Source organism: Actinoplanes octamycinicus (assembly GCF_014205225.1).
GTDB lineage: Bacteria > Actinomycetota > Actinomycetes > Mycobacteriales > Micromonosporaceae > Actinoplanes > Actinoplanes octamycinicus.
The window spans coordinates 4,463,981-4,578,594 of sequence record NZ_JACHNB010000001.1; the positions used below are offsets into that span (position 1 = coordinate 4,463,981).

A 114,614-nucleotide genomic window follows, 5' to 3' on the forward strand; every position below is an offset into this window, starting at 1 on the left:
CCGGGCCCGGGCGTACGCCATGGCCTTCGACCGCACCGCAGTCTTCGACTCGCTCTTCCCACCCGCCTGACGCCCGCCGAGGGGCGGCCGCGCGGCCGCCCCTCGGATCTCCGGTCCCGAAGTCACCGCCGCACCCGATAACCCAGGTGCAGCACCCGGTCGCCCTGGATCACCACGTGCGGATCCTCCAGCAGGTGCTGCCCGTCGACCGCCCCGAAGAACCGCTTGCCGGACCCGAAGACCACCGGCACCACGTCGACCGCCACCTCGTCGACCAGCCCGGCCGACAGCACCTGGCCGCCCACGTCGCCCGCGTTCACCGCGACGACCCGCTCGCCGGCCAGCTCCCGCGCCGTGGCGATCGCCGACCGCACGTCACCGGCGAAGTGGTACGACGCCTCCGGATGCCAGCCCTCGGGCTTGGGCCGGTGCGACACCACGACCACGTGGTCGCCGGTGGGTGGCCTGCCCTCCCAGCCGTTCGTCAGGTCGAAGAGGTGCCGCCCGACGACGATCACACCGATCGACGCCCACATCGGCCGGACATAGGCCGCCGAGGCGCGGGAGACCCGGAAGCGGGCGCCCTCGACGATGGGGGTGTCCCCGTTGTAGTACCAGTCGTGCAGCGGGCCGACGTCGTCCTTCTCGTCGGCGATGAACCCGTCCACCGACATCACGCTGTGCATGATCACTGTGCCCACGGGTGCTCCTCCCCGACCGGGTCAGACCGCGCCCTTGGCGACCAGGGCGTCCAGCTTGGCGTAACCCTCGTTGACGCCGGTCTCCATGCCGCTCTTGAGCCAGGCGTCCCGGCCCTCGAAGCTGTCCACCAGCGACTGCGCGTGCAGCCTGGTCCGGCCGCCGCCCAGGTCCTCGAAGGTCAGCGTCTCCAGGGCGACGCCGTCCGGGGCGCCCTCGAAGGTGAAGGTCTGGACGATCCGGTCCGGGCCGACCTGGTGGAAACAGCCGCGGAAGCCGAACTCCTCCTCGCCGCGGACCGCCTTGTACCGCCACTCGCCGCCGGAGCGGGCGTCCCAGCGCTCGATCCGGGTGGTCGTCGAGTCCGGCCCGCACCACTGGGCGAACAGCTCCGGGTCGGTGTGCGCGCGGAGCAACTGCTCCGGCGTCGCGGTGAAGTCCCGGGTGATCCGGATGATCGGCAGGTCCTGGTCGGCTTCGATGCGTGCCTCGTTCACAATCCTCATCCCTCTCGCTCGTCGATGGTCCTCAACACCGCGTCCAGGCGCTGGTAGCGCGCCTCGGCGCGGCGCCGGTACTGCTCGATCCAGCCACCGATCTCGTCGAAGACGTCCCGCTCCAGCCGCACCGACCGGGGCTGCGGCCCGGCCGGGCGGCTGACCAGACCGGCCTCCTCCAGCACCTTGAGGTGCTTGTAGACCGCCTGCAGCGACATCCGGTAGGGCTCGGCGAGCTGGTTGACCGTCGCGTCGCCGGCCGCCAGCCGCGCCACCATGTCACGGCGCGTCGGGTCGGCCAGCGCGGCGAAGACCCGGGACAGCTCATCGGCCGGCATCTCGTCCTCGTTTCAACTAATCGGTTTAAACATAAGCTAGACCCGGTCCGGCAGACTGTCAACCAGAAAGTTGAAACCGCAGCTCATGAGGCATGGATACACCAACGACACCCGTCGCGACGGGGATGTGGTGATCAAACGGTTCCAGGGGCCGGACGCGGAGCTCCGCCGGGCCACCGAGAGCCGGGTGCTGACCCGGATGGCGGCCGCCGGTGTCCCGGTGCCGGACCTGATCGCCGAGCCGCCCGGCGAGCTGTGGACCCGGTACGTGCCCGGCGCCCACGGCCAGGACCTGATCGACGCCGGGCACGCCGCCGCGGTGCTCGACTCCTGCGGCCGCACCCTGACGCGGTTGCGGACCGTGCACGGCGACTACGGCCCGAACAACATGCTCTTCGACCCGGTCACCTTCGCCACCGTCGCGGTCCTCGACTGGGAGTGGGCCCACGACGGCGACCCGATCGAGGACCTGGCCTGGTGCGAGTGGATCGTCCGGATGCACCACCCGCACGCCGCCGCCGACCTGGACGCCCTCTTCACCGGCTACGGCCACCGTCCACCCTGGCCCGCCCGGCACGCCGCCATGCTGGCCAAGTGCCACGCGATGCGCACCGTGGCCGCCGCGACCGCCGGCCCCGACTCACCCGCCGCCCACACCTGGCGCCACCGGATCGACCTCACCGAGTCGTGGCGACCCGCTCGATGAGCTCCCGGTACCCGTCCTTCATCGGCAGTTCCCGCTCCACCCGGAGCCGCCGCCGCTCGGTGGTCACCGCCATGTCCCGGACCGGATCGTGGCCGGTGTGCGGCACCCGCTCCCACCACAACCCGACCCCGCGTCGCTGCCAGGCGGGCACCTCGTTGAAGTTGATCCCGTGCCGGAAGAGCAGCTCGTTCTTGTCCGCCGTGCTCGCCCCGTCGAGCTCCCGGGTCGCCTCCCGGCGGGACTTGCCGGCCTTGCGCAGCGTCCAGTAGCACCAGCCGTTCAGCGCGCACCGGGCCGCGTCCGCCTGCCGCCAGGAGAAGTAGTCGGCCACGTCGCCCACCCCGGTCCCCAGCCACACCCGCGAGTCGAAGTGCGCCGGCTTGCCGACCGCGAGGCTGAAGGCGGCGCTGGCCAGCCCGGCCGACACCGAGACGAGCTTCTCCACGCCGCGCCCGAACAGCCCGGACCCCGGGTCGAGGAGCACCGAGATCTCGTCGCTCTCGGTGTAGGCGTACCGCCCGCCCAGCTCACCCAGCAGGGTCTCCGCCGTGCTCACCATGTGCCCGGCGAACCGCTCGTCGAACGGCTTGCCGAAGTGCTCCTCGGTGAACCGGGAGAACCCCCGCCCGTCCAGCCGCAGCACCGTCCACGCGCCGGGCAGCACGGTCAGCCGGTGAAAGTACTCCCGGGCCCGCTGCCCGGCCTCGAACGTGTCGGCATCCATCCGCCCATGATCACAGCCGCGGGCCCGCTGGTCCGCCGGTTATTCTCGCTGCCGCGGCGTCGCCGGCACGTCGCGGATCTTTCTTCGGTACGACGGGGAGTCCCGTGCCGGCCGGCCGCTCCGCGGTCTGGGTGGCTCTGTGGGGCGGGAAAGGCGTCCGCTGTGGAGCGGAGTGGCTGTTAGGGTGACGGCCAGGTCATGAGTGCCAGCGTTGAGCCCCGGCTTGCTGGCCGGCAACCCTCCAACCGTGGGTGGGGTGCCCCGGGTGATGACCGGGTCCGGCGCGCGGTGTGCCGGGCAAGCCGCGAAGGGAGTCCTGCTGTGCTGCTCAAAAACCTCGACGCCCCGGTTCTGGACGGTCGCCTGGTCCGCCTCGAGCCGCTGTCCGGACGGCACGCCGCGGACCTGGCGGCCGCCGCCGAGGAGGACCGTTCGTCGTACCGGTACACCTGGGTGCCGACCGCGGCCGAGGTGGACGGGTACCTGGCGGCCCAGCTGGCGCGGGCCGAGGCGGGCGTGCTCAAGCCGTACGCGCAGGTCCTGAAATCGACGGGCCGTGCCGTCGGCGCGACCGGGCTGTGGGATCCGCGCCCCTGGCCGGACCGCGACGAGCTGTGCGCCGTGGAGATCGGCTTCACCTGGCTGGGCGCGTCGGCGCAGCGGTCCGGGATCAACACGGAGGCGAAGTTCCTGCTGCTCCGGCACGCTTTCGAGCGGTGGAACGCGGTGCGCGTGGACCTGAAGACGGATGCCCGCAACGCCCGCTCCCGGGCCGCCATCGAGCGGCTCGGCGCGACCTTCGAGGGTGTCCTCCGCTGCTGGTCGAAGTCCTGGGCGCCGGGGGAGGAGGGCCGGCTGCGCGACTCCGCGATGTACTCGATCATCGCCTCCGAGTGGCCGCACTGCCGGGCCCGGCTGGAGGCCCGGCTCGCCTGACATCTGTCACCGGCGATGCGTGATGTTCGACCGGGGTGACCGGGCGCCGGGAGCGGTGTAGTCGAGGTATGAGAAGCCGCATCGCTCCCACCGTCGGACTCTTCTTCCTGGCCCCGCTGGTCGCCGAGTTCCTGCTGGGCAATCTGCCGATCACCTTCCTGCCCGCGGTGCTGGCGCTGGCCCCGCTCTACGGCGGCGGCGCGCTGCTGATCCGGGAGGTGGTCCGCCGCCGCGGGCGGGGCTGGCCGAACATCCTGATCCTGGCGGTCGCCTACGGCGTGCTGGAGGAGGGGCTGACCACCCAGTCGCTGTTCAACCCCAACTACGCGGACCAGCACCTGCTGGTGGACGGGTTCCTCCCGGCGCTGGGCATCGCGGTGCCGTGGACCGTCTACGTGATCGGCATCCACGTCTTCTGGAGCGTCTGCGCGCCGATCATGATGATGGAGGTGATCTCCGGGGCGCGGCGGACCACGCCGTGGCTGGGGCGGGCCGGGCTGATCGTGACCGGGGTGCTCTTCCTGGCCGGTTGCGGGATCAGCGTGGTGATCACCATGTCGACGTGGCCGTACACCGCGACGCCCGGCCAGTTCCTGACCACCTCGATCGTCCTGGTCCTGCTGATCGCGGCCGGGCTGCTGGTCCGGATCGGCTTCCGGCCGCGGCCGGGTGTCGCGCCGAGCGCCCTGGTGGTGCTGATCGCCACGCTGGTCGCCGGCGCGGTCTTCCAGGGCCTCACCCTGGACGTGCTGCACGTGCCGGCCGCCCTGGCCGTGGCGGTCTGGGTGCTGGACGTGGCGGTCTACCTCACCCTGCTGGCCCACTGGTCGGCGCGCGCGGGCTGGACCGACCTGCACCGCCTGGCGATCGCGGCCGGCGCGCTGCTCACCTACGCCTGGCACTCGTTCGTCGAAACCCCGGTCGGCGCCGCCGCGGCCGCCGTCGACCTGATCGGCAACGCGATCTTCACGGCCGGCGCGGTGACCCTCATCTGGTACGCCTACCGCAAGGTGACCGCCCGTGCCGCGCCGGCCGGGATCTCGGGCGTGCACGACGATCGATCGGTGGGTTAGCGTCCCGTCGTGAACCAGGATCTCCCCGGGCCGCCGCAGCCGGCGCCCGGCCCGGCGCCCGTGCCGCCACCGCCCGACCCGCAGCCCCCGGCGCCGCCGGCCCCGGGCCTCTTCTACCCGCCGCCCGGCCCGCCCGCCTACCCGCTTCCGGGGCAGCCCGCGTACCCGCCGCCCTACGGCGCCTTCCCGCCCGCCGTCCACCCGGGCCAGCCCTATCCACCGCCGGGATATCCGCCGCCGGGCTACCCGGCGTACCCGATGTACGGCCCGGCACCCCGGCGCGAGTTCAACAACGCCGCCATCGCCGCCCTGATCTTCGCGGTCATCGGCGCCCTTCCGTTCGGCTTCGCCCTCGGCTTCGTCGCCCTGTCACAGATCGCGAAGCGCGGCGAGCGGGGGCGCGGGCTGGCCATCGCCGCGGTGACGGTCTCCTCGCTCTATACCCTGGTCTTCCTCGTCGGCGCCGTCGTCGACGACGGCGACGAACCCGAAGCGGGCGGCGCCCGGCCCGCCGCGACGACCGCCGCGCCCGCTCGGCCCGGGGCGACGAGCGCCGCGCCGTTCCGGACCGGCGCGACCTCCGGCCCCGGCCGCCGCGATGTCGAGGACCTCCAGCTGGGCGACTGCCTCAGCTATGTCGACCCGAACGGCAGCGCCGAGTCGTTCACCGTGGAGCTCTGCTCGCAGTCGCACGGCGGCGAGGTCTACGACCTCTGGACCTTCCCAGCCGGCGCCTACCCCGGCGACGCGGAGGCCGACACGACCGCCGGCGACCACTGCGACAAGGCGCTGGACAAGTACGCGACCGGGAAGTTCGCCAAGGCACGCATGCTCTACGTCTATCCGACCCGGGAGTCCTGGGCGTTCGACCGCGGGGTGGTCTGCATCGCCGTGCCGCCGTCGGGCGAGTGGACAGGCTCGATGGTCCACCCCTGAGTGGCCGGTGGGAGCCCGGTGCCGCCGGGCTCCCACCTGGGTCGATACCCAATCGGAACCGTCCCGCCCTCGGTAAAGATCGTTTTCTGGGTTAGCGTCCCGTCGTGAACGAGGACTTCCCCGGGCAGCCCGGTTACCCGCCGCCCGGTCCGCCGCCGCCCGACCCGCTGGCCGCGCCGCCGACCACCCCGATGTACGGCACCCCGCCGCCCAGCTACGCGGCCACGCCCCCGCCGCCCCCGCAGCCCTACGGCGCCTACCCGCCGGCCGCCTACCCAGGGCAGCAGCCTCCGGGTCAGCCTTTCCCGGGTCAGCCGGCTGCCGGCCAGCCTTTCCCGGGCCAGCCGGCTGCCGGCCAGCCTTTCCCGGGCCAACCGGTCCCCGGCCAGCCCTACCCGGGTCAGCCCTATCCGCCGGCCGGCTTCCCGCCGCCCGGGTTCCCGCCGCCGCCGGGCTACCCGGGCTACGGCCCGCAGAAGACCAACGGCGCCGCCATCGCCTCGCTGATCTTCGGCATCCTCGGTGGTGTCCTGATCAGCGTGATCTGCGGCTTCATCGCGCTGTCGCAGATCAAGAAGCGCGGCGACCGGGGCAAGGGCATGGCGGTGGCCGGGCTCAGCCTGTCCGCCTTCTGGGTCGTCGCCATCGCCGGGCTGATCGTGATCGGCTCCCTCGCCGACCCCGGGACGTCCGCCGACGCCGGCCCGACCGGGCTGGGCGCGCGGCCGACCGCCACCGCCACCACGGCCGGCGACCCGGACGACGTGCGGACCGACAAGCTCCGCCCGGGCGACTGCATCGCCACGATCACCGACGAGGACACCGTCTACGACATGCCGGTGATCTCCTGCGCTCAGCCGCACCAGGGCGAGGTCTACAGCGTCACCACCATGGCGGCCGGCACCTTCCCGGGCGACAAGGCGGTGGAGACCGAGGCGGAGAACCGCTGCGGTGACAAGCTCGACCCGTACGCGATCGGCAAGTTCAAGGACGCCGAGTTCTACTACATCTTCCCGTCCCGCCGGTCCTGGACCTCGGACCGCAGCATCACCTGCATCGCGGTCGCCCCGGACAACGGCACCTACACCGGTTCCATGGTCAAGTGACCGTGTGACCTGAGTCACCCCAGTTCACGCCCGGCCCGTCCTGCCCCGTCCCGCGGTAAACACCTAGAGACAGGGGCAGGACGATGTCCAGCAGGATCGTGGTTGTCGGCGCGGGATACACCGGCATGCTCACGGCGGTCAGCCTGGCCGGCCGCACCCGCCGCCGGCCCGGCGTCGAGATCACCGTCGTGAACGCCACCGGCCGCTTCACCGAGCGGCTCCGGCTGCACCAGACCGCCACCGGCCAGGACCTCGCGGAGCTGCGCATCCCGGACCTGCTGGCCGGCAGCAACGCCCGGCTGGAGATCGGCTGGGTGACCGGTGTCGACGCCGCGGCGCGGATCATCCGGATCGACGACGAGCGGGAGATCGGGTACGACACGCTGGTCTACGCGCTCGGCGGCGGGGCGGACACCTCGGCGGTGCCCGGCGCGGCCGACCACGCGTACACCTTGGACTCGGCGAGCGAAGCGAACCTGTTCGCGCGCCGCCTCGGTGAGCTGAACGGCCCCGGCGAGCCGGGTGGCCGAGGAGAGCCGAGCGATCGGCGTGCGGGTCGCGTCCTGGTCTGCGGCAGCGGCCTCACCGGCCTGGAGGCGGCCGCCGAGATCGCCGAACAGTATCCGCACCTCGCGGTCACGCTGCTGGGCCGCGCCGAGCCCGGCCAGAACCTCGGGCCGAAGGCCCGGCGCCACGTCCGGACCGCTCTGACCCGGCTGGGCGTCCAGGTCCGGACCGGCGAGATCATCAAGGTACGCCCGGACGGCGCCGACCTGGCGAGCGGCGAGACCGTGCCGGCCGACGCGATCCTCTGGACCAGCGGGGTCCGGGTCCCGCCCCTGGCGGCGGCCGCCGGGCTGACCGTCGACGACCGTGGCCGGATCGTCGTCGACGACGCGCTGCGCTCGGTCTCGCACCCGGAGGTGTGGGCGATCGGCGACGCCGCCGCGATCACCCAGCGGTACGGCGTCATGCACGGCACCTGCCAGGGCGGGATGCCGACCGCCGCGCACACCGCCGCGCAGATCGTCCGCGACCTGGACGGCAAGCCGGTCAGACCGTTCCGGTTCGGCTACTACCACGCCCCGATCAGCCTGGGCCGCCGGGACGCGGTCGTCCAGTTCACCCACGCCGACGACTCTCCGGCCCGGGCGGCGCTGACCGGCCGCGCCGCGGTCTGGTACAAGGAGACCGTGACAGCCTCGCCGTGGCCGACCTTCCGGCGCGCCCTGAAGCACCCGGCCTCGGTGATGGTGTGGCGCCGGTGACCGTCTTCGATCAGTATCGGAACCTGCTCTTCTCGGTCGCCTACCGGATCCTCGGCAGTGCCGCGGACGCCGAGGACGCGGTGCAGGACTCCTGGCTGAAGTGGTCGGCGGCGGACCGGTCCAAGGTCGCCGACCCGAAGGCCTACCTGGTCCGGATCGTGTCGAACACGGCGCTGGACCGGCTCCGGTCGGTCACCGCGCGGCGCGAGACCTACGTCGGCCCGTGGCTGCCCGAGCCGATCCTGACCAGCGGCGAGGCGCCCGACGTGGCGCCCGCCCTGCTGCTGGTCCTGGAGAACCTGACGCCGCTGGAGCGGGCCGTGTTCGTGCTGAAGGAGGCGTTCGCGTTCAGCTACGAGGAGATCGCCGAGGCGGTGGAGCGGACCCCGGAGACGGTGCGCCAGGCGGCGCACCGGGCGCGCGAGCACGTACGGTCGCACCGCCCCCGTTTCCCGGCGGACCGCGACCGGCAGCGGGCGGTGACCGAGCGCTTCTTCGCGGCCGCCTCCGGCGGTGACATCAATACGCTGATGGAGCTGCTCGCGCCGGACGTCACGCTGTGGACCGACGGCGGCGGCAAGGTGCGCCAGGCGATGCGCCCGGTGCACGGCGCCGAGCGGGTCGCGGCGTGGCTGGCCGGCGTGGGCAGCCGGCCCTACGAGGGGGTGCGGCCGGACCAGATGTCGGCCGCCCTGGCCGAGCTGAACGGCGGCGCCGGCGTGGTGATCACCGGGGCCGGGCGGGTGCTCGGCACGCTCACCCTGGACCTGGACGTGGACGGCCGGGTGGCGGCGATTCTGAACACCGCCAACCCGGACAAACTCGCCGCGATTCAGGGTGGTGTGGTCCACCCGCTGTGACCCGCCGGCCGGCCTCAGGCCCGCTGGCGGGCCTTGCGGCGCTCGCCGATCTCCCAGGCGATCACGTACTGCCGGATCATCTGGGCGAGCGGGTCGATCGTCTTGAAGATCAGCACCACGTGGAAGCCGGGCTCGTCGCCGGCCGGGCGGACCGCGTACACCTTGCCCTTGATCTCGGCCTCGCCGTTGCCGAGCCAGACCAGGGCGCGCATGTAGTCGCCCTCCTTGACCATCTTGGCGTCCGGCACCCAGAACCGCAGGCCGCCCTCGCTGATGTCGAGCATCTGGCCCTGCAGCCAGCTCGGGCCCCACTCGCCGAACAGGCGGATCGAGGCGCCGGCGCCGCCACGGGCGAACTCCCGCCGGTTGCTGATCTCCGGCTCCGCGGTCGGGAACAGCGTCCACCGGAACGGCGACGAGTCGGTGACCCCCTTGAGCAGGACCGGCATCTTGACCCGGGTGCGCGGCGGCACCCAGAACACCTCGAACTCGTAGCCGGGCAGGAAGCCGTCCGGTCCGCTGGTCTCCAGCGGAGCCGCCACGCTGAACGTGCCGTCGTCCACCGATTCGAGGCGGGAACGGATGTTCACACCGTCCCCGAGGGCCAGGAAAATCGGGGAGCCGATCTCAGGCAGGTCCATCAGAGCAGGCCTTTCGCGTCGCCGAGCCCGCACCTCGCGGGTCGCCCTTGCATGTCGGCGACGGGCTCGGCGACGTGAGGAGTCACCCCGGGATCAACCCCGTTGCAACCCGAGGACCGTGTCCATGGCCTTGAGCTTCTCGGCGCCGGAGCCGAGGAAGGCGTCCGGGACGATCAGCTCGTCCAGGCCGGCGGCGCGGTACTCGGCGATCGCGTCGGCCAGTTTCGCCGGGCTGCCGCCGATGGCCGGCATCGGGGCGCCCTCCGGCAGCGGGCCGTTCACCACGGTCAGCGCCTGCGCGGTGCGGGCGATCGACTTCGGGTCGCGGCCGCGCTCGGCGCAGAACCGGTCGAGGACCGCGGACTTGTGCGCGAACAGGTCGGGCAGGCCCCAGGTGTTCCACATGTCGGCGTACTCGGCGACCACGCCGAGCATCCGCTTCTCGCCCTTGGCGCCGATCATGATGGGCAGCGGGTCCTGCACCGGCTTGGGCTCGCAGACCGCGTCGGTGAGCTGGTAGTACTCACCGTCCAGGGTGGTCCGCGGCTGCCGCAGCAGGCCGTGCAGCACCTGCAGCGCCTCGACGAAGCGGTCCAGCAGCTGCCTGGTCGGGGGCAGCTCGATGCCGTACTGCTGGTGCTCGTTGACCTGCCAGCCGGCGCCGACGCCGAGGGTGAACCGGCCACCGGTGACGTGGTCGACGGTGGCCGCCATGTTGGCCACCACGGCCGGGTGCCGGTAGGTGTTGCCGTAGACCAGGGTGCCGATCCGGACCCGCGGGACGGCCGCGCCGAGGGCGGCGACCAGCGAGCCGGCCTCCAGGGTCGGGTGGTCGGGGTCGCGGCCGGTCCCGGCGTTCGGCATGAAGTGGTCGGCGATCCAGACGCCGTCCCAGCCGGTCTCTTCCGCGTGACGGGCGGTCTCCAGAATGTCGGACCAGGGCTGACCCGCACCCGGCCAGATCGAAATGCGCATACCGTGACCCTATCGGCATGATCGGTGTTGTCTCATTCCATCAACGGGTGTCTATTAGCCAGATGAGCGCAGTCAGCAGACGTGAGCTTCTCGCCGGGGTTGCCGGCGCCACCGTCCTCGGTCCGGCCGTCGCCGGGGCCGCCTCCGCCGCGACCCGCCGCGCCGGGCTGCGCCAGGGCACCGGCCTGGCGGTCCGCCAGTCGCCGGACGGCCGGCGGATCGCCATGGACCTGGCCGGCGTGCTGTGGGTGCTGCCCGCGCCGGGTGGGCCGGCCCGGCGGCTGACCGGGGACCTGTTCGACATCGCCCAGCCGGACTGGGCGCCGGACGGCCGGACCATCGCGGTCCAGTCGTACCGGGCCGGGTCGTTCGACCTGTGGCTGATCCGCCCGGACGGCTCCGGGCTGCGCCGGCTCACCAGCGGGCCGTTCGACCACCGGGAGCCGCGCTTCGCGCCGGACGGCCGCCGGCTGGCGTTCTCCAGCGACCGGGACGGCAGCTACGGCATCCACCTGCTCGACCTGGCGTCCGGCGCGATCACCGCGGTGCCCGGCGGGACCGCCGCCGAGGAGTACGAGCCGGCCTGGTCCCCGGACGGCGCCCGGATCGCCTTCGTGGTCGGCAACACCCGGATCGACGTGGTCGAGGTGGCCACCGGCGCCCGGACCACCCGGGTCACCGTCCCCGCCGGCCGGATCCTGCACTCCCCGGAGTGGACACCGGACGGCACCGGCGTCGTCCACCAGGTCACTCTGGACGGTCGCAGTGAGCTGTGGCGCGACGGCACCCCCGAGATCACCGGCGAGGAGGTCTTTCCGTTCCGGGTCAGCTTCGGTCCGGACGGCAGTTTCGTGTACGCGGCGGACGGCGCGATCCGGCGCCGCAAGCTCGGCTCGGCGTCCCGCTCGGAGATCGGTTTCGTCGCGCCGCTCACGCTGACCACCCCGGACTACCGCAAACGGTCCCGGGACTTCGAGTCGGTCCAGCCGCGGCCGGTGCTCGGCATCGGCAGCCCGGTGCTCTCCCCGGACGGCCGGTCGGTGGCGTTCCGCGCGCTCAACGACATCTGGACGATGCGGATCGGGCAGCCGCCCCGGCCGCTCACCCGGGACGCCTGGTGGAAGTCGGATCCGGCCTGGTCACCGGACGGCCGGTACCTGTCCTACTCCACCGACCGCTCCGGCAAGCTGGACATCTGGCTGCGCGACCTGGCCACCGGCGCGGACCGGCAGCTGACCGCGCTGCCGAACGCGGCGGCGGTCTCCGGCAGCTGGTCCGCGGACGGCTCGCAGCTGGCCTTCCTGGACCAGACCGGAGCGCTCTACACGGTGCGGGTCGCCACCGGCGAGGTGCGCAAGCTGTTCACCGCCACCTTCGAGCCGGGCCGGCCGAGCTGGTCGGCGGACGGCCGGACCATCGCGCTCGCGGCGATCGTGCCGTACTCGGCCCGGTTCCGGGAGGGGCTCAGCAAGATCCTGCTGGTCGACACCGCCACCGGGGCCGGCCGCTACCTCGACCCGCTGCCCCGGCGCTCGCTGCAGACCCGCGGCGACGACGGTCCGGTGTGGTCGCCGGACGGGACCCGGCTGGCGTTCGTGGTGGCCAGCGTGCTCTGGGTGGTCGACGTGCACCCGGACGGCAGCTACGCGGGGACGCCGCGGCAGCTCACCCACGAGGTCACCGACGCGCCGAGCTGGAGCGGTGACTCGACCCGGCTGCTCTACCTGAGCAACGGGCGGCTCCGGCTGATCGACGCGGACGGCGGCTCCCCGCGTACCGTAAATCTGCATTTGACCTGGGCGAACACCGCGCCTCGCGGGCGGACCGTGATCCGCGCGGGCCGGTTCTGGGACGGCGTCAGCCGGACCCTGCGCCGGGACGCCGACCTGGTGCTCGAGGGCCACCGGATCGTCGAGGTCGGACCGCACCGTGACGACCGGGACGGGCGGCTGATCGACGCGCGCGACGCGGTGGTCACGCCCGGGCTGATCGACATGCATCACCACCGCGAGATGCAGGGCTACGGGTACGGGGCGCGGCAGGGCCGGCTGTGGCTTTCCCTCGGGATCACCACCACCCGCTCGCCGGGCAGCCCGGCCTACCACATGGTCGAGGAGCGCGAGGCGGTCCAGTCCGGGGCGCGGATCGGGCCGCGCTACTTCGCCACCGGCGAGGCGGTCGACGGGTCGCGGATCTTCTACAACTTCATGCGGCCCACCTTCGACGCCGCCCAACTGGCCCTGGAGCTGGAACGGGCCGGCGCGCTCGGCTACGACCTGATGAAGTCCTACGTGCGGCTCGCCCCGGACCGGCAGCGGCAGGTGATCGCCTGGGCGCACCGGCACGGCGTCCACGCCACCTCGCACTACCACTACCCGGCGTTCGCCTTCGGCGGTGACGGGCAGGAGCACGTCGGCGCGACCAGCCGGTTCGGTTACTCGCGGACGGTCACCGCGCTCGGCTCGGCGTACTCGGACGTGGCGGAGATCTTCGTGCGGAGCGGGGCCACCCTGACCCCCACCCTGTTCGGCGCGGTCACCCTGCTCGGCGACGACGCCGGCCTGGTCGACGACGTCCGGGTCCGCACCCTCTACCCGAGCTGGGAGTACGCCACCCTGCGCGGCATCGCGGAGACCGCCCGGACCACCGACCAGACGGTGAACCGGCAGAACCTGGCCCGGCAGGTGGCGCACGTGGCGCGAGTGCTGCGCGGCGGCGGCCGGGTGATCACCGGCACCGACTCGCCGATCTCGCCGAACGCGGTCAGCACCCACCTCAACCTGCGCGCCATGGTCGCCTACGGGATGACGCCGTGGGAGGCGCTGAGCACCGCGACCCGGATCCCGGCCGACTTCCTCGAGGAGCCGCTGGGGCGGATCGCGCCCGGCCGCTACGCCGACCTGGTGATCCTGGGCGGCGACCCGCTGACCGACATCGATCAGGCGGCGAACGTCCGGCAGGTGATCGCGGCCGGCGTACCGCACACCGTCGACTCGTTGCTGGCGCCGTTCACCGCGGTGTCCCCTCTTCGGGAGAGCGCGGTGCGTCCGGTCGCCGAGCATCCGGACAACGCCGCGTTCTGGTGGCATGATCCCGAGTACGTCGAGCACAGCCGGCATGCATGTTGTTCGGAGGTTTTGTGACGGTCGGTGCCTTCTACCTCCCGGTGGGCGAGAACGAGTTCGAGTCCACCTCCGCGACGGCCAGCCCGTGGGACTTCTCGCTCCAGCACGGCGGCCCGCCGGCCGCCCTGCTGACCCGGGCCATGCAGCGCTGCGGTGCGGGCGGGGCCACCCCGCTCGCCCGGGTCACCGTCGACTTCCTCGGCGGCATCCCGCAGGGCCGGCTGCGCACCGAGGCCCGGGTGCTGCGGCCCGGCCGGCGCGTCGAGCTGCTCGAAGCCGAGCTGTGGGCGGACGGCAAGCTCGCCGTGCAGGCGAGTGCCTGGCGGATCCGGCAGCAGGACGGCGCGACCGCCGCGGTGGCCACCCCCGCCGTCCTCCCGCCGCCGCTGCCGGCGCCCGCGGCCGGCTGGCCGTTCGGCGGGATCAGCCGGGACTGGGGTTACGGCAACGCGATCGAGTGGCGGTTCGTCGCCGGCGGATTCGCCGACCCGGGACCGGCGTCGGTCTGGACCCGGGTCCGGATCCCGCTGGTCGACGGCGAGGAGAGCACCCCGGAGCAGCGCGCGATGATCGTCGCCGACTCGGCCAACGGGCTCTCCGGCGAGCTGCCGATGGCGGATTGGCTGTTCATCCCGCCGACGCTCAGCGTCACCTTCCAGCGCGCGCCCGAGTCGGCGTGGATGTTCCTGGACGCGGCCAGCAGCATCGGCCCGAACGGCACCGGCATCGCCCAGGGCACCATCACCGACGAGCGCGGCCTGGTCTGCCGGATCAGCCAGCCGCTGCTGGTCGCGCCCCGCTGAGGACGCGTCCGGCGGCGGCGCGGAGCCGGTCGGCCGTGCCGGCTCGCGGCTGACCCGGCGCGGCTGGGACGTCCGGCAACGGCCAGGCCGGGACCGGCCACCCCGGGGCTGTCCGGCCTCGCCCCGCGCGCGGATCTTCCTGGTGTCCCCGACCCTCGGAGGTTTCCATGACGTCGTCACAGCGCCCGCTGGTCGTCATCCTGGGCAACGAATACGACGCCGCCGATCACGCCATCCTGTTCCCCCGTGTCCGGCAGCTGGGCGTGGAGATCATCCGTATCCACCCGGATGATCTGGTGACCCGATTCGACCGCCGGAAGACCGGCTTCTGGCACCACGGCAGAGAGATCCACCCCCGGCTGGTGATCGGATGGGTGTACGAGGACATCCTGTACCGGGGGATGCAGCAACTGGAGGCCTTCGAACGGGCCGGGGTGCCGGTCCTCAACACCGCTCGGACCCTCTTCTGCGGACAGAACAAATACCTGAACACCGCGATGCTGCACGCCGCCGGTGTGCCACACCTGCCGGTCATCTCCGGCCGCGACGACGCGGGTCTGGAGCCCTGGCTCGAGCAGCACGGCTATCCGCTGGTCTGCAAGCCGATCGGCGGCTTCGGCGGCAACGGGCTCCGCAAGATCAGCACCCGGGCCGAGCTGGCGGCGGCCCTGGACGAGATCCGCGCCTCGGACGAGGACTACTACCTGCAGCCCTTCGTGGAGAACCCCGGTCGGGACATCCGGGTTCTCTGCGTCAACTACGAGCCCGTGGTCGCCCTCTACCGCTACGCCGCCACCGGCAACTGGATCACCAACACCATCGCCGGCGGAACCCCGCAGCCGATGGAGACGATGAGCGGGGACCTCCGCGACATCGCCCGCCGCGCGTCCATGGCGGTGAACGCGCGGATCTCCGGGGTGGACGTCACCGAGGACCTGCGGACCGGTTCGCTGCGGATCTTCGAGACCAACACCTGCCCGAGCAGCGAGCCGAACTTCACCCTGATGAACCGGCCGCCGGTGGCGCTGCATGCGCTGGCCGAGTACATCGCGGCCATCGCCCTGCACGGTCCCTCCCGGATCGACGCCTGGCGGCCGGAGCTCGCCGGTGTCTGATCGCCGGCGAGTTCAGCGGGCATCGGATCAGCCTCGCCGGGCGGCGCCATGCTGACGGTTCTGCGCGATCCCGGGTTCCTCCGGTTGTCGGCCAGCTACGCGGCCTCGGCGTCGGCCTCGGCGTTGTTGCCGACCGCCCTGACCCTCGCGGTCATCGACCAGCTCGGCGGGGTCCGGGCGCTCGGGCTGGTGCTGGGCGCCCGCACCCTGGGATTCATCGCCGGCGTGCTGCCGGCCGGGGTGATCGCGGACCGCCTGCCCCGGCACCGGGTGATGGCCTGGGCCAGTGGCATCCGGGCGGTGGCCACCGTGGTCACGCTCGCCTTCTTCCACCTGCCGGTGGCTTTCGTCTGCGCCAGCGTCTTCTTCGTGGGCGCCGGTGAAGGGGTCTTCCGGACGGCGTACCAGGCACTGGTCGGCGAGCGGGTCCCGGAGCCGGACCGCCCGGCGGCCAACGCCGTCACCACCGTGGTGATGCGGGTGACCCTGGTCGTCGGTCCCGGCCTGGCGACGCTGCTCTACACCCAGCTGTCGCTGGTCGTGTGCCTGCTCGCCGGCGCCGTCCTGTGGGCCGGGTCCGCGCTGCTCGCCGTGGTCGTCCGTGGGGCACCGCGAACGGCGGCGCGGCCGGGAGCCGGTGCGGCCACCGAGTTCCGGGTGGGACTGGCCGAGGCCCGCCGGCACCGCTGGTTCCTCGCCGGGCTGGCCGCCTTGGCGGTGTGGCTGACCCTGGCGTACTCGGTCCAGCAACTGCAGCTGCCGGTGGTCAGCGCGGCGCGCTTCGGCGGGTACGCGCTGGTGGGCGCGGTGCTGGGCGCGTACTCGGTGGGTGCGATCCTGGGCGCCGTCCTGATGGCGCGCTGGCAGCCCCGGCAGCTCGGGCTGGTCGCCTTCCTCGGCCTGGGCCTGTACGGGCTGGTGCCGATCTCGCTGGCCCTGTCCTCGACGCCGGTCCTGATCGCCGCCGCCTACCTGGTCGGCGGGATCGGCATCGAGGTGTTCAACGTCCCGTGGTTCACCGCCATCCAACGCGAGGTGCCCACCGACAAGCTGGCCCGGGTCTCCGCGCTGGACTTCCTGGTGTCCTACGGGATGAGCCCGATCGGGCTGGTCCTGCTGCCGGTCGCCGGCGACGCCTGGGGCGCCGGGGTGACGCTGGTGCTGGCCGGCGGCGCCACCACTCTCGCCTGCCTCGCCGCGCTGCTCGTGCCGGGGGCGAGGCGCTTTCACGATCCGCTCGTCCGGCGCGCCGACCCGACCCGGCAGCGCGTCGCGGCGTAGGCCGCCGGGAGAGCCGATCCAAGCCGGGGACACCACGAGGCGTGGTGTCCCCGGCTTTCTGGTGCCGTCCCTTCACCCCCGTGCCGAAAAGGGCCGCGTCTCCCTGTCTAGCCGCTCGGGAGTTGTCTGGCTCCTGATCCGGACCGTCAGACAAACAACACCGGACAATCTCCGGGGTTGCTCAGCGGAGCAGGTCCTTGTCGGCGTGCAGGCGGTGGGGGAGTTCGATGGTGATCCACTCGTTGTTGTCGGCCCGGCCCGGGGTGCGGCCACTGGAGAACGGGAAGTTGTTGTCGTTCAGGACGGCCAGGTGGGTGTCGTCGAGGATGACCACGTCCTCGATGGTCTGGAACGGGAAGGTGAAGGTGGCGCCGAAACCGCCGAGCTTGCGCGGGTTGGCGAGGTTCATCAGGTCGACCAGCAGGGTCTTGTCGAGCAGGCCGTCGTGGTCGCGGTCCCGCTTGTCGGCCAGGTAGAGGCGCTTGACCTTGGCCGTCTCGCCCTGGCCGCCGTCCCGCTCGATGATCAGGAAGCGGTCGTCGTCGACCGCGACGGCGTCGCCGATCGCGTTCGCGGTGGACTCCAGCTGGTAGCGGTAGCGCTTGCCGGTGTACCGCTGGCGGCGGGTGTCGAACTCGTTGAGCCGCAGCTGGCCCGGGGTGTCCCCGGCCACCGTGCCCTCGAGCAGGCCGTAAATGTAGCGGCCGCTCGGCGAGGAGGCCAGACCCTCGAAGCCCTTGCTGCTGGTCGTGGTGGCCGGCACGCCGGTGCGCGCGGCGGTCTCCGGCGCGACCACCCCGTCGAGCGGGATCGGCGCGGTCAGCAGCCGGCCGGCCCGGTCGAAGTGCAGCAGGTACGGGCCGAACTCGTCACCGATCCAGTAGGTGCCGTCCGTCGCCTTGACGATCGACTCGACGTCGAAGTCGGCGCCGGTCAGCACCCGGTCCTCGCGGGTCAGCCTCCAGGAGACCCGCTTGTCCGGGTCGGTCAGATTCAGGCCGCCGACGACGTCCACGGTGCTGGTGGCGAAGGCCGGGGCGAGCCGCTGGATCCGCAGCAGGAAGTCGGCCGAGTTGGCCTGGTTGCCGTACCCGTTGTCGGAGAGCACGTCGAACGTGCCGTCGTGGTTGTTCACGATGCCGGAGAAGCCCTGCACCGGCTGGTCGGCGAACGGCGCGGTGAACCCGTGCAGGTCACCGGTGGCCAGCGCGCCGGACGGCTCGCTGCCCGGGACGAACGTGCCGGCCGGCAGCGACGCCCAGCCGGTCAGGGTCGGGACGGTGACCTTCGGGTGGCTGCCCGCGACCGACGCGGTGCCGCTCAGGGTCACGGCCAGGACCAGCGCGCCGGCGCCGGCGAGCGTGCGAGTGACGATCTTTCCCATGGGGCCGGACGCTAGGGACGCCGGGTGAATCGGCGGCAACGCGCCGCCCACCGGCAACCGAACTCGAACGGACCCTCAGACCAGCCCGGCGGCGCGGTCGAGCAGGTCGTCGGCCGGGCAGCGGCCGCGGTTCACGTACCGCTCGGTGAAGTCGGCGAGGGCGTCGCGCAGCTCCCGGGTGGCGCCGTGCCGGGCGAAGCTGCCGTAGGCGGCCAGGAAGCAGGCCCGGGCCGCGTCGGCCAGCACCGGGTCGGTGAGCGCGTCCCGGGCGGCGCGCTCCCACAGCAGCGGCTCGTCGACCAGGTGCACGGTCGCGGCGTACGCCTCCTCGGCGGCGCGCGGATCGTCCAGCAGAGCGGTGATCACCGCGGCCGGCACCCGCCAGCCGTCGCCCGGCTGCCGGTCCACCGCGTCGATCTCCAGGTGCCCGCGGGCGGCCACCGGCGGGCGCACGCCCGCCAGGTGCCGGTGCAGGTCGTCGACGGTGAGCCGGGCGCCGGAGCGGAACCGATCGCGCAGGCTGCGGCCGGTCACGGTGGGGCTGTCCAGGACGGTGGCGGCCCAGGCCGTACGGAAATCGGCAGGGAACCGTGACCCACCTGCCTCCCGCGGGGTGTCCGGGATCCGTTGTCCCGGCACCGCCGGGGCGCCGGGCAGCACCGGCAGGTCGCGGCGCAGCGCCTGGCGGACGCTGCGCCAGCCGGTCGGGCGGCCGTGCCGCAGCGGCGCGTTGGCGAACGCGGCGGCCAGCACCGGGGCCAGGGTGTGCGCCAGCACCCAGCGGCGGCGCAGCCCGAGCGGCCCGTCGTGGTCCGGGCCCGCCTCCAGGCCGACCCGGATCCCGGCGGTCGCGGCGCCGTAGGCGTGCACCGGCCCCTCCGGGTGCACGGTGTCGGTGGCGAACGGCAGCACGGTGAGCCCGTGCTGGTCCATCAGCCGGCTCGCGGCGGCCAGGTCGTCGGACATCCGGCGCAGCGCGGTCTCCACGCCCGGCGACGGGGGACCGCTGACCACCACGACCCGGGGCGAGCGCGCGTCCAGGAAGCCGTGCCGCAGCGGCCGGCGGCCGGTGGGCGCGCAGGCCGGGTCGAGCAGCAGGTCGACCGCCACCCCGACGAAGCCCGGCAGCCCGGGGCTGAACGCCCGGTCCGCGAAGAACTCGGCGGCGTCCTGCTCGGTCAGGGTGATCATGCCGGAGAGCATAGCATTCCTATCTGCTAGATAGGAGAAACCGAGGGTGCTCCCTAGGGGTTTTCCGGGCGCGCGAATCAGGGCGGCGTCGGGGGATCCGCCGGTCCTGCGTCAGGCATCGACCGCCATAGCGTTCCCCCATGGACTCGAACACGGTCACCATCCGCCGGGCCGCGCTGCTCGCGCCGGCGCTGCTGCTCACCTACGGCATCCTGCGCTTCTTCGACGGCCTCGACGGCGACCGTGGCAACGGCCCGCTCTGGACCATCGGGCACCTGGCGTTCTTCGCCGGCATGGTGCTGTTCGCCGTGCTCACCGTGGCGGTGCGGAACACCTTCCCGGCGGACCGGCGGCGGATCGCCACGGTCGCCACCGGCGCGAGCCTGGCCGGGGTGGCCGCCTTCCTCTGGGTGATCGCCGGCGACCTGTCGGCGCGCTTCCGGGAGGCCGCGCCGCTGCCCGACGCGCTGGAGACGGCCGCCCCGATGCTCTTCCCGCTCGGCGTGCTGGTCCTCTTCGGCCTGATGGTCGCGGCCCGCCGGCTGCCGGTCCGGACGCCGCTGCTGTTCGGCCTGGGCATCGCCGCGATCTCGGTGAACCTGAACCTGCTGCCGATCGCCGCCGTGGTGATCCTGGTCGCGCTGCTCCCGCTGCGCCGGGGCGCCGCCCCGCGCCATCTCCGTCCGGGCCGTGCCACGCTCGCCCACTGAGCGGATGATCGGCGGATGAGCACCGCTGTCATCTACGCCGAGTTCGCCGCCCGGGAGGCGGCCGGGGAGTCACCCGCCTACGAGGCGCTGGCCGTCGCCGTCTCGCACGACCGCCGGGTCGTCGGCCTACTGGACGCGCTGCCCCCGGCCAAGCGCCAGCCGAACCTGCTCTTCGCGGTCCTCCGGTTCCTCGGCGGCCCGGTCACCGAGCCGGCCGCCGCCTGCGACTTCGTCGTGGCGAACTGGCCGCGGATCGAACCGGAGATCCGCGCCCGGGCGACCCAGACCAACGAGGTGGCCCGCTGCGCGCTGCTGCTCCCGCTGCTCGCCGCCCTGCCGCAGCCGCTCGCGTTGCTGGAGGCGGGTCCGTCGGCCGGCCTCAACCTCTACCCGGACCGGTACGCCTACCGGTACGGCGAGCACGTCCTGGGCGACGGCGAGCCGCTGCTCGACTGCGCGCTGACCGGCGCCCCGCCACCGGCCCGGCTGCCGGAGATCGTCTGGCGGGCCGGACTGGACCGTAATCCGCTCGACGTCACCGATCCCGCCGACCTGGCCTGGCTGGACGCGCTGATCTGGCCGGAGCGGGACGAGCGCCGCGCCCGGCTGCGGGCGGCGGCCCGGATCGCAGCGGCCGACCCGCCGCTGCTGGTCCGCGGCGACCTGGCCGACGACCTGCCGGCGCTCGCGGCGCGAGCACCCCGCGACGCCACCCTGGTGATCTTCCACAGCATGGTCCTCTACCAGGTGCCGGCCGCGGACCGGGAGAGATTCATCGCCGCGGTACGCGGTCTGCCCGCGCACTGGATCGCGCTGGAGAACCCGACCGTGCTGTCCTACCCGGGGCCGCTGCCGAACCCGCCGGCCGAGACCCTGCACCACGTGCTCGCGCTGGACGGCGAGCCGGTGGCCTGGGCCCGTCCGCACGGGCAGGCGCTGACCTGGTTCGGCCGGCCGATGTCCGGGTCGCCGGTGCCGGGTCGTCCTAGAAGTTGATCTTCACGCCGGCCGTCTGGCAAGCGCTCGTCAGGTTCTCGCTGAGCTCGGCGAAGCCGGCGTCGGCCGCGGCGCCGATCGGGTCCTCGGCCTGGGCCGCCTTGGCGATCTCGTCGGCCACCGCCCGCGCCGCGGTGGTCACCTCGGTCGTCCCGGCGGCGCCGAGCGCCTCGTCGACCGCCTTGTGGAACTTGGCGAACGCCGCCTTCGCGTCCTTGGCGGCGACGCTGCCGTCCGCCTGCTGCGCGTCCGAGATGCCGCCTTTCATGGCGCTGGCCGCCTTGTTCAGCGTGGTGCACAGCTCCTTGTCGCCGCCGGCCGGGGCGGCGGGCGCGGCGGACCCGGCGGGCGCCGCGGCGCCGGAGCCGGCCGGGGCGGCGCCGGTCGTCGTGTCCGCGTCGCTGTCGCAGCCGGCGAGGCCGGTCAGGCAGGCGAGGAGCAGGGCGGCGGGAACGATCCGGGAGGCTCTCACGGGCACGGACGGTAGCCGACGTTCCTGGGAGATTCCCGGCCGGGTGCGGCTCTCTATCCTGGGCGGATGACCGAGCAGGAGTTGCTGGCCGCCGAGCGGCGGCTGCAGGACGCGCAGCGCGCCGGGGATGTGGCCGAGCTGGACCGGCTGCTGGACGACCGGCTGATCGCGATCGGGCCGGACGGCGGGCGCTACCGCAAGGACGACGACCTGGACGCCTACCGGTCGGGCAGCTCGGTGATCGGGTCGCTGACCCAGGTGAGCCTGGAGTCGCTGGTGGCCGGGAGCACCGGGGTCACCTTCGTGGTGTGTGACGTGGCGGGCACGTTCGGCGGGGCGCCGTTCCAGGCCCGGCTGCGGTACACCCGGACCTGGGCGTACGAGAAGGCTCTCGGATGGCGGATCGTGGCGGCGCACATCGCCGCGGCCTGAGGCCGCCCATGGTTGAAATGTTTCACAACCGGTGCGATGCTGACGTACGCGGGTGGGAGCGCTATCCCTAGAATGCGTTTCAATCCACGTTCAAGCGAGGGGGCAACGGGGTGTCTCAGCAGCCGCGCAACGGGCGCGCGCCGTCGGTCAAGGACGTCGCGGCGGCCGCCGGCGTCTCCCTCGGCACGGTGTCGAATGTGCTGAACCGCCCGGCCGTGGTCAGCACCGCCACCCGGGAGCGGGTCGAGCGGGCGATGGCCGAGCTCGGCTTCGTCCGCAACGAGTCGGCTCGCCAGTTGCGCGCCGGCACCAGCCGCGCGCTGGCCTACGTGATGCTCGACGGCGGCAACCCGTTCTTCCAGGACGTCGCCGAGGGCATCGAGCACGCGGCCGACGCCGCCGACCTGTCGCTCTTCGTCTGCAACAGCGGCGGCCGGGCCGAGCGCGAGTCCAAACACCTCGACCGGCTGGTCCAGCAGCGGGTCCAGGGCATCCTGATCACCCCGGTCGACCCGGACGCCCCGCACCTGGCGGACATCGCCCGGCGCGGCATCCCGTTCGTCATGGTGGACCGGCTGAGCAGCACCGGCGGGCACTGCTCGGTCGCCGTCGACGACATCCTGGGCGGCCGGATCGCCGTCGAGCACCTGATCGACCGCGGCCACGAGCGGGTGGCGTTCGTCGGCGGGCCGGCCAGCATCGGCCAGGTCCGCGAGCGCTATCAGGGCGCCCGGGAGGTGTGGGCGGAGTTCGGCCGGCCGGCCGACGACCTGATCCACCTGCCCACCGAGGCGCTCACCGTGAGCGAGGGGCGATCCGCCGGGGAACGGCTGGCCGGGCTGCCGACCCGGCGCCGGCCGACCGCCGCCTTCTGCGCGAACGACCTGCTCGCCCTCGGCCTGCTGCAGCACGCGGTGAGCGCCGGCCTGCGGGTGCCCGACGACCTGGCGATCGTCGGCTTCGACGACATCGACTTCGCGGCCGCCGCGGCGGTCCCGCTGACCTCGGTCCGCCAGCCCCGGCAGGAGCTGGGCCGGACCGCGGCCCGGCTGGTGCTGGACGAGGCCACCAACCCGGACCACGAGCACGAGCAGGCGACCTTCGTGCCGGCGCTGGTCGCCCGCGCGTCGACCGGGGCGCCTCGGCGCTAGGGCGCGTCACCGTGGTGCAGTGTTGTGGCGCGTCACCGTGGTGCAGTGCTGTGGCGCCACCGTGGTGCAGTGCTGTGGCGCCACCGTGGTGCAGTGCTGTGGCGCCACCGTGGTGCAGTGCTGTGGCGCCACCGTGGTGCAGTGCTGTGGCGCCACCGTGGTGCAGTGCTGTGGCGCCACCGTGGTGCAGTGCTGTGGCGCCACCGCGGGGTGCGGCGTGGTCAGGAGTGGCTGGCGCGCCGAGCTGCCGCACCAGCGCATAGGCGCCGAACAGTCCGGTGGTCCCCGCCCAGCCGGCCGCCCTGCGCACTCGCAGCGTCCGTGAAACGCCCGGTATGCGGGCGTTTCGCGGCCGTTGCCAGCAACTCCTGACCACGCCTCACACTCGGGCGGAGTACGAGACACGCCCCCAGCGGTTGTCCACATCGGGACGTCGTCCACAGCCGGGCCGCGGGAGATCGCGTTTCCGCGCGACACTGTCTTCGGGCAGGCCCCCCTGGGCGGGCGGGGACTGGACTGTGGCCGGGGCGGCTTTCGTCTGAGGGGTGGGCGGAGGGCGGGTCCCGCGGGCGTACCGGAAAGCGGTGTTGATCTGACCTGGAGCGGACCGCCCACCCGGATTGATCGAGGGTTGGCGGGGCTGGCAAGCTGTCCGGCTGTGGAAGCTCTCCGGTTGATCCTGCTCTTCGTGCACCTCGTCGGCTTCGCCCTGCTGCTCGGCGGGTCGATCGCGCAGTTCCTGTCCGGGACGTTCCGGATCACTCCGGCGATCCTCTGGGGTGCGGTCATTCAGCTGGTCAGCGGCCTCGGGCTGGCCGCGCCGCTGCGGGGTGGCGGCGACGACGAGCCGGACCCGATCAAGCTCGGGGTCAAGCTGCTGATCGCCGTCATGATCTTCATCATGGTGTTCATCCCGCGGAAGCGGGAGGCGGTCAACAAGGGCCACTTCATCGGGATCATCACGCTGACGCTGGTGAACGCGGCGGTCGCGGTCTTCTGGCGCTGACCGCTGTCGATCGCGGCCGCCGCGTTTCCGGTCAGGAGTGCGGGCAGGTGTCGCGGTATTCCTGGATGGCGGAGCCGGACGGCGCCGGGCAGAGGAACTGCTCGTAGCGGGTGTCGTTGTCGATGAAGCGCTTCAGCCAGGAGATGCTGTACTTCGCGATGGTGACGTTCGCCGAGGTCGGTGCGGAGTGGGTGGCGTTGTTCAGCTCCAGGTACGCCTTGTCCAGGGTGCTCGGCAGGCTGGTGTAGAACGGCTCGGCGTGCGACGCCACCGGCGCCGTGCTGTCGTTCTCGGCGCCGATGATCAGCGTCGGGACCCGGTCGGTGGACCAGCTCTTGGTGGTGTGCCACGGGGTGAGCGGGACCGCGGCCTGCAGCGACGGCCGGGTCCGTGAGGCGGACAGGCTGCCGCCGCCGCCCATCGAGTAACCCATCACGCCCAGCCGGGACGCGTCGATCCGGGTGCGCACCGAGCTGCTGCCGGTCAGGTAGTCGAGCGCGGCCAGCAGCTGGGTGCCCCGGCTGTCCGGGAAGTCGTAGACGCTGAGCGTGTCGATGACGATCACCACGAAGCCCTGCGAGGCGATCCGCGGCCCCAGCCAGGCGACCGCCGAGCGGGAGTTGGTGTAACCGGGGGCGATGGCGACCGCGCCGAACGTCCCGGCGCTGGTGGTGGTCGGGTAGTAGATCGCGCCGCCGCCGAAGCCGCTGGTCCGGGCGACCGTGGTGGAGGCGGTGGCGAACGGGCCGGTGGTGGCCTCGATGCTCGCGGTGGTCGGAGCGGGGCCCCGCTCGTAGGGGTTGGCGGCCTGCGCGGGTGCCGCCGGGATCGTCGTGACGACGGCCGCGAGAACGGTGGCGGCCAGGACGGATCGAAGAGACATCTGGTGCTCCCAACCGGGGATGGTGAGTGGGAGACCGATCTAGATCGATGCTTGTTAATATTATTAACGAGATCATTACTTGCTGGTAATACCAGCCGGTACCCTCCACCGGAGGTATGTCAGCGCACCGACCCGAGTTGCTTGACGTGCTTGAGCACCGGCGCCGACTCGATCCGCTCCACCCCGTCGAGCGAGCCCAGCTTCTCCGTCAGATAGCGGTAGAAGGCCGGCATGTCCTCGCAGATCGCCGTCGCCTGCACGTTCGTCGGCCCGGTGGTGGCCGCCGCGAAGACGATCTCCTCGTGCTCGGCCAGGGCGGCGCCGACCGAGGCGACCCGGGACGGCGCCACCGACAGCCAGAGCATCACCGCGGCGCGGAACCCGTAGAGCTCCGGCTCGATCTCCACGTCGGTGTAGAGCGAGCCCGAGCCGAACAGCTCCTGGACCCGCCGCCGGACCGTGGACTCCGGCCAGCCGGTGCCGGCCGACAGCTCGGTGTAGCTGAGCCGGCCGTCCCAGGACAGCGCCTCGATCAGCGGCGCGTCGCCCGGGGTCAGCCGGGCCGGCGAGTCCGGTGAGCGGACCGGGGTGAGCGCCACGATCTGCTCCGCGGTGAGCGCGTCGTCGCGCAGGTCCGGGCCGACCGCGCCGCCGACATAGTTGTGAATCACGCAGTGCGCGCTGACCGCGACCACGCGCGGGGTTCGCGGCAGTTTCTGCAGCAGCAGCGACTCCCGGTCGATCGAGGCCGGGATCCGCACGCTGGCGGCGATCTCGGTGCCACCGGAGGTGATGCTGACCCAGCCGGTGTCCGGCCGGCGGGCCAGGACGCGGGCGATCTGCATGGCCGCGTCCGGTGCGGCGCGCAGCCGGAGCGCCCACGACTCGTAGCCCAGCTCGATGTGGTTCGGCAGGCCGACCACGCGCAGGCCGGCCTCCTCGCGCAGCCGGCGGTAGCGCCGGGCGACGGTCTGGTCGGACACGCCGAGGACCGCGCCGATCTCCCGGTAGCCAGCCCGGCCGTTGATCCGCAGCGCGTGCGTCACCTGGCGGTCCAGCGCGTCGATTTCCACCGGATAAGTCTAGGAGACGTCGAGATCCGCAGGAATCCCCGCTCCGGCTCGTTGCCGCCGCGCCAAACCGCGCATCCTGCTGTGCATGCGTAAATGGTCACCACTGATCGCCGTCTGCCTCGGCACCTTCCTGCTGCTGGTGGACGTCACCATCGTCGTCGTCGCGTTGCCGTCGATCGCCGACAAGTTCGGGGCGGACTACGCCGACCTGCAGTGGGTGCTCGACGGCTACGCCCTGGCCCTGGCCGCCCTGCTGCTCGGCGCCGGCTCGCTCGCCGACCGGTACGGCCGCCGCCGCACCTACCTGGCCGGCATCGGCATCTTCGCGATCTCCTCGCTGCTCTGCGCGGTCGCCCCGAACGAGCAGGCGCTGATCGCCGCCCGGGTGCTCCAGGGCATCGGCGGCGCCGCCATGTTCGCCTGCACCGCCGCCCTGCTCAACGTCACCTACCAGGGCCGGGACCGGGGCGTCGCGTTCGGCGTCTGGGGTGCGGTCAACGGTGCCGCCGCGGCGGCCGGACCGCTCGCCGGCGGGCTGCTCACCGAGCACCTCGGCTGGCGCTGGGTGTTCCTGGTCAACCTGCCGGTCTGCCTGGTCGCGGTCTGGTTCACGGTGCGCGGCGTGACCGAGTCGAAGGCGCCCTGGGGCGGCCGGTTCGACCTGCCCGGGACGGTCACCTTCACGGTGGCGGCGGCCGCCGTCACGTACGGCCTGATCCGCGCCGGCGACGCCGGCTGGACCGACGGCGTGGCGCTGGCCGCGTTCGCCGCCGGCGCGGTCGCCCTGGTCGCGTTCCTCGTCGCCGAACTGCGTTCCGACCACCCGATGCTCGACCTGTCGCTGTTCAAGCGGGTGCCGTTCGCCACGCTGATCCTGGCCGCGTTCCTCACCCAGGCCGCCGCGTTCGGCTACCTGCCGTTCAGCACCGTCTGGCTGCAGCAGGTGCTGCGCAACGGGCCGGTCGACGCCGGCCTGCAGGGCGCCCTGCCGATGGCGGCCGCCTCGCTGGTGGTGGGCGCGGTCGCCGGGCGGTTCCTGCAGCGGGTCGCGCCGCGCTGGACGGTCGGTCTGGGCCTGCTGCTGATCGCCGCCGGTGACCTGCTGCAGGCCCGGCTGGACGCGGACAGCACCGGCGAGGCGCTGATCCCCGGCCTGATCGTGGTCGGCGTCGGGGTCGGCTGCGTGCTGCCGTCGCTCTCCTCGGCGATCCTCGGCGAGGTGCCGCGCGAGCGCAGCGGGATGGCCGGCGGGGCGCTGAACACGTTCCGGCAGCTCGGGTTCGCGCTCGGGGTGGCGGTGTTCGGCACGATCTTCGCGGACCACGTCAGCGACGGGCACGGGCAGCCGGTCGCGTTCGCTGACGGTCTCAACGCGACCCTGCTGGTCGCGGGCGGAACCGCGCTGGTCGCGGCGGTCCTGGTGCTGATCTTCGTCCGGCCTCCGGCCCCGGCACGGGACCTTCGGCCCGCCGAGTCGGGTGATCTGACCCGGGTGTGACCGCCCGCCGAGGAGGAGTGTCAAGGGCAGAGAGAATGACTGAGGAGGAAGCGATGACCACCATCGCCGCGCACCGCCTCGAGCAGGTTGAGGCGCCTGGTTCGATGCTCACCAAGTCCGCTGCCAAGGCACTGGCCGTCCTGCGGGTCGCCACCGGGTTCGTCTTCCTCTGGGCGTTCCTGGACAAGACCTTCGGTTTCGGTTACGCCACCCCGTCCGCCAAGGCCTGGATCAACGGCGGCTCGCCGACCAAGGGCTTCCTGTCGAACGTCGAAGCCGGCCCGCTCCAGGGCTTCTTCCACGACATCGCCGGAACCACCCTCGCCGACTGGGGCTTCATGATCGGCCTGCTCGGCATCGGCCTCGCCATGATCCTCGGCATCGGCCTGCGCGTCGCCGCGGTCTCCGGCGCCGTCATGATGGCCCTGATGTGGCTCGCCGAGTGGCCCGTCGCGAGCGGCTCCAGCAACCCGATCGTCGACTACCACGTGGTCTACGCGCTGGTCGGGATCGTGCTGGCACTCACCTACGCCGGACACACCTGGGGCCTGGGCCGCTTGTGGGCGCGCCTGCCGCTGGTCCAGAAGAACCGCTGGCTGATCTGAATTGTCCCCCCGCAATCACAGAGTCGACCAGCACCAACCGCCCGGGCCGCTGCGGCCCGGGCGGTTCTTTTCCCGTCCCGGTCCGCGTCAGCCCGGGACGGTCGGTTCATGTTCCGGTCCGCTTCAGCCCGGGCGGTGCGTTCTGTCTCGGTCCGCTCTAGCCTGGGCAGTGCGTTGTCTGGGTCCGCTTCAGCCTGGGCGGTGCGTTTTGCCTCGGTCCGCTCTTCCAGACCTCTTTCGGTACGGCGGCAGCACCCGCCCGTGATTCCTCCACGGTGCCTCGCGGGCTCCGACCCCTCCGGTACGGGCCGAAGCACCCGCCCGTGACTCTTCCACCTCGTCTCGCCTTTGCCCCGGCGCTGTCGTGACGGCGGCGAGGCACCCCTGAGGCCCAGCCCAGCTCCGTGCAGCCCATGTGCTGGTCCTGGCTGGTTCCCGATGGTGACTCGGCCGGTCGCGGCCAGAACCGGAGCGCCGCGGCCGGGGCGGTGGCGGCGTGGACCACCATCACCGGGCTGCCATACCCGTACCGTAGATGTGCTTCGATCGCGGCCGTGACGGTCGCGCGGAGCTGGTCCGCCTCCTGCCCTTCGCCAGTGATGACGAGCGGCGCGTTGTCCACATCAGTGCGTTGTCCACAGTCCCGCCCCGGGCGGTCCCGCTTCCGCGTCACACTGTCTTCGGGCGGCTCCCCCTGGGCGGGCGGGGACTGCACAGTAGCGGGACCGCTGTGGGCTGACGCCGGCCCGCGGGCCGGCTCTCGCAAGGGCTCAGGGACGGGGCTTGAGCAGCGTGATGCGGTTGGCGCCCAGCTCGGTGACGTAAAGATTGCCGGTGGTGAGGTCCTCCGTGACGTCGAGGGGCTGGCTGAAGCCGGTCAGGCCGGTGGTGCCCACGGTGCGGTTGGCGAGGGCGCCGGACGGGGCCACGTCGAAGGTTTCGATGTCCTGGCCGTCGGAGTAGCGGACGACCAGCAGTTTGCCGTCGAGTGCGCCGCCGAAGGCCGGGCCGCGGTATTCGATCGCGCCGTTGGCCGAGGCGTGCAGGCCGGCGTCGTAGGTGCCGGCCAGGTCGAAGTTCGGGTCGGGGAGGACGCCGGTCGGGTAGGCGGACACCTGGAACGGGTCGGCGCCGGCGGTCGGGTTGCCGCCGGCCAGCACCCACTCGCAGCGGACCGGGTTCGGGTGGCCGTAGTAGCGGCCGGGCTTCACGTCGAAGACGTAGTCGGTCTCCGCGGTCGGCACGTTGGTCAGCGCCGGGACGGCCGGGCCGGTGTAGCCGCGCCGGGCGCACGAGGCGGGCAGCGTGGCCGGGGTGGCCGGGGTGTTGCCGCCGGCGGCCGAGCCGTTGGTCGGCGTGTAGAGGTGACCGTTGCGGTGCCAGACCAGGTCGAACGCGTTGCGCACGCCGGTGGCGTGCAGCGTCAGCGGGGCGTTCACGGCGTACGGGTCGTAGGTCCCGCCCTCCTCGGTCTTCGCGTCGAGCGGCAGGGTGGCCGGCAGCTTCGCCGGGTCGAGGCGCAGCACGGCCGCGCTGAGCAGGCGCTCCGGCCGGTTGCCCCAGGTCGAGTCGGCGGCGCCCATCGCGTTGTTGGCGCCCTGGGTCAGGTAGAGCGCGCCGTCCGGGCCGAACGCCAGGGAGTTGGTCTCGTGGTCCTTGACCGAGCGCGGCAGCCCGGTCACCACCGAGGTGTAGGTGCCCAGGTCGGCGCCGGTGAGCCGGCCGATCCGGCCGGACCAGTCGGGCACGTTGAGCGGTCCGACGTACTCGTAGTTGTCGGTGATCCAGAGGATCGGCGCGGCTGGGGTGGAGGCCGGGTCGAAGGCCATCCCGATGATCGTTCGGGCCGGGGCGCCGGGCAGGCCTAGCGCGGACGCGTTGGCCCGAACCGTGCCGATGACGGTCGGCGTGCCGAGCGTGCCGTCCGCGTTGATCGGGAACCGGTGGATGTTCCCGTCCAGGGTGCCGGCGTAGAGCCGCCCGTCCGGCCCCTTGAGCACGGTGGTGAACGACGCGCCGGTGGCCACGCCGACGGTCTTGTCGAAAGCGACCGGCCCGCCCGGGTTGCCGCCGGCGCCGGTGGTGAAGACGATCGAGTACGGCGCGAACGGCTTGCCGGTCACGTCGGTGACCCCGCTGGTCACGGTGAACCGGTAGGTCGTGGTCGCGGCGAGCGGCCCGGTCGGCGACAGGTTGATCACGTCGCCGCCGCCGCTGGTGATCGTGGTGGCCGGCACGGCGGCGCCGTCGCTGAGCCGGGTCAGGGTCACCGAGGAGGCGGTCAGTGAAGCCGCGGCCACCCCGCCGTTGGGCAGCACCAGGTCCTCGACCACGCTGGTGGTGAGCGGGACGCCGGTGGCGCCGTTGGCCGGGGTGCTGGTCCGTACCGTGGGCGTGGCGCCGGCCGCGGGGACGCTGACGATGTCGAGGTAGGCGAACTTGGTGTTGGTCCCGCCGGCCGGGCTCAGGGTCAGCTTGCCGTCGGCGACCCGCACGGTCCGGGTGACCGTGGCGAACTTGACCGTGGCGGTCGGCACGAAGGCGGCGATCGCGTTCTGGTCCTCGACGTTCGCCCAGTGCACGCTGTTGACCGCGGTGCCCGCGTCGCCGACCGCGACGGTGACCGCGTAGACGCCGTTCGGCACGGCCGCCTCCCAGGCGCCCGGGGTGGCCACCCCGGCCGACCCGGCCGGGAGCTGCGCGTGCATGAAGGTGGCCAGCCGCGGGTCGCTCTGCCCGGCGGCCGGGTTGCGGTTGCGCCCGTTGCCGGTCAGGTCGACCGGGGTGCCCTCGCCCAGGTCGATCCAGCCGTAGCCGCGGGCCGCGGTGTACGCCCCACCGGAGTCCCGGACATACCCGGTGGCCGGCGCGGTCGCCGCGTCGGAGAAGTCCACCTTGAGGGAGAACGCCGCCGGGGTGGCGTTCACCGTGGCCGAGGACCCGCCGTCGGAGACCACCCGGTACGAGTACGCCGTCCCGTTGCTCACCGCCGTGTCCAGGTAGGCCGCCCGGCTCACCGTGGCCAGCAGTGTGCCGCCCCGGTAGACCTGGTAGCTCGCCGCGTTGCCGGTCCAGCTGAGCGCCACCTGCCGGTCGCCGGGGACCGCGGTCAGCCCGGTGGGCGGGTCGGCGTCCACCCGGCTGATCTCGACGTAGTTCAGCTTGGTGTTGGTCCCGCCGGCCGCGTCAACGGTGAGCCGGCCGTCGCTGACCGGCACGGTGACCGTCGCCTGGCGGTACTCGGCGGTGGCGCTCGGGACGAACCCGCTGATCGCAGCGACGCCCTCGACCCGGACGGTGTGGTTGCTGTCGTACGCCGGCTGGTCCCCGGCCGAGACGGTGACCTGGTAGGTGCCGGGCGGGACGGCGTACTCCCACGCGCCGGGGGTGGCCACGCCGTTGGTGCCGTTCACGTCGCCGTACTGCAGATGGATCAGCGTGTTGAGCCGGGCCTCGACGCCCGCGCGGGCCCGGTCGCGGGTGTTGCGGGTCAGGTCGAGCGGCACGTGCGTGGCGCTCAGGCTGTCCTGCCGCACCCAGCCCCTGGTCCCGTCGAAGGCGGCGCCGGTGTCGGCGGTGTAGCCGCTCGGAACCGCGGACCCGGCCGGCTGAAAGTTGATCTTCGCGATCGGGGTGACCGCGGCCCGGGCGGGCGTGGGAAGGACGGCCACGAGGGCCGCCCCGGCGACGGCGGCGATCCAGCGACGACGATGCATGGCGCTGAACGTCCCACATCCCGCGGCGCTCCCGGCTGTCGGAAATCCGCCGTCGTGGATATCTCCACCAGGGCGGGAATTGGGGAAGCGCGGACGATCATGTACGGATCCCGCGTATCCGGCGGTCTTGACCGGGGCGGGTGGGGGTGCGTAGCCTGTCGATGAACGTGAAACGTTTCATAGGACGTCTGAGGATCGCCATGACGAATCCCGCAGTCACCGCGCTCATCGCACGATCGAACCGCCTCGGGGCGGATCCGCGGACCACCAACTACGCCGGCGGCAACACGTCCGCCAAGGGCGCCGGGATCGACCCGGTCACCGGGGAGCCGGTCGAGCTGCTCTGGGTCAAGGGCTCCGGCGGCGACCTCGGCACGCTGACCGAGCAGGGCCTGGCCGTGCTCCGCCTGGACCGGCTGCGCGCGCTGCCCGGCGTCTACCCGGGCGTCGAGCGCGAGGACGAGATGGTCGCCGCGTTCGACTACTGCCTGCACGGCCGGGGCGGCGCCGCGCCCAGCATCGACACCGCGATGCACGGCCTGATCGACGTCCCGCACGTGGACCACCTGCACCCGGACGCCGGGATCGCGATCGCCACCGCCGCCGACGGGCCCGCGCTGACCAAGGAGATCTTCGGCGACCGGGTGCTCTGGGTCGACTGGCGCCGCCCCGGCTTCCAGCTCGGCCTGGACATCGCCGCCGTGCAGAAGGCGAACCCGCAGGCGATCGGCGTGATCCTGGGTGGGCACGGGATCACCGCGTGGGGCGCGACGAGCGACGAGTGCGAGGCCAACTCCGAGGAGATCATCAACACCGCCGCGGCGTACATCGATGAGCACGGACGCGACGAGCCCTTCGGCGCACTCACAACGAAAAGTCTTGACAAACCGGTGAGGCGACAGCGTGCCGCGGAACTCTTTCCCATCGTCCGGGGACTGGCCTCGACCGACCGCCCCCAGGTCGGCCACTTCACCGACACCGAGATCGTGCTCGACTTCGTCGGCAGGGAACGCCTCCCCGAGCTGGCGGCGCTGGGCACCAGCTGCCCGGATCACTTCTTGCGTACGAAAATCAAGCCTCTGGTCCTGGACACCGCCCCGGACGCGCCGCTCGACGAGGTGACGACCAGGCTCAGCGAGCTGCACGCGGCCTACCGTGCGGACTACCGCGCCTACTACGACCGGCACGCCACCCCGGACAGCCCGGCCATCCGCGGCGCCGACCCGGCCATCGTGCTGGTTCCCGGCGTCGGCATGTTCTCCTTCGGGGCGACCAAGCAGACCGCCCGGGTCGCCGGCGAGTTCTACGTCAACGCGATCAACGTGATGCGCGGCGCCGAGGCGATCTCCCGGTACGCGCCGATCGACGAGGCGGAGAAGTTCCGGATCGAGTACTGGTCCCTGGAGGAGGCCAAGCTGCAGCGGATGCCGAAGCCGAAACCCCTCGCGACCCGGGTCGCCTTCGTCACCGGTGGCGGCTCCGGGATCGGCCGGGCGATCGCGCTGCGGCTGGCCGCCGAGGGCGCGTGCGTCGTGGTCGCCGACCGGGACGCGGCCACCGCGGAGGCCGTCGCCCGCGAGATCGGCGGCACCGACGCGGCCATCTCCGTCACCGCCGACGTCACCGACGCCGCAGCGGTCGAGGCCGCGGTGAAAGAGGCGGTGCTGGCCTTCGGCGGCGTCGACCTGATCGTCAACAACGCCGGCCTGTCGATCTCCAAGCCGCTGCTGGAGACCACCGAGCAGGACTGGGATCTGCAGCACGACGTGATGGCCAAGGGCTCCTTCCTGGTCGCCAAGGCGGCCGCCCGGGTCCTGATCGCGCAGCGGATGGGCGGCGACATCGTCTACATCTCCAGCAAGAACTCGCTGTTCGCGGGCCCGGACAACGTCGCCTACGGCGCCGCCAAGGCCGACCAGGCGCACCAGGTCCGGCTGCTCGCGGCCGAGCTGGGCGGGCACGGCGTCCGGGTGAACGGCATCAACCCGGACGGCGTGGTCCGCGGCTCGGGGATCTTCTCGTCCGGCTGGGGCGCGCAGCGCGCCGCCGTCTACGGCGTGCCGGAGGAGCGGCTCGGCGAGTTCTACGCGCAGCGCACCCTGCTCAAGCGCGAGGTGCTGCCGGAGCACGTGGCCAACGCGGTCTTCGTGCTCACCGCCGGCGAGCTGTCGCACACCACCGGCCTGCACGTCCCCGTCGACGCCGGCGTGGCGGCGGCGTTCCTGCGATGACGCACCGGTTCGCCGCGGTCGACCTCGGCGCGTCCAGCGGGCGCGTCGTGGTCGGCGTCTTCGGTGACGGCACTCTCGACGTGGAGGTCGTGCACCGGTTCGCCAACGAGCCGGTGCGCGCCGGCGGCACCCTGCACTGGGACATCCTCCGGCTCTACCAGGGGATGCTCGACGGGCTGGCCAGGGCCGGTCCGGTGGACAGCATCGGGATCGACTCGTGGGCGGTCGACTACGGCCTGATCGACGCGTCCGGGGCGCTGCTCGGCAACCCGGTGCACTACCGGGACGCGCGCACCGACGGGATCGCCGACCGGGTGCGGGACCTCTATCCGGTGTCCGGGCTGCAGAAACTGCCGTTCAACACGGTCTACCAGCTGCTCGCGGCGGCCGGGACCCCGCAGTACCGGGCCGCTGCGACGCTGCTGATGATCCCGGACCTGCTGGCCTACTGGCTGACCGGCGAGATCGGGGCGGAGTACACCAACGCGTCGACCACGGGACTGCTCGATGTGCGTACCGGGAACTGGGCCTGGCCCCTGATCGCGGACCTGGGCCTGCGGGCGGACCTCTTCCCGGCGATCCGCCGTCCCGGCGAGCTGATCGGACATTTCCGGGGCACGCCGGTGGTCGCGGTGGGCTCGCACGACACGGCTTCGGCCGTGGTCGCGGTCCCCGCGGATCAGACGAGCTTCGCGTACGTCTCGAGCGGCACCTGGTCCCTCGTCGGGCTGGAGCTGGCGCAGCCGGTGCTCAGCGACGCGTCGCGCGAGGCGAACTTCACCAACGAGGGCGGCGTCGACGGGACGGTCCGCTACCTGCGCAACGTGATGGGGCTGTGGCCGCTGCAGGAGTGCGTGCGGGAGTGGGGCTCGCCGGACCTCGCGGGCCTGCTCGCCGCGGCCGCCCGGGAGCCCGCCCTGGCATACCTGGTCGATCTGGACGATCCGCTGTTCCTGCCACCCGGCGACATGGTGGGACGGCTGCGGACGGCGGCGGGCCTGCCCGGCGAACCGGCCACGATCACCCGCTGCGTCCTGGACAGCCTGGCGCTCGCCCACCGCCGTGCGCTGCGCCAGGCCCGGGAGCTGGCCGGGGCCACGCCGGGCGCGCTGCACCTGGTCGGCGGCGGCGCCCGCAACGAGTTGCTCTGCCGGCTGACCGCGGACGCCACCGGGCTGCCGGTGCTCGCCGGGCCGGTGGAGGCCACCGCGCTCGGTAATCTGCTGGTGCAGGCGCGCGCGGCCGGAGTGGTCACCGGCGGGCTCGATGCGTTACGCGCCCTGGTGCGGCAGACTCAGCAGATCGTGCGTTACGAGCCGCGCGGCGACGACGCCCCCTGGGCGGCCGCCGCCGCACGAGTGGGGAGGTGACCGTGCGGATCGCGCTCTTCGCGACCTGCCTCGCCGACACGCTCTTCCCGGAGGCGGCCAAGGCCACCGTCCGGCTGCTGGAGCGGCTCGGGCACGAGGTGGTCTTCCCGCTCGAGCAGACCTGCTGCGGGCAGATGCACATCAACACCGGGTACCAGCGGGACGCGGTGCCGCTGATCCGTCGTTACGTATCTGTTTTCTCCGGATATGACGTGATAGTGGCGCCGTCGGGTTCCTGCGTCGGATCGATCCGGCATCAGCATGCTCTCGTGGCGGCCCGGGCGGGCGCGGCCGGCCTGGCAGCGCGCGCCTCGGAACTGGGCGCACGCACCTACGAGCTGTCCGAGCTGCTGATCGACGTGCTCGAGGTGGAGGACGTCGGGGCCTACTACCCGCACACGGTGACCTACCACCCGACCTGCCACAGCCTGCGGATGACCCGGGTCGGTGACAAGCCGCTGCGGCTGCTCCGGCAGGTGCGTGGCCTGGACCTGGTCGAGCTGCCGGCGGCCGAGCAGTGCTGCGGCTTCGGCGGCACCTTCGCGATCAAGAACGCCGAGACGTCGGCGGCCATGCTCGCCGACAAGCTGACCGCCATCGAGTCGACCGGCGCCTCGGTGTGCACCGCCGGGGACGCTTCCTGCCTGATGCATATCGGTGGTGGCCTGTCCCGAAGGGAGTCCGGGGTGAGAACCGTGCACCTGGCCGAGATCCTGGCCGCGACATGAGCACCTTCCTGGGCATGCCGGCCACCGCCCCGCGCGGCGTCGGTCACCTGCGCGGCGACGAGCCGTTCCCGGCGGCGGCGCACACCGCGCTCGCCAACGACCAGCTGCGGCGCAACCTGCGGCACGCGACCACCACGATCCGCGGCAAGTCCGGCCGGGTGATCGCCGAGCTGCCGGACTGGCAGGAGCTGCGCTCGGCCGGCTCGGCGATCAAGGCCGACGTGATGTCACGGCTGCCCGAGCTGCTGGAGGAGCTGGAGGCGCGGGTCACCGAGCGCGGCGGCGTGGTGCACTGGGCCGCCGACGCCAACCAGGCCAACGCGATCGTCACCGAGCTGGTGAGACGGACCGGCTCGGAGCGGGTCATCAAGGTCAAGTCGATGGCCACCCAGGAGATCGCGCTCAACGAGGCCCTGGAGGCGGCCGGGATCCAGCCGGTCGAGACCGACCTGGCCGAGCTGATCGTGCAGCTCGGCAACGACCAGCCCAGCCACATCCTGGTGCCGGCCATCCACCGGAACCGCTCGGAGATCCGGGAGATCTTCCTGACCGCGATGCCCGGCGTCGACCCGGGGCTGACCGACGACCCGCCGGTGCTGGCGGCGGCCGCGCGAAAGTACCTGCGCGAGACGTTCCTGTCGACGAAGGTGGCGATCAGCGGGGCGAACTTCGGCATCGCCGAGACCGGGACCCTCGCGGTGGTCGAGTCGGAGGGCAACGGGCGGATGTGCCTGACCCTGCCGGACACGCTGATCACCGTGATGGGTATCGAGAAGGTGGTGCCGGCCTGGCGGGACCTGGAAGTGTTCCTGCAGCTGCTGCCGCGGGCGTCGACCGGGGAGCGGATGAACCCGTACACGACCATGTGGACCGGGGTGACGCCGGGCGACGGGCCGCAGGACTTCCACCTGGTGCTGCTCGACAACGGGCGCAGCGCGGTCCTGGCCGACCCGGCGGGCCGGTCGGCGCTGCACTGCATCCGGTGCTCGGCCTGCCTGAACGTGTGCCCGGTCTACGAGCGGACCGGCGGGCACGCCTACGGCTCGGTCTATCCCGGGCCGATCGGCGCGGTGCTGTCGCCGCAGCTCACCGGCATCGAGGACAATGCGTCGCTGCCGTTCGCGTCGTCGCTCTGCGGGGCCTGCTTCGACGCCTGCCCGGTGCGGATCGACATCCCGTCGATCCTGGTGCACCTGCGGAACCGGGCGCCGCATCCGAAGTCGGAGCGGGCCGCGATGCGGGCCGCGGCGTACACCATGGATCGGCCGAAGCTGTATGCGCGCGCGCAGCGGGCCGCGAAGCTGGCCCGGATCGCCGGGCGGCGCGGGCGGGGGCTGCCGTTGGGCTGGAACCGGGCCCGGGACCTCCCGGAGATTCCCGCGCAGACCTTCCGGGACTGGTGGGCGTCGCGATGAGCTCGAAAGACGTGATCCTCGGGCGGGTGCGGGCGGCGCTGCGGGACGCGCCCGCGCCGGGGCCGGTGCCGCGCGACTACCGGCGTGAGTTCCCGGCGGCCGACCTCGACGTGCTGGTGGATCGGCTGGTGGACTACAAGGCGTCGGTGCGGCGGATCGGTTCGGAGCAGGTGGCGGCGGTGGCGCGCGAGATCGCGGGCGGGACGGTGGTCGTACCGGAAGGTCTGCCTGTGGCGTGGCGCCCGGAGGGCGTCCTGGTCGACGACGGCCTGACGCCGGACCGCATCGCCGCGGCCGACGCCGTCCTGACCGCCGCGGCGGTGGCCGTCGCCGAGACCGGGACCATCGTGCTGGACGCGTCACCGGACCAGGGACGGCGGATCATCACGCTGCTGCCCGACGTGCACATCGTCGTGCTGCGGCCCGGCCAGGTGGTGGCGTCGGTCCCGGAGGCCGTCGCCCGGCTCGACCCGTCGCGGCCGCTGACCTGGATCAGCGGCCCGTCGGCGACCAGCGACATCGAGCTGAACCGGGTCGAGGGCGTGCACGGCCCCCGCCACCTGCACGTGCTGCTGCTCGACTCCTAGCGTCGGTCCGGGTCCGGGACTGCGCAGGGGCGAGGCTGGTCACTCCCGCGGCTCTGCCTGCCCGGGCTGCCGCCCGGGTGTCGCCTGTGTCGGCGGCTGCGCCGGGGCCAGGCCGGTCAGCAGGGTGCGGACCAGGGTGGTGGCGAACTCGTCCGGGTCGGTCGGGTGCTCGGCGAAGTGGCCGAGGAAGGCGCGCTCCAGGCAGGCGCCCAGAATCATGCTCGACGCGGCGGCCGGGTCGGCGGCCGGGTGCAGGCGGCCGCGGCGCTGCTCGTCGGCGAGGTAGGCGGCGAGGGCGCGGCCCGGCTTGTGCGGGCCGGCGCCGCGCTCGTGCAGCGCGGCCCGGTGCGCCTCGAACAGCGTGCGCTCCGAGAAGATCGACGCGGCGATCGGAAAGCTCTGCTGGTAGAAGTCGGTGGCCGCGCGGACCACCTCGCGCAACACCTGGTCGAGCGGGTCGGCGCCGGCCCGCTCGGCCAGCCGGGCGACGACCGTGCCGAGCTGGGTCGGGCCGCGCTCGCCGAGGACCGCGAGGAACAGGTCGATCTTGTCGCGGAAGTGCTTGTAGAGCGCGGCCTCGGAGAGCCCGGCGGCCCTCGCGATCTCCTTGGTGGTGGCGCGCGCCAGGCCACGGTCGTGCATGACCTCGGCGGCGGCGCTGACGATGCGATCCCGGGTGTTCACGTTGACAGGGTAGTGAGCGCTCACTGACTATAGTGGTTAGTAAGCACTCACTCACCACGGATGCGCAGGGGGAACGACATGAAGATCACGGTCTTCGGAGCCAGCGGCCGCACCGGCACCCAGGTCGTGCGGCAGGCGTGCGAGGAGGGCCACGAGGTCACCGCGGTGGTCCGCGATCCGGCCCGGCTGGCCTTCGCCGATCCCCGGCTGCGGGTGGTGCGGGCCGAGCTGGACGACGCCGGGGCGATCGCCGCGGCGGTGGCCGGCCGGGACGCGGCGATCTCCGCGCTCGGGCCGCGCGGGCGGGGACCCACCACGGTCTGCTCGGACGGGGTGGCGGCGATCATGACGGCGATGCGGGCGCACGGCGTCCGGCGGCTGGTCGTGGTCAGCAACAGCGGCATGCACGTGGACGGCGAGGACGGGGCGTTCACCCGGCACCTGGTCAAGCCGCTGCTGATGCGGGTCCTCGCGCACGGCTATGCGGACATGCGGCGGATGGAGGACCTGGTGATGGCCAGCGAGCTGGACTGGACCGTGGTCCGGCCGCCGATGCTGACCAACGGGCCGCGGACCGGGGCGGCGCGGATGGCCTTCGGCCGGAACCTGCGGGGTGGGCGCACGGTGTCCCGCGCCGACCTGGCCGACCGGATCCTGTACCTGCTCACCGACGGCTACGCGATGTGGGCCCCGGTCGCCGTCGCGGCCTGAGCGCCAGGCGGCGTCCCCGCGCGGCCTGAGTGCGAGGCGGCCTCCCCGCGGCCTCGTCCGGGCGGTTCCTCCGGCGGCCTGCTCCTCGCGGGCTCTCAGGCGGCGGCGGACAACTCGGCGGAGAGGGTGGTCATCACCGCGGCCACCTCGCGAGCCTGGGAGTGCAGGTCGCGCAGCAGGTCGGCGGAGTGGGCCGGGTCCTGCTGATGGGCGCGGCCCTCCAGGTCGGCGCAGAGGGCGGCCAGGTGGTTGGCGCCGAGAGTGGCCGAGGAGCCCTTCAGGCCGTGGGCGAGGCGGACCAGGTTGCGGGTGTCGCCGGCGGCGGCGGCCCGGTCCATCCGGTCCAGGACGCCCGGCAGGCGCTCCGCGTAGTTGTGCAGAATCTCGGCCAGCCTCGCCTGGTCGCCGGTGCTGCCGGCCAGGCCGCGCACGCAGGCACGGATGCTGTCGGCTGCGGCCGGCCCGCCGGGCGCGGTGACCCGGACCAGCATGGCGCCGGCGGCCGCGGCGGCTCGGGCGGCGTCGGCGGCCAGGCCGGCGCGGGCCACATCGGACGGCCGGATGGGTTCCGGCTGCGAGTCCGGCGCGGCGGCCGGGAGAGCGGCGGCTTCAGGCTCGGGGGTGGGCGCGGCGGCCGGGAGCGCGGCGGCTCCCGCCTCGGAAGCTGCGGCCGAAGCAGTGGCGACCGGCGCCGGTGGGGAGGCCGCGGTGGCGGCGGAGGCGGCGGTCAGGACGGCGTCCAGCTCGGCCTCGTGGATCGGCTTGGCCAGGAAACCGTCCATCCCGGCGCGCAAGCTGGCCGCCTGGTCGTCGACCATGGCGTTGGCGGTGAGGGCGACGATCCGCGGCGCCCCGTGCGGCGGCGGGTCGGCGCGGATCCGCTCGGTGGCGGCCAGCCCGTCCAGGACCGGCATCTGCACGTCCATCAGGACCAGGTCGTAGGGCCGGCGGCGCATCGCGGCGACCGCCGCCGCGCCGTCCGCGACGATCTCCACCCGGTGGCCGCGGCGTTCCAGCAGCAGCTCGGCGACCCGCTGGTTGACCGGGTTGTCCTCGGCGACCAGGACGTGCAGCGACCGGGCGGCGCCGGCCGCGACCGGCGGCGCCGGCGCCGGGGCCGGGACCGGCCGGGTGGCCGGGGGCAGCAGCACCGTGACGGTGAACGTCGAGCCCTGCCCGGGCTGGCTGTCCACGGTGATCCCGCCGCCCATCGCCTCGGCCAGCCGCTGGCTGATCGCCAGGCCCAGCCCGGTCCCCTCGTAGGTGCGCGCGATCGACGCGTCCACCTGCGAGAACGGCCGGAACAACCGGTCCAGCCGGTCGGCCGGGATGCCGATCCCGGTGTCCCGGACGGCGATCCGGACCACCGGGCCCGGCGGGTCCGCCGTGACGTGCACGGTGACCGCGCCGTGCTCGGTGAACTTGACCGCGTTGCCGAGCAGGTTGACCAGGATCTGCCGGAGCCGGGCGGCGTCCCCGGTGACCACCTCCGGGCAGTCCGGCGCGAGATGGCTGGACAGGTGCAGCCGCTTGGCGTCCGCGGTCAGCGCCACCAGGCTCATCGCCTGCTGCACACAGGACCGCAGCTCGAACGGCCGCTCGTCGAGGCTCAGCTCACCCGCCTCGATCTTGGAGAAGTCCAGCACGTCGTTGATGATCACCAGGAGCGAGCCGCCGCTGGCGTGCACCGTCTCCACCAGCTCCCGCTGCCGCGGGTCGAGGTCGGTGTCCAGCAGCAGGCCGGTCATCCCGATCACCGCGTTCATCGGGGTGCGGATCTCGTGGCTCATCGTCGCCAGGAACGCCGACTTGGCCGCGGTCGCCGCCACCGCCTCGTCGTGCGCGGTGACCATCGCGGTCATCGAGGCGTTCACCGCCTGCGCCATCCGGGCCAGCTCCTGCGGCCCGGTCACCTCGGCCCGCCGGCTCAGGTCACCCTCCAGGACCCGCTGCGCGGCGGCGGTCACCTGCCGGGCCGGCGCGGTGATCCGCTGGGTCAGCCAGCGGGCGCCGAGCGCGACCAGCGCGGCGGTGGCCACCGACACCCAGATGATCAGCTGGCGGGTCCGTTCGGCGCTGGCGTCGTTCGCGTCGATCCGGGCCGCCAGCCGGGCCTCCTCGTGCACGTGCATCTCCCGGACCAGGTCGGTGACCGGGTCCATGTCGCCGCCGCTGGCGGTCGCCGCGCCGCTCGCCGCGGCCCGCTCGACCGCGGCGATCCGCTGCTCGATCATCGGCTGCAGCTGGTTCAGGTACCGCTGGTAGGCCGGGTCGCCGGCGGCTTCCCGGCGCAGCTCCTCGATCCGGATCTCGACGTTGCGCACGCTGTCCCGGAAGGCCGGCTGCCAGTGCGGGTCGGCCGGTGCCTGATAGTTGCGGACCACCCGGGACAGGCCTTCGATCGCGTCACCGAGCCCGCCGAGCTGGCCGAGCAGCTGGTGCGAGTGGTGCAGCGGCTGCTGACCGCGCATCAGGTCGCCGATCCGGACGTACGCGCTGGTCCCGACCACGGCGAGGGCGAGCAGCGCGAGCAGGAAACCGGCCGACAGCATCCGGCCGACGGTCCACCGGGTCAGCCGCCGGTCAGCGATCCGCTCACCCTGCGTCGCCATGCGACTTACTGTAAGTGGTGTGACTTCCGTTCTGGTGGTCGACGACGATCCGACCGTGCTGGAGATCGTCGAGACGGTGCTGCGGTCCGGCGGGCTCGAGGTGGCGACCTTCTGCAGCGGGCGGGACGGGCTGCGGGCCGCGCACGAGCACGTGCCGGACCTCGCGGTGCTGGACGTGACGATGCCGGACATGACCGGGCTCGAGGTGTGCCGGGCGCTGCGCGGCGACGCGGAGACCGCGGACATCCCGATCATCCTGCTCACCGGGCGTGGCCAGTGGCTCGACGTGGCCTCCGGGTTCGACGCCGGAGCCGACGACTACCTGGTCAAGCCGTTCACCGCGCAGGACCTGCTGACCCGGGTGGAGGCGTTGACCGCGCCGCTGTGAGCTAGCGGTCCGCTTCCTTCGGGAGGACCACTTCGAGGTACGCCGTCCCGCCCGCACTCCGCACGCCCACGCTCCCGCCGTGCCGGCCCACCACCGCCCGCGCGAACATCAGCGCCATGGCGTTGCCGCCGGCGGTGAAGAGCTGGTCGGTGGCCTGCTTCGCGGGCAGCGGGAGGGAGATCCGCCACTCGCCCGCGGCGTCCTCGGCCTGGACCGTGCCGGTGCCGCCCATCGCGCGCACCGCGGCGACCAGTCGCGTGAACACCTGGCCCAGCCGCTCCCGGTCACCGAGGACCGACCTTCCCGCCGCGGTGGGAAAGGTTTCCGAGGAGCCGCGGTGGTGGACGGCGGCGCCGGGGAGGCCGGCGTGGTAGCGGAAGCGGACGGTGAGGCCGGCGGGACCGCCGGGATGACCGCCGCGCCGGTCGTCTCGGCGAGCAGGCCGGCCAGGTCGAAGCGGGCGCGGGTGAGCGGAACCGTCCCGTTCTCGATGCCGCTGATCGTGGCGATCTCCGCGGTCACCTCGTCGATCCGGCGCACGTTGCGGGCGATCGCCGGCAGCGCCTCGTCGAGCAGCGGGTCACCGGTGCGCTCGGGCAGCATGCCGAGCATCGCCAGCGCCGAAGCCAGGGGCGTGCGCAGCTCGTGCAGCAGCGCGCTGACCAGTTCGGTCTTGGTGGCGGTCAGCTCGGCCAGCGCCCGGTTGTGCCGGCGCAACCGGCCGCGCAACTGCGCTCCGGTGGACGGCGGGCCGGCTTCCGGCGTAGTCAAAGCTTCGGCGGGCGGCGGGCCGGTTTCCGGCGTACTCAAAGCTTCGGTGGACGGCGGGCCGGCTTCCGGCGTACTCAAAAGATCTTGTCATTCACTCGGTGCCGAGGCGGACGGCGGGAGCACGTCGCCGGGCGCGCCGGACGGGCTTCCGGAGGAGGCGCCGTGCAGGTTGGTGCCGCGCGGGGTGAAGTTGCTCGGGTCGGCGTCCGGGTAGAGCGCGGCGCCGCCACCGGAACCGGCCGGCGGCGCGCCCGCGCAGTCCTCGCCCGGAGTCATGCCGTCGGGGTCGCCGCCCGGGGTCGTGCCACCCGGCGCCGTCCCGGACGGTGCCATCCCGGAGGGCAGTGCCACGCCGCCGGGCGCCGGGCAGGCCGACGGGGAGGCGCCGGAGTCCGCCGGGGCGGTGCCGGCGCCGTTGTCGTCGGAGGCGGACGAGTCGCCGCACGCCGCCATCAGCAGGGCCGCGGCCAGGGCGGTCACGGCGACGGCTGCCCGGCGCGCGGGCGTGGTCTTCAGCAAGGAGTGCTCCTGGGATTCGGGTCCGTCCGGGTACGTGAACAGCCACAATCTAGGATCATGAGCAAGCTGACGGGGCAAAAACGGTCTAAACGCCGCATTAGGTGGATAGGTGCCGCGATCGTCGTGGCCGGTCTGGGCGCCGGCGTCACCGTCGCGGTGCTGCACCACCGGCAGGAGACGCAGCGCTCCAGTGAGGTGGTCGCGGTCGCCGCCGCCAAGGGCGCCGTCACCCTGGACGTGGCCACCATCGGCACGGTGGAGCCGGCCACCACCCGGGAGCTCTCCTTCGCGGTCGCCGGCACGGTCGAGGAGATCAGGGTGCGGGCCGGCACCAAGGTCGCGGCCGGGCAGACCCTGGCGACCGTCGACGACACCGACGCGGCCGGCGACGTGGCCAGCGCCGAGGAGACACTCAGCGACGCCGAGGACCGGCTGGGCGACGCCCAGACCAGGGCCGCCTCGGTCACCGCGTCGGCGACCGCGTGCGCCACCTCCGGCACCGGGCACCTGACCGTGGCCGGCGCGCTGCCGGTCGAGGCCGCCGCGGTCGGGGGAGCGGAGGCCGAGGGGGCAGCGGCCGGGGCAGCGGAGGCCGACGGGGCAGCGGCCGAAGGAGGCGCTGCGGCCGAGGTCGAGGCGGCCGAGGCTGAGGGGGCCGCCGCGGCGGCCTGTCCGACCCGCGGCTACCCGGATACCGGCAACGACCCGATCCTCAACGCGCGGCAGACGGTCAACCGGGCCACCCGGGCGGTCGCCGAGGCGAAGGCCGCGCTGAGCGGCACGGTGATCAAGGCGCCGATCGCCGGCACCGTGGTCGCCGTCGCGGGCAGCGTCGGCGACACGGTGAGCAGCGGGAAGACCTTCGTGACGCTGGCCGACACCTACACCATGCAGGTGCGGGCGGACTTCCCGGAGGCGGACGCCGGCGCGCTGCGGGTGGGCCAGACCGGCACGGTCACCCTGGCCGACCACGACGACGCCCTGACGGCCACCGTGGTGCAGGTCGACCCGGTCGGCACCTCGGACGGCACCCTGGTCCGGTACGGCGCGGTGCTCTCCTTCGCCGCCCCGCCCAGCGACCTGCTGGTCGGCCAGTCGGCACAGGTCACCGTCCGGGTCGGCGAGGCCACGGACGTGCTGCGCGTCCCGTCCACCGCGGTGCACGACGTCTCCGGCGGCTCGGGCACCGTGCTGGTCCGCGCCGGTGGCACGAACGCCCAGCGTACGGTCACCGTCGGGCTGCGCGGTGACCAGTACACCGAGGTGACCGGCGGACTCGCCGCGGGCGAGCGGGTCGTACGTTCCTGGTGATCGGGAATACCGGCGAACACGCCACCACGAACCGGCCGTAGCGGACATGATGACATCGTGAAAGCCCTTCGCAGGCCCAGCACGGCGATCAACGCCCTGCTGGCATTACTGATCGTCGGCGCCGCGATCTGGGGCGTCAACCTGATCCGCAGCACCTCGTCCGGCAACTCGGCGAAGGCCACGGACATCCGTACCGTCACCGTCTCGCAGGGCACGGTCACCAGGACGGTCAGCGCGGACGGAACGGTGGAGAGCGCCTCGACCGCCGCCGCCACCTTCACCACGGCCGGCACGGTCACCAGCATCCAGGTCAAGGTCGGCGACAAGGTGAGCAAGGGTCAGCAGCTGGCCGCGGTCGACCCGACCGACGCCGAGCGCGAGCTGGCGCTGGCCCAGGCCAACCTGGACGCGGCCAACGACGCCCTGGACCGGGCGGAGGCCGCCGGCACCGACACCACCACCGCGGAGAACGAGGTCACCTCGGCCACCCTGGCGGTGGCCGACGCCAAGGCCACCGTGGCCGGCGCCAAGCTGACCGCTCCGATGGCCGGCACGGTCACCGCGGTCAACGGCTCGCTGGGCGGCTCGTCGAGCGGGTCCGGCAGCTCCTCGACCGGCGGCGCGGGCGGCTCCGCCTCGTCGTCGTCGGCGAGCACCGGAAGCGGCGGCTTCATCGACCTGGCCGACCTGAGCAAGCTGCAGATCACCGCGGCCTTCTCGGAGGCCGACGCCACCTCGCTCAAGGCCGGCCAGTCGGCCACCATCACCTGGAACGCGCTGGAGAACGCCGAGACCACCGGCAAGGTGCTGGCCGTCGACCCGACCGCGACCACCAGCAACGGCGTGGTCACCTACGGCGTGACGATCAGCCTGCCGAACCCGCCGGACGGCGCCAAGCCCGGTCAGACGGTCAGCGTCGCGGTGGTCACCGGCAGCGTGGAGAACGCGACGATGGTGAACTCGGCGGCGGTCACGGTGAGCGGGCGGCGGTCCACCGTCACCGTGCTCGGCGGCACCGGTCAGCAGGAGGTCCGGCAGGTCCAGGTCGGCCTGGAGGGCGACGACGCCTACCAGATCACCTCCGGCCTGGCCGCCGGGGAGAAGGTGGTGGTCCCGACCAGCAGCACCACCGGCAGCGGCACCGCGAACTCGCGGAGCGGCTTCGGCGCCGGCGGTGGCGGGTTCACCGGCGGTGGCGGCGCCCCGCCCGGAGGTCGCTGAGCGATGACCCGGCCGGTCCTGGACGTCCGTGACCTGACCAAGGTGTACGGCGCGGGCGAGACCGCGGTGCGCGCCCTCGACGGCGTGTCGCTGCGGGTGGCCCGCGGTGACTACGTGGCGATCATGGGATCGTCCGGGTCCGGCAAGTCCACCCTGATGAACATCATCGGCTGCCTGGACGTCCCGACCAGCGGGCGTTACCTGCTCGACGGGGTGGACGTCAGCCGGCTCACCGACGGCCAGCTCGCGCTGGTCCGGAACCGGCTGATCGGGTTCGTCTTCCAGGCGTTCAACCTGATCCCGCGGACGTCGGCGGTGGCCAACGTGGAGCTGCCGCTGGCGTACTCCGGGATGCGCGCCGCCGAGCGCCGGCGGCGCGCCATGTTCGCCCTCGACGTGGTCGGCCTGGCCGACCGGGCCGAGCACGAGCCGAACCAGCTCTCCGGCGGTCAGCAGCAGCGGGTCGCGGTGGCCCGGGCGCTGGTCACCGAGCCGGCCCTGCTGCTCGCCGACGAGCCGACCGGCAACCTGGACAGTCACGCCACCGAAGAGGTGCTGCAGGTGTTCGACGACCTTCACGCGGCCGGTCGCACGATCGTGCTGATCACCCATGAGGACGAGGTGGCCGCCCGGGCCGACCGGCTGATCAAGCTGTTCGACGGCCGGGTCACCGCGGACCTGCGGCAGGAGCACGCGGGGCGGCACGCCGCATGAGCGCGCTCGCGAGTGAATCGATGGGCGCGGTGATCCCGCCGGGACGGCGCCGGAGCGAAGCGGAGGCGGCGGCATGAACGCTGCTGAGATCGTCAGGTTCGCCCTGCGTGGGCTGTCCGCCAACAAACTGCGCTCGGCGCTCACCATGCTCGGCATCCTGATCGGCGTGGCCGCGGTGATCCTGCTGGTCGCGGTCGGCAACGGGTCGGCCCGGGCGATCGCCGACCGGATCTCCGCGCTCGGCACCAACACGCTGACCGTGATGAGCACCAGCCGGGGGAGCGGCAGCTCCGGCGGCCTCACCGTCAAGGTCGCCGACGCGCTGGACGACCCGGTCCTCGCCCCGCACGTGAAGTCCGTGTCACCGGTGGTCAGCACCTCGGCCACGGTCACCTACGAGGGCGGTGACCACGACGTCAGCTCGTTCGTCGGCACCACGCCGGACTGGTTCGGCGCCTCCAACTTCCCGGTCAAGACCGGTGCGCTGTTCACCGCCGACGACGAGGCGCAGGCCCGCCGGGTGGTGGTGATCGGGCAGACCGTGGCCGAGGAGTTGTTCTCCGGGGTGGACCCGGTCGGCCGGCAGGTCACCGTGGGCGGCGCGCTGTTCACCGTCGTCGGGGTGCTGGACGAGAAGAGCTCCAGCGGTTTCAGCGACGCGAACGACACCGCGGTCGCGCCGATCGCCGCGGTCCGCCAGGTGCTCGCCGGGTACGGCGCGCTCAGCTCGATCCTGGTCGAGGCGCGGAACTCCGACGAGGTGGACACGGTGGAGGGCGAGATCGCCACCATCCTGGACCGGAAGGTGCCGGCGGGCAGCGACGGGACGGCCGCGTACCGGATCCAGAACGCCTCCCAGCTGCTGGAGACGCAGACCGAGACGGCGGACACGTTCACCGCGCTGCTCGGCGCGGTGGCCGCGATCAGCCTGCTGGTCGGCGGCATCGGGATCACCAACATCATGCTGGTCACGGTCACCGAGCGGACCCGGGAGATCGGCATCCGCAAGGCGCTCGGCGCGCCCCGCCGGGTGGTGCTCAGCCAGTTCCTGATCGAGGCGACCCTGCTCAGCGTGATCGGCGGCGGTCTCGGCGTGGCCGCCGCGCTGATCGGCAGCAGATTCCCGATCGTCGGCGTGCAGCCGGTGATCGTGCCCAGCTCGGTGGCGCTCGCCCTCGGCGTCTCGGTGCTGATCGGACTCTTCTTCGGCGGCCTGCCGGCGGCCCGGGCGGCCCGGCTGCGGCCGATCGACGCGTTGCGCTACGAGTGAGGAAGCTATGAACGACGACACGGATGTCCTGCCGCGCACCCCGACCGAGACCGAGCACGAGGACCTGACCAGCGCGATCGCGCACGCCGCGCCGAAACGCTGGTGGAACCGGACGACGCTGGTGCTGGCCGGGCTGGTGCTGCTGGTCGGCGGCTTCCTGGGCGGGGTGCAGGTGCACAAGCAGTGGGGGTCGGCCTCGACCACCGCCACCGCCTCGTCCGGCACGCCCGCCGGTGGCGGCTTCCCCGGCGGGGCGGGCATGCCCAGCGGGGCGGCCGGCCCGGACCAGGCCCGGCCGGGCAGCGGCACGTCCGGCACGGTGAGCAAGGTGGACGGCGGCATCCTCTACGTGCAGACCGCGGCGGGGGAGACCGTCACGGTCCGCACCACGGACACCACCACGGTCAGCAAGACCACCTCGGCCACCGTCGCCGAGCTGGTCGCCGGCCTGAAGGTGACGGTCCAGGGCGTCGCGGACAGCGAGGGCATCATCTCGGCCACCGCGATCACCGCCAGCTGACCTGCTGTCGGCCTGTCACTTCCTGTGGATCGGCTGTCGAACCCGGGCGGCGCCGCCCGGAACCGGGGGTCCACCAGTTCGCCCGGCCGAGCAGCACCATGGTGGCCGGCACCAGCAGGCCGCGGATCACCGTGGCGTCGATCGCGACGGCCACCGCGAGGCCGACGCCCATCATCTTCACCACCGGGCTCGGGCTCAGCACGAACCCGGCGAACACGCACACCATGATCAGCGCCGCCGAGGTGATCACCACGCCGGTGCCGGACAGGCCGTCCCGCACCGAGCGGGCGTTGTCGCCGGTGGCCAGCCAGGACTCGCGGACCGCTGTCAGCAGGAACACCTCGTAGTCCATGGACAGGCCGAAGAGCAGCGCGAACAGCAGCATCGGCACGTACGACTCGATCGGCACCGGCCCGTCCAGCCCGAGCAGGGTCGCCCCCCAGCCCCACTGGAAGACCGCGGTCAGCACGCCGTAGGCGGCGGCGACCGAGAACAGGTTCATCACCGCCGCCTTGACCGCGACGACCGGCGCCCGGAAGGCCAGGAACACCAGGACCGCGGCGAGCAGCACGACCAGCCCGATCACCGCCGGCATCCGCTGCGCGATCCGGTCGGCGAGTTCGGCCCGGACCGCGACCTGCCCGGTCACGTGCACGGTCAGCCCGGCGCCGTGGACCGCCCGGAGCGCGTCCGCGGTCGCCACCGTGCGCGGATCCCGGGGCGCGCTGTCCGGCGTCACCCGGATCATCGCGAGCCGCCCGTCCGGGGAGATCCGGGCCGGCTGCGTCGCCGCGACCCCCGGGACCGCCCGGACCGCGGCCTCCAGCCCGGCGACGTCGGCCCCGGCCCCCAGCTCGGCCAGCACGGTCAGCGAGCCGTTGATCCCCGGGCCGAAGGTGCTGCCGAGCACCTCGTACCCGGTCCGGGCCGGGCTGCCGGCCGGCCAGTCGCCCGGATCGGTCTGCCCGAGCGTCAACCGGGTCGCCGGGAGCGCCAGCACCACCAGGACCAGGGCCGCGCCGCTCGCGTACCACCAGGGGCGCCGGGTGACCCGCCCGGCCAGCCGGCCCCACCCGGAGCCGCGCGCCGAGGTGCGGCGGCGGACCGGCAGCGCGTCGATCCGCGGCCCGAGCACGGCCAGCGAGGCCGGCACCAGGGTCACCGCCGCACCCACCGCGACCAGCACGATCAGCCCGGCCGTCCAGCCCAGCGTGCCGAGGATCGGGACCCCGGAGACGGCCAGCCCGGCCAGCGCCACGATCACCGTCCCACCGGCGAAGGCCACCGCGCTGCCCGACGAGGCCACCGTCGCCACGATCGCCGGCTCCCGTTCCGCGCCGCGCTCCACCAGCCCGCGGTAGCGGGTGATCAGGAACAGCGCGTAGTCGATGCCGACCCCGAGCCCGATCATCGTGGCGATCGTGGTGGCCACCCCGGGCACCGCGGTCAGGTGCCCGGCCAGCCCGATCGCGCCGATCCCGCAGACCAGCGTGATCAGCGCCGCGACCAGTGGCAGCCCGGCCGCCACCAGCCCGCCGAAGGCGATCACCAGGACCACCAGCGCCACCCCGAGCCCGATCGCCTCGCTGCTGCGGGTGCTGGTCTCGGCCGGGGCCAGCACCCCGGCGGGCAGCACCTCCAGGCCCGCGTCCGCCGCCGGCCGGGTCGCCGCCAGCACCGCGTCGATCAGCCCGTCGCCGACGTCGCGCGGCCCCACGTCGAACTGCACCGCGAGGTAGCCGGTGCGTCCGTCGCCGCTGAGCGACCCACGATCGGCGCCCGGCGCCGCCACCGACACCACGTGGTCCAGGTCCGCGATCCCGCGCACGGTCAGATCCACCGCTTTCCGGTACGACGCCCCGTCCAGCCGCCCGTCCGCCGAGCGCAGCACCACCGTGCCGCTCGCCCCGTCCCCGCCCGGGAAGTGCTGCTGGATCAGGTCCCGCCCGCGCTGCCCGTCGCTGCCGGGCAGCCGGGTGTCGTCGTCCACCGGCCGTCCGAAGCCGGCCACCAGCCCGGCCACCGCGACCGTCGCGAGCAGCCATCCCACGATCATCCACCACGGCCGCCGCACCGCCGCCCGCCCGATCCCGGCGAACACCCGATGGGTCCGGCCGCCCTCGTCCGCCGCGCTCATCCGGCGTCCCTCCCGCAGTTCCGCCCGCCCTCGTCGTCCGCGCTCATCCGGCGTCCCTCCCGCAGCCGCGCCCTCCCTCGTCCGCCGCGCTCATGTCGCGTCCCTCCCGCAGCCGCGGCCGCCCTCGCCGCCGCGGCCGCCGGGGACGCCGATGTCAGCGCCGCCCGCGGTGATCCGCAGGCCGTCCGGGGTCGCCGTCACGCCCTGGTAGGCCAGCCCGGCCGGCAGCGCGGGCAGCCCGATCACGCGTGGCCTCGCCCGGTCGCCGAGCCGGTCGGCCGGGATCCGGATCCCGATCGCCGGGACCTCCACCTCGACCGGCCGCACCACCAGGTCCGGCCCGGTGAGCTCCGGGGCCGCGTGCACGACGACCGGGACCTCCCGCCCGAGCACCGGCGCCGTGGTGGCCAGCCGCAACCGCCCCGCGCCGTCGTAACCGAACTCGCCGGGGGCGCGGCCGGGCACGTCATCCGGGGCGGTCAGCTCGGCGTACCGGAAAGTGGCCTCGACCGTGAGCGAAGCGGCCCGGACCGACCCGGCGGCCGTGCGCACCTGCCGCGCCCGCGCGGCCACCCCGGCGTGGAAGCGGCCCACCTCGACCGCGGCGGCCTCGACCCGCACGTCGTCGAAGCGGCCCCGGGCCAGCTGGGTCAGGAACGGCATGCCGCCGACGGTAACCTCCGGCCGCTGGGCCAGTCCGCCCGCGCAGCGCAGGCGGTCGGCGAGCCGGTCGGCGGCGCTCCCGGCGGCCCAGCGGTCCCCGGCGATCGCCGCGGTCAGCAGGCCGCCCGCCACCGCCCCGGCAATGATCCATGTCTTTCGCACCGGGCCATCGCACCAGGCGATCGTGACGCCGATCTGCGAGCCGGATGAGAGTGCTCTAAGAACGCGGCAGCTCGAACCAGACCGTGGCGCCCCGGCCGGGAGCCGTCTCGACGCCGGTCTCGCCGTGGTGCGCGCGGACCGCCTCGGCGACGATGGCCAGGCCCAGGCCGGCGCCGTCCGAGCGGGCGCGCGACCCCTCGGCCCGCCAGAACCGCTCGAAGGCGTGCGCCGCCTCCGCCGCCGTCATGCCCGGCCCCTCGTCGCGGGTGGCGACCCGCACCCGGTCCCCGGACAGCACCGCGCTGACCCGCGCCGGCGTGCCCGGCGGGGTGTGCGCCCGCACGTTGCCGAGCAGATTGGCGAGCACCTGCCGCAGGGTGTCCGGGTCGCCGGTCACGGTCAGCGTCTCCGGGACCGACGCGGTCAGCGGGCGGTCCGGCTCCACCGCGCGGGCGTCCGCGACCGCGTCCCTGATCAGCGCGGCCAGGTCCACCGGCACCCGGCGGGCGGGCGGGCCGGCGTCCAGCCGGGCCAGGTAGAGCAGGTCGCCGACCAGGGCGCCGATCCGGCCGGCCTCCTCCTCGATGCGCCGCAGCACGTCCGGGCGGCGGCCGAGATCGATCACGCCGGTCCGGATCAGCTGCAGGTAGCCGCTGATCGAGGTGACCGGGGTGCGCAGCTCGTGCGAGGCGTCCGCGACGAACGCCCGCATCCGCTGCTCGGACCGCTCCCGCGCGGTCATCGCCGCCTGGATCCGGGTCAGCATCCGGTCGACCGCGGTGGCCAGCCGCCCCACCTCGGTGCGCGCCGCCGCGCTGCCCGGCGGCGGCGCGCCGGCCCGGCGGTCCAGGTCGCCGGCGGCGATCGCGGTGGCGGCCGCGCCGATCTCGTCCAGCGGGCGCAGCCGCCGCGCCACCAGCCAGCGGGCCAGCAGGGTGAGCAGCAGCAGGACCACCGCCCCGGTCAGCGCCGCGATCGCCGTGAACCGGACCAGCGTGTTGCGGATCGGCGCGAGCGGCAGCCCGACCAGCACCCGGGCGTCGCCGGCGACCGGCACGACGATCGCCCGGTAGCGCTCGCCGGAGGTGCCGGTCACCGTCTGCGTCCGGGTCGCCGCCGGGTCGGCGCGGTCCAGCAGCGGGTCGGCCGGGAGCGGGCTGCCGCTCTCGAACCGGATCGTGCCGCCGTCGGCGCGCCGGTACTCGATCAGGTACTCGGTCACCGACACCACCGAGCGCAGCTCCGGGCCCTCCGGGGTGAGCGTCGCGGCCCGCTGCCGGACCAGCACGGCCGCCGCGGCCAGCTGCTCGTCGGTGCGCTCCAGCAGGTACGACCGGAGCGCCACGGCAGCCGTCCCGCAGGTCACCAGCAGCCCGGCCGCGGCCAGCGCCACCATCGACGTGACCAGGGAGAACCGGAGGGTCCGGCGGTTCATGCCGCGGCGCGCAGGGCGTAGCCGAAACCGCGGTGCGTGACGATCAGCGGCGGGCCGTGCCGGTCCAGCTTGCGGCGCAGATAGCCGACGTAGGTGTCGACCACGTTGGAGACGGCCGGGCTGTCGAACTCCCAGACCGCGGCCAGGATCTGCGCCCGGGACAGCACCCGCCCGGGATTGCTCAGGAAATACCGGAGCAGCCGCAGCTCGGTGGGGGAGAGCGCCACCTCGGCGTCACCGCGGCGGACCCGCAGCGTCTCCTGGTCCAGCTCCAGGTCGGCGTAGCGCAACACCGGGTCCGGCCGGTCGGCCGCCGGCGCCCGGCGCAGCACCGCCCGCACCCGGGCCAGCAGCACCTCCACGTCGAACGGCTTGGTCACGTAGTCGTCCGCGCCGTAGGCCAGCCCGGACACCTGGTCGGCCGGCGCGTCCCGGGCGGTGAGCAGGATGATCCCGGCGTCCAGCCCGTCGGCGCGCAGCCGGCGGCAGACCGCCATCCCGTCGCCGTCCGGCAGCATCACGTCGAGCAGCACCAGGTCGGGCGGATGGGCGCCGGCGGCGGCGAGCGCCCCGGCGGCGGTGGCCGCGGTGTCCACCCGGAAGCCGTGGAAGCGCAGCACGGTGGCCAGCAGATCGAGGATGTTCGGCTGGTCGTCGACGACGAGGATGCGTGGGCTCATGGCCGGCCCATCAGACCACGCCGGGATGAGAACCGGATGAGAAACCGGTCAGTGCCAGGGCGTCGCGCGGGGCAGCACGTAGCGCTCCATCGCGGTGGCGAAGCCGTCCTCCTCGTTGCTGCCGGTGACGTACGCGGCCTGCCGCCGGACCTCGGCGGGAGCGTTGCCCATCGCCACGCTGAGCCCGCCGCGCCGGAACATCAGCACGTCGGTGAGCCGGTCGCCGATGGTGGCGATCCGCTCGGCGGGCACCTCGAAGCAACGCGACAGTCGCTCCAGGGCCGCCCCCTTGTTGGCGTCCGGGTGGGTGACGTCCAGATGGTCCGGCTGGGGACGGGCGGCGGAGACGAGCGGGTCGAACTCCTTGCGCACGGCCGCCTCGGCCTCGGCGACCCGGGCGTGGTGGTCGCTGACCCCGACGATCTTGATGATCCGGTCCCGGAACTCGTCGTAGCCGGCCACCACGGTCGGATCGAACCGGTGGGTGCGGGCCTGCCGGGCGGTGTGCGGGGCGTGCCCGTCGGTCACGTACCACTCGGTGGCCGTGTAGATCCAGACCAGCAGGCCGTGCGCCCGGCAGGTGTCGATCACCCGGAGTGAGACGTCGACCGGAACCGGGCACTGGTCGGCCACCGTCATGTCGGGCAGCACGATCACCCCGCCGTTGAAGGCGGCCATCGGAAACTCCATGCCCAGCGGCTCGACCAGCATCCGCAGGCCGCGCGGTGGTCGCCCGCCGGTCAGGCAGAACAGCACCCCGTGCGCGTGCAGCCGGTGCACCGCGTCGATGGTCCGCGGGGTCAGCTCGGTCTTGTTGTTCACCAGGGTGCCGTCCACGTCGGCGAGCACGGCCGAGATCGGTTGGCCCCGCATCTCAGTCCGCCCAGGTGCAGTCATCCATGGTGGACACCGTGGCCGGTGGCCGGTGATCGCGGCATCCCCCCGCGGGGATGAGAGGCGGGGATCGATCTGGATCAGTGGTTGCGGCGGCGGATCAGCACGACGGCGATCGCGGCGGCGAACACGTCCAGGACGATCAGCACGCCCGCCCAGCCGAACAGCAACATGACCAGGGGAACCAGGATGAACAGCAGTGCGCACAGGATCGGGACCGCGGGAAAGGCCGGGGCGGGCGGGACGTCGGCCAGGCCGGCCATCCGGGCGGCGAACTCGGAATCACCCTTCAGGCTGCGTTCCAGATCGGCCAGGGCGCGCCGTTCGTAATCGTTCAGCATCGATTCACCCCCGGAGGTCCATCGGCCTCCCTCCGGATACCCGGCTGCGCCGGCGGCGAAACCACCCGCGAAAACTCGCGAACGGGGCAACGCGCCCGCCACGCTCCCCGCCGTCGACCACGCCGTTGACCAGCACGGTGTCCACTCCGGAGGCGAGCTGCCCGGGCCGGTCGCGGGTGGACCGGTCCGGGATCATCAGGGGCGGATCGGGCAGGCCGGGATCAGCATCGTGGGGCGGTCCGGTGCAGGCCGGTGATCACAGCGGTGAGCAGCATGGTCCGCTCCGCGATGCCGGAGGCGGACACCCACTCGGTGCGCGCGTGCGCGCCGCCGCCGTGCGGGGCGAGGCCGTCCACCGTCGGGCGGCCGAGCGCGCCGGTCGTGTTGGTGTCCGCGGCGCCGTCGGCCGGGTGGCCGCCCAGCGTCTGGCCGATCCCGGCGGCGATCGCCGCGATCCGGGCCAGCAGGTCGTCGCCGGCCGCGTCCGGCTGCCAGGTGGGCCGGTGCGAGAGCAGCCGTGTGCCGACCGTGGCCCGGGACCGGACCGGTCGCAGCGCGGCCAGCTCGCCGAGGACCACCCGCTCGTCCTCCGGGTCGGCGAACCGCAACCCCAGATCGGCGTGCGCCTGCCCGGCCACCACGTTGGTCCGCCCGCCGCCCGCGATGGTGCCGGTGTTGACCAGCACCGGCCGGCCGGCGCCGAGCTCACGGACCCGCAGCAGCTGGTCGACCAGCTCGTCGATCGCGTTCGCCCCGGCGTCCGGGTCGAGCGCGGCGTGCGCCTCCACCCCGGTCACCTCGATCCGGGCCCGGGTGCTGCCGCGCCGGCCGGTCTTCAGGTCGCCGCCCGGATGTGGCGGCTCCATGCCGAGCACCGCGGACGCCCGCCGGGCCTCGGCCCGGACCAGGCCGGTCGCGGTCGGCGAGCCGATCTCCTCGTCGGCGACCACGATCACCCGGAGTTCCGGGTGCGGCCCGTCGACCGCGGCGACCGCCGCGAGCAGCGCCGCGATGCCGGCCTTCGTGTCGTAGACACCCGGGCCGCGGATCGCGTCGCCGTCCACCGTCCATGGCATCCCGGCCAGGGTGCCGACCGGCCACACGGTGTCGTAGTGGCTGAGAAACAGCAGTGGCGCTCCCGCGACGTCGCGCGCGCGCAGAGTCCAGATCAGGTGGTCGCCGGTCGGGTGCGGCTCGCGGGCGGTGTGGAAACCGGCCGCGGCCGCGTCCGCCTCCAGCATCTCGGCCAGGGCGGCCAGCGCCCGGGAGTCGCCGGTGGGCGACTCGACATGCGTGTAGCGGTGCAGCGCCGCGATCACGGGTGACGACATATGCGAACGCTAAGTTGCGTGATACCCGTTGTCAACGAGCTGCTGTGCCGTCAGGATGGCATTTATACGGTCGCTATCTTTGGCGAGCGATGCCTACCGGCCGAGTGGATCAGGGGAGGGGCCGCCGATGGATGTCGTGGTGCGGGACCTGGACGGGATCGCCGAGTGGACGGCGGCCGGGGCGCTCTACCGCGAGGTGTTCGGCTACACCGCGCCGGAGTGGGGCCTCAACCCGCGCCTGCTGGCCGCCCTCCGGGAGAACGGCGGGACGGTCCTCGGCGCGTTCACCGGAGACGGTGCGCTGGCCGGGTTCTGCTACGGCTTCGCCGGCACGTCGGGCGGCGAGTTCTACCACTATTCGCAGGCCGCGGTGGTCGCGGCGGCGGCGCAGGGTGCCGGGATCGGCCGGCTGCTGAAGTACGCGCAGGCCGCCGCCGCCCGGCGCACCGGGGCGCGGACGATGCGGTGGACCTTCGATCCGTACGCGTTGCGCAACGCCCACTTCAACTTCGCGGTGCTCGGCGCGGCCGGGATCCGGTTCCTGCCGGACTTCTACGGCGAGCCGGGCACCGACCGGATCCTGGTGAGCTGGGACCTGACCGATACGGATCCGCTGCCCGGCGCCTCCGGCCGTACCGGGAACGGGTCGGACGATCCGGAGCGGCGCGAAGCCGGCGGCGGGCGGCGGTCCGCGGTCGTGGTCGCCGCCGGCGACCGGTCGGCGGCGCCGGACCCGGCGGATCGGGCCTGGTTGCGGCAGGAGCTGCTGGTCCAGTTCGCGGCAGGGCGGACATTGGTCGACGTGGTGCGGCCGGAGGGCGACCCGGTGCGGGCGGCCTACCTGTTCGCGATCGGCGAGGATGGGGCGTGACTTCCCGAGGAACCCCCGCCGACCGCTTCGACCGGAACGTCCAGCGCCGCTCGGCGCAGGTGCTCAAGCAGCGGGTGCTGGAGCAGCAGCGGGCCGAATTCGATCAGGCGCTGGCGCGGGCCGCGGAGCAGGACGCGATCGAGCGGGCGGCCGCGCTGATCGTCTCGGCGCGGCGGCGTTACCTGATCGGCTACGGCAAGTCGCTCAGTTACGCGTCGCTGCTCGCCTCCGACCTGAGCGCCGGGCTCTCCGCGGTGCACCTGGTGGACGGCGCGTCGCTGCGGGCGCTCGACGTGCTCAGCGACATCCGGCAGGGAGATCTGCTGGTCGCGGTCTCGCTGGAGCGTTACCGGCGGGAGACGGTCGAGGTCGCCTCGGCTTACGTACGCCACGGTGGCGACCTCGTCCTGATCACCGACGCCGAGGACGCCCCGCTCACCACGGTCGCCACCACGCGCATCGTGGTCGGCACGGGCAGCGCGTCGTACGCCAACTCGCCCACCTCGATCGCGCTGGTCCTGCACCTGCTCGCGACCTTGACCATCGCCAGCTCCAAAGGCGCCGGACGGCGCCTCCGCGAGCGTGACGCGCTCGCCGCCGAGCTCGGCCTCTATGTGGAAGAACCGGTGGAAGAAGGAGCATGATCCGAATCCAGCGCGTCGACCTGCGGCGGGTGCGCCTGCCGCTGGTCCACCAGTTCCGGACCAGCTCGCACGCCAAGCGGGAGCTGGAGCACATCCTGGTGGCGATCACCGACGAGTCGGGCGCGGTCGGGTGGGGCGAGATCGCCTCGCCGAGCGGGCCGTTCTATTCGGCGGAGACGGTGGAGAGCTGCTGGGCGGTGGCCCGGGACCACCTGCGGCCGCTGGTGCTGGGGGCGGCGTGGGAGCATCCCGCGGAGCTGGCGGCGGCGCTCGGCAAGGTGCGCGGGAACCAGTTCGCGCGGGCCGGGTTCGACATGGCGGCGTGGGCGTTGTGGTCGGCTCGGCAGGGGGTTCCGCTGGCGGCGGCGCTCGGCGGGAGCCGGGCGCGGGTCGAGGCGGGGGTGTCGCTGGGGATCGAGCCGTCGATCGACGAGTTGCTGGCGCAGGTGGAGCTGCGGGTCGCCGAGGGGTATCGGCGGGTCAAGCTGAAGATCGCGCCGGGGTGGGACGTCGAGCCGGTGCTGGCGGTCCGCACGTCTTTTCCGGAAATCTCGGTACATGTGGATGCCAACGGCGCCTACCCGCTCGCTGAGCGCGACATATTCCGCCACCTGGACACGGTGGGGCTGCTGATGATCGAGCAGCCTTACGCGCCCCGAGCCTTCGTCGCCCACGCCGCCCTGCAGGAGATCCTGGAGACGCCGCTCTGCCTGGACGAGTCGGTCGAGGACGTCGAGGACCTGGTCACCGCGCTGCGACTGGGGGCCGGCCGGATCCTCAACATCAAGGTGTCCCGGATGGGCGGCCTCACCCCGGCGGTCCGCGCCCACGACCTGGCCCGGGACGAGGGCATCCCGGTCTGGTGCGGCGGCATGCACGAGTTCGGCATCGGCCGGGCCGCGAACGTGGCGCTCAGCTCGCTGCCCGGCTTCACGCTGCCGTCCGACGTCTCCGGCTCGGACAAGTACTACGCCCGGGACATCACCACCGAGCCGGTGGTCTGCGAGTCCGGCTTCGTCGCGGTGCCGTCGGCGGCCGGGCTGGGCTGGGAGCCGGACCTGGCGTTCCTGGAGGAGTGCACGGTCGACCGGCTCTGACCGCGCCTTTTGTCTGGCCGGCGGTTGCCGGATCAGCGCGGTTACGGCGGGTAGCCGGTCGGGTACTCGGCTCTGATCTCGGTGTGCACGCCGGGTGGGCCCCGATGTCGCGAGGGTCACCCGGGCTCGGCTGATGTGACAAGTCTCGATACATTTGGCCGGCATCGGACAGGGGAGGACACCAAGTGACCGGCACGGGGGCTGAATCCGGCGGCGGGACGACGCCGGAGCCGACTTCGCAACCATCCAGCGCGCCCTCGTCCGGGCCGCCTCCCGAGGCCTATCAGCCTCCCGCGTCGCCGGTGTCCGAGCCGGCTGCGGCGCCGAGCGCCTGGCCGACGACTCCGGAGCCGTGGATCTCGCCGGCCAGCCAGCCGCCGTCGGACCCGTGGGCGCGGCCCGGCGACGCCTCGTCCCCTCCTGATCACCCGTTTCCGCAGCCTCCGCCGGCTCAGCCTTTTCCGCAGCCTCCGCCCCCTCCGGCTCAGCCTTTTCCGCAGCCGCCTCCGCCGTTCGCCGGGCAGCCGGCGGCCGGTTACCCGGCCCCGCCACCCGGGGCCTACCCGCCGGGGCCCTACCCGGCGCCCGGCGCCTACCCCGCGCCCGGCGCCTACCCCGCGCCCCCGGGATACGGCACACCCGGCTGGCCGCCGCCCCCGGCGAGCCCGGCCAGCCGCCGCCGGGGTGGCGCCGTCGCCGGCGGGATCATCGCCGGCGTGATCGCGGTGATCGTCCTCTGCATCGGCGGGATCGCCGTGATCGGTAACCGGATCGCCGACTCGGCCCGGGACGGCGCCCGCGACTTCCCGTACAGCCTGCCCTCGGACTATCCGACCTTCGACCCGGACACCACGGACCCGGACGCCCCCGGGCCGGACGCGACCGAGCCGACCGCGGAGTCGACCGGCCCGGTGGCCAGCGGGGTCCCGGCCAAGGACATCTACGACCTGAACCAGGTCTGCGACGACAACACCTACTTCCCGGCAGCGCCGAAACGCTCCGGCAAGGCCCCGCACCCGGTGGTCCTGCTGACCAAGAACAACCCGACCTCGGTGCGCTTCAAGAACCCGGTCTACTACTTCGACGACGAGGGCACCTCGGACGCCGCCGAGCGCACCTGGGCCAGCGACGACCCGGCCAACGTGCAGATGGTCGCCTGCCTGGACCGGGTCACCACCGGTACGAAGATCAGGAACTGCAAGTACGACGAGCCGAAGCCGTCCACCGCCGCGCTCTACCACGCGAACTGGCGTCTCCGGGTCTACGAGGTGGCCACCCGCCGCCAGCTGCTGGACAAGAAGCTGACCGGGGACGAGACGGCCTGCCCGTTCTCGGTCCTGGTCGGCGACGACAAGAAGATCTACGCGACCACCAGCGACCACTCGGTCGTCTCGGCGCTGCGGAAGCTGGTCAAGCAGTAGCCGGGCACGGCCCAGCTCCGTTGGTTCCACCGTGACGCACGGCATACGGTGGCGGAGATGGGCCGGAGCGGCCGGCGCGATGCTCGGCCGCGCCCGCAAGCCGCCCGTCCCGGTCCCGCCGTCCTCGGTCCCGCCGGATTCCGCGCGATCGGGTTCCGTGCCGCCGGGTTCGATGCCCGCGGGCTCCGTGCCGTCGGGCTCGGCGCCGACGGAATCCGTGCCGCGGGGTTCCGCGCCGGTGGGCTTGGCGTCGTCCGGCCTGGGGCCGCCGCCGGTGCCCGGGCCTCGGCCTTCGGTGGATCCGGGTGACCTGGTGGAGCGCGTCGAGCTCCAGGACCGGCTGCGGGAACTGGTGCTCGCCCCGCCTGCCGACCCCGAGCAGCCCGGTGTCGTCGGAATCCACGGTGCCGGCGGTTTCGGCAAGAGCACGCTGGTCGAGCAGGTCAGCCGGCTGCCCGAGGTCCGCGAACGATTCCCGGGCGGCGTGCTGTGGGCGGCCGTCGGTCAGCGGCGGACCGGCGCGAGCCTCGCCGAGCTGATCGGCGACCTGATGACGCGGGTCGGCGCGGAGCGGCCCGCGGTGGTCTCACCGATGCAGGCGGGCCGGCGGCTGGCGACCGTGTTGGATCAGCATCCGCCGTTGCTTCTGGTGCTCGACGACGTCTGGACGACGGACCAGCTGGACCCGTTCCTGACCGGCGGCCCGGCCAGCCTGCGGGTGGTCACCACCCGGGTGGCCGGCCTGCTCGGCCCGGATGCCCCGCAGGTGGCGGTCGGCCGGATGACGCACGACGAAGCCACCGCCACGCTCCTGCACGGCCTCCTCGGCCTGCCGCTGCCGGATCTCACCGCCCTGCTGTCCCTGACCGGCCGATGGCCGCTCCTGCTGACCCTGACCAACGCCCTCCTCCGCGAACACACCACCGCACGGCATCCCAGCCCGCCTCCCACCACCGCCCCGGGTCTCGGCGTTTCGGGCGCCACCACCCCGCGGCCCGGCGCATCTTCCACCACCCTGCGTCCCGGCGTTTCCGGCCCCACCCCGTGTCCCGGCGTTTCCGGCGCCACCAACACGCCCGGTACAGCTACCTCGCCGACCCCCACCTCGCCGACGTCGTTGACCGCCTCTGACCCGGCGCCCCCGCAGGTGAGTGGGGCTTCGCGGGGCGGATCGAGCGGGGGAGTGCGGGCGCCGATGGATCTGCGTGGGGCGGCGCAGCGGCTGGTCGACCAGCTCGGTGCGGACGGTACGGTGGCGCTGGATCCGGCGGTGCCCGGCGAGCGGGAGCGCGCCCTCGACCGGGTCGTGCAGGCCGCCCTGGATCTGCTGTCCGAACCTGATCAGCGGCGACTCCTCGAACTCGCGATCCTGCCGGAGGGCGCGGCGATCCCGGATCAGACCCTGGACCTGCTGTGGTCCGGCACGGGCGGTTTGTCCCCGGCCGCTTCCTCCGAGGTGCGTACGACCCTCGCCCGCCTCCGCCTCGTCCACCACGCCGGCGGGGCCACGAGCGTGGGTCACGTGCTCCGGGCGTACGTCCGAGATCGCCTCCCGGACACCGAGCTGCCGCAAGTGCATCGCCGCCTGGTGGAAATGGCCCGCCCGCGCAGCGGCGGCCCGTGGTGGACGCTGCCGCAAACGGACCGCTACCTGTGGCGACACCTCGCTTTCCACCTGCGCGAGGCCCGCTGGTGGGACGAACTGTTCGTGGTCACGACCGACCTCCAGCGCCTGGCGATCGGCATCCCGATGCTTGGCATAGCCGCCATGGTGGCCGATCTGGATCGCCTGCCTGACCCGCGCGCGACAGCGCTGCGCGCTCGCCTGACCCGAGCGGCCCCGCTGTTGCGCCCGATCCGTCCGGCCGCCGCGTTCGCCGATGTCCTGCTGTCCCAGCTCGCCGGCTCCCCCGAACTGGCCGCCGAGGTGACCAAGTTCGCCGCCGAACAACGCCCCCGAGCCGCCCTGCGTCCCCGATGGCCTCTACCCGACGTGGGCCCCGACAGCCTGACCCGAGTCATCACCCCCGGAACCGGCTGGCTCGACTGCGCCGCCGCCGCACCCACCACTGCCCCGAGCAGCGCGTCCACCAGCGCACCCGCCGACGCCCCGAGCAGCGCGTCCACCAGTGCGCCCAGCGCCGCAGCGGCCTCCGCCCCTGTCGCCCACCAGGCCGCACCGGGTGGCAGCAGCCTCGCGGCCGGCGGCACCAACGGCGTGATCACCCTCGTCGAGGCGACCTCCGGCACCCTCCTGGGCCGGCTGACCGCCCACGCCGGTGGCGTGAAAGCCCTGGCAGCGGCCGGCACCCGGCTGGTGTCAGGCGGTGCGGACGGAACGCTGCGGCTCTGGGACGTGCGGCGTCAACTCCTGGAGCAAACCCTGTGGACCACCTCGGGCGAGATCCCCGCGCTCGCGGTAACCCCGTCCGCCGACCGGATCGCAGCGGTGAGCAGCCGCGGCGAGCTGGCCGTCTTCGATCAGAACGCCCGGTCCTTCACCTGGTTCTCCGCCGATCCCTTGGTCAGCTGCGCCTTCCTGACCCCCGACCGACTGCTGACCGTCGAAGCAACCGGCACCCTCACCGAACACCACCTCCGAACCGGCCGAAGCCACCCCCTCCCGCTCCCGTCGCCGGTCGCCTCCGGCCCCGCCCCGTCGCCGACTCCCGGGTCAGTGGCTCCCCGCCCAGCGCCGTCCGGGACGACGATCGACTCGTCGCAGGAACGTGCCCTGATCACCGCGATGGCGGTGGATCCGGTCGGGCAGTGGGTCGCGCTGAGCCGAACCGACGGCGAGATCCATGTGCACTCGTTGCCCGCCGAAAGCGTGCCGGTCGCGTCGGGCGGTGACAGCCCGCCGGTTGTGCTGCGCGGGCACCGGGGCCGTGTGAGCGCGCTGTGCGTCTCCGGCGACCGGATCATCTCGGGTGGCGAGGACGGCACGGTCCGGGTCTGGGACCGCTACGGTCCGCAGGTCGCTCTGGTCCGCGCGCACGCGGGCTGGGTGACCTCCGGTGTGCTCGCGGCCGACCGGCGCACCCTGATCACCACCGGCAGCGACGCCACCATCCGTGTCTGGGACCTGCCCCGCCTCGTCCAGGAAACCGTGGCCGGCCCGATCGACTGGGTGAACACCTGCGCCCTCACCCGCGCCGGCACCGAGCTGACCACCGGTAGCCGCGACGGCGTGGTCCGCCTGTGGCGCAGCACCGACGCCACCGCCACCGCGATCTGGTCCACCGGCGAGCCGGTCCTCCAATGCATCCCCGCCCCGGACAACCGCTGGCTGCTGGCCCGCTGCCCCAGCCGAACAGTCCTCCTCCACCGCCCCACCCCCAAGCCCGAGGCGCCGTGGAGGGTCGAGGAATGGTCGACGGCGGCCGGCAGCGCGGTGTCCCCCGACGAGGACCTCGTCGCGCAGTGGGACGAGCACGGCGCCGTGGAGATCCGATCGGTCACCGGCACCGCTTTCTTCCGCCGCACGCACAGCCGCCCCGTCCAGGCCGCTGCCTTCCTGCCCCGCCACCGCCTCGTCTTCGCGGACGACTCCGGAACCCTGACCACCTGGCAATTCCGCACCGACCGCACCCGCTCCGGCCCAGCCTGGCCGTTTCCCACCACGGCCGGTCCGCGGGTCCGCGCCATCCAGTCAGTCGCCGACCGAATCGTGGTGATCGATGCTGTCAGCGTCGCTCTCTTCGACCCCCGAACCATCCGCCTGATCGCCGCCGCCCCTCTCCCGGACGACCCGGTGACCCACGGCGCGGTCTCCCCGGACGGCCGCTGGCTGGCCACCACCAGTGAGTCCGGTGAACTACGAGTCTGGCCTCTCCGAGAACTGACCGGCGATCCGGAGCCGATCGCCGCGATGCGAGTCGACGGCGCCCTCTTCGAGTGCGCCTGGACACCGGACAGCCTCGATCTCTACGCCGCCGGCCAACGCGGCGTGTACGCCTTCACGTTCCGCCCACCCCGAGCCACCTCCCGCCCCTCTGCCCCGACCCGAACGCCCGCTCCCGGCCCCACCTGAACACCCGCTCCTGGCCCCGTCCTGAACACCCGCTCCTGGCCCGACCTGAACACCCGCTCCTGGCCCGACCCGGACACCCGCTCCTGGCACGCTCCGCCGGCCGCGCCGCTAGCCACGTCCCATCGCCGCGCGCTCGGTCCCGGCCGGCTCAGGAGCGGGTCAGCTCGGTCAGCGCGGCGTCGAAGATCTCGTGGTGGCGGGCGACGTCGTCGAGCGTCGTCTCCGGGCACATCAGCGCCATGTTGTGGAACGGCGTCAGGAGCACCCCACGGTTGGCCAGGTAGACGTGCAGGAAGTCCTCCAGCTCCGCGTCGGCGCCGGCGGCCGACTCGGTGCCGTTGCGGGGAGCCGGGTCGGCGAACCGGTATTCCACCCGGGCGCCGAGACGGCTCACCGACCAGGGCAGACCGTGCGCGGTGATCAGTTTCTGGATGCCGTCGGCGAACGCCGTCGCCGTCGAGATCATCGTGGCGAAGGCGCCCTCGGTGAGCACCTCCTCCAGCGTCGCACGGGTCGCCGCCATCGACACCGGGTTACCGGCGAGCGTGCCGCCCACCCCGCCCATGTCGACCAGGTCGAGATCGCCGCGCCCGGTCAACGCGTCGGCCAGCTCCGCGGAGAGCCCGTAGGCGCCCACCGGCACGCCCCCGCCGATCGCCTTGCCGATCGTCAGCACGTCCGGCTGCAGGCCCCAGAACCGTGTGGCGCCGCCCGGCCCGGCCGAGAAGGTGTGCGTCTCATCGTTGATCAGATAGGTGCCGTATTTCCTGGTCAGCTCGCGGACCCCGGCGAGATAGCCCGGCTCGGGCAGGACGATGCCGATATTCGTCAGGGCCGGCTCCATCAGCACCGCGGCGACGTCCCCGTGCGCCAGCTCCCGCTCCAGCCCGGCCAGGTCGTTGAACTCGGCGACCCGGCTGGTCTCGGTCACGTCGACCGGCGCGCCGACGTTGCCCTCCCGGCTGCGCCCGTGCCCGTCCGGGCCGACCACGATCAGCGACTCGTCCACCGAGCCGTGGTAGCAGTAGCTGTTGACCAGGATCTTCGGCCGCCCGGTGACGGCGCGCAGCAACCGGATCGCCCACCGGTTGGCGTCGGTCGCGGTCAGCGCGAAACTCCAGAACGGCAATCCGAATCGGGCAGCCAGCTCGGCGCCGACCACCGCGGCGTCCTCGGTCGGCAACATCGTGGTGGCGCCGCCCAGCTCGCCGAGCCGCCGGGTGACCGCCGTGACCACCGGCGCCGGCGAGTGGCCGGCCATCGCCCCGGTGTCGCCGAGGCAGAAGTCGACGAACTCGTTGCCGTCGATATCGGTCAGGCGGTTGCCCCGGGCGGTCTTCAGGTAGACCGGGAAGCCGGCCGCGGTCTTGTTCATCCACGTCATCGGGACGCGCCCGAAGAGATGGTCGGCGCGACTGTAGGCCGCCGCGGACCGCGGATGCCGCTCGACGAAAGCGGCCCGCTCGCGGTCCGCCAACTGCTGAAGAATGACGCGGTCAACACCGGAATCCGTTGCCATGAGGCGAAGCTACCAGGGATTCCTCGGTTGCTGATCGGACCACGGTCTGATTCCGAAATCAGACCGTGGTCAGATGTCAGCCGCCACCCCGTAGTGGTCGGATAGGAAAACGCGTCGCCCGCCGGGCAGGACCACCTCGTCCTGCAGCACCAGATCGGCGTGCGCGGTGATGCCACCACGGACCAGGAGGTGATCGAATGCGGGCGGGTGCGGCCACTGCGGCGTGGGGCGATAGGTCGGTCGCGGATCGCCGGCCATCGCGTCGGCGAGCCCGGCCGCCGTCCGGAAATCCCGCAGGACGGAGGCGTCCCGCGGCAGGTTCAGGTCACCGGTCACCACCACCGGCCGGTCCGGACCGATGTCCGCCAGCAGCCGGGCCAGCACGTCCAGCTCGGCCCGCTCCACGCGGGTGTACCGGTTGTCCGGCGACCAGTCGTCGTCCCGGTTCGCCGACAGGTGCGTGTTCACGATGACCAGCTCACCGATCTCCACGACCAGCGCGCCCTTGCGCATCAGGAACTCCGGCCGCACCGGTCCGCTCATCGGGAAGCGGACGAAGCGCCACCGCTCGATCGGCCGCCGGGACAGCACGACCAAACCCCCTTTGAGTACGACCGCGCCCGCGCACGCCGAGTGCGGAAACTCCCGGCGCAGCAGGTTCGCGTGGGGGCGGTACATGACCTCCTGCAGGCACACGACGTCGAAATCGGACGCCCGCAGGATCTCGCCGAGAGCCCGCAGCCGCACCCGCACGTCCCCGGTGAACAGCGCGTTGAAGGTCAGCAGGCGCATCCGGCAAGAGTATCGATCACTCCTCGGCCGCCTTCAGCACGGTGACCGCGCCGTCGCGCCCGGCGGTGACGTAAAGACGCAGGCCGTCGGGGGAGATCGCGATCACCCGCGGGCTGTCGCCGACCTTGATCGTGGCGGTGATCTGCTTGTCGGCCAGGTTGAGGACCGAGACGGTGTCCGAGCCCTCGTTCACCACGTAGGCGTGCACACCGTCCGCCGACACCATGACTGCTTGTGGCAGCTTGCCGACCGAGTACCGCTTGATCAGCTTCAGCGTCGTCGTGTCGTAGGACTCCACCGTGTTCACGTCGTAGTTGGTGACCAGCACGGTCTTGCCGTCCGGGGTGACCGCCACGCTGTGCGGCGACCGCCCGACCGTGATGTTGTTCAGCACCCGCCCGGTCCTGGTGTCGATCACCGACATCCGGCTGGACTCGTGGTCCGAGGTGAAGGCCCGGGTGCCGTCCGGCAGGAAGTCCACCCAGTGCGGATTCGGCGGGACGCTGATCTGCTGCACCTTGGCCAGCGTGGTCCCGTCGTAGATCTCCACCCGCGCGCCGTTGTGGATCGGCAGCCAGACCCGGCCGTCCGCGGCGACCGCCGGTTCGAAGGGACGTGGCCCGGTCTTCACCGACTTGATCAGGCTGCGCTTGGCGGTGTCGATGACCGCCATGCCGTTCGCGCTGAAGTCGTTCTCGAACATCGAGACGTAAAGCTTCGTCCCGTCCTTGGACAGCCCGAGGAAGCGCGGCGTGTTCGGCACCGCGACCGAGGCGATCTTCTTGTCGTCCGCCCCGATGAAGAACACCTCCTTGGCGCCCTGGTCAGCGACGTAAACGGTGCCGTTGTCCGGCGAGACCACGACGCCTTCCGGCTCGCGCCCGACGCCCTTGACGGTGTCGACCACGACCGGGACGGCAAGGCTCGCCGGCGCCTTCCGCGCCGGATCGGTCGGCGGGGTGGGGACTGCCGACTGGCCTCCGCCGGGCTGTTGCTGCTGGGGCGCGGTGGCGGTCGGTTGAGCGACCGGCTCGTCATTCCGGCCGGACACGTAACGGATCCCGAGGTACGCCCCGGCCGCCAGCACCATCGCGAGGAGGAGGACGCCCGCGACCCGCAGGTGCCGGCGGGACGCCGGACGGCCCTCCGGGTAGGAGCCGGCGCCGTTCGGGGGTGCCGTCGCGCCGCCGGGCTGCTGCCAGCTCGGCGAGTTCGGCCAGCCGGCGGGCGACGTGGGCCAAGCGGGATTCGTTCCTTGGCCCGGCTGCCAGCCACCCTGTCCGGCCTGTCCCGGCTGCCAGCCACCCTGTCCGGCCTGTCCCTGCTGCCAGCCACCCTGTCCGGCCTGTCCTTGCTGCCAGCCCGGGGCAGCCGGCGATCCCGCGACGCCGGGCGCGCCGGCCAGCCCGCCCGCCCGCGTCCAGTCGTCCGGGCCGTCCCAGCTCACCCGCCCCGACGGCGATCCGGCGATGCTGCCGCCGCTGGCGGTCCCGCTGTTCGGGACTGCGCCGGCGACTCCGCCGAAGTCCGCACCCGGTCCGGCCGTACCGCCGAAACCGGCCCCGTGTCCCGGAGCGATGGCCGGGCCCTGTTGCCGGGTGGGGTCGTCGGCGTCCGGCCACCCGGCGGCGGCTGCCATGCCGGGGACCGTTGTCTCGTCGGCTGCCGATCGCTGGCCGGCGTCGCCGGGCCAGCCGGGTTGGCCGCGGTCGGGCGTCTGAGCCTGACCCGGCGCGGGATGTCCGCCCCACGCGGGGGAGCCCGATCCGGGCCGGCTCTGGGTGGCGCCGGCCGCCGGATCAGCCGGGCGGTCTTCCGAGGCGGGGCGTGGCCAGCCGCCGGCTGCGGCCGCTGCCGAGCCCGCCTCCCACGGGAGTCTGGGCGGCGCGTTCCTGCTCTGGTCGGCGGGCCAGCTCCCTCCCGGACCGGCCGGGTCCGGCTGGGCGGCATGGCCCGCGTCGCCGGCGTCGCTCGCGGCCGCGGGCACCGGCCACCCGGTTCCGGGTGGGGTCCGCTCGATCGCGTCGTCGTGCGCGACGCGGTCGCCGGGCCACGGGCCGGCGGGCCCGCCAGGAGCCGCTCCCGCGGTTGCGGATCCGTTCGCCGGCCACGATCCGGTCGGGTCGCCATCGGCGGTCGCGACCACCGGCGCCGACTGACTCGCCGCCGGTGGGAAAGTCGCCAGGTCGGGTGCGCCGGGTTGTGGTTCGTCGGCCGGCGGCTCCGGGTGATGCCCCGCCGAGGCGGCAGCGTCCGGTGTGTCACGGTCATCCTGGCTGCCGGTCTTCTCGGACGACTGCGCGGCGAGCCAGCTGCCCACGAAGCCACCGGCGAACCCGGCCGCAGCGCCGCTCCCCGCACGCTCAGATCCGCCGCTGCTCCCGCTGCCTCCGCTGTCTCCGGTGCTCCCGCTGCTCCCGGTGCGTCCAGTGCTGTCGGTTTCCGCGGCGCTGGCCGCTCCGTTGGTGGCGGCCCTGCTCTCGTCGCTGCTCTGATCATCGCCGTCGAGCGTGCGAGCCGCGGAGACCTCGGCGACGTGGGGTGCGCTCGGAATGTGCTGCTCTTCCGTGTCGTCGGCCGGACTGGCTTGCCACGCCACGGTGTCGCTGCCGGAGTCCATCGGAACCGAGTCCCACCGATCGCGGGTAGAGCCCGCATCCGGGCGGACGCCGGCGCGGGATTCGTTCCGTGCCTCGGCGCCCGATTCGGCGTCCGCGCTCACGTGCCAGGTCTGCGTGGAGTTCCCGGAGCTCGCGCGCAGCGCCTCGGCATCCTGATCATCGACTGGTCGCCGTTCGTCAGGCTCCGCAGCGATGCCAGCAGCGGCCGCCAGCAACCCGGGCGAATTGTCATCGTCGGTTGCCCGCGCTGCGGGCGGACTGTCACCGTCGGTTGCCGGCGCCGCGGGCGAATTGTCATCGTCGGTTGCCCGCGCCGCGGGCGAATTGTGATCGTCGGCCGCCGGCACCCTGAGCGAACCTTCAGCGCCGATCCCCGGCACCCTGAGCGAGCCTTCAGCGTCGGTCCCCGGCGACCTGGGCAGACCTTCGGCGTCGGTCGTTGGTGCCTTGGGCGAGCTGGCGGCGGTTGCCGACACCGTGGGCGAGCTCGGCCACAGCCCGAGACTCTGCGTGCTGGTCGCCGGCTCAGCCGGAGAACCCGGCCAGATGTCCGTCGGCAGCGTCACCGCTGCCGGATCCGAGGCCGCCTGATCCGGCTGGCTCGGAGCCACCTGGTCGCCGTCGACCGGAGGCGCCAGGCGATGCCCGGTCGAGTCGGCTGCGTCCGGTGCGACCGGGATGGCGTCGCCGGACGTTTCGGGACCGAGGCTGCTTCCGGACGCCGGGTCGGCAGCGCTCCACGTGCCGCTGTCCGCTGCGGCTTGCTGATCGTCCACGAGCGGGCCGCGCTGGGCCGGCGTGTCGCTGCCGACCTCGGCCGGACGATAAGGCCGCACGCCGATGGGCTGGCTGAACTGGACTTCGTCCTCGTCCCCGTCCCGGGACTCCGGGCGCTCGCGAGGGTCGGTGTCTCGGGCTTCGCGGCGCTCCGAGGATTCTGCCTCAGCGGAATAGGAGCCCGGCCACGGAACGATCCGTGGAGCCGCGGAAAGCTCCTCCACGGCTGCGGTCTCGTCCGTGGGCGCGGTGTCGTTCGTGCTCGACTGCGCGCTGGACCAATCGGCAGTCGCCGGGGCGGAGCCGGCGCCAGATGTCTCGTCGGGCCAGAGTCCGCTCGGCTGAGTGGGCGGCAGTGCCGTGACACCGGTAGTGGTACTCGCCTGCCGGGTGGGCGTTCCGGTGGGCACGCCGCCCGGCGCGGACTGGTGCTGGCCAGGCGTTTCGGTGGCTGCGCTGCTGGGCGCAGGCTGGTGCTGGCCAGGTGTTTCGGTGGCTGCGTTGCCGGGCGCAGGCTGGTGCTGGCCAGGTGTTTCGGTAGCTGCGCTGCTGGGCTCGGGCTGGTGCTGGCGCGGTGGTTCGGCCGGTGCGCTGCCGGGCTCGGGCTGGCGTTGGCCCGGTGGTTCGGCCGGTGCGCTGCCGGGCTCGGGTTGGCGTTGGGTGGGGGTCTCGGTGGATGGCCACGCCGCGGCGGTGGTCGACGCGGCCGGGCCGGACTGCTGGCCGGCGTCGGGGGACTGGGCCCACCAGGTGCCGCTCGGGCGGGCGAGTTCCTCGGTGGCACCGTCGGACCAACCGCTGGACGCCGTGGCGGGACGTTGCGGCCGACCCGACCATGGGCCGCGAGGAGTCGTTGCCGGCTCCGCCGCGGAGTCGTGGTGCGAAGAGGCGGTCTGCCCCGGAAGGCCTTGCGACGCAGCACTTCGTCCCGGGACGCCGTGCGGTGGAGCAGCTTGTCCCTGGACGCCGCTCGGCGGAGGGGTCTGACCCGGTCCCAGTGGCCGGGTGACCTGGTCGTCCGGATCGGCTGTGGGTTGGGGGCCGCCGGAGTAGCCGCGCTGAGCGGGCACGGGACTGCTGCCGGGCGGGGCGAAGGGCTGGCCGGGCGGGTGGAAGAGCTGGCCGGGCGGGGCCGACACCTGGCCGGTCACGGGCGGAACCTGGTAAGGCGTGGGAGACGCCTGGTAGCGCGGGCGCGACACCTGGTCGGGTGCGGGCTCGGCGCGACCGGGAGGGGGTTCGGGGTGCTGGCCGGTCGGGTTTCCCTGGGGCTGCCCGGACGCGGCTTGTCGCTGGTCGGCGGATGCTGCCCACGGATCCACCGGGGCGCCGGAGGGCGGCCGGTGGAACTGTGGCGAAGCGCCGGAAGTAGGAGCGCTGGAGGTGGGCGCGTCCGGCCAAGGGTCGACCGGGGCGCTCAGCGACGGCTGTCCGGGCCATGGCCCCTGAGGAGCGCCGGAAGTGGGCTGCCCGGGCCACTGGCCGTGCGGCGGCCCGGAAGTGGGCTGCGCTTGCCGCTGGCCGTGCGGCGGCCCGGAAGTCGGCTGCTCGGGCCGCTGGCCGTGCGGCGGCCCGGAAGTGGGCTGGCTCGCCGTGCCGGACGGGGCCGGTGGGCCGGAGACCGGGGGCTGCGTGCCGTTGCCGTTGTACCACTGCGGGGGTGGCGGCGGCAGAACACGCGGAGGTGCCGGGACTGGCTGGGCCGCCTGCTGAGGCGATTGCGGCGCTGCGGGGGAGTCGGCCTCCGCGGAGAGGGCGGGACCGCCCTGCGGGAAAGCGGCGGGAATGCCTTGGCCCGAGGCTGCCGGAGCAGGCTGCAGCGGAACAGCGGGAACGCCGTGCGGCGGAAGACCGCCCTGCCCGGGAACTGCCGGGGCACCCTGGGGGACGGTGCCCGGACCGCCGTGCGGAGTGGTGCCCGGCGCGGGGAAGGCGGTTGCCGGTGCGGACTCGGCGTAGGTGTCCGAGACCTCGCCGGTGACGGTGAGCTGGGCGGAGCCGGCCGGGCCGTCGACGGTGACCACGCCGTCCAGGCGGCCGGCGGTGGGGAACCACGAGACCCGCAGCTGGTCACCCTCCAACGTGGCGTGCAGGTCGTCCGCCGACGTCGTCACCGTGGACGTGGCGACCAGCGGTGGGCCGGTGACGGGCACCCGTACCGTCAATTGCTGGGTGCCCGGGGCGACGCGGCCGAAAGCGATCGAGGTCTCCGCGACCCGCAGCGAGGTGCGGCGGAGCGCCGCGGAAGCGGCGGCGGCGACCCGGTCGTTGCCGGTGGCCATCCGGCTCAGGGTGGCCCGGGACCGGGCGGCGTGCGGCAGGTCCCGGCCCGCCGCCGCGGCGGCCAGCTCGGCGATCACGGCCATCTGGTCGCTGCCGGGCTTGCGGACCTTGGCGATGTACGGCTGGCGGCCGGAACCGTAGATCCAATGGCGGGCGGTCGGGTCGCGTTCCCGCAGGTGGTCGAAGATCTCGTCGATGCCGATGTAGCCGTCGCGGTCGCGGTCGGCGGCGCCGCCCCGGATCCCGTCGGCGAGCAGGCCGGCGAAGGTGGGCGGCTCGGGGCGGGCCGCCGCGGTGATCACCACGCGGCTGCGGGCGTCGGCGGCGCGGGCGGCCGGGAAGTAGGCGCCGGCGTCGACCGGGCCACCGGTGCGGCCGTCCAGCACGATCACGATCTGGCCGGCCTGGCTGCGGTGCATCAGCGCGTCGATCCTGGTCACGTCGACCGCGGTGTCGGCCGGGCGCTGCATGACGGTGTCCGGAGTGGCCAGGTAGAGCCCGCCGGCCGGGCCGGACAGCAGGATGCCGCGGAAATAGATCAGCAGGCTGTCGGCGCCGCTCCGGCCGTCGCAGAGGGCCTGCAACCGCTGGTAGGTGTCCCAGGTCTCCGGGTCCTGCAGGAACTCCACCTCGAACCCGCCCAGACCGGGATCGCCCAGCACGGCGGCGAGAGATCGCACGTCCGCCGACGGCACCGCGTATCTGCGCAGGACGGGATCGTCGTGGTGTTCGACCGTCACCACAACCGCCAGTCGTCGCCCGCTCATCGCATCACCCTTGGTCCATGGTGCGACGTTCGGCGCCGGGCCGGAACCCCCGGAAGATTACGAAGTGTCCGCGCCCGATGACCTTCCGTTGTTGATCTTTGTCGGGTTGCGGGCGTTGTGCGGCGATCTAGCAGGTCCGACGTGGTCGTGCCGGGAACTTCCGGCGGATCCGCCACGGTGTGCCGATTTCACCGGATCCGGTGTCGGAGATCCGTCACCGGCCGCCGCGCGCCGCGCGAGGAGGGTGAACGGAAAGATCGCCTCTAGACTCACGGTCCGAGGTGAGAGATCGAGATGCTTCACGTACGGGTGATCGCGCCGGCCGCCGTCTCCGAGAAGGTTCAGCACCTGCTCGCTGCCGAGGAGGCGGTCACGCACCTGGTGGTGCTGCCCGGTGTCGCCGTGGCGCCGCGCGGCGACCTGCTGGAGTTCGACGTGGTCCGGGAGGGCGCCAGCCGGCTGCTCGACCAGCTGCGTGACCTCGGCCTGGACCGGGACGGCTCGATCGTGGTGGAGCGCGTCGACGCGGCCCTGAGCGCGGCCGCCGACCGGGCCGCGCGGCGCACCCCGGGGCTGGGCGTCGACGCGGTCGTCTGGCACGAGCTGGAACATCAGACCGGCGAGGAGACCGAGCTGTCCGCCTCGTTCCTGGCCTTCATGATCATCGCGACCGTGATCGCCGCCCTCGGTGTGCTGCTCGACCAGCCGATCCTGATCGTCGGGTCGATGGTGGTCGGTCCCGAGTTCGGGCCGCTCGCGGCGCTCTGCGTCGGCCTGGTGCAACGCAAGTACCGGCTGGTCCGGCGGTCGCTGATGGCCCTGGGCGTGGGCTTCCCGATCGGCATGCTGGTCACCATGCTGGCGGTCTGGCTGCTCACCGCGGCCGGCCTGGTGGACCGGTCGATGCTGCTCGCCGACCGGCCGCTGACCGACTTCATCTGGCGGCCGGACGCGCTGTCCTGGGTGGTCGGTTTCCTCGGCGGGGTCGCCGGGATGCTGTCGCTGACCTCGGCGAAGGCCGGCACCCTGGTGGGCGTGCTGATCTCGGTGACCACGGTGCCGGCCGCGGCCAACACGGCGGTGGCGCTGGCCTACGTGATCGGCAGCCGGGAGCCGGGGCGGCTGCTGGCCGAGGCCGGCGGTTCGGCCCTGCAGCTGGTGATCAACCTGACCGCGATCGTGATCGCCGGGGTGCTCACCCTGCTGGTCCAGCGGCACGCCTGGCGACGCGGCTGACCCACCCGGCGACGAGGCCGACCCGCCCGCCGCGATCTGCTGACCGGGATGCGGCGCTGATGCCGACCCGCCCGCCGGGGCGCGGCGGTGATGCCGAGCCGCCGGCCGCGGGGAGGGAACAGGGCCGGGTCGGTCGGGGCGGGTTCAGACGGTGATGTCCAGGACTCGGCCGGCCGGGAGCGGGCGGGGGTCGCTGAGCGCGGCGACTTGGGCGGCGCGGGTGGCTTCGACCCGGGCCACCTCGGCCGAGGCGGTCGCGATGGTGGCCCGGTCCGAGGCGACGGTCTGCGGGCTGGCGTCCACCGCGTTCAGGTCCACGGCGAGCTGACGCTGGGCGCGCTGCAGGCGGCTCCAGGCGACGTGGCTGCTCCAGGTCGAGGTGGTGACAGCTTTGACGGCCATGGTGTGCTCCTTGGGGGGACGGCAACCGGACGGCTCCCTTCATCGGCCGGGCCGCTCCTGAGCTGCTACTTTTCGCAGTGGTCTGGGTAACAATACGGTCGCGGCGGTAACCCTCCCCGGAGTGCGGGCGAACGACGGCGGCCCGGCGTCCGTGGACACCGGGCCGCGACGTGCGGGGGCTGGTCAGCCGATCAGCGCCTTGGCCTTCTCCGGCCAGGTGTTCAGGCTCGCCGAGCCGCGCATCCCGGAGGCGATGATCGCCTGCTTGAGCTCGGCCGGGTCGCTGGCCGCCAGCTTGGCGTAGGTGGTGATGCCGGCGGCGGCCAGGGCCATGGCGACCTTCGGGCCGATGCCGGCGATCTTGGTGAGGTCGTCCGGCTCGGTGACCCCGACCGGCTCGACGATCGGCGACGCCTCCTCGGCAGCCTCGGAGATCGGCTCCTCGACGACGGCGACAGTCTCGGCGGCGACCGGCTCGGCGGCGACCGGCTCGGCGGCGGCGACGGCCGCGGCGGGCTCCTCGGTGGCGACGACGGCCTCGGCTCCGACCGGCTCGGCGACAGCGGCGGGCTCGACCGGCTCCGCGGCCACGACCGGCTCCGGCGCGACAACCGGCTCGGCAGCCTCGACCGGCTCGGCGGCGACGACCGGCTCCGCAGCCTCGACCGGCTCGGCCACCGCGCCCGGCTCCGGAAGAGCGACGGTCTCAGCGACCGGCTCGGCCTCGGGAGAAGCGGCCGGCTCGGCCTCGGGAAGAGCGACGGTCTCGGCGGCCGGCTCGGCCGCGGGAAGGACGACGGTCTCGGCGGCCGGCTCGGTCCGCGGAAGCACGACCGTCTCCACCTCGGTCACCGGCTCGATGACCGCGGTCTCGGCAACCGCGTCCGCTTTGTCCTCGTCGACCAGGACGGCGACCGCGGCGGGCTCGGCGACGGCGGAGGAGCCGGACTCCGAAGCGCCGGAGGAAGAGGCGCCGGAGGAGGAGGCGCCGGAGGAAGAGGAGGCGACGGGGGAGGGGGCAGCGGCAACGGGAGCGGACTCAGCGGCAGCCGAAGCGGCAGCAACCGGCGCAGCCGTGACGGACGCCGCCTGAGCAGCCCCGTCACGACGACCCCGAATGAACCAGCCGGCTATCAGGCCGATCACGAGCCCGGCCACAAGGGAGAGAAATGATGCCATATCGGGCCTCCGGGCAGGAGATGAGGGTGCATGTGGTAGCGCGCAGCTTCCCACATCACCTTCCGTAGCCACGATCAGGGTGCTCACTCGACCAGATGGTGTGGCTCCTCATGCCGGACGAACCGGTTCACCGTGTACGTGATCGCCCAGAGCCCCACCCCGATGAGCAGCAGCACCCCGGCCACCTTGTAGTCCTCCGCGGCCCGCCCGCTCAGCGGACTGGCCAGGAACGCGCACGCCAGCGCCCCGAGCACCGGGATCACCGTCGGCGCGTGGAAGTGGTCGTGCTCGACCCGGTCCCGGCGCAGCACCAGCACCGCGATGTTGACCACGGTGAAGACGCAGAGCAGCAGCAGCGCGGTGGTGCCGCCCAGCGCGGTCAGGTCGGCGAACCAGATCAGCCCGAACGCGATCAGCGTGGTGAAGACGATCCCCACCCACGGGGTACGCCGGGTCGGATGCACCCAGCCGAGCACGCGCGGCAGGACCTTCTCGTTCGCCATCCCGTAGAGCAGCCGGCTGGCCATCATCATGTTGATCAGCGCGCTGTTCGCCACCGCGAACATGGTGATCCAGGCGAACAGCCAGATCGGGAACCCGGGCGCCCCGGCCTGCACCACCTTGAGCAGCGGCGTCTCGCCCTCGCCGAGCTGTGCGGGCGGGACCAGGGCGACCGACGAGATGGCCACCAGCACGTAGATCAGCCCGGTCAGGCAGATCCCGGTGAGCATCACCTTCGGGAAGATCCGCACCGGGTCGCGGGTCTCCTCGGCCATGTTCACCGAGTCCTCGAAGCCGACCATGGCGAAGAAGGCGAGCGCGGTAGCGGCGGTCACCGACAGCGCGATGCTCTCGCCGGGCGGCGTGTTGAAGTCGCCGAGCCGGGACAGGTCGCCCTCGCCGCCGCCGATCGCCCACGCGCCGATCGCGATCACGATCAGCAGGCCGGTCAGCTCGACGCAGGTCAGCACCACGTTGGCCTTGACGCTCTCGCCGACGCCACGGAAGTTGATCAGGGCGACCAGGGTGATGAAGCCGAGCGCCACCGCGGTCGGGGCGAGGTCGGCGTGCAGGGCCGAGCCGAAGTTCCCGGCGAACGCCTTGGACGCGCTGGACGCCGAGGTCAGCCCGGAGCACATCACCGCGTAGGCCACCATGAAGGTGAGGAAGTGCAGGCCGAACGCCTTGTGCGTGTAGAGCGCCGCGCCGGCCGCCCGCGGATACTTGGTGACCAGCTCCAGGTAGCTGAAGGCGGTCAGCAGCGCGACCACGAAGGCGAGCAGGAACGGCAGCCACACGGCACCGCCCACCTCGTTGGCCACCTTGCCGGTGAGGGCGTAGACGCCGGTGCCGAGGATGTCGCCGACGACGAATAGCAGCAGAAGTCCCGGCCCGATCACCCGTTTGAGCGACGGTTCAGCGGTGCTCGCAGTCATCTCTCCGGGATACCCGGGATCGCCGGAAAAAGAAACGCGGTGGTCACTCTCCGCTGAGAGAGTGACCACCGCTTGTTCCAAGAACCCCGATTACGGTACGGCGGGGTAGTCGTTCACGTAGACCGGCACACCGATCTTCGTGGTGTCGGCCGCCTCGCCCACGCCGTTGACCACGTGGTCGATCGTGCCGGCGCTCAGGTTGACGGTCATGATGTGGTGCAGCTTGACGCCCGGCGTCTGCGGGACCTCGAAGCCGTTCTCGGTGTGGATCGACGGGTTGTTCTGGTTGAACACGTAGACCCCGGCGCCGTACAGCTGGTGGGTCTTGACCTTGGCGCCGACCTTGTAGCCCGCGTAGCCCTCGACCGAGCCGTTCATCCAGTCCGCCTGCGTCGGCGGGTCGTACGGCAGCTCGTTCTGGTAGAGGATCGTGGTGCCGCCGTTGCCGTTCCAGACGGTGTTGTACTTCTGGAAGTGCTCGACGAACAGGCCGGTGGCGGTCACGTCGTCACCGTTGATCACCGCGCCGTAGGTGCCGGTGTTGGTGTTCCACCGCTCGGTGTCGCCGCCGGTGAAGCCCTCGGCGCCGTGGTCGGCGCGCCACACCCAGGTGTGGTCGATCAGCACGTGGTCGCTGTTGACCTCGAGCGCCGTGTCGGACTTGCCGACGTGCGGGCCACCCACCCGGAAGTAGACGTCCTGCAGCGAGGTCGGGTTCTTCGGCGTGGTGAGCAGGCCGAGGCTGCCCTTGCGGCCGACGCGCAGCAGCGCCGACGACTTCTGCGTGCCCGCGTCGATCGAGAGACCCGCGACGGCCACGCCGGGCACGTCCTCGATCTGCAGCGGAGTGGCGCCCTTGACCGCGGTCAGCGTGGCGTGGCCGAGACCGAGCACCACGGTGTTCGGCCGGATCACGTCGATGGTGCGGTCGATGTTGTAGACACCCGGCGTGAACAGCAGGTGCTTGCCGAGCGCCAGGGCCAGGTTGATCTTCGCGACCGGGTCACCCGGCTTCGCCACGTAGAAGGCGCTCAGCGGCAGGGTGCGGCCGGGGGAGTCCCAGGTGACGCCGGTGGTGTTGCGCTCCACGGCGGGCACCCGGACCTGGTACCTGCCCTGGGCGTCGACGAACAGGTACGGCTTCTCCCGGCTGACCGGGGTCTGCGCCACCGTGGTGTAGGGCGGGTTGGGGAACGCCGACTCGTCCGGAGCGCCCTTGACGCCGGAGAAGACCTGGTTCCACACGCCGTTCGACCAGCTGCCGACCTCGCTGTTGCGGGTCAGCCACTGCTGCTGCGACCCGTTGACGATGGTCTCCGCCTTGGCGTCGGCGATGAAGCCGCCGGAGGCGTACTGCGGGCCGGCGGTGCAGTAGTCCATCAGCGACAGGGTGCCGCCGGTGAAGTTCACCCGGCGCAGCGAGACCGCCTGCGAGACGGCCCAGAAGTTCGCCGTCGACCGGCAGCCGTCCTGGCCCTTGCCGTTGATGTTGACGGTCAGGTTGGAGACGGTGCGCCAGAAGTTGACCAGCGCGAGGCAGTTGCTCGTGCCGCCGTTCTCCAGGCAGCGGTTGTAGACCTCCACCTTGCCGTTGATCACCACGTCGCCCGGGTTGGCGCCCAGGCCGCTGATCTCGGTGTAGTAGCCGACCTTGACCTGCAGTGGCTGGTCGGCGGTGCCGTAGGTGCCCGGCTTGAAGAGGAAGGCGTACCGGTCGGTGCCCATCTCGTTGTCGACCTGCTTGGCGTTCGCGGCGTCCAGGGTGGCCTGGATCTCGCTGACCGGCTGGCTCGGGTCGAAGACGGTGACGTGGGTGCCGAGGTCCGGCACGGAGGGGGAGTACGCGGCGGCCGGCGCGGCCTGCGCCGTGATCGCCGTGACGGCCAGGCCGAGCGCGAAAGCACCCGCGCCGAGCCGGCGGATTCTCGTCATGCGGAGGAGTCCCTTCCGAAACAAGATCGCAATGAACCAGGTCACGGAAGCAATCGGCGTAGCTCCATGTCAAGTGCCGGGAAGAGGCATACGGGCTGCAATCCGGGCAAGCCGCCTAGGTTCCGGAACCTGAATACTTCTCAGTGGTCGGAACCGGTCCCGGGAGCGCTCTCTAATACGTTTTTATGGAACCAATGCCGCGAAAACCACGATGTTGGAGCGATAGCTGCCACGGTCCCGGTCGAAGGACCCGCCACAGGTGATCAAACGCAGGCTCGGGCCGGACGTGTCGCCGTAGACCTCGTCGCTGGGGAACGCCTTCTTCGGGTAGCTGGCCACCTTGGTGACCCGGAAGCGCGCCACGGAACGGTCGGCTCGGCGTACCGAAAACGTGTCTCCGGTCGTGAGCTCCCGCAACCGGAAGAAGACCGCGGGCCCGTCGCGCGCGGTGTCCACGTGCCCCACGATGATCGCCGGGCCGGGCTCGCCCGGCGTCGGCGAACCGCGGTACCAGCCGGCCGGCGCGTCGGAGCGCAGCGGCGGCACGTCCAGGGTCCCGTCGCCGCGCAGCCCGATCGTGCTGACCGGGGTGTGCACGCCGATCGCCGGGATGTCCAGGCGGTCCGGCGCCGACGGGCGGAGCTGGTGCTGCTGCGGCCGCCGCTTCTTCGCGGTGGCGGTCGCCGCCGGGCTCGGCGCCGGCACGCTCTCCCAGGCCCCGACCGGCGGCGGCAGCGCATCGTCGGTCCGCAGGCCGATCGCGGTGATGCTGCCGCCGAGCACGGCGAGCAGCACGGAGAAGGCCGCGGCGCGGCGGTCGCGGATCGTCAGGCGCGGCGCCCGCATCAGTCGCGAGCCGCGCGGCCGACCGCGAACCGTGCCGTGACCAGCGCCGCCAGCAGCAGGAACGTCCCGGTGACCAGCAGCGACGCGCGCCGGCCGTCGAGCCCGCTGCCGCCGCCCGCGTCCACCCCGCCGCTCGGCGTCCGCTTGGTCGAGGCGGACGCCTTCGGCTTCTTCGACGGCGTGGCGACCGGCACCTCGGCCGGATCGTCACCGGACGGCGGGGCCGCGGTCGTGGCGCCGCCGGTCTGCTTGGGCGACAGGGTGCCGGGCGGCGCCGACCCGGTCACCGGCGGCAGCGTCTCGGCCGGCGACGACGCGGCCGGTCCGCCCAGCGTGGTGTTGTTGTCGCTGTCGCAGAAGGACAGCGTCAGCGCCAGCAGGATCAGCAGCAGCGCCGCGATGCCCAGGGCGACCAGCCAGTTCCGGCGTGCCGGGGAGTCGGCCATGACCGTGACCTCCGGGGGGTCCGGCGGCCGGGCCGAGCGTGCGGGTGGATCAGCGGTCGTCCCGGCCGCTCGCTTCGATGACAGTCAACTACCCCACCCGCATGGTTTTCCATGCCTGCAGGAGTGGTTTCCGTTCCTGTCCGGTCCCCGACAGTCGGCGTCAGCCGAGCAGGACGAAGGCGACCACCCCGGCCAGCACCACGACGGCCAGGGCGACCAGCAGCAGCGGGTGCACGGGCAACCCGGCCGCGTGCTTCGCGGCCGGCCGGTTCGCCGGCTCCGCCGCCGCCACCGGGGCGGAGAACGGGTCGGGGTCGGTGAAGAACGGCGCCGGGCCGTCGACCGGGGGCATGGCGTACGCGAGCTGCTCCGCGGGCGGCGCCGGCAGCGCCCCGCCGGTCGACGGGCCGCCGGTCCGGGCCGCCGGGAAGGCCGCGCCGGCCGCCCCGCTCGACTGGGTCGCGAAGATCGCCGCGCCCTCCGGATCGGCCGGAACCACGGTGTGCGCGCCCGGCACCAGCGGCCCGCTCGGCGCCGCGGCCGGGTAGTAGCCGCCCAGCCCGGCGGTCGGCGGCAGCACGGCCGGGCCGGGCTGCAGGTGATCGGTCCACTGCTGCCCGTCCCACCAGCGGGTGGCGGGCAGGCCGCTCGGGTCGGCGTACCATCCGGCGGGCTGCGCGGGGATCGTCATCGTGCGGGTCTCCTCGTTGCTTCCGGGGACACGCACCATCGGGCCGCGCCGGGCCGCCTTGAGGTTTCGGCAGCCCGGCGCTTCGCGCAAAAGATCACACCGATTTCTGGTACGCCCGGAACGTGCGCGTGGCGAGCACCAGGGTCACCGCCGCGAGGCCGAGCAGCCACCCGCACCGGCTGACCACCACACCCCAGTCCGGCGACGCCTGCATCGCCGCCCGGGTGGCGGCCAGGCACCAGTTCACCGGGTTCCACTCGGCGATCCGCTGCATCCAGGACGGCATCAGCGTGGCCGCCATGAACGCCGACGACAGGAAGGTCAGCGGGAGCAGCAGCAACGTGTTGATCCCGATGATCGTCTCGCGCTGCCGGGCCAGCATGCCGACCGTGTTGGAGAGCGCGCTGAAGATCGTCCCGAGCAGCAGCGCGGAGCCCACCAGCACGGTCAGCCCGGCCGCCCCGCCCGGGTAGGACGCCCCGGCGAGCAGCCCGAGCAGGATGATCGCCAGCACCTGCACGGCGGTGGACAGCGCCTGCTCGACGGTCAGCGCGTTCATGATCGCGCCGCGCGCCACCGGGGTGGTGAGCAGCCGGTTCATCGTGCCGCGCTCGATCTCCTCGAGGACGCCCATGCCGGACCACATGTTCGAGGAGACCGCGGTCATCGCGACCACGCCGGGCACGATGTAGTCGAGGTAGGAGCCGCCGCCGAAGCCGGGCAGCTCGACGACCCGGCGGAACAGGTTGCCGAACAGGAACAGCCAGATCGCGGGCTGCACCAGCAGGATCACCACGAAGGCCGGCTGCTTGATCAGCACCTGGAGACGCCGGTTGGTCATCCAGTAGGTGTGCGTGACGAGGGTGGTCATGCCGCGAACCTCCGTCCCGCGTGCCGCAGATACACGTCGTCCAGCGACGGCCGGGCGACCGTCACCGTGGCGACCCCGATGCCGGCCGACTCCAGGGCGGCGAGCGCGGCGGGCACCGCCGCCGCGCCGTCGTCGGCGCGGGCGCTCAGCGTCCGCCCGTCCAGCGCGACGTCGCGCAGCCCGGCGACCCGGGAGATGGCCTGCCGGGCCCGCGGCTCGTCCGGTGGCCGGTGCAGCTCCAGGTGCACGGCGTCGCCGTGCAACTCGCCCTTGAGCTGCGCGGGCGTCCCCTCGGCGACGATCGTCCCGCCGTCCACGATGGCGAGCCGCCCGGCCAGCCGGTCGGCCTCGTCGAGGTAGTGGGTGGTGAGCAGGATGGCCATCGACTCGTCGGCGGCCAGCCGGCCGATCTCGGTCCACATCTCGGCCCGGCCCTCCGGGTCCAGCCCGGTGGTCGGCTCGTCCAGGAACAGCACGCCCGGCTTGTGCACCAGGGCGAGCGCCACGTCCAGGCGCCGCTGCATCCCGCCGGACCAGCCGCGCACCGTCCGGCCGGCGGCCGTGGTCAGGTCGAAGCGGTCGAGCAGCTCGTCGACCCGGCGGTGGAGTGCCCGGCCGCGCATGCCGAAGAGCCGTCCCTGCAGGGTGAGGTTGTCGCGGCCGGTGGCCATCGGGTCGAGCGCGGTGCGCTGCGGCACCACGCCGATCTCCCGGCGCACCCGGTCCGGGTGGCGCAGCACGTCGTGCCCGGCCACGGTGGCCGTGCCGGAGTCCGGGCGGGCCAGCGTCGTCAGGATCTTGACGGTGCTGGACTTGCCGGCGCCGTTCGGCCCGAGCAGGCCGAACACCTCGCCGGCGTGGACCGTGAGGGTGAGCCCGTCCAGGGCCCGCACCCCACCGGGGTAGGTCTTGCGCAGTTCTGTCGCCGTCACGGCGTCACTCATGGTGATCCTTCTCGAGATCGCCACGGTCCGTGTCCCGGTTATCCTGGTTGCTGCTACCCGCCTCGGATCGCCGGGCCGTTCCCGCGGCCGGTGGATGGGGCACGGCCCCGGACGGTGTTCCCGCACCGGCCGGGGCCGCTTTCTTACGTCTCCGTCATGAACTCGGAGAGATCGGGGGGCACCTCGCCGGTCTCGTGGATCCGCCGCCAGGCGGCGATCCCGGCCATGGTGCCGTCACGCAACTCGCGGAGCAGCCCGGTGACCCAGGCGACCTCCGCCTCCCGGATCGCGATCCGGAACTCCGCCTCGATCAGGAAGAGCCGCGGCACCTCGTGCGCGACGGTGCGCAGCTCCTGCCGCATCCGGTCGGTCTCCAGGGCGAGGATGCGCAGCCGCTGCTCCAGCAGGTCGGCCACCTCGTCGGGCGGGAGCACGCCGAGCACCGAGAGGGCGGCCTGCAGCCGCGGATAGTCCGGCTCCGGGGTGCCGACCAGGTCGCGCATCCAGTCGGTCATCTCCTGCCGCCCGGCCTCGGTGATCCGGTACACCGTGCGCTCCGGGCGGCGGCCGGCCCGGACCGTCTCGGTCGCCTCGATGAAGCCGTGCTTCTCCAGGTTCTGCACCACGGTGTAGAGCGAGCCCCACTGGATCTTGATGTCCTGATCCTTGCCGAAGGCGCGCAGCTGGGCCGCGACCTCGTAGGGATGCTGCGGCCGGATGCTGAGCAGCGCCATGATGTGCAGCCCGAGCAGGTTGTTCACCTTGCGCCGCTTCGCCACCTGACTCCTTCCCCCGAATGCTCGTAAACGAGTATTACGCATCCGAATGCTCGGCGGAAGGCCCAGGTCTTACCGATCTCTTACGGACCCCGCCGGCCGGTGGCCCGCGGCATCGACAGGCGTAACGCTGATCCGGTGACCGAACGGGGAACTCTCACCATCAGATCGTGGATAGCCGGATCGATTGCCGTCGCGGCGGTGGCCGCGTCGCCGGCGCCGGTGTCCGCCGCCACGCCGTCCTGGCAGGTCGCGTCGGCGGGCCTGCCGTCGATCAGCCGCCTGCGGGACGTCACCGCGGCCGGACCGTCCGCCGCCTGGGCGGTCGGCTACCAGAACCAGAACTACTACCCGGCGCCGGGCGACGAGCTGAAGCAGCTGTACGCGGTGACCCGGTGGAACGGCGCGACCTGGACGCAGCAGCGGCTGCCGGGCGACCCCGCCGAGCTCAGCGGGGTCAGCGCGTCGAGTGCCGCCGACGTCTGGACCGTGGGCAAGGACCGGCAGCTCAGGCCGTACGCGGCGCGCTTCGACGGCAGCGCGTGGACCGAGGTCCACCCGCTGGTGGCGGACTCCGGGACGGTGCTCAGCGACGTCGCGGCGGCCGACGGGAAGGCGGTGTTCGTCGGCGGTACCGGCACCTCGGAACCGGCGATCGTGGAATGGGACGGGAGCCGGTTCACCGGACGCGCGGTGACCGTCGCCGACTCCTGGGGCTCCGAGCTCTACTCGGTGGCGGCGTTGCCCGGTGGGGCGGCGTTCGCGGTGGGCTACAAGTACCGCGCCGACGGGACCGGGCCGTTCCCGATGGTCCTGGGCCGCCAGGGCGGGACGTGGCGGGTGGCCGCGGTGCCGGTCATCCCGAACGCCACGCTGCTGACCGTGGCGGCGCGCTCGGCCACCGACGTCTGGGCGGTCGGGACGATCGACGACAGCTACACCCGTACGCCGCTGATCCTGCACTTCGACGGGCAGTCCTGGCGGCAGGTCGCCGCGCCGGTGCCGGCCGGCACCCTCTCCGCGGTCGCGGCCGACGCCGCCGGGACCGTCTGGATCACCGGGACCGAGGATTCCGGCCGCACGCTCTACCTGCGTCACCAGAGCGGGCGGTGGACCGTCGAGTACGGCGTCCCGGTCAACTCGACCTACGGCACCGGCCATCCGGCCTTCTCCGGGCTCACCGCGATCCCCGGGGCGCGCGGCGGGTTCTGGGGTGCCGGCGGGGTCCACGACGCCGTCCAGGGGGACATCGCGGTCATCGGGCGGCGGGGCTGACACCGGACCGGTCTGCCACCCACGGGGGATGGCAGACCGGTCCGTGACCGCGATCAGGCCTTGGTGATCGTCACGTTGTCCACGGCGGCCTCGACCAGGGAGGCCGTCCCGGCGTCGGCGGCCTCCACCTTCAAGCGGATGGACTGTCCGGCGTACGGCGAGAGGTTTGCCGAAGCGGCCGTCCAGGCCGCGGCCTTGTTGCTGGCCGCGGCGCTCAGCGTGAGCAGCGGGGTGGTCGTCGTGCCGGAGACCACCGAGATCCGCAGGTAGTCCGCGCTGGTCGCGTTGTTCAGGTGGGCGAGGTACCAGGACAGGTTCAGGGTCAGCGTGCCGGTGGGCAGGGTGATCTGCGGCGAGGTGAGGCTGGTGACGCCGCCGTCCACGTCGTTGGCGCCCGCGCTGGACCCGGCTGCCGCCCCGGTGACCAGGGCGTAGGTGCCGCCGGCCGCGGTGCCGAGCTGGGTGGTCACGCCGGAGCTGCTGGTCGCCTCCGGGTCGCCGCGCTCGAACTTCCCGAGCGTCGCGGTGTCCCCGGCCCCGGCGGTCCAGCCGGTCGAGGTCTCGAAGGTGTCCGACCAGACCGGGGTGCCCGGCGGCGTGGTGCCGCCGCCGTCGGCCAGGGTCCAGACCGCGTAGGCGATGGCGTCCGAGTTCCGGTCCAGCGCGGTGTCGTTGATGTTCGCCGTGGTGTCGCAGGACGCGTGGTAGCACGGGTCGAACGCGGTGGTGGTGCCGCCCCAGAGCGCGACCTGGGCGGACGTCTTGCGGCCCTCGGCGCCGGTGAAGATGCCGCCGGCCGGGATGCCGGCCGCGATGAACGGGCCGTAGTCGCTGCGCCCGTCGAAGTCGGTGCCCCGGGTCGGCACGCCGATCGAGGTGAAGTAGGCGGCCAGGGTCTGCTCGATCTGCGCCGAGCCGGCCGGGCCCGGGCCGGAGCCGGTGTTGTCCGAGTTGTCGCCGTCGTAGAGGAAGTACCCGGGGTTCGGCGAGCCGACCATGTCGAAGTTCAGGTACCCGGTGATCGCGGCCTTCTGCGCGCTGGAGAGCGAGTTGACGTACGCCGTGGAACCGCGCAGCCCGAGCTCCTCGGCGCCCCACCAGCCGAACCGCAGGTGCCGCGTGGGCTGGAAGCCGGAGCGGGCGACCTGCAGCGCGACCTCGAGGTTGGCCGCCGAGCCGGACCCGTTGTCGTTGATCCCCGGACCGGCCGTGACGCTGTCCAGGTGGGCGCCGACCATCAGGGTGTCGCTGGTGTTGCCGCCCGGCCAGTCGGCGATCAGGTTGTAGCCGGTGGCGCCGTTGTAGGTGAAGCTCTGCTGGGTGGTGGTGAAGCCGGCCTGGTCGAGCAGGTTCTTCACATAGGTGACCGAGGCGAGGTAACCGGGGCGGCCGTGCGCCCGGTTGCCGCCGTTGGCGGTCGCGATGCTCTGCAGCTGGGCCAGGTGGGCTTTGACGTTGGCCACCGGGATGTCCGGTGTGGCGGCCGCGGCCACGGCTGGTGCCGGGGCGGCGGCGAGGCCGGCGGTCAGCACGGCGACGCCGATCAGGGGGAGTGATCGCACGGGGGTGTCCCTTCCGGTCAACAAGTATCGACGAGCATGACAGTCCGCGCGGACCGGCACCCCATATCAATCACTACCTATCTCCCCGCAGACCATCGATTGATCCGCCCGGAAATTCGCCGGAACGGATGTGTCACATATCCATGCCTCTATGACTAGGGTGCGAATGATCGCCCGCGCCCACCACGTGCGGCGGGCGTCTCGACAACGGAAGGCAAGGGATGCGGAAAATCCTGGCGGCCACCGTCGCCGCCTCGGTCGGCCTGCTGATCGGCGCCGGTACGATCCCGGCCGCCGCGGCGGCCCACGGCAACCATGGCGGCGGATACACCCCACCACCCATCGACTGGGGCAAGTGCGCCTCCGCGGGCCTGCAGGCCCGCGGCGCGGAGTGCGGCTTCCTGGTCGTACCGCTCGACTACGCCAAGCCCGGCGGGACCAAGATCAAGGTCGCGGTCTCCCGGATCAAGCACAAGTCCAGCGAGGCCCAGTACCAGGGCGTCATGATCACCAACCCGGGCGGCCCGGGCGGTTCCGGCCTGACCCTGTCGGTCCTCGGCGAGTACGTGCCCAACGGCGCCGGTGACTACTTCGACTGGATCGGCTTCGACCCGCGCGGCGTCGGCTCCAGCGTGCCGTCGCTCAGCTGCGACCCGAACTACTTCGGCTACAACCGGCCGTACTACGTGCCGGTCACCCGGCAGCTGGAGAACACCTGGCGGGCCAAGGCCAAGGGGTACGCGAAGGCGTGCGACCGGGCCGGCGGCGCCCTGCTCGACCACGTCAAGACCACCGACACGGTGGCCGACGTGGAGAGCCTGCGCAAGGCCCTCGGGCAGAAGCAGATCAACTACTACGGCTTCTCCTACGGCACCTACCTCGGCCAGGTCTACGCCACCCTGCACCCGGACAAGATCCGCAAGGCGGTCTTCGACGGCGTGGTCAACCCCGACCGGGTCTGGTACGACGCCAACCTGGACCAGGACATCCAGTTCGACAAGAACATGGACGTCTACTTCGGCTGGGTCGCCAAGTACGACTCGGTCTACCACCTGGGCACCACCGCCCGGTCGGTGAAGGCGAAGTACTACGCCACGCTGCAGCAGCTGCGCAAGGCGCCGGCGGCCGGCAAGATCGGCCCGGACGAGTGGAACGACATCTTCGTCTCCGCCGGCTACTATGTCTTCGGCTGGGAGGAGGTCGCCGGCGCGTTCTCCGCCTGGGTGAACGACAAGAACGCGGATGCCCTGCTGGCGCTATACGCGGAGCCCGGCGCGGCCGGTTCGGACAACGGCTACGCCATGTACCTGGCCACCCAGTGCTCGGACGTGAAGTGGCCGACCAACTGGTCCAAGTGGCAGCGGGACAACTGGAAGATCTACGCCAAGTACCCGTTCATCACCTGGAACAACGCCTGGTACAACGCGCCGTGCATCGACTGGGGCACCAAGCCCGGCAAGCCGGTGCGCATCAACGGCACGAAGGCGCCCGCGTTCCTGCTGATCAGCGAGACCGAGGACGCCGCGACGCCGTACGACGGCGCCCTGCGGGTCCGTCAGCTGTTCCCGAAGTCGGTCCTGCTGGAGGGCGTCGGCGGCACCACGCACGCCGGTTCCCTGAACGGCGTGGCCTGCACCGACAACCTCATCGCCGACTACCTGGCCACCGGCGCCCTGCCGGACCGGGTGCGCGGCAACCGCTCGGACGCCCAGTGCGACCCGGTCCCGCAGCCGGACCCGACCGCGGCCGCGGCGTTGAAGGCGGCGTCGTCCGCTGACGGCGGCTCGCGGGCCCTGGTCCGCCCGTCGGGGGCGCTCACCCTGCGCTGAAGGTAGGCAAGGGGAAAGTCCCGGAAGCGGCCCGGCCCGAAAGGGTCCGGGCCGCTTCTCGTTGCCGGATCCCCGCGGTGTCTCGTTGCCGGATCCCCGCGGTGTCTGATTGCCGGATCCCCGCGGTGTCTCATTGCCGGATCCCGGCGGTGTCTGATTGCGGTATCCCCGCGGTGTCTGATTGCCGGATCCCCGCGATGTCTCGCTACCCGAGTCCTGCGGTTTTTCCGTGCCCGATCCGCACCGCTCACACCGCGCGGGGAATTCCGTTTCTCGCTGTGCCCGCCATGCGTCTTTCTTGCCGCGCGTGTCCGACCCTTCCGGTCGAAGGCCGAACCACCCCAAATAGTCCGGCCGATGCCACAATGCGTCAATCGAAGCGAATCCGAAAGGCGCGGCGTCATTCCCTGCAAGGAATTGCGGGTCCGGCTGAGGCTGGGCAAAAATATCGCGAAGTCTGGTTTTGAGGGCCCAGCCACAGCCCGGTGACCCACCGGAACCGCAAGTCTCCGATCAACCCCGGGAGTCACCTCGGCCCCCGGCGCACAGCAACCACCGTTATTCATCAACAACCCACCGCGACCAGCAAGGACCGTCGGTGGTGGCGGTGCCGACGGTGTGGCCGGGGCGGACGGAAGTGGGTGGTGCTGCGACGCAGGTGGTGCGGAAGTGGGTGGTACGGGTGTCACCGATGCGGGCGCGGTCGGCATGCAAGTGGGCGGTGCGGGCGCGAGCGGGACCGACGGCGGCGGTGCCGACGGCGCGGGCCCGTGCGGTTCCGGTGTGGGCGCTGCGCACGTCGGCGGTGCTGGTGCAGGCCGAGTGGGCGCTGCGCACCTCGGCGGTGCTGGTGAAGGCGGTGTGGGCGGTGCCGGCATGAGCGGTGCGCACGTCGGCGGTGCGGACGGCGGTGGTGTGGGCTTGGGCGTTGCTGGTGGTGCTGGGATGAGCGGTGCGCACGTCGGCGGTGCGGACGGCGATGGTGTGGGCTTGGGCGGTGTGGGTGCTGGCGGTACCGACTGTGCCGGTGCGGTTTGTGACTCCGCGCGGGCTCGGCGCAGGCGCATCAATTTCCGGCCGTGGCGCTGCTGAAGGCCCCAACGGCGGTGCTCCTCATGCTGGCGCCGGAAATCGTCACCCACAGGTGAATAGTCGCGTGACCTGGTGCGGTCCCGCATGCGGGAAATCTCCACCCTGCCGATCAGTGATAGCTGACCCATAAGTCAATTGTCCCGCTCCCGCAACACCAAGTGTAAGGACTTGATCATGCCAACCTCCGCTTTCATTATTGTCAGCATCGACGTTGACGGAAATGGTTGCGCGCCAAGCGGCAATGACAGGATGCGAAAGAATTCGACAATCCAGCTACGCCGGCAGGGCACCGGGCTCTGAGCGTGGCGGTCAGCGGGATTGGCCGGAAGGTGGTGGGGGAGGCGGTCAGTGCGATGGGCCCGCGAAGGCGGTTGGCCGGAAGGTGGTGGGGGAGGCGGTCAGCGCGACAGGCCGGGAAGGCGGTTGGCCGGAAGGTGGTGGGGGAGGCGGTCAGTGCGATGGGCCCGGGAAGGCGGTTGGCCGGAAGGTGGTGGGGGAGGCGGTCAGCGGGATGGGCCCGGGAAGGCGGTTGGCCGGAAGGTGGTGGGGGAGGCGGTCAGCGGGATGGGCCCGGGAAGGCGGTTGGCCGGAAGGTGGTGGGGGAGGCGGTCAGTGCGATGGGCCCGGGAAGGCGGTTGGCCGGAAGGTGGTGGGGGAGGCGGTCAGCGGGATGGGCCCGGGAAGGCGGTTGGCCGGAAGGTGGTGGGGGAGGCGGTCAGCGGGATGGGCCCGGGAAGGCGGTTGGCCGGAAGCTGGCGGGGGAGGCGATCAGTGCGATGGGCCCGCGAAGGCGGTCGGCTGGAAGGTGGTGGGGGAGGCGATCAGCGCGACAGGCCGGGCAGGCGATCGGCCGGAAGCTGGCTGCCGAGGCGGTAGGCCAGAAGGTGGTCAGCGGGATCGGGACGCTTCACGGCGTACGCGAAGAAGGGCGGTGCGGGAAAGCGGCCTCGCGCCGAGCCGCATGGATTTCGGAGGTGGTCCCGTAGCCCGGCCCGCCGCAAGCGGCGGACCGGGCTCCGGGATGCCCGCGTCAGCGCTGCGCGGCCTTCTTGGCCAGCTGGATCTGCTCGTAGACGCGGGTGCGCAGCTCGATGAAGCGCGGATCCGCCCGGGTGTGCAGCTGGTCGCGCTCAGCCGGCAGGTCGACCACCAGCTCGTCCTGGACCACGGTCGGCGACGAGGACAGCATCACCACCCGGCGGCCCAGGTAGACCGCCTCGTCGATGTCGTGTGTCACGAAGAGCACGGTCACCTTGAGCCGCTGCCACAGCGCGCGGACCAGGTCTTCCAGGTCGGCCCGGGTCTGCGCGTCGACGGCCGCGAACGGCTCGTCCATCAGCAGCGTCTCCGGCTCGTAGGCGACCGCCCGGGCGATCGCCACCCGCTGCTGCATGCCGCCGGAGAGCTGCCACGGGTACGCCGTCGCGGTGCCGTCCAGCCCGACCGCGTCCAGCGCCCCCTCGACCAGTTCCCGCCGCCGGCCCCGGTCCACGCCTTTCTGCTTGAGCGGCAGCTCCACGTTGTCCCGCACGCTCATCCAGGGGAACAGGCTGCGGCCGTACTCCTGGAAGACCACCGCCATGCCCGGCGGCGGCCCGGTCACCGGTTTGCCGCCCACCCGGACGTCGCCGGAGGTCGGCGTGAGCAGGCCGGAGATGCAGCGCAGCAGTGTGGTCTTGCCGCAGCCGGACGGGCCGACCAGGCAGACCAGGTCGCCGTTGTCCACCGTGAAGGTGAGGTCGCGCAGCGCTTCGACCTCCCGGCCGCCGCCGCTGTAGACCTTCCGCAGGCTCTTCACTTCGAGCATCGTGGCCCTCCTAACCGGCCCGGCGCTGCGCCGCGCGCAGCCCCTCGTACCACCGCAGCGCCCGCCGCTCGGCGAGCCGGAACAGCAGCGAGAGCGCGAAGCCGAGCAGGCCGAGCAGGATGATCCCGCTCCACATCTCGGGGATCGCGAAGCTGCGCTGGAACTGCACGATGGTGAAGCCGAGGCCGTTGCTGGCCGCGAACATCTCGCTGATCACCATCAGGATGATCGCGATGGAGAGCGCCTGGCGCAGTCCGGCCGCGATCTGCGGGGAGGCGGACGGCAGGATCACCCGGGTGAGCCGGGCCGGGCCGGTCACGCGATAGGCGCGGGCGGTGTCCAGCACCACGCTGTCCACCGCGCGGACCCCCTCCACCGTGTTGAGCAGGATCGGCCAGACGCAGCCGAACACGATGACGATCACCTTCATGCCGTCGCCGATCCCGGCGAACAGCATGATCACCGGCACCAGCACCGGCGGCGGGATGGCCCGGAAGAACTCCAGGACCGGCTCCAGCACCGCGCGCAGCCGCCGGTTCAGCCCGATCGCCACGCCCAGTCCGATCCCGATCAGCGCGGCCAGCAGGTATCCGGCGAACAGCCGCAGCAGGCTGGGCGCCACGTCGGCGCGCAACCGCTCCGGCTGCCAGGTGTCACCGAACGCGGTGAGGATGGTGCGCAGCGGCGGCGAGTAGAAGCTCTCGCTGTCGTCGCTGAGCCAGAACCATCCCGCGAAGAGCAGGACCGGCAGGGCAACAACAAAAACGATCCTTTTCAGTACGCCGGTCACGCGGCCACCTCGCCCCGGACGGACTGGTGCCAGGCGAGCAGGTGGCGCTCGCCGGTACGGGTCAGCAGGTTGATCACGACTCCCAGGGCGCCGGTCACCACGATCAGCGCGTACATGGTCGGGACCGCGTCGGAGTTCTGCGCCGTGGCGATCTCCTTGCCCAGCCCGGGCGCGCCGATCACCAGCTCGGCGGTGATCGCCAGGACCAGGGCCACCGAGGCGGCCAGCCGGACGCCGGTGAAGACGTAGGGCAGCGCGGTCGGCCACAGCACGTAGCGCACCCGGCCCCAGGTGGAGAACCGGTAGCTGCGGGCGGTCTCCTCGGCGACCGGGTCGACGTCGGCCACCCCGTACAGCACCTGGACCAGCACCTGCCAGAACGCGGCGTAGCAGACCAGCAGCAGGGTGGAGCCCAGCTGGGTGCCGTAGAGCAGCACGGCGAGCGGGATCAGCGCCACCGACGGGATCGGCCGGAGGAACTCCACCGTGGACGCGGTCAGTGCCCGGAGCACCGGCACCGAACCGATCACCAGGCCGGCCAGCACGCCGGCCAGCACCGCGATGAGCAGGCCGATCGCCCAGGCGTACAGGGTGTCGGCGAGTGCCCACCAGAACGCCGCGGTGCCCGCCTCGTCGGCGAGCGCGGTGGCGATCCGGCTGGTCGGCGGCAGGTACCGCTCCGGCACCAGGCCGAGCCGGGGCAGCAGCTCCAGCATGACGAGCAACCCGGCCAGCCCGGCGACGCCGAGCAGGACCGGGTTGCCACGGCGAGCTGAGGTCACGGCAGCAGCTTGTTCAGGTCCGGGGAGGTGGTGAAGATGCCGTCCTTGGTGCCGAGGTCGGCGAGCGTCTGCACGGACGCCTTGTTGATCTCGACGGGCCACTTCGGCAGGATCACGGCGGCCCGGCCCTTGTCGTCGATCTTGGTGTAGCTGGTCAGGATCTGCCGCACCTCGTCCGGGTGGGCGTCGGCGTAGGTCAGCGACTCGTTGATCGCCTCGGTGAACCGCTTCGCCAGGTCGGCGTTCTCGGCGAGCAGCTTCTGCGAGGTGAAGTAGGCCGCGATGGTCAGGTTCGGCGCGGTGTCGACGAAGGTCGAGGCCACCTCGCGACCGCCGGCCGCCTTGATCGTGGAGAGCTGCGGCTCCACCACCCAGGACGCGTCGACGTCGCCCTTCTCCAGCGCCGCCTGCATGGTCGGGAACGGCATCTCGACGAACTGGATGTTGCTGGGGTCGCCGCCGGCCTTGCGCACCGACTCCCGGGTCACCGTGTCACCGATGTTCTTCAGGGTGTTCACCGAGACCTTCTTGCCGGCCAGGTCCTTGGCCGTCTTGATCGGGCTGTCGCCCTTGACCACCACCGCGCCGAAGTCCTTGGCCTGCACGTTGGTCGACGCCACGCCGGCCGCGACCGCCTTGATCGGCACGTTCTTGGTCTGGGCGATCATCAGCGAGGTCAGGTTGGAGAAGCCGAACTGGAACTCCCCGCTCACCACGCCCGGCACGATGGCCGCGCCGCCCTGGCCGGCCTCCATGGTCAGTTCGATGTTCCGGTTCTTGAAGAACCCCTTCGACTGGCCCAGGTAGATGGGGGCGACGTCGATGATCGGGATGACCCCGACCTTCACCTTGTCCACGCCGCCGGACGAGCTGCCGGAGCTGCTCGAGTCCTTGTCCGAGCCGCAGGCCGCGACCGTGCCGGCCACCAGGACCAGGGCCAGGCCTGCGATCAAACGCCGCCGCATAATCTATTCCTCCGTAGAATCTGTGCGCAGAACGAACGGAAGTTCTCAAAGAGAACGCTAGGATGTGGCTCGTGTCACGTCAACGATTTGTGTCGATCATCCGATGACGCGGGAACCGTACTACGTCCAATCCCTGGAGCGCGGGCTGGCGGTGATCCGTGCATTTGACGCGGAACACCGCGAACTGACGCTCAGCGACGTCGCCCGGCACTGTGGACTGACCCGGGCCGCGGCCCGCCGGTTCCTCCTGACGCTGACCGATCTGGGCTATGTCCGCACCGACGGCCGGCTGTTCTCGCTCACCCCGCGGGTGCTCGAGCTGGGCTACGCGTTCCTCGGTGGACTGAGCCTGCCCGAGGTGGCCGAGCCGCACATGGAGCGTCTGGTCAGCGAGGTACGCGAGTCGTCCTCGCTGTCCGTCCTGGACGGTGACGACATCGTCTACGTGAGCCGGGTGCCGACCTCCCGGATCATGCGGGTGGCGATCAACGTGGGTACCCGGTTCCCGGCCTACGCGACCTCGATGGGCCGGGTGATGCTGGCCGCGCTGCCCGAGGCGGAGCTGGAGGCGTACCTGTCCCGGGCCAAGCTGGAGCCGCTCACCGACCGGACGATCAGCTCGCCCGGCGCGCTCCGGGCCGAGCTGGACCGGGTCCGGGAGAGCGGTCACTCGATCGTCGACCAGGAGCTGGAGGAGGGGCTGCGGGCGATCGCGGCGCCGATCCGGGACCGCTCCGGCAAGGCGGCCGGGGCGCTCAACGTCTCCGTGCACGCGGCCCGCGCGACCGTGGCGACGATCCGGGAGCGGCTGCTTCCGCCGCTGCTCACGGCCACCGCGGCGATCGAGGCGGACCTCCGGATCGCGGCGCCGCGCCGCCGCTGATATTCACCGGTGTGGTTTTCGCCACCGTCGTCCACCGGGTGGGCCGCCGGGGACGTTTGACGCCGGGATAGTTGCGATGCGGATCGAATGTGTTCGATGATGGGCGCCCGAGGGGAGGCGTCCGTCATGTCCCTGTTCTCCGCGCTCGATCCGAAACACACGGTTGCTCCGGCTGGCTGGAGCCGGTGGCTGATCCCGCCGGCCGCGCTCGCGGTGCACCTCTGCATCGGCCAGGTCTACGCCACCAGCGTCTACAAGAACTCGTTCATCGCGCACTTCGACGTCAGTCAGACCGCGATCGGCGTCATCTTCAGCATCGCGATCGTGATGCTCGGGCTCTCCGCCGCGCTCGGCGGCACCTGGGTGGAGGCCAACGGCCCGCGCAAGGCGATGTTCGTCTCCGCCTGCTTCTGGTCGACCGGGTTCCTGGTCAGCGCGCTCGGCATCGGCACCGATCAGCTCTGGCTGGTCTACCTCGGGTACGGCGTGCTCGGCGGGATCGGGCTCGGCATCGGCTACATCTCGCCGGTCTCCACCCTGATCAAGTGGTTCCCGGACCGGCCCGGCCTGGCCACCGGTCTGGCGATCATGGGCTTCGGCGGCGGCGCGCTGATCGCCAGCCCGGCCTCCCGGCAGCTGCTCTCCCTCTACGACCCGGATTACGACCCGAACGTGGCCGGCTCGGTCGCCGACGGGCGCGCGCTGGTCCTGCTCTTCCTGACGCTGGGCATCGGCTACTTTTTGATCATGATGTTCGGGGTGGCGAACATCCGGGTGCCCGCCCCCGGCTGGCGCCCGGCCGGCTGGGATCCGGCCACCGTCGCCGCCAAGCCGCTGGTCACCACGGCGCAGGTGTCCGCCGCCAACGCGCTCCGCACCCGATCGTTCTGGCTGCTCTGGATCGTGCTGTTCTGCAACGTGACCGCCGGGATCGGAATCCTGGAACAGGCCAGCCCGATGATTCAGGACTTCTTCCGTACGGACGGCGCCTCGGCGGTCAGCGTCGCCGCGGCCGGTGGTTTCGTCGGTGTCCTGTCCCTGTTCAACATGGCCGGGCGGTTTGCCTGGTCGTCGACCTCCGACCTGATCGGGCGCAAGCCGATCTACCTGGTGTACCTGGGCGTCGGCATGGTGCTGTACCTGCTGCTGGCCACCGTCGGGGACACCGCGATCGCGCTGTTCGTGCTGCTCGCCGGCGTGATCCTGTCCTTCTACGGCGGCGGCTTCGCCACCGTTCCGGCCTACCTGCGCGACCTGTTCGGCACCTACCAGGTGGGCGCCATCCACGGCCGGCTGCTCACCGCCTGGTCGGCGGCCGGGGTGGCCGGTCCGCTGATCATCAACGGGTTCCTGGACGCCCAGGGCAAACCGGGCACGCTGACCGCCTCGGCCTACCAGCCGGCCCTGCTCACCATGGTCGGCGTGCTCGCCGTCGGCTTCGTCGCCAACCTCCTGATCCGTCCGGTCCCGTCTCGTCACCACGAACCGGCCGCTCCGGCGGCCGCCGTCGCGAAGGAGGCCGCCGCATGACCGGCTCCGGCTCCACCCTCCGGCTGGTGCTCTCCTGGGCGCTGGTCGGCGTGCTGCTCGGTTACGGCATCGTCCAGACCGTGCTGACCGCTGCCAAACTATTCGATTAGCCGGCCACGCTGTCGACGCAGGGCAACCGTTCGGTCACGCCATTTCGGCGAACCGGCGCGGAGAAATGTACGAAACATCCGGCGACAGCTGCCGCATTGTCGGGATAAAGGTTCGCGGGTCTATCGCTGATTGACACCGGACCATAGGTTGTGCCCCGTGAACATCAGGTTTCTGTTGCACAACGCGTACGGGATCGGCGGCACCATCCGCACGGTCTTCAATCAGGCCAACGCGCTGTGCGCCACCCACGACGTCGAGGTCGCCAGTGTCTACCGGCACAGGGAGGACCCGGCCCTCCCGCTGGACCCGCGGGTGCGGCTGGTCTCGCTGACCGATCTCCGCGAGGAGGGATCGCGGTGGACCGACAAGCCGGGCACCAATTCCCGGTGGTGGCGGAAGACCCGCGCGGCGCGCAACCCGCTGCCGCACGGCCGCGACTTCCGGTACCACCGGTGGGACCCGCTGGTCGACCTGAAGCTGATCCGGTACATGCGCGCCCAGCAGGACGGCACGGTGCTGATCACCACGCGGCCCGCGCTGAACCTGGTGTCCGCCTGGTTCGCGCCGCGCCGGTTGATCCGGATCGGTCAGGACCACATGAACTTCGGCAGCTACAAGCCCCGCCTGCAGGCCGCGATCCGCCGTGCCTACCCCCGGCTCGACGCGGTGTCCGTGCTGACCCACGCCGACCTGGCCGCCTACCGGGACGCGCTGGGCGACACGGCCCGGCTGGAACGCATCCCGAACGGCATCCCGCCGCGTCCGGTGGCACCCCTCGACGGCCGGACCCGGACCCTGGTCGCGGCCGGCCGGCTCACCCCGCAGAAGGGCTTCGACCTGCTGATCCAGGCGTTCGAGCGGGTTCATGAGGCGCACCCGGACTGGCAGCTGAACATCTTCGGCGAGGGCCGGAAACGCAAGAAGCTGACCGAGATGATCGAGGAACGCGGCCTCGGCGACGTGGTCAAGCTGCGCGGCCTCACCCGCACCCTGGACGCCGAGCTCGCCAAGGCCTCGATCTTCGTGCTCAGCTCCCGCAAGGAGGGCCTGCCGATGGTCCTGCTCGAGGCGATGTGCACCGGCCTGCCGGTGGTCGCCTTCGACTGCCCGACCGGCCCGGCCGACGTGGTCGACGACGGCGCCAACGGTCTGCTGATCCCGGCCCAGGACATCCCCGGCCTGGCGGCCGGCATGATCCGGCTGATCGAGAACCCGGCCGAGCGGGAGACGCTGGGCGCGGCCGCCCGCGCCACCGCCGTGCACTACGAGTCACCGGTCATCCTGGCCCGCTGGGAGGAGCTCTTCGCCGATCTCGCCGGGCAGCGGACCGGCCCGGCGCCCAGCCCGGTGCCGGCCGGCACCCCGGCGGGCAGCTGACCGCGAGCCGCGACGAATCGGGTGCCGCGCCACGCGGCACCCGATCACAACCGGTCAGGCGGGCCGGCGATGCCGACCGGATTGCCCTCGGTGGCGTGCGGCAGGTCCGCGGCATGCTGAGCGATCGGGACGGCTCTCACGGCCGGCGACTCCTCGCGTGCGACATCGGTGGCATGGCGAATTGCGACCTATCTCATCGCATTCGCGTGCAACATTACGAAACCCGCAGGTCATCGCGCCGCTGATCACCGTGATCGGGCGGTGACACAAAATTACAGGCAACATTCACCCGGTTGGATACCGTCTAGGCGGATGTGCGCGAAGAATCCACCGGACATCCGGACCCGATCGCATCGCAGGAATCCGCGGAGCCGCCGAAACGGCGGCCGCGCCGGCGCCGGATGGTGGCCACCGCCCTCGCCGTGCTGACGTTCTGGTGCGCGGCCGGCGTCGGCGCCGCGGAGGCCTACGTCGAGTCCGTGCCGGTGCCCGGCGCCGTGCCGCAGCCGCAGGCCTCGGTCCTGTACTACCGGGACGGGAAGACCATCCTGGCCCGGGTCGGCGCGACCGACCACAACGACGTGCCGCTCTCGGCGATCTCGCCGGCCCTGCGTCAGGCCGTGCTGCTCGCCGAGGACCGTGACTTCTACGAGCACGCCGGGGTGTCGCTGCGCGGCGTGGCCCGGGCCGTGGTGGCCGACGTGAGCGGCAAGCGCGAGGGCGCCTCGACGATCACCCAGCAGTACGCCCGGAACGCCTTCCTGACCCAGCGGGTCACCGTCGACCGGAAGATGCAGGAGCTGGCCCTCGCGATCAACCTGGAGCGGCAGTACGGCAAGGACGAGATCCTCGCCCGGTACCTCAACACGATCTACTACGGCCGCGGCGCGTACGGGATCGCCGCCGCCGCCAACGCCTACTTCGGGGTGACCCCGGACCGGCTGGACTTCGCGCAGAGCGCGGTGCTCGCCGCGGTGATCAAGGACCCGTGGGGCTACGACCCGGACCACGACCCGACGGCCGCCCGGCGGCGCTGGAACTGGCTCTTCGCGACCGCCCGGGACGCCGGCCTGATCGACCCGGCCACGGTGACCTACCCGAACGTCCGGCCGGCCGGCTCGGCGATCGGCGGACCGCTCGGCCTGGTCGTCGACCGGGTGGAGCGGGAGCTGGCCGGGCACGGGATCACCTCGCAGCAGCTGCACACCCAGGGCCTGCGGGTGGTCACCACGCTGGACCAGCCGGCCCAGCAGGCCGCGGTGAACGCGGTCCGGGCGCAGCTGCACGGGCAGCCGGCCGGGCTGCAGGCCGCCCTGGTCGCGCTGGACCCGGCAACCGGCGGGGTGCGCGCCTACTACGGCGGCGAGCGCGGCAGCGGATACTTCGACAACGCCGCGGCGGCGCACCCGGCGGCGTCCACCTTCAAGCCGATCGTGCTGGCCGCCGCGCTGGGCCAGGGGATCGCCTACCGGTCGCGCTGGGACGGCAGCTCGCCCCGGCTGTTCCCGGACCGCGGTGTGCCGCTGCGCAACCACGACGACCGGCAGTGCCCGGAGTGCACCTTGCAGCAGGCGATGGTGGACTCGCTGAACACCCCGTTCTACGCGGTGACCGCCCAGATCGGACCGGGCCGGGTGCGGGACATGGCGGTGCGGCTGGGCATCCCGGAGAAGTACGACGGCCACAAGTCGCTGGTCGACGTCAAGGGCGACCCGGCGCCGGGGAAGACCCGCGGCGACATCTCGCTGGGCCGGTACCCGGTGGTCCCGGGCGACCTGGCGACCGTCTACGCGACCCTGGCCGGCGACGGAGTCCGCCACCAGCGGCACTTCGTCGAGTCGGTGAGCGGCGCCGGCGGCATCGGATACACCACCCGGGACGTCGCGACCACCGTGGTCGACCGGAAGATCGCCGCGGACGTCACCACCGTGCTGAAGTCGGTGGTGACCGAGCGCGGCATCACCCCGGGCCGTCCGGCGGCCGGCAAGACCGGCACTCAGCAGTACCGGGACACCCGGGACAACCAGGACGCCTGGATGGCCGGCTACACCCCCGAGCTGGCCAGCGTGGTCTGGATCGGCAAGGCGAAACCGGGACCGTTGCGCGACGCCCGGAACAAGCGGATCGAGGGCGACACCATGCCGTCCTCGATCTGGCGCGACTTCACCCGGTCCGCCCTGCAGGGCCGGCCGGCCACCCCGCTGCCCCAGCCGGCGCGCGTCGGGCGCACCGACGCGGGCGACTTCGGCAAGGCCGGGCACGAGGTCAAGAACCCGGACTCGGTCGCCGGCCGGCACGCCGCCGCGGCCGGCTACCAGCCGGTGGTGCACACCGAGCACAGCGGTAAGCGACTCGCCCTGACCTTCGACGACGGCCCGTCCGAGGACACCCCGGCGGTCCTGGACCTGCTGGCGAAATACCACGTCAAGGCCACCTTCTGCGTGGTCGGCGAGAACGCCGAGTGGTATCCCCAGCTGGTGCGCCGGATCGTCGCCGAGGGGCACCGGCTGTGCAACCACTCGATGCACCACGACGATCTGGGCATCATCTCCGAGGCGAAGAGCCGCGCCGACATCGCCGCGGCGGACGCGGCGATCGCCGAGGCCGCGCCGGGCGCCACGGTGACCTACTACCGCGCGCCGTACGGCGACTTCGGTCCCTCGGCGCGAGCCGGCGGGAAGGCCGGGCACACGCCGCTGGGCTGGGTCGTCGACCCGGACGACTGGCTGCTGCCCGGCGCCGGGGTGATCGCGTCCCGGATCAAGCAGCAGCTCACGCCGCGGGCGGTGGTGCTCGTCCACGACGGCGGCGGGGACCGGAAGCAGACCGTGGTGGCGCTGCGCACGCTGATCCCGGAGCTGCTCGCCGAGGGGTGGAGCTTCGACCACCCGGAGACCACGGTGGCCGCTCAGCCGCTGCCGGGCCCGAAGCCCAGCGTCACCGGCTCCGCGCCGTCCGGGGCCGCGGCGCCGTCCACCGCGCCGGCCGCGCCGTCCGGGACTGCGCCGCCGTCCGCGCCGGTCGCGCCCTCCGTCCCGGTCTCGGGCGCCGCGTCTGCATCACCGTCGATGTCGTCGTCCGCGCCGGGACAGTCCGGGTCGAAGCCCGGTCCGAAGGGGCCGGGCGGTCGGTGATCGCACTGGTCGGCTCACGCTACGTCGTCGCGGCGGTACGGGAGCGTCCCAACGTAGATTTCCGGGCGCGGACGCCCTAGAGTGTGCGGACCGATCGATCGAGGAGGGGCCGTGGCCGATTCGCCACCCGAGCAACGACATCCGTCGGACCCGCCGCCACCAGCGGCACCCGAGGCGGCGCCGCAACTTCTGGTGATGCCGCCGACCAGCGCCATCCCGTCAATGGTGTGGCCAGGCTCGGACGGCGAGCCGGCCTGGGCCATCCCGGTGCAGATCCCGTCGGGGACGCGGGGTTACGCGCTGTTCGTGCCGATGGTCGCCGTGCAGGAGGCGGCCGGCTCGGTCCCGGCCGCCGCCTCACCCGCGACCGCGACTCCGGCCTCGGCGGCGGCTGCGGCCCCGGACGCGACGATCGCGCCCGCCGCGACCATCGCCCCCGCCGCGACTGCGGCTCCGGCCGCGACCGTCGCACCCGTCGCGACGGCCGCTGCTTCCGCTGAGGCCGCTGTCGCTGCTGAGGCTGAGGCGTCGGCTCAGGCCGCGTCGGCTCAGACCGCGTCGGCTCAGACCGCGTCGGCTCAGACCGCGTCGGCTCAGACCGCGTCGGCTCAGACCGCGTCGGCTCAGACCGCGTCGGCTCAGACCGCGTCGGCTCAGACCGCGTCGGCTCAGACCGCGTCGGCTCAGACCGCGTCGGCTCAGACCGCGTCGGCTCAGACCGGGTCCGTTCAGGCCGGTGCGGCCGGTGCTGCTGCTCCCGGATCCGACAAGTCCGAAGAGTCGGATGGGGCGCGATCCGGCGACCAGACGGCTTACCCTTCGGCCGGCGCGGGAGCGGCCGAGAAGCCCGAGTCGCCCGCCCCCGCCCGCACCCCGGCCGACTCGGTGACCGCCGGTCCCGGCCCCCGGATCACCCCGGCCACCGCCCGGCCCACGCCGGCCGCCGCAGGGCCGGCTTCGACCGCCGGGCCGGCTTCGGCTGCCGGGCCGGCTTCGGCTGCCGGGTCCGCGCCGTCCACCGCAAGGCCCGCTTCGACTTCCGGCTCCGCGCCGGCCGCCGCTCGCCCCGGCCCGCCGGAGGAGTGGCCCGCTGCGGCCTTCCCGCAGACCCCGCAGAATGGACCGCAGCGCCCTCCGCAGCGCCCCCAGCCGGTCCGGCACTTCGGCGCCTACCAGCCGGAGCCGACCCCGTGGCAGCGCTTCCGGGACAAGCACTGGCCAGGACCGGCGGCCACCCGCGGCCGCGCCGTCCCGGCCGGTGTGCTGGCCGGCGCGCTCGGCGTCGCCTGTTTCGTCCCGCTGGACCGGGTCGGCATCGGCTGGTTCCTCGGCTGGCTGGTGCTGACCGCCGGCGTCATCGGCGCGGTCCGGCGCTCCGCCGACCTGTCGCACGCCGAGCGGTGGATCCGTTCCGGCTGGGCGGTAGCGGCGCTCCTCCTGCTCGCCGTCCCGGCCATCCGCAACGCCTGGTGGCTGGTGACGTTCAGTGTGCTCGGCGCGCTCGGCTGCGCGGCGCTGGCCATCGTCGGCGGCCGGCAGATCCGGTCGATCCTGTTCAGCCTGGTGGCCGCCCCCTACGCGGCCTTCCGTGGCATCCCGTGGGTGCGCAGTCACCTGCAGTCCAGCGGCCGCAACCCGGGGATGGCCCGGCGGATCGGCTTCTCGATCGGTCTCACCGTGCTGGTCCTGCTGGTCTTCGGCGCGCTGCTCTCCTCGGCCGACGTGGTCTTCTCCGACTCGCTCGGCAAGATCGTGCCCGATCTCAACGTCGGCTCGGTGTTCCGCTGGGTCTTCCTGGCCGTGCTCGGTGGCCTGATCGCGGTGGCCGGCATCTACACGCTGTCCGCCCCGCCGGTCACGTCCAGCCTGGACACTCCGGGCCGGGGCCGGTTCGGCCTGGTCGAGTGGGCGCCGGCCGCCGCCGCGCTGGTGCTGCTCTTCGGCGGTTTCGTCGCGGTGCAGTTCACCGTCCTCTTCGGCGGCAACAAGCACGTCCTCAAGACCAGTGGGCTCAGCTACGCCGAGTACGCCCGGAGCGGTTTCTGGCAGCTGGTCGCGGTCACCCTGCTCTCGCTGGCGCTGATCGCCGGACTGGCTCGCTGGGCCCGGCGCGACGAGCCGGTCGAGCGGGTCCTGCTGCGCGTCCTGCTCGGCCTGGTCTGCGCGCTGAGCGTGGTCATCGTCGCCTCGGCGCTCTCCCGGATGTGGGAGTACCAGCGGGTCTACAGCTTCACCGGTGAGCGGATCTTCGTGATGTCCGCCGAGCTGCTGCTCGGCACCGTCTTCGTGATGATCGCGCTGGCCGGCATCCGGTGGCGCGGCCGGTGGATCCCGCGGGCCACCGTGGCGCTGGCTGTGCTGATGCTGCTCGGCCTCGCCGGCCTCGACCCGGAGGGTTACGCGGCCAGCCGCAACGCCGCCCGTTACGAGGGATCCGGCAAGATCGACGCGTGGTACCTGCGGGCGCTCTCCGCGGACGCCACCCCGGCGCTGACCGAGCTGCCCGATCCGGTCCGCCGCTGCACGCTGAGCTGGATCGCCGACGACCTCAGGGAACCCGATCCCTGGTACGCCTGGAACCTCGGCCGGCAGCGGGCCCGGGCGGCGCTCAAGAAACTGCCGCCGGGCGCGATCGGCAACCACAAGGACTGCCGCCGCGCCGACCAGTTCGACCTGCCGAAGAAACGTCGCTGACGATGCGAGCCCGGTTCCCGCTCCGGTGCGGAACCGGGCTCGCGCCGTTATCGGATCAACGACGGTTGCCTGGAGGCCGGGCCGCGGGAGGGCGCTCAATCGGGGTGACCAGGGGAGGTACCGATGCGACTCGACGGCGTGGAGATGAAGGTCAGTCTGGACGGCGACCAGACCGCCGAGGCGGTCCGGGTGCTCGGCCTGCCGGACCTGGCGCCCTGGAAGATCTATTTCGTCGAGGACGTCACCACCGGGCTCTGCGTGGCCACGCCGCTGCTCGACGAGCACCTCATCCTGCGGGCCCGGCAGAAGACCAGCGGCAAGGACGACGTCACGGTGAAACTCCGGCCGGGCCGCCGGTCGCAGCTGACCGACGCCTGGCTGGACACCGGGAAGACCGAGGACGGCGAGTTCAAGATCGAGGAGGACTGGGCCGCCGACCGCCGCACGCTGGCCATCTCGCTCACCGCCGAGCGGCCCAGGGGACTGGTCGCCGCGGTGGTGAGCGGCGACCGTACCGTGAACGCGCTCTTCTCGGCGGACCAGGAGCGGCTGATCGAGCAGTGCGCCGGGATCGCGGTCAACGTCGCCACGCTCACCGTGCTGCCGGCCGTGTCGGCGATCCGCTGGCCCAAGTTCGCGGTGCCGCGGCCGGGCGGCCCGGCGCTCGACGTGCGGGCCGAGCGCTGGACCGTCGGCGACCTCGATTTCCTGGAGCTCTCGATCGTCGAGGAGGACGTCGCGGCCGCCCCGGCGGCGCAGGCGGCGCTGCTCGCTTTCGTCGAGGGCAAGGGGCTCGTCCCGAGCACCGCCGAGGCCAAGACCACCCAGGTGATGCGGGCGCTGGTCGCGCGGTCCGCCTGCTGACCGGTCAGGCATCGCGGCGGCTGAAGCTGATCGCGCCGGCCAGCAGGGCGAGCAGCACATAACCGGCGGCCACTGCGGCCGCGCCGCCCTGGGAGAGCAGGTAGGGATGGTCGCTGCCGGCCAGCTGCGGGGTGAGGTTGGGCAGCAGCACCGAGGCGAGCCGCAGCTGCCACACGGTCGGCAGGAAGTGCGCGAAGATCGGCGCCACCAGCACCAGCCCGCCCAGCGTGGTCAGCGCCGCCGCGGTGGACCGGACGAGCGCGCCCAGACCCATCGCCACCAGGCAGGTGACCAGCGTGATCAGCGTGGCGCAGAGAACGGTCGGGATCGCGTCGGTCCACTGCGGCCACGGGTTGAGCGGCGCCGGCCGGTCGCCGAGCAGCAGCCGGGCGTCGGCGAAGGCGAGCAGCGCGAACAGCGCGCCGCAGCCGAGGCCGACCAGCCCGGCCACCGTCGCCTTGGCGCCGATCAGCAGGCGGCGCTGCGGCACGGCGAGCAGCGAGGGCCCGATCGACCGGGTGGTGAACTCGCTGGTGATCAGCATGGCGCCGATCGCACCGATGAAGAACATCACGAACGGCATGGTCACCACGGTGGGATCGGCCGTCTCGAAGTTCGCCCGGTCGGCTGGGGTGGCCGCGTCGTAGGACTGCACCAGGAAGGAGAGGATCAAGGCGCCGAGCGCCGTCGCGGCCATGCCGCCGGCCAGGAACGCCCAGGTCGAGCGGAGCGTGCGGACCTTCAGCCACTCCGCCGCCACCAGATCGCGCATCGAGGTCATCATCGGCCTTCCGTCGTGAGGGCGGCGCGGTACTCCGCGGCCTCGTCGGTCATCTGCAGATAGACGTCTTCGAGCGTGGCGCTGCGCGGGGTCAGCCCGTGGACCGGGATCGACGCGGCCGCGGCGGCGTCGCCGATGGCCGGCGCGTCCACGCCGACCGCGACCAGGTCGCCGTCGCCGGTCCGGGTCACCGTCGCGCCGAGCCGGGTCAGCAGTCCGGTCAGCTCGGCCGGCCGCGGCGTGCGGACCAGCACGTCCTGCTCGAACCGGTCGCGCATCTCGGCCACCGAGGTGTCCTCGATCAACCGGCCGCGGCCGATGATCAGCACCCGGTCGACGGTGAGCGCCATCTCGCTCATCAGGTGGCTGGAGAGCAGCACCGTGCGGCCCTCCGCGGCCAGCGAACGCAGAGTCGATCGGATCCACCGGATGCCGGCCGCGTCCAAACCGTTCACCGGCTCGTCGAGCAGCACCACCGCCGGATCGCCGAGCAGGGCGCCGGCGATGCCGAGCCGCTGCTTCATGCCGAGCGAGAAACCGCCGACCCGCTTGTGCGCCACGCCGGCCAGGCCGACCCGGTCCAGCACCGCGGTCACCCGGGCCTTGCCGATCCCGTTGCTGCGGGCCAGGCAGGCCAGGTGGGTGAAGGCGCTGCGGCCGGGGTGCGCGGCGTCGGCGTCCAGCACCGCGCCGACCTCGTGCAGCGGGCGGTGGATCTCCGCATAGCGCCGGCCGCCGATCAGGGCCTCGCCCGAGGTCGGGCGGTGCAGGCCGAGCATCATCCGCATGGTGGTGGACTTGCCGGCCCCGTTCGGCCCGAGGAAACCGGTCACCACACCCGGGCGGACCTCGAACGACAACCGGTCGACGGCGGTGGTGTCGCCGTACCGTTTGGTCAGCTCTCGTAGCTCGATCATGGATTCCATCGTGGTCGCCGGAGCGGCCCGGCGAATCTGACCGAGGTCCGATCTCGAGGTATGACCTGGGTCAGACGCGCGGTCCCGGCCGGCCGGATAGCGTGGCCGGATGACTCGTGCCGATCGTTTCCGGCTGCCCGGTGCGCTCGTCGACGTGCCGGTCGCCGCCCTGCTGACCTATCTGACCGGCGTCGCCGTCCTGGACCCACCGGGTCCGGCCTGGCCCGGCCCGGCCGCGGTGGCGTGGCTCGCCGCCGCGGCGACCGGGCTGCCGCTGGTGGTCCGCCGCCGCTGGCCGCTGCCGGTGTTCGTGGTCATCACGCCGGCCGCGGCGGTCGCCACCGCGGCCGGCGTGGTCGGCCTCGGGATGATCCCGCTGACCTGGTTCCCGGCCGCGCTCGCGCTCTACACCGCGGCCTCCCGGAGCGGCCGGGTGGCGGCCGCGCTCGCCCTGGCCGGCGGCCTGGCCGCGCCGGCCGTCACCATCCCTTGGCTCTACCTGCGCACCGGTGTCTCCTCGGCGGACGCCCCGGTGAGCGAGGTGCCGCTGTATTGGCAGGTCGAGCTCGGCGTGGTCGTCGTGCTGCTGATCGCCGCCTGGGTCACCGGCCGGCTGATCCGCTGGCGGCGCACCCTGCAGGCGGAGGCGGCGCACCGGCTCGCCCGCGACGCGGTGACCGACGAGCGGCTGCGGATCGCCCGTGAGCTGCACGACATCGTCGGGCACAGCCTGAGCCTGATCGCGGTGAAGGCGACCGTCGCCAACCACCTGGCCGACAAACCGGGCGAGACCCGGGCGGCGCTGGAGGTCATCGAGAAGACCAGCCGATCGGCGCTCACCGAGATCCGGCGGCTGCTGGACGTGCTGCGCGACGACGACGACCCGGCCGCCGAGCTGGCCCCGGCCCCCGGCGCCGCGGATCTGGTCCATCTCGCCGATCGGCTGCGCTCCACCGGCCTGCGGGTCGAGCTCGACGTCAGCGGCACCGAGCAGCTGCCCACGGCAGTCGGCCTGACCGTCTACCGCATCGTCCAGGAGTCGCTCACCAATGTGGTCAAACACGCCGACGCTGACCTGTGCTGGGTCACCGTGCGGGCCGACGGCGGCAATGTGGACATCCAGGTCGCCGACGACGGCCGGGGCATGCACGCGGCCCGCCGCAGCCGTGGCGGACAGGGCCTGATCGGCATGCACGAGCGGGTGACCATGTACGGCGGCACGCTCGCCACGGACCCGCGCCCGGGCGGTGGATTCCAGGTGGTCGCCGCCATTCCGTACACCGCAGCCGAGGAGACCGCGTGACCGAGTCGCCAGCCGTGCCGGAGATCCGGGTCCTGCTCGCCGAGGACCATTCGCTGATCCGGGAGACCTTCCGGTCGCTGCTCAACGGCTCGCCCGGCTTCACCACGGTCGGTGAGGCCGGCGACGGCGCGGAGGCGGTCCGGCTGGCCCACCAGCTCCGGCCGGACGTGGTCCTGATGGACGTCCGGATGCCGGTGATGGACGGCATCGAGGCGACCCGGCGGATCTGCGCGGCGCCGGAGACCTCCGCGGTCCGGGTGCTCATGCTGACCACCTTCGACCTCGACGAGTACGTGTTCGCCGCACTGGAGGCGGGCGCCAGCGGCTTCCTGGTCAAGGACACCACGGCCGGCGAGCTGCTCGCCGGGGTCCGGCTGGTCGCGGCCGGCGAGGCGCTGCTCGCGCCCCAGATCACCCGCCGGCTGATCGACGCCTTCACGAGCAGGCGCAAACCCGTCTCCGGTACGCCGCGCGGCCTCGAGACGGTCACCGACCGGGAGCGTGAGGTGCTCGCCCTGATCGCCGGTGGACTGTCGAACACCGAGATCGCCGAGCACCTGCACCTGGGCGTCGGCACGGTGAAGACCCACATCGGACGGCTGCTGCACAAGCTCGCCGCCCGGGACCGTGCGCAGCTGGTGATCGCCGCCTACGAGTCGGGTCTGGTGACCGTCCGGGACGGGGGCTCGCGCTGACCCGGCTCGGCTCAGCTTCCGCGTACCGAGAAGCGCCCCGCCACCTCCCGCAACCCGGTCGCGGTGGCGGTCAGCTGCCGCACCTGGTCCGCGGCCGTCGAGGTCGCGGCCGCCATCCGCTCGGTCGAGCCCTTGTTCGCGCCGGCGAAGGAGCCGACCGCGTCCAGCGCCGAGTGCAGCCCGGCGGTGCCCTCGGCGATCCGCTCGAACGCGCCGCGCGCCTGGTCGTCGACCACGGTGACCGCCTCGGCGCTGGTCTGCTGGATCTCGGCGACCAGCGCGGCGATGGTCTGCGCCGCCTCGCCGCTCTCCTCGGCCAGGTTGCGCACCTCGCCGGCGACCACGGCGAAACCGGCGCCCTGGGTGCCGGCCCGGGCCGCCTCGATCGCCGCGTTGAGCGCCAGCAGGTTGGTCTGCCCGGCGATCCGGGTGATCGCCTCGACGATCCCGCCGATCCGGGCGGCCTTGTCGTCCAGGTCGCGCATCACCCGCGTCAGGTTGCTCACCGTGTCCACGCCCTCGTCGACGTAGGCGGAGGTGTCCCGGGCCGCCCGCTGCGCCGCGGAGACCAGCTCCACCTGCCGCTCGGCGTTGCTGACCACCTCGGCGGCGGCCGCCCGGATCTCCTGGGACGCGCCGTCCAGCTGGGCCGAGGCGCCGTCCAGGTCGTCGACCGACCGGTGCACCTGGCGGACCGAGTCGTTCAGGTTCTCGATCATCTCGGTGAAGGCGGTGCCGAGCCGGTCACCGGCGGACGCGGCCGGCGCGGATACCGCGAGGTCGCCGGTGGCCATCCGCTGCGAGATCTCCGCCTTGGCGGTCAGGTAGGCGACCATGTCGTCGAACGCGGCCGCCACCTGGGCCACCTCGTCCTCGGCCTCGACGTGCACCCGCTGGTCGAGTTCGCCCCGGGCGATGCCGCGGGCGGCGGTGGACAGCTGCCCCAGGCCGTCGGTGATCCGGCGGGTCAGTGTCCGGCGGACCGTCAGGGCGACGGTGACGGCGGCGGTCAGCAGCGCCGCCAGCGCGCCGAACGCGATGATCGCCTGCCGGTCGGCGGCCGTGCTGGTCGCCTCGGACTCGGCGGTGTGCCGGTCGCCGAGCGCGGCCAGGCTCTCCTTGAGGCCGTCCCACTGCTCGTCGCCCGCGCCGCTGTCGAAGGTCTCCCGGGCCTCGGCCGCCTTGCCCGCGTCGGCCAGCGCGACCTCGGCGGCGGTGGCCTTGACGTACTTGTCCCAGTGGTCCTCGAACGAGGCCAGGATGGCGCGGGTCTCGGCGCTCGTCGACAGCGCCCGGTAATCGGCGAACAGGGCGCGCATGTCGGCGTCCTCCTCGGCCATCCCGTCGATGGTGTCCTTGCGGCTCTCCGCGTCGTCCAGCGGCAGCGCGAGATACTCCCACTGCTCCTTGCGGTACTTGTTCATCAGGCCGCTGATGTCGCCGGCCACCTGCATCGCCGGCACACCGGTCCCGGCCAGCTCACCGACCTGACGGGTGGCCCGGATCAGGAAGAAGGCGGCGACCGCCGCGGAGACCAGCAGGAACGCGATGACCACGGTGAACCCGGTGCGCAGGGCGCGCCCGATCGGCATCCGGTTCAGCAGGGTGTGCAGCTTGGCGGGGGACACATTCTTCCATCGGCCGGACACCACGCCCGGCTAAGCACAACGGAAAGTGTCCGTTGTTACCCGTTAGCTGGTCAGCCGCGCCGGCACCGGTAGGCGACCTTGGTGCCGGCCTGGACCGGCGACGGTTCGATGATGTTCACGGTGGCGGTCTCGGTGGCCGTGCCGACGCCCGCGAACGTCCACCGGAGGGTGAGCGTGGCGGTGCGCTGACCCCGGCCGACCCGCTCGGTGAGGATGCCGCCCGGCGCCGCGTCGGAGCGGAACCACTGGTAGCGGATCACCCCGGCCTTGCCGTTGGTCCGCACGGTGGCGACCACGTCGACGGTGACGTCGCAGCGGGTCCCGGCCGGCTTCGGCACGGCCACGGTGACGCTCTCCACCGCGATCGGGCTGAGCCGCTGCCACACGTAGAACCCGACCACCACGACCAGCGCCAGGGTGAGCAGGCCGGAGACCAGCGACACCAGCCGGCGGCCCCACGGCCGGCGCCGCGCCGGGGCGGTCTCCGGCCAGGCCGGGGCGGCCACCGGGGTCACCGGCACGCCCGGCCCGAACCGCAGCTCGGCCTGGGTGCGGATGGTCGGCTCGGAGCCGTCCGGGTGCGGAGCCGGCGAGGTGGCGCCCGGGCCGGCCAGGTGGGTGGTCCGGTCCGGGTCGCCGAGGTACGCGGTCGGACCGCCGAGGTGCACGGTCGGGGCGGGACCGTGCTGGGTCCGCCACGGGTCGGCCGGCAGCGGCATCGTCCGGTCGTCGAAGGGTTCCTCCGGCACGGCCTGCTCCTAACCGGGGGTGCAGATGTTGTCGAGGCTCACGTACGCCGGTGACGCCGACCGCGCCGAGTTGCCGGCGGCGTCGGCCGCGACCACGGAGATCGGGATGCGGGTGGCCGTCCGCGGCGCCGGCAACGGACCCAGCGTCCCCTGGAAGCTGTTCCCGCCGGCCGGGCTCATGGCGACGGTCGGCGTCGTGCCGCCCAGGGTGTAGCGGAAGCTGACCTTCAGCTCGCCCGGTCCGCTCCGGTCGTCGGTGACGGTGACCACCACGGTGCTCGTGCGGTTGCCGTACTTGCAGCCCTCCGCCTCCAGCCTGGCCGGTTTCGCGCCGGCCGCGCCGACCTCGGGAGCCGTGGTGTCGGGCGGCGGCGTCGGGGAGGTGCTGGCCGACGGGCTCGGCGTGGCGGTCTTGCTGGTGGTGACGCTGGTGGTGGGCGAGGCGGTCGCCGACTTGGTGGGCGTGCTGCCCGGGTCCGCCGGCACCGTCGTGGTCGGGGTCGGAGCCGGCTCGCCGGTCGAGGTCGCCGGGGCGGCCGCCGGTGTGGTCGCGGCGGCCGGGGTGGCGGTGACACCGGACGTTCCGGGAACCACCAGGTCGGCGGCGACCGGGGACTCCTCGGCGGCCGCGGCGTAGTGGTACCCCACGCCGCCGGCCAGCAGCGCCGCGACGACGGTGGCGGCGGCCACCACGGTCAGCTTGCGATTGCGGAGCACGCCGCCGGGGCGCCCGGCCTCGGTGCCGCCGAGCGTCGTGGTGGCGAAGCTGGTGGCGCCCCCGCTGCCGTCCGGGAACGGCCACAGCGCGGCCAGCAGGGCGGCCCGGCGGGCCAGCTCGCGCAGGCCGCGGTCCTCCCACTCGTCGCCGTACGCCGCGCCGGCCACCTGCTCCAGGAGGTCCAGGAAGGCGAACGCGTCCGGTGGCCGGTCGGTGGCCTGTTTGGCCATGCCCCGGCGGAGCAGGTCGTGCACCGGCGGCGGCGCCGGATCGGTCGGGATGAGCGCGTTGGCGTGCTGGTCGTGCAGGGCGAACAGGTTCGCGCCGTCGTACGGCGGATTGCCGGTGAGACATTCGAAGAAGGTGGCGGTGGCGGCGTAGATGTCGCAGGCCGGTGTGGCCGGGGCGCCGGTCCACTGCTCCGGGGCCATGTACCGCGGCGTGCCGGTGACGACGGTCCCGGTGCCGTGCCCGACCGGGGTGGCGATGCCGAAGTCGGCGAGCTTGCTCTGCCCCTCGCCGGTGACCAGCACGTTCTCCGGCTTGTAGTCACGGTGCACGACACCGTGGGCGTGCGCCGCGCCGAGCCCGGCGAGCGAGCCCTTCAGGACGCACAGCGCCGCCTCCGGGCTGGTCGGGCCGTGCTCGCGCAGCATCTGGCGCAGCGACACGCCGTTGACCAGCTCCATCACGATGGCCGCGCCGTCGGCGGACTCCACGTACTCGTACAGCCGGGAGACGTGCGGGTCGTCGACCTGCCCGAGCAGCTCCGCCTCGCGCCGGAAGGCGGCCCGGAACGAGGCGTCGTCCCCGAGGACGTGCACCAGATATTTGATCGCGACCGGGGTGCCGCTCTCGTCGTGAGTGGCGAGCACGACGGCGCCCGACGCTCCGGCGCCGAGCGGACGAACCGAGGTGTAGCCGGACAGTTGCCAGCCGCTCATTCGAGGCACTCCACCGTCGAAGGGGCGGATGTCGGTCTCCGCCGCGCCGATCAGTCTGGTCGCGGAACGGCCCATCCGGATCGGCGCATCGGCTGCTTTCCCCAGCCGGACGGCTTACCCCCGCAAGTTCGCGCTCCGCGGCTGACGCGGAACCTAGCGGCCCGAGCGGGTCAGGCGTCGCCAGATCCAGCTTGCCGGGACGCGGTGGCCGGACCGGACGTATTGGCTCGCGGAGTCGATGGTCAGCGTGTCCAGCAGCGCTCGCTGGTCCCACGGGTGCCCGGCGAGCAGGATCTCGTCGCCGGGCTGCAGCACCTCGTCGTCGGCGGGCCCGAGCGTGGCCTGCCCGTCGCGCTGGATCAGCAGCGGGACGATGTCGAGGCGCTGCTCCCGGTCGTCGGGATGGCGCAGGAGATCGCCGAGTGTCGCCTGCCCGTCGCGCAGCCAGCGGTGGAGCGCCGGGGCCTCGCTCGCGTCCAGCGTCGTGCGCCACAACCAGGGCAGGCGGTGCCCGCAACGCTGCTGCAGGCGGTCGACCATGGTGCGGGCCCATTCGTCGCCGAGGGCCGGCATCTCCCGCAGGAAGCGCCACAGCAGCGGGGTGCTCAGCTGCGCGTAGATCTCATGCGCGACCACCTCGGCCGGCACCAGCAGCGAGTCGATCCGCATGGCGGCGAACAGTGGCGCCGTCTCCGGCCGGTTCTGCCGGGACACGACGAACAGGTCGGGGTTGATGTGGCGGGCGGCGGCGACCAGTGACAGGTTGGTGGTGTCGTTCTCCGTACCGGCCACGAAGCCGACCGCCCCCACCAGATCGGCAGCGGCCATGACGTGCGGCTCGGAGCCGTCGCCGGCGATGACCCACGGCTCGTCCCCGGTTTCCGCCCGGAGGTCGATCGCGGTGACGGTGAGGCCCTCGGCGTGCAGGTCCTCGGTGAGCTCCCGGCCGAACCGGCCGTAGCCGCACAGCACCCAGCGCCCGGCCCGCGGCGGCTGGGCCCGCTCCGGCAGTTCGGCCCCCGGCCCGCTCTCCAGCCAGGTCATCAACTGGTACGACGCCGGGGCGCGCAAGGCGAGCCGTAGATGGTCCCCGTACCGGTCGAACGGGTTCACCACCGTGGGCGACCCGAACGCGGCCATCCGGTGCTCGACGGCCGGGGACACCACGCGGGCGATCACCGGCAGCTCGGGTCGCACCAGTGCGGCCGTCATGGTGACCGCCAGGTTCACCTCGTCGTCGTCGGTCAGGGCCAACACCCCTTCGCAGTACGGGTGGCCGAGCCCCGCGTGCTCCATCGTCTGCGGGTTGCGGGCGTCACCGGCCAGCCCCGGCACGTCGGAGCGGTAGGCGTCGATGTCCAGCGCGTCCACCCGCTCCGCGTCGGTGTCGATCACCACGAGCCGGCGGCCGAGCGCGTCGAGCTCGCGGCCCAGCAGCCGGCCGGTCTGCCCGTACCCGGCGATCAGCAGGAACGGCTCGCGGAGCCGGGCGACCGTACGCGTGAACCGCTGCAGTGCGAGCGCCTGCCGGAACGCGCGGTCCTGCAGCAGCGTCAGCAGCGAGCCGATCGCGTAGGCCCATCCGATGACGGTGAGGTAGATGGTCGCCGTCACCCAGAGCCGCTGGCCGCCGGTGAACGCGTGCGGGATCTCGCCGTACCCGATGGTCGTGGCCGTGTAGCTC

General features: G+C 72.9%; 97 protein-coding genes and 1 riboswitch (2 of these 98 running past the window's edge). Of the genes, 50 read left to right on the top strand and 47 right to left on the bottom strand.

From position 1 onward, the window contains the following. A protein-coding gene (locus tag BJY16_RS19535; RefSeq protein ID WP_185040992.1) for a glycosyltransferase crosses the window boundary here: on the top strand, positions 1-70 show its final stretch. Its footprint begins 1,184 nt before the window's first position; only the last 70 of its 1,254 coding nucleotides appear in the window; its start codon lies off the left edge, out of view; it ends in the stop codon at positions 68-70. 52 nt (positions 71-122) lie between these two features. Here the strand turns inward: BJY16_RS19535 and BJY16_RS19540 are convergent, their stop codons facing one another. Genes BJY16_RS19540 through BJY16_RS19550 form a run of 3 tightly spaced genes read right to left on the bottom strand, consistent with a single transcriptional unit; the run spans position 123 to position 1,534 of the window. Then, on the bottom strand, positions 123-701 hold the full coding sequence (locus BJY16_RS19540) for a dihydrofolate reductase family protein (RefSeq protein WP_185040994.1): 579 nt from the start codon (positions 699-701) through the stop codon (positions 123-125). A 21-nt stretch (positions 702-722) separates the two neighbouring features. Then, positions 723-1,205: an SRPBCC family protein gene (locus BJY16_RS19545; RefSeq protein ID WP_185040996.1), complete on the bottom strand. Its 483-nt coding sequence runs from the start codon at positions 1,203-1,205 to the stop codon at positions 723-725. After that, positions 1,202-1,534, bottom strand: coding sequence for an ArsR/SmtB family transcription factor (locus tag BJY16_RS19550; RefSeq protein ID WP_185040998.1), 333 nt, complete (start codon positions 1,532-1,534; stop codon positions 1,202-1,204). Before BJY16_RS19550 ends, BJY16_RS19545 begins: the two co-directional genes overlap by 4 nt. A gap of 85 nt (positions 1,535-1,619) precedes the next feature. On the opposite strand from BJY16_RS19550, the gene BJY16_RS19555 reads away from it, so the two are divergent. Further along, a complete protein-coding gene (locus BJY16_RS19555; RefSeq protein ID WP_185040999.1) occupies positions 1,620-2,240 on the top strand; it encodes a phosphotransferase in 621 nt (206 codons plus the stop codon). Here the strand turns inward: BJY16_RS19555 and BJY16_RS19560 are convergent. Beyond that, on the bottom strand, positions 2,212-2,964 hold the full coding sequence (locus BJY16_RS19560; protein WP_185041000.1) for a tRNA(His) guanylyltransferase Thg1 family protein: 753 nt from the start codon (positions 2,962-2,964) through the stop codon (positions 2,212-2,214). The genes BJY16_RS19555 and BJY16_RS19560 overlap by 29 nt on opposite strands. A 194-nt stretch (positions 2,965-3,158) precedes the next feature. Continuing rightward, positions 3,159-3,274: riboswitch (SAM riboswitch) on the top strand. Between the two features lie 11 nt (positions 3,275-3,285). On the opposite strand from BJY16_RS19560, the gene BJY16_RS19565 reads away from it, so the two are divergent. The 6 genes from BJY16_RS19565 to sigJ all read left to right on the top strand — a co-directional run bounded on the left by BJY16_RS19565 (position 3,286) and on the right by sigJ (position 9,143). After that, entirely contained in the window at positions 3,286-3,900 is a 615-nt protein-coding gene (locus BJY16_RS19565) for a GNAT family N-acetyltransferase (RefSeq protein ID WP_239177556.1), read from the top strand. Between the two features lie 68 nt (positions 3,901-3,968). Further along, positions 3,969-4,973, top strand: coding sequence for an AF_0692 family protein (locus tag BJY16_RS19570; protein WP_185041002.1), 1,005 nt, complete (start codon positions 3,969-3,971; stop codon positions 4,971-4,973). A 9-nt stretch (positions 4,974-4,982) separates the two neighbouring features. Then, a complete protein-coding gene (locus BJY16_RS19575) occupies positions 4,983-5,909 on the top strand; it encodes a DUF4190 domain-containing protein (protein WP_185041004.1) in 927 nt (308 codons plus the stop codon). A gap of 104 nt (positions 5,910-6,013) precedes the next feature. Then, positions 6,014-7,015 carry a DUF4190 domain-containing protein gene (locus tag BJY16_RS19580; protein ID WP_185041006.1) on the top strand — a complete coding sequence of 334 codons (1,002 nt, stop codon included), beginning with the start codon at positions 6,014-6,016 and terminating at the stop codon, positions 7,013-7,015. Between the two features lie 83 nt (positions 7,016-7,098). Further along, entirely contained in the window at positions 7,099-8,283 is a 1,185-nt protein-coding gene (locus tag BJY16_RS19585) for an NAD(P)/FAD-dependent oxidoreductase (RefSeq protein WP_185041008.1), read from the top strand. Then, positions 8,280-9,143, top strand: a complete 864-nt coding sequence (gene sigJ / locus BJY16_RS19590; RefSeq protein WP_203759067.1) for an RNA polymerase sigma factor SigJ — start codon at positions 8,280-8,282, stop codon at positions 9,141-9,143. Before BJY16_RS19585 ends, sigJ begins: the two co-directional genes overlap by 4 nt. Before the next feature lie 14 nt (positions 9,144-9,157). Here the strand turns inward: sigJ and BJY16_RS19595 are convergent, their stop codons facing one another. Beyond that, positions 9,158-9,784, bottom strand: coding sequence for a PilZ domain-containing protein (locus tag BJY16_RS19595; protein ID WP_185041011.1), 627 nt, complete (start codon positions 9,782-9,784; stop codon positions 9,158-9,160). A 93-nt stretch (positions 9,785-9,877) separates the two neighbouring features. Continuing rightward, positions 9,878-10,759, bottom strand: coding sequence for an LLM class flavin-dependent oxidoreductase (locus BJY16_RS19600; RefSeq protein WP_185041013.1), 882 nt, complete (start codon positions 10,757-10,759; stop codon positions 9,878-9,880). Between the two features lie 62 nt (positions 10,760-10,821). Here BJY16_RS19600 and BJY16_RS19605 point away from each other — a divergent pair, with 62 nt between their 5' ends. The 4 genes from BJY16_RS19605 (at position 10,822) to BJY16_RS19620 (ending at position 17,083) form a co-directional block, all read left to right on the top strand. Continuing rightward, positions 10,822-13,902, top strand: a complete 3,081-nt coding sequence (locus BJY16_RS19605; RefSeq protein ID WP_185041015.1) for an amidohydrolase family protein — start codon at positions 10,822-10,824, stop codon at positions 13,900-13,902. Then, complete coding sequence (locus BJY16_RS19610) at positions 13,899-14,687, top strand: thioesterase family protein (protein WP_239177557.1); 789 nt, start codon at positions 13,899-13,901, stop codon at positions 14,685-14,687. The genes BJY16_RS19605 and BJY16_RS19610 overlap by 4 nt, the downstream gene beginning before the upstream one ends. A gap of 167 nt (positions 14,688-14,854) precedes the next feature. Further along, entirely contained in the window at positions 14,855-15,802 is a 948-nt protein-coding gene (locus BJY16_RS19615) for an ATP-grasp domain-containing protein (RefSeq protein ID WP_185041019.1), read from the top strand. A gap of 48 nt (positions 15,803-15,850) precedes the next feature. Beyond that, the gene (locus BJY16_RS19620) at positions 15,851-17,083 is read left to right on the top strand and encodes an MFS transporter (protein WP_185041021.1); all 1,233 of its coding nucleotides are present in this window, start codon (positions 15,851-15,853) and stop codon (positions 17,081-17,083) included. Between the two features lie 181 nt (positions 17,084-17,264). Here BJY16_RS19620 and BJY16_RS19625 read toward each other — a convergent pair whose 3' ends face one another. Both BJY16_RS19625 and BJY16_RS19630 read right to left on the bottom strand, forming a co-directional pair. After that, positions 17,265-18,467 (bottom strand): esterase-like activity of phytase family protein, encoded by a 1,203-nt coding sequence (locus tag BJY16_RS19625; RefSeq protein ID WP_185041023.1) that lies wholly within the window; start codon positions 18,465-18,467, stop codon positions 17,265-17,267. 75 nt (positions 18,468-18,542) lie between these two features. Beyond that, on the bottom strand, positions 18,543-19,658 hold the full coding sequence (locus BJY16_RS19630; protein ID WP_239177558.1) for a glutamate-cysteine ligase family protein: 1,116 nt from the start codon (positions 19,656-19,658) through the stop codon (positions 18,543-18,545). A gap of 140 nt (positions 19,659-19,798) precedes the next feature. On the opposite strand from BJY16_RS19630, the gene BJY16_RS19635 reads away from it, so the two are divergent. Together BJY16_RS19635 and BJY16_RS19640 are read left to right on the top strand one after the other, a co-directional pair. Further along, positions 19,799-20,368: a hypothetical protein gene (locus BJY16_RS19635; RefSeq protein ID WP_185041027.1), complete on the top strand. Its 570-nt coding sequence runs from the start codon at positions 19,799-19,801 to the stop codon at positions 20,366-20,368. Between the two features lie 15 nt (positions 20,369-20,383). Continuing rightward, positions 20,384-21,364: a DUF2332 domain-containing protein gene (locus BJY16_RS19640; RefSeq protein WP_185041029.1), complete on the top strand. Its 981-nt coding sequence runs from the start codon at positions 20,384-20,386 to the stop codon at positions 21,362-21,364. Here BJY16_RS19640 and BJY16_RS19645 read toward each other — a convergent pair. Beyond that, positions 21,354-21,836, bottom strand: coding sequence for a hypothetical protein (locus BJY16_RS19645; protein ID WP_185041030.1), 483 nt, complete (start codon positions 21,834-21,836; stop codon positions 21,354-21,356). The genes BJY16_RS19640 and BJY16_RS19645 overlap by 11 nt on opposite strands. 66 nt (positions 21,837-21,902) lie before the next feature. Here BJY16_RS19645 and BJY16_RS19650 point away from each other — a divergent pair, with 66 nt between their 5' ends. The 4 genes from BJY16_RS19650 to BJY16_RS19665 all read left to right on the top strand — a co-directional run bounded on the left by BJY16_RS19650 (position 21,903) and on the right by BJY16_RS19665 (position 24,425). Further along, the gene (locus BJY16_RS19650) at positions 21,903-22,268 is read left to right on the top strand and encodes a nuclear transport factor 2 family protein (RefSeq protein ID WP_185041031.1); all 366 of its coding nucleotides are present in this window, start codon (positions 21,903-21,905) and stop codon (positions 22,266-22,268) included. Between the two features lie 110 nt (positions 22,269-22,378). Further along, positions 22,379-23,419, top strand: coding sequence for a LacI family DNA-binding transcriptional regulator (locus tag BJY16_RS19655; protein WP_185041033.1), 1,041 nt, complete (start codon positions 22,379-22,381; stop codon positions 23,417-23,419). Positions 23,420-23,438: 19 nt separating this feature from the next. Next, complete coding sequence (locus tag BJY16_RS19660; protein ID WP_185041035.1) at positions 23,439-23,744, top strand: hypothetical protein; 306 nt, start codon at positions 23,439-23,441, stop codon at positions 23,742-23,744. 333 nt (positions 23,745-24,077) lie between these two features. After that, positions 24,078-24,425: a hypothetical protein gene (locus tag BJY16_RS19665; protein ID WP_185041036.1), complete on the top strand. Its 348-nt coding sequence runs from the start codon at positions 24,078-24,080 to the stop codon at positions 24,423-24,425. A 31-nt stretch (positions 24,426-24,456) separates the two neighbouring features. On the opposite strand, the gene BJY16_RS19670 is transcribed toward BJY16_RS19665, so the two are convergent. Together BJY16_RS19670 and BJY16_RS19675 are read right to left on the bottom strand one after the other, a co-directional pair. After that, positions 24,457-25,308 (bottom strand): poly(ethylene terephthalate) hydrolase family protein, encoded by an 852-nt coding sequence (locus BJY16_RS19670; protein ID WP_185041038.1) that lies wholly within the window; start codon positions 25,306-25,308, stop codon positions 24,457-24,459. Between the two features lie 119 nt (positions 25,309-25,427). Next, positions 25,428-26,381: an Lrp/AsnC family transcriptional regulator gene (locus tag BJY16_RS19675; RefSeq protein ID WP_185041040.1), complete on the bottom strand. Its 954-nt coding sequence runs from the start codon at positions 26,379-26,381 to the stop codon at positions 25,428-25,430. Positions 26,382-26,466: 85 nt separating this feature from the next. On the opposite strand from BJY16_RS19675, the gene BJY16_RS19680 reads away from it, so the two are divergent. Beyond that, entirely contained in the window at positions 26,467-27,879 is a 1,413-nt protein-coding gene (locus tag BJY16_RS19680) for an MFS transporter (protein ID WP_185041042.1), read from the top strand. Positions 27,880-27,932: 53 nt separating this feature from the next. Next, positions 27,933-28,484: a DoxX family protein gene (locus tag BJY16_RS19685; protein WP_185046560.1), complete on the top strand. Its 552-nt coding sequence runs from the start codon at positions 27,933-27,935 to the stop codon at positions 28,482-28,484. A 770-nt stretch (positions 28,485-29,254) separates the two neighbouring features. Here BJY16_RS19685 and BJY16_RS19690 read toward each other — a convergent pair. Continuing rightward, positions 29,255-32,200, bottom strand: a complete 2,946-nt coding sequence (locus BJY16_RS19690) for an Ig-like domain-containing domain (RefSeq protein WP_185041044.1) — start codon at positions 32,198-32,200, stop codon at positions 29,255-29,257. A gap of 200 nt (positions 32,201-32,400) precedes the next feature. Between BJY16_RS19690 and BJY16_RS19695 the strand changes: the two genes are divergently transcribed. The 5 genes from BJY16_RS19695 to BJY16_RS19715 are packed head-to-tail and all read left to right on the top strand — an operon-like array spanning position 32,401 to position 38,531. Next, positions 32,401-34,431, top strand: coding sequence for a bifunctional aldolase/short-chain dehydrogenase (locus BJY16_RS19695; protein ID WP_185041046.1), 2,031 nt, complete (start codon positions 32,401-32,403; stop codon positions 34,429-34,431). Beyond that, complete coding sequence (locus BJY16_RS19700) at positions 34,428-35,801, top strand: rhamnulokinase (RefSeq protein WP_185041048.1); 1,374 nt, start codon at positions 34,428-34,430, stop codon at positions 35,799-35,801. The genes BJY16_RS19695 and BJY16_RS19700 overlap by 4 nt, the downstream gene beginning before the upstream one ends. Before the next feature lie 2 nt (positions 35,802-35,803). Beyond that, positions 35,804-36,529 carry a (Fe-S)-binding protein gene (locus tag BJY16_RS19705; protein ID WP_185046561.1) on the top strand — a complete coding sequence of 242 codons (726 nt, stop codon included), beginning with the start codon at positions 35,804-35,806 and terminating at the stop codon, positions 36,527-36,529. Beyond that, positions 36,526-37,944, top strand: coding sequence for a lactate utilization protein B (locus BJY16_RS19710; RefSeq protein ID WP_185041050.1), 1,419 nt, complete (start codon positions 36,526-36,528; stop codon positions 37,942-37,944). The genes BJY16_RS19705 and BJY16_RS19710 overlap by 4 nt, the downstream gene beginning before the upstream one ends. Continuing rightward, positions 37,941-38,531 (top strand): LutC/YkgG family protein, encoded by a 591-nt coding sequence (locus BJY16_RS19715; protein WP_185041052.1) that lies wholly within the window; start codon positions 37,941-37,943, stop codon positions 38,529-38,531. Before BJY16_RS19710 ends, BJY16_RS19715 begins: the two co-directional genes overlap by 4 nt. 39 nt (positions 38,532-38,570) lie before the next feature. Here the strand turns inward: BJY16_RS19715 and BJY16_RS19720 are convergent, their stop codons facing one another. Further along, positions 38,571-39,215 carry a TetR/AcrR family transcriptional regulator gene (locus BJY16_RS19720; RefSeq protein WP_203759071.1) on the bottom strand — a complete coding sequence of 215 codons (645 nt, stop codon included), beginning with the start codon at positions 39,213-39,215 and terminating at the stop codon, positions 38,571-38,573. 78 nt (positions 39,216-39,293) lie between these two features. On the opposite strand from BJY16_RS19720, the gene BJY16_RS19725 reads away from it, so the two are divergent. Beyond that, positions 39,294-39,926, top strand: a complete 633-nt coding sequence (locus tag BJY16_RS19725; RefSeq protein WP_185041054.1) for an NAD(P)-dependent oxidoreductase — start codon at positions 39,294-39,296, stop codon at positions 39,924-39,926. Between the two features lie 95 nt (positions 39,927-40,021). On the opposite strand, the gene BJY16_RS19730 is transcribed toward BJY16_RS19725, so the two are convergent. Further along, the gene (locus tag BJY16_RS19730; RefSeq protein ID WP_185041055.1) at positions 40,022-42,538 is read right to left on the bottom strand and encodes an ATP-binding protein; all 2,517 of its coding nucleotides are present in this window, start codon (positions 42,536-42,538) and stop codon (positions 40,022-40,024) included. Positions 42,539-42,557: 19 nt separating this feature from the next. On the opposite strand from BJY16_RS19730, the gene BJY16_RS19735 reads away from it, so the two are divergent. Then, the gene (locus BJY16_RS19735; RefSeq protein WP_185041057.1) at positions 42,558-42,926 is read left to right on the top strand and encodes a response regulator transcription factor; all 369 of its coding nucleotides are present in this window, start codon (positions 42,558-42,560) and stop codon (positions 42,924-42,926) included. 108 nt (positions 42,927-43,034) lie between these two features. Here the strand turns inward: BJY16_RS19735 and BJY16_RS47240 are convergent, their stop codons facing one another. Both BJY16_RS47240 and BJY16_RS19745 read right to left on the bottom strand, forming a co-directional pair. Next, positions 43,035-43,697 (bottom strand): sensor histidine kinase, encoded by a 663-nt coding sequence (locus tag BJY16_RS47240; protein ID WP_239177560.1) that lies wholly within the window; start codon positions 43,695-43,697, stop codon positions 43,035-43,037. A gap of 87 nt (positions 43,698-43,784) precedes the next feature. Continuing rightward, positions 43,785-44,216 carry a hypothetical protein gene (locus BJY16_RS19745; RefSeq protein WP_185041059.1) on the bottom strand — a complete coding sequence of 144 codons (432 nt, stop codon included), beginning with the start codon at positions 44,214-44,216 and terminating at the stop codon, positions 43,785-43,787. Positions 44,217-44,339: 123 nt separating this feature from the next. On the opposite strand from BJY16_RS19745, the gene BJY16_RS19750 reads away from it, so the two are divergent. The 5 genes from BJY16_RS19750 (at position 44,340) to BJY16_RS19770 (ending at position 49,252) form a co-directional block, all read left to right on the top strand. Then, positions 44,340-45,527, top strand: a complete 1,188-nt coding sequence (locus BJY16_RS19750; protein ID WP_239177561.1) for an efflux RND transporter periplasmic adaptor subunit — start codon at positions 44,340-44,342, stop codon at positions 45,525-45,527. A gap of 57 nt (positions 45,528-45,584) precedes the next feature. After that, a complete protein-coding gene (locus tag BJY16_RS19755; RefSeq protein ID WP_185041062.1) occupies positions 45,585-46,748 on the top strand; it encodes an efflux RND transporter periplasmic adaptor subunit in 1,164 nt (387 codons plus the stop codon). 3 nt (positions 46,749-46,751) lie between these two features. Further along, the gene (locus tag BJY16_RS19760; RefSeq protein ID WP_185041064.1) at positions 46,752-47,462 is read left to right on the top strand and encodes an ABC transporter ATP-binding protein; all 711 of its coding nucleotides are present in this window, start codon (positions 46,752-46,754) and stop codon (positions 47,460-47,462) included. Positions 47,463-47,535: 73 nt separating this feature from the next. After that, positions 47,536-48,732, top strand: coding sequence for an ABC transporter permease (locus BJY16_RS19765; RefSeq protein WP_185041065.1), 1,197 nt, complete (start codon positions 47,536-47,538; stop codon positions 48,730-48,732). A 7-nt stretch (positions 48,733-48,739) separates the two neighbouring features. Then, on the top strand, positions 48,740-49,252 hold the full coding sequence (locus tag BJY16_RS19770) for a hypothetical protein (protein WP_185041067.1): 513 nt from the start codon (positions 48,740-48,742) through the stop codon (positions 49,250-49,252). Here BJY16_RS19770 and BJY16_RS19775 read toward each other — a convergent pair. From BJY16_RS19775 to BJY16_RS19805, 7 genes are all read right to left on the bottom strand, one after another. Beyond that, entirely contained in the window at positions 49,239-51,389 is a 2,151-nt protein-coding gene (locus tag BJY16_RS19775) for an MMPL family transporter (RefSeq protein ID WP_185041069.1), read from the bottom strand. The genes BJY16_RS19770 and BJY16_RS19775 overlap by 14 nt on opposite strands. Positions 51,390-51,479: 90 nt before the next feature. Next, positions 51,480-52,214, bottom strand: coding sequence for an LmeA family phospholipid-binding protein (locus BJY16_RS19780; RefSeq protein ID WP_185041071.1), 735 nt, complete (start codon positions 52,212-52,214; stop codon positions 51,480-51,482). Positions 52,215-52,269: 55 nt separating this feature from the next. Further along, on the bottom strand, positions 52,270-53,649 hold the full coding sequence (locus BJY16_RS19785) for a sensor histidine kinase (protein ID WP_185041073.1): 1,380 nt from the start codon (positions 53,647-53,649) through the stop codon (positions 52,270-52,272). After that, positions 53,646-54,329 carry a response regulator transcription factor gene (locus BJY16_RS19790; RefSeq protein ID WP_185041075.1) on the bottom strand — a complete coding sequence of 228 codons (684 nt, stop codon included), beginning with the start codon at positions 54,327-54,329 and terminating at the stop codon, positions 53,646-53,648. Before BJY16_RS19790 ends, BJY16_RS19785 begins: the two co-directional genes overlap by 4 nt. A gap of 48 nt (positions 54,330-54,377) precedes the next feature. Next, positions 54,378-55,202, bottom strand: coding sequence for a Cof-type HAD-IIB family hydrolase (locus tag BJY16_RS19795; protein WP_185041077.1), 825 nt, complete (start codon positions 55,200-55,202; stop codon positions 54,378-54,380). A 101-nt stretch (positions 55,203-55,303) separates the two neighbouring features. Further along, positions 55,304-55,564: a DUF3040 domain-containing protein gene (locus tag BJY16_RS19800; RefSeq protein ID WP_185041078.1), complete on the bottom strand. Its 261-nt coding sequence runs from the start codon at positions 55,562-55,564 to the stop codon at positions 55,304-55,306. A gap of 221 nt (positions 55,565-55,785) precedes the next feature. After that, positions 55,786-56,895: a M20/M25/M40 family metallo-hydrolase gene (locus tag BJY16_RS19805; protein ID WP_185041079.1), complete on the bottom strand. Its 1,110-nt coding sequence runs from the start codon at positions 56,893-56,895 to the stop codon at positions 55,786-55,788. A 127-nt stretch (positions 56,896-57,022) separates the two neighbouring features. On the opposite strand from BJY16_RS19805, the gene BJY16_RS19810 reads away from it, so the two are divergent. The 5 genes from BJY16_RS19810 to BJY16_RS19830 all read left to right on the top strand — a co-directional run bounded on the left by BJY16_RS19810 (position 57,023) and on the right by BJY16_RS19830 (position 64,961). Continuing rightward, complete coding sequence (locus BJY16_RS19810; protein ID WP_185041080.1) at positions 57,023-57,766, top strand: GNAT family N-acetyltransferase; 744 nt, start codon at positions 57,023-57,025, stop codon at positions 57,764-57,766. Next, positions 57,763-58,410, top strand: a complete 648-nt coding sequence (locus tag BJY16_RS19815; RefSeq protein WP_185041081.1) for a MurR/RpiR family transcriptional regulator — start codon at positions 57,763-57,765, stop codon at positions 58,408-58,410. The genes BJY16_RS19810 and BJY16_RS19815 overlap by 4 nt, the downstream gene beginning before the upstream one ends. Then, the gene (gene menC, locus BJY16_RS19820; protein ID WP_185041082.1) at positions 58,407-59,507 is read left to right on the top strand and encodes an o-succinylbenzoate synthase; all 1,101 of its coding nucleotides are present in this window, start codon (positions 58,407-58,409) and stop codon (positions 59,505-59,507) included. Before BJY16_RS19815 ends, menC begins: the two co-directional genes overlap by 4 nt. Positions 59,508-60,223: 716 nt before the next feature. After that, positions 60,224-60,928 carry a hypothetical protein gene (locus tag BJY16_RS19825; protein ID WP_185041083.1) on the top strand — a complete coding sequence of 235 codons (705 nt, stop codon included), beginning with the start codon at positions 60,224-60,226 and terminating at the stop codon, positions 60,926-60,928. Positions 60,929-61,241: 313 nt separating this feature from the next. After that, entirely contained in the window at positions 61,242-64,961 is a 3,720-nt protein-coding gene (locus tag BJY16_RS19830) for an NB-ARC domain-containing protein (protein WP_185041084.1), read from the top strand. Positions 64,962-65,109: 148 nt separating this feature from the next. Here the strand turns inward: BJY16_RS19830 and BJY16_RS19835 are convergent, their stop codons facing one another. The 3 genes from BJY16_RS19835 to BJY16_RS19845 all read right to left on the bottom strand — a co-directional run bounded on the left by BJY16_RS19835 (position 65,110) and on the right by BJY16_RS19845 (position 73,720). Continuing rightward, positions 65,110-66,480 carry a transaminase gene (locus BJY16_RS19835; RefSeq protein ID WP_185041085.1) on the bottom strand — a complete coding sequence of 457 codons (1,371 nt, stop codon included), beginning with the start codon at positions 66,478-66,480 and terminating at the stop codon, positions 65,110-65,112. Between the two features lie 69 nt (positions 66,481-66,549). Further along, positions 66,550-67,272, bottom strand: coding sequence for an endonuclease/exonuclease/phosphatase family protein (locus BJY16_RS19840; RefSeq protein ID WP_185041086.1), 723 nt, complete (start codon positions 67,270-67,272; stop codon positions 66,550-66,552). A gap of 16 nt (positions 67,273-67,288) precedes the next feature. Continuing rightward, positions 67,289-73,720 carry a YVTN family beta-propeller repeat protein gene (locus tag BJY16_RS19845; RefSeq protein ID WP_185041087.1) on the bottom strand — a complete coding sequence of 2,144 codons (6,432 nt, stop codon included), beginning with the start codon at positions 73,718-73,720 and terminating at the stop codon, positions 67,289-67,291. A 294-nt stretch (positions 73,721-74,014) separates the two neighbouring features. Here BJY16_RS19845 and BJY16_RS19850 point away from each other — a divergent pair, with 294 nt between their 5' ends. Continuing rightward, on the top strand, positions 74,015-74,956 hold the full coding sequence (locus BJY16_RS19850) for a DUF389 domain-containing protein (RefSeq protein ID WP_185041088.1): 942 nt from the start codon (positions 74,015-74,017) through the stop codon (positions 74,954-74,956). Positions 74,957-75,100: 144 nt separating this feature from the next. Here the strand turns inward: BJY16_RS19850 and BJY16_RS19855 are convergent, their stop codons facing one another. The 10 genes from BJY16_RS19855 to BJY16_RS19900 all read right to left on the bottom strand — a co-directional run bounded on the left by BJY16_RS19855 (position 75,101) and on the right by BJY16_RS19900 (position 84,482). Further along, a complete protein-coding gene (locus tag BJY16_RS19855) occupies positions 75,101-75,358 on the bottom strand; it encodes a hypothetical protein (protein WP_185041089.1) in 258 nt (85 codons plus the stop codon). A gap of 183 nt (positions 75,359-75,541) precedes the next feature. Then, positions 75,542-76,210 carry a helix-hairpin-helix domain-containing protein gene (locus BJY16_RS19860; RefSeq protein ID WP_185041090.1) on the bottom strand — a complete coding sequence of 223 codons (669 nt, stop codon included), beginning with the start codon at positions 76,208-76,210 and terminating at the stop codon, positions 75,542-75,544. Between the two features lie 410 nt (positions 76,211-76,620). Beyond that, entirely contained in the window at positions 76,621-77,973 is a 1,353-nt protein-coding gene (locus tag BJY16_RS19865; protein ID WP_185041091.1) for an APC family permease, read from the bottom strand. A gap of 90 nt (positions 77,974-78,063) precedes the next feature. Then, entirely contained in the window at positions 78,064-79,905 is a 1,842-nt protein-coding gene (locus tag BJY16_RS19870; protein ID WP_185041092.1) for a pectate lyase-like domain-containing protein, read from the bottom strand. Between the two features lie 183 nt (positions 79,906-80,088). After that, a complete protein-coding gene (locus tag BJY16_RS19875) occupies positions 80,089-80,751 on the bottom strand; it encodes a class F sortase (protein WP_185041093.1) in 663 nt (220 codons plus the stop codon). Beyond that, positions 80,751-81,197: a hypothetical protein gene (locus BJY16_RS19880; RefSeq protein ID WP_185041094.1), complete on the bottom strand. Its 447-nt coding sequence runs from the start codon at positions 81,195-81,197 to the stop codon at positions 80,751-80,753. Before BJY16_RS19880 ends, BJY16_RS19875 begins: the two co-directional genes overlap by 1 nt. Before the next feature lie 160 nt (positions 81,198-81,357). Next, positions 81,358-81,888 carry a DUF2510 domain-containing protein gene (locus BJY16_RS19885; RefSeq protein WP_185041095.1) on the bottom strand — a complete coding sequence of 177 codons (531 nt, stop codon included), beginning with the start codon at positions 81,886-81,888 and terminating at the stop codon, positions 81,358-81,360. Between the two features lie 94 nt (positions 81,889-81,982). Next, positions 81,983-82,759 carry an ABC transporter permease gene (locus tag BJY16_RS19890; protein ID WP_185041096.1) on the bottom strand — a complete coding sequence of 259 codons (777 nt, stop codon included), beginning with the start codon at positions 82,757-82,759 and terminating at the stop codon, positions 81,983-81,985. After that, entirely contained in the window at positions 82,756-83,703 is a 948-nt protein-coding gene (locus tag BJY16_RS19895; RefSeq protein ID WP_185041097.1) for an ABC transporter ATP-binding protein, read from the bottom strand. Before BJY16_RS19895 ends, BJY16_RS19890 begins: the two co-directional genes overlap by 4 nt. Before the next feature lie 143 nt (positions 83,704-83,846). Then, positions 83,847-84,482: a PadR family transcriptional regulator gene (locus BJY16_RS19900; protein ID WP_185041098.1), complete on the bottom strand. Its 636-nt coding sequence runs from the start codon at positions 84,480-84,482 to the stop codon at positions 83,847-83,849. Positions 84,483-84,680: 198 nt separating this feature from the next. On the opposite strand from BJY16_RS19900, the gene BJY16_RS19905 reads away from it, so the two are divergent. After that, positions 84,681-85,754, top strand: a complete 1,074-nt coding sequence (locus BJY16_RS19905; protein ID WP_185041099.1) for a hypothetical protein — start codon at positions 84,681-84,683, stop codon at positions 85,752-85,754. Positions 85,755-85,807: 53 nt separating this feature from the next. On the opposite strand, the gene BJY16_RS19910 is transcribed toward BJY16_RS19905, so the two are convergent. Then, the gene (locus BJY16_RS19910) at positions 85,808-87,316 is read right to left on the bottom strand and encodes a M28 family metallopeptidase (protein WP_185041100.1); all 1,509 of its coding nucleotides are present in this window, start codon (positions 87,314-87,316) and stop codon (positions 85,808-85,810) included. A gap of 221 nt (positions 87,317-87,537) precedes the next feature. Here BJY16_RS19910 and BJY16_RS19915 point away from each other — a divergent pair, with 221 nt between their 5' ends. Together BJY16_RS19915 and BJY16_RS47245 are read left to right on the top strand one after the other, a co-directional pair. After that, positions 87,538-89,145 (top strand): alpha/beta hydrolase, encoded by a 1,608-nt coding sequence (locus BJY16_RS19915; protein WP_185041101.1) that lies wholly within the window; start codon positions 87,538-87,540, stop codon positions 89,143-89,145. Between the two features lie 751 nt (positions 89,146-89,896). Continuing rightward, on the top strand, positions 89,897-90,025 hold the full coding sequence (locus BJY16_RS47245; protein ID WP_260418295.1) for a hypothetical protein: 129 nt from the start codon (positions 89,897-89,899) through the stop codon (positions 90,023-90,025). A gap of 1,242 nt (positions 90,026-91,267) precedes the next feature. On the opposite strand, the gene BJY16_RS19920 is transcribed toward BJY16_RS47245, so the two are convergent. From BJY16_RS19920 to BJY16_RS19935, 4 genes are read right to left on the bottom strand one after another with little or no spacing between them, the layout of a single operon-like run. Next, the gene (locus tag BJY16_RS19920) at positions 91,268-92,044 is read right to left on the bottom strand and encodes an ABC transporter ATP-binding protein (RefSeq protein ID WP_185041102.1); all 777 of its coding nucleotides are present in this window, start codon (positions 92,042-92,044) and stop codon (positions 91,268-91,270) included. Positions 92,045-92,054: 10 nt separating this feature from the next. After that, entirely contained in the window at positions 92,055-92,834 is a 780-nt protein-coding gene (locus BJY16_RS19925) for an ABC transporter permease (RefSeq protein ID WP_239177563.1), read from the bottom strand. Then, complete coding sequence (locus BJY16_RS19930; RefSeq protein ID WP_203759073.1) at positions 92,831-93,616, bottom strand: ABC transporter permease; 786 nt, start codon at positions 93,614-93,616, stop codon at positions 92,831-92,833. The genes BJY16_RS19925 and BJY16_RS19930 overlap by 4 nt, the downstream gene beginning before the upstream one ends. Next, positions 93,613-94,581 (bottom strand): ABC transporter substrate-binding protein, encoded by a 969-nt coding sequence (locus BJY16_RS19935; protein WP_185041103.1) that lies wholly within the window; start codon positions 94,579-94,581, stop codon positions 93,613-93,615. The genes BJY16_RS19930 and BJY16_RS19935 overlap by 4 nt, the downstream gene beginning before the upstream one ends. A 103-nt stretch (positions 94,582-94,684) precedes the next feature. Here BJY16_RS19935 and BJY16_RS19940 point away from each other — a divergent pair, with 103 nt between their 5' ends. The 7 genes from BJY16_RS19940 to BJY16_RS19965 all read left to right on the top strand — a co-directional run bounded on the left by BJY16_RS19940 (position 94,685) and on the right by BJY16_RS19965 (position 105,174). After that, complete coding sequence (locus tag BJY16_RS19940) at positions 94,685-95,464, top strand: IclR family transcriptional regulator domain-containing protein (RefSeq protein WP_185041104.1); 780 nt, start codon at positions 94,685-94,687, stop codon at positions 95,462-95,464. Positions 95,465-95,590: 126 nt separating this feature from the next. Next, positions 95,591-96,994: an OFA family MFS transporter gene (locus tag BJY16_RS19945; RefSeq protein WP_185041105.1), complete on the top strand. Its 1,404-nt coding sequence runs from the start codon at positions 95,591-95,593 to the stop codon at positions 96,992-96,994. After that, the gene (locus BJY16_RS49110; protein ID WP_425551356.1) at positions 96,991-97,104 is read left to right on the top strand and encodes an MFS transporter small subunit; all 114 of its coding nucleotides are present in this window, start codon (positions 96,991-96,993) and stop codon (positions 97,102-97,104) included. Before BJY16_RS19945 ends, BJY16_RS49110 begins: the two co-directional genes overlap by 4 nt. 157 nt (positions 97,105-97,261) lie before the next feature. Then, entirely contained in the window at positions 97,262-98,482 is a 1,221-nt protein-coding gene (locus tag BJY16_RS19950; RefSeq protein WP_185041106.1) for a glycosyltransferase family 4 protein, read from the top strand. Positions 98,483-98,796: 314 nt separating this feature from the next. Beyond that, positions 98,797-101,616, top strand: a complete 2,820-nt coding sequence (locus BJY16_RS19955; protein ID WP_239177564.1) for a transglycosylase domain-containing protein — start codon at positions 98,797-98,799, stop codon at positions 101,614-101,616. Positions 101,617-101,727: 111 nt separating this feature from the next. Next, positions 101,728-104,310 (top strand): DUF4153 domain-containing protein, encoded by a 2,583-nt coding sequence (locus BJY16_RS19960; RefSeq protein WP_376698039.1) that lies wholly within the window; start codon positions 101,728-101,730, stop codon positions 104,308-104,310. Positions 104,311-104,433: 123 nt separating this feature from the next. Next, positions 104,434-105,174, top strand: coding sequence for a hypothetical protein (locus tag BJY16_RS19965; protein ID WP_185041107.1), 741 nt, complete (start codon positions 104,434-104,436; stop codon positions 105,172-105,174). A gap of 4 nt (positions 105,175-105,178) precedes the next feature. Here BJY16_RS19965 and BJY16_RS19970 read toward each other — a convergent pair whose 3' ends face one another. Continuing rightward, entirely contained in the window at positions 105,179-105,946 is a 768-nt protein-coding gene (locus BJY16_RS19970) for an ABC transporter permease (protein ID WP_239177566.1), read from the bottom strand. An 8-nt stretch (positions 105,947-105,954) separates the two neighbouring features. Next, positions 105,955-106,872: an ABC transporter ATP-binding protein gene (locus BJY16_RS19975; protein ID WP_185041109.1), complete on the bottom strand. Its 918-nt coding sequence runs from the start codon at positions 106,870-106,872 to the stop codon at positions 105,955-105,957. 109 nt (positions 106,873-106,981) lie between these two features. Here BJY16_RS19975 and BJY16_RS19980 point away from each other — a divergent pair, with 109 nt between their 5' ends. Together BJY16_RS19980 and BJY16_RS19985 are read left to right on the top strand one after the other, a co-directional pair. After that, complete coding sequence (locus BJY16_RS19980) at positions 106,982-108,175, top strand: sensor histidine kinase (protein WP_185041110.1); 1,194 nt, start codon at positions 106,982-106,984, stop codon at positions 108,173-108,175. Continuing rightward, positions 108,172-108,870 carry a response regulator gene (locus tag BJY16_RS19985; RefSeq protein ID WP_185041111.1) on the top strand — a complete coding sequence of 233 codons (699 nt, stop codon included), beginning with the start codon at positions 108,172-108,174 and terminating at the stop codon, positions 108,868-108,870. The genes BJY16_RS19980 and BJY16_RS19985 overlap by 4 nt, the downstream gene beginning before the upstream one ends. Before the next feature lie 11 nt (positions 108,871-108,881). Here BJY16_RS19985 and BJY16_RS19990 read toward each other — a convergent pair whose 3' ends face one another. The 4 genes from BJY16_RS19990 to BJY16_RS20005 all read right to left on the bottom strand — a co-directional run. Further along, positions 108,882-110,498: a methyl-accepting chemotaxis protein gene (locus tag BJY16_RS19990; protein ID WP_185041112.1), complete on the bottom strand. Its 1,617-nt coding sequence runs from the start codon at positions 110,496-110,498 to the stop codon at positions 108,882-108,884. Positions 110,499-110,569: 71 nt separating this feature from the next. Continuing rightward, complete coding sequence (locus BJY16_RS19995; protein WP_185041113.1) at positions 110,570-111,268, bottom strand: hypothetical protein; 699 nt, start codon at positions 111,266-111,268, stop codon at positions 110,570-110,572. Between the two features lie 9 nt (positions 111,269-111,277). Beyond that, positions 111,278-112,930 (bottom strand): serine/threonine-protein kinase, encoded by a 1,653-nt coding sequence (locus tag BJY16_RS20000; RefSeq protein WP_185041114.1) that lies wholly within the window; start codon positions 112,928-112,930, stop codon positions 111,278-111,280. Positions 112,931-113,083: 153 nt separating this feature from the next. Further along, positions 113,084-114,614, bottom strand: partial view of a potassium channel family protein gene (locus BJY16_RS20005; protein WP_203759075.1) — the 3' portion only. Its footprint extends 254 nt past the window's final position; the window shows 1,531 of its 1,785 coding nt (coding positions 255-1,785); the start codon falls outside the window, past its right edge — the gene reads right to left on this strand; its stop codon occupies positions 113,084-113,086.

Bases quoted from the DNA above. Each gene is read 5' to 3' on its own strand.
- BJY16_RS19605 (WP_185041015.1), top strand. From the start codon at position 10,822: ATGAGCGCAGTCAGCAGACGTGAGCTTCTCGCCGGGGTTGCCGGCGCC.
- BJY16_RS19870 (WP_185041092.1), bottom strand. From the start codon at position 79,905: ATGACGAGAATCCGCCGGCTCGGCGCGGGTGCTTTCGCGCTCGGCCTG.
- BJY16_RS19865 (WP_185041091.1), bottom strand. From the start codon at position 77,973: ATGACTGCGAGCACCGCTGAACCGTCGCTCAAACGGGTGATCGGGCCG.
- BJY16_RS19545 (WP_185040996.1), bottom strand. From the start codon at position 1,205: ATGAGGATTGTGAACGAGGCACGCATCGAAGCCGACCAGGACCTGCCG.
- BJY16_RS19700 (WP_185041048.1), top strand. From the start codon at position 34,428: ATGACGCACCGGTTCGCCGCGGTCGACCTCGGCGCGTCCAGCGGGCGC.
- BJY16_RS19845 (WP_185041087.1), bottom strand. From the start codon at position 73,720: ATGAGCGGGCGACGACTGGCGGTTGTGGTGACGGTCGAACACCACGAC.
- BJY16_RS19760 (WP_185041064.1), top strand. From the start codon at position 46,752: ATGACCCGGCCGGTCCTGGACGTCCGTGACCTGACCAAGGTGTACGGC.
- BJY16_RS19630 (WP_239177558.1), bottom strand. From the start codon at position 19,658: ATGATCACCCTGACCGAGCAGGACGCCGCCGAGTTCTTCGCGGACCGG.
- BJY16_RS19725 (WP_185041054.1), top strand. From the start codon at position 39,294: ATGAAGATCACGGTCTTCGGAGCCAGCGGCCGCACCGGCACCCAGGTC.
- BJY16_RS19730 (WP_185041055.1), bottom strand. From the start codon at position 42,538: ATGGCGACGCAGGGTGAGCGGATCGCTGACCGGCGGCTGACCCGGTGG.
- BJY16_RS19625 (WP_185041023.1), bottom strand. From the start codon at position 18,467: ATGGGAAAGATCGTCACTCGCACGCTCGCCGGCGCCGGCGCGCTGGTC.
- BJY16_RS19920 (WP_185041102.1), bottom strand. From the start codon at position 92,044: ATGCTCGAAGTGAAGAGCCTGCGGAAGGTCTACAGCGGCGGCGGCCGG.
- BJY16_RS19550 (WP_185040998.1), bottom strand. From the start codon at position 1,534: ATGCCGGCCGATGAGCTGTCCCGGGTCTTCGCCGCGCTGGCCGACCCG.
- BJY16_RS19810 (WP_185041080.1), top strand. From the start codon at position 57,023: ATGGATGTCGTGGTGCGGGACCTGGACGGGATCGCCGAGTGGACGGCG.
- BJY16_RS19975 (WP_185041109.1), bottom strand. From the start codon at position 106,872: ATGATCGAGCTACGAGAGCTGACCAAACGGTACGGCGACACCACCGCC.
- BJY16_RS19965 (WP_185041107.1), top strand. From the start codon at position 104,434: ATGCGACTCGACGGCGTGGAGATGAAGGTCAGTCTGGACGGCGACCAG.
- BJY16_RS19775 (WP_185041069.1), bottom strand. From the start codon at position 51,389: ATGAGCGCGGCGGACGAGGGCGGCCGGACCCATCGGGTGTTCGCCGGG.
- BJY16_RS19855 (WP_185041089.1), bottom strand. From the start codon at position 75,358: ATGGCCGTCAAAGCTGTCACCACCTCGACCTGGAGCAGCCACGTCGCC.
- BJY16_RS19805 (WP_185041079.1), bottom strand. From the start codon at position 56,895: ATGTCGTCACCCGTGATCGCGGCGCTGCACCGCTACACGCATGTCGAG.
- BJY16_RS19620 (WP_185041021.1), top strand. From the start codon at position 15,851: ATGCTGACGGTTCTGCGCGATCCCGGGTTCCTCCGGTTGTCGGCCAGC.
- BJY16_RS19670 (WP_185041038.1), bottom strand. From the start codon at position 25,308: ATGTCTCTTCGATCCGTCCTGGCCGCCACCGTTCTCGCGGCCGTCGTC.
- BJY16_RS19785 (WP_185041073.1), bottom strand. From the start codon at position 53,649: ATGAACCGCCGGACCCTCCGGTTCTCCCTGGTCACGTCGATGGTGGCG.
- BJY16_RS19685 (WP_185046560.1), top strand. From the start codon at position 27,933: ATGACCACCATCGCCGCGCACCGCCTCGAGCAGGTTGAGGCGCCTGGT.
- BJY16_RS19635 (WP_185041027.1), top strand. From the start codon at position 19,799: ATGGACTCGAACACGGTCACCATCCGCCGGGCCGCGCTGCTCGCGCCG.
- BJY16_RS19600 (WP_185041013.1), bottom strand. From the start codon at position 10,759: ATGCGCATTTCGATCTGGCCGGGTGCGGGTCAGCCCTGGTCCGACATT.
- BJY16_RS19940 (WP_185041104.1), top strand. From the start codon at position 94,685: ATGACGCGGGAACCGTACTACGTCCAATCCCTGGAGCGCGGGCTGGCG.
- menC (WP_185041082.1), top strand. From the start codon at position 58,407: ATGATCCGAATCCAGCGCGTCGACCTGCGGCGGGTGCGCCTGCCGCTG.
- BJY16_RS19765 (WP_185041065.1), top strand. From the start codon at position 47,536: ATGAACGCTGCTGAGATCGTCAGGTTCGCCCTGCGTGGGCTGTCCGCC.
- BJY16_RS19585 (WP_185041008.1), top strand. From the start codon at position 7,099: ATGTCCAGCAGGATCGTGGTTGTCGGCGCGGGATACACCGGCATGCTC.
- BJY16_RS19890 (WP_185041096.1), bottom strand. From the start codon at position 82,759: ATGACCACCCTCGTCACGCACACCTACTGGATGACCAACCGGCGTCTC.
- BJY16_RS19835 (WP_185041085.1), bottom strand. From the start codon at position 66,480: ATGGCAACGGATTCCGGTGTTGACCGCGTCATTCTTCAGCAGTTGGCG.
- BJY16_RS19690 (WP_185041044.1), bottom strand. From the start codon at position 32,200: ATGCATCGTCGTCGCTGGATCGCCGCCGTCGCCGGGGCGGCCCTCGTG.
- BJY16_RS19695 (WP_185041046.1), top strand. From the start codon at position 32,401: ATGACGAATCCCGCAGTCACCGCGCTCATCGCACGATCGAACCGCCTC.
- BJY16_RS49110 (WP_425551356.1), top strand. From the start codon at position 96,991: ATGACCGGCTCCGGCTCCACCCTCCGGCTGGTGCTCTCCTGGGCGCTG.
- BJY16_RS19945 (WP_185041105.1), top strand. From the start codon at position 95,591: ATGTCCCTGTTCTCCGCGCTCGATCCGAAACACACGGTTGCTCCGGCT.
- BJY16_RS19885 (WP_185041095.1), bottom strand. From the start codon at position 81,888: ATGACGATCCCCGCGCAGCCCGCCGGATGGTACGCCGACCCGAGCGGC.
- BJY16_RS20000 (WP_185041114.1), bottom strand. From the start codon at position 112,930: ATGAGCGGCTGGCAACTGTCCGGCTACACCTCGGTTCGTCCGCTCGGC.
- BJY16_RS19980 (WP_185041110.1), top strand. From the start codon at position 106,982: ATGACTCGTGCCGATCGTTTCCGGCTGCCCGGTGCGCTCGTCGACGTG.
- BJY16_RS19850 (WP_185041088.1), top strand. From the start codon at position 74,015: ATGCTTCACGTACGGGTGATCGCGCCGGCCGCCGTCTCCGAGAAGGTT.
- BJY16_RS19770 (WP_185041067.1), top strand. From the start codon at position 48,740: ATGAACGACGACACGGATGTCCTGCCGCGCACCCCGACCGAGACCGAG.
- BJY16_RS19715 (WP_185041052.1), top strand. From the start codon at position 37,941: ATGAGCTCGAAAGACGTGATCCTCGGGCGGGTGCGGGCGGCGCTGCGG.
- BJY16_RS19895 (WP_185041097.1), bottom strand. From the start codon at position 83,703: ATGAGTGACGCCGTGACGGCGACAGAACTGCGCAAGACCTACCCCGGT.
- BJY16_RS19680 (WP_185041042.1), top strand. From the start codon at position 26,467: ATGCGTAAATGGTCACCACTGATCGCCGTCTGCCTCGGCACCTTCCTG.
- BJY16_RS19710 (WP_185041050.1), top strand. From the start codon at position 36,526: ATGAGCACCTTCCTGGGCATGCCGGCCACCGCCCCGCGCGGCGTCGGT.
- BJY16_RS19650 (WP_185041031.1), top strand. From the start codon at position 21,903: ATGACCGAGCAGGAGTTGCTGGCCGCCGAGCGGCGGCTGCAGGACGCG.
- BJY16_RS19880 (WP_185041094.1), bottom strand. From the start codon at position 81,197: ATGGCCGACTCCCCGGCACGCCGGAACTGGCTGGTCGCCCTGGGCATC.
- BJY16_RS19915 (WP_185041101.1), top strand. From the start codon at position 87,538: ATGCGGAAAATCCTGGCGGCCACCGTCGCCGCCTCGGTCGGCCTGCTG.
- BJY16_RS19875 (WP_185041093.1), bottom strand. From the start codon at position 80,751: ATGCGGGCGCCGCGCCTGACGATCCGCGACCGCCGCGCCGCGGCCTTC.
- BJY16_RS19935 (WP_185041103.1), bottom strand. From the start codon at position 94,581: ATGCGGCGGCGTTTGATCGCAGGCCTGGCCCTGGTCCTGGTGGCCGGC.
- BJY16_RS19555 (WP_185040999.1), top strand. From the start codon at position 1,620: ATGAGGCATGGATACACCAACGACACCCGTCGCGACGGGGATGTGGTG.
- BJY16_RS19790 (WP_185041075.1), bottom strand. From the start codon at position 54,329: ATGAGCCCACGCATCCTCGTCGTCGACGACCAGCCGAACATCCTCGAT.
- BJY16_RS19800 (WP_185041078.1), bottom strand. From the start codon at position 55,564: ATGCTGAACGATTACGAACGGCGCGCCCTGGCCGATCTGGAACGCAGC.
- BJY16_RS19840 (WP_185041086.1), bottom strand. From the start codon at position 67,272: ATGCGCCTGCTGACCTTCAACGCGCTGTTCACCGGGGACGTGCGGGTG.
- BJY16_RS19795 (WP_185041077.1), bottom strand. From the start codon at position 55,202: ATGCGGGGCCAACCGATCTCGGCCGTGCTCGCCGACGTGGACGGCACC.
- BJY16_RS19570 (WP_185041002.1), top strand. From the start codon at position 3,969: ATGAGAAGCCGCATCGCTCCCACCGTCGGACTCTTCTTCCTGGCCCCG.
- BJY16_RS19970 (WP_239177566.1), bottom strand. From the start codon at position 105,946: ATGCGCGATCTGGTGGCGGCGGAGTGGCTGAAGGTCCGCACGCTCCGC.
- BJY16_RS19560 (WP_185041000.1), bottom strand. From the start codon at position 2,964: ATGGATGCCGACACGTTCGAGGCCGGGCAGCGGGCCCGGGAGTACTTT.
- BJY16_RS19595 (WP_185041011.1), bottom strand. From the start codon at position 9,784: ATGGACCTGCCTGAGATCGGCTCCCCGATTTTCCTGGCCCTCGGGGAC.
- BJY16_RS19640 (WP_185041029.1), top strand. From the start codon at position 20,384: ATGAGCACCGCTGTCATCTACGCCGAGTTCGCCGCCCGGGAGGCGGCC.
- BJY16_RS19615 (WP_185041019.1), top strand. From the start codon at position 14,855: ATGACGTCGTCACAGCGCCCGCTGGTCGTCATCCTGGGCAACGAATAC.